The organism is Trinickia soli, assembly GCF_002879855.1.
Classification (GTDB): Bacteria; Pseudomonadota; Gammaproteobacteria; order Burkholderiales; family Burkholderiaceae; genus Trinickia; species Trinickia soli.
Window position 1 is genome coordinate 1 of sequence record NZ_PNYB01000003.1, and the last position, 113,501, is coordinate 113,501.

Below are 113,501 nucleotides of genomic sequence, written 5' to 3' on the forward strand. Positions count from 1 at the left end.
CGCGCACGTGGATCGCCATCCATGCCTGAAGATAGCACCGTCGCGCGGCGAATCGTACCGACGTCATGACGGCGCGCTGATAGCGTCCATCAGCCGCGAACGATGTCTTCGCCGCGCGACGGTGCTATCTTCAGGCATGGATGGCGATCCACGTGCGCGAGGCCACTGGCCGGCCACCGCGTAACGCGCGCCTCGTCCCCCTTTCAGGATCCGGCTATGACGACGCATCCCATCCGCTTCTACTACCGCGGCGCCATCCGCGAGGTCTCGGGCCTGCCCGTCACGCGCACCGTGCTACAGCACCTGCGCGAGGACCTGCGCTGCACGGGCACGAAGGAAGGTTGCGCGGAAGGCGATTGCGGCGCATGCACGGTCGTCGTCGGAGAACTCGACGCGCAAGGCGAACTGGCCCTGAAGGCCGTCAACGCCTGCATCCGCTTTCTGCCGACGCTCGACGGCTGCGCGCTATTTACGGTCGAGGACCTGCGTGCCGCCGATGGCGCGCTGCATCCCGTCCAGCAAGCGCTCGTCGATTGTCACGGCTCGCAATGCGGCTTCTGCACGCCTGGCTTCGTCATGTCGATGTGGGCGCTCTATGAAAACCAGCCGGCCGGCGCCGGACTGCCGACACGCGACGAAATCGCGACGGCGCTCTCCGGCAATCTCTGCCGCTGCACGGGCTATCGTCCGATCATCGAGGCGGCGCAGCAGATGCTCGACGGCGATCGCCCTGCGCGCGTGAAACTCGATCGCGCGCCAGTCGTGCGGGCACTGCAGCAGATCCGGCGCACAGTCGGGACCACGTTCGCTTATGAAGGGCCCGACGTACGCGGCGACGCGTTCGGCGTCGCGCGCTTTTGGGCGCCCACCTCGCTCGATGCATTCGCCCGATTGCGCGCGGCACATCCCCACGCGCTCGTGCTGGCCGGCAGTACCGATGTCGGCCTGTGGTCCACCAAACAGTTGCGCGATCTCGGCGATTTACTTTACGTCGGGCGCGTTGCCGAACTGACGGCCATTGAGCGCGATGCCGCCACGCTGACGATTGGTGCGGCTGCCACGCTCGAAGACGCCTTCGCGGCGCTTGTCGTGGACTATCCCGAGCTCGCCGAATTGGGTAAGCGGTTCGCCTCGCTACCCGTACGAAACGCCGGGACGCTCGGCGGCAACGTGGCGAACGGTTCGCCGATCGGCGATTCGATGCCGGCGCTGATTGCACTGGGCGCGACGATCGTGCTGCGGCGCGGCCATGAAACGCGCGAAATGCCGCTCGGCGCCTTTTACGTCGGCTATCAAAAGACCGCGCTCGAACCGGGGGAATTTGTGGCCGCCCTGCGCGTCCCGCGTCCCGCACCGACCTTACGGTTTCGCACCTACAAAGTGTCGAAGCGCTACGACCAGGACATTTCGGCCGTCTGCGCGGCGTTCGCCATCGACGTCGTCGATGGGCGGATTGCGCAGGCACGCGTCGCGTTCGGTGGGGTGGCGGCTACGCCCAAGTCCGCCGCTTCGGCTCAATCCGCGCTCGTCGGCAACGCATGGCAGGAAGACACCGCCCAGCGAGCCATGGACGCGCTGGCCGACGACTATCAGCCGTTGACCGACCTGCGCGCATCGAGCACCTATCGGATGAGCGTCGCGCGCAATCTGCTCAAGCGGTTCTGGCTCGAAACGCGCGATGAGGCACCGCTCGCGCTGGCCCAGGTCGACGCCTTCGCGTTCGACGACGCCCACACGCAAGCGCAGGAGCCGTCATGAATCTGCGTACCGATGCACCGATCGGCGTGCCGCCCGAAAGCGCAGCAGAACCGACGCACGCCGCAATCGGGGTGCCGCTGCCGCATGAATCGGCCGAGCTTCACGTGAGCGGCGAAGCCCGCTACACCGACGATTTGCCCGAACTCGCCGGCACGCTCCACGTCGCGCTGGGACTGTCGCGCTTTGCGCACGCCCGCATCGTGTCGGTCGATCTGACTGCGGTGCGCGACGCGCCCGGAGTCGTCGCCGTGCTGACAGCGGCAGACATTCCCGGCGAAAACAACTGCGGCCCCGTGCTGCACGACGATCCCATTCTGGCCGACGAACTCGTGCAGTATCTGGGCCAGCCGATCTTCGCCGTCGTGGCGACGTCCTACGAGCTCGCGCGCCGCGCGGCGGCGCTCGGCAAAAGCGACGATGTCGTGCGATACGAACCGCTCGAACCCGTGCTGAGCATCGCGCAAGCGCGCGCGCGACAGCACTACGTGCTGCAGCCGCAACGCTTGACGCGCGGGTCCCCTGCCGAGCGCATTGCAGCGGCGCCGCATCGCATCGACGGCGAATTCGCCGTCGGCGGCCAGGAGCAGTTCTATCTGGAAGGCCAAGTCGCCTACGCCATTCCGACGGAGCGCGACGGCGTTCATCTGTACAGTTCGACGCAGCATCCGAGCGAAATGCAGACGCTCGTCGCCCATATGCTCGGACGTCCCGTGCATCAGATCGTCTGCGAATGCCGGCGCATGGGTGGCGGCTTCGGCGGTAAGGAGTCGCAATCGGCCGTGTTCGCCTGCATTGCAGCGCTCGCTTGTGCGCGTCTGCAACGCCCCGTCAAGCTGCGCGCCGATCGCGACGACGATTTCCTGATCACGGGCAAACGCCACGACGCGCTTTACCGCTACGAAGCCGGCTATGACGATGACGGCCGCATCCTCGGCCTGCGCGTCGAGATCGCGCTGCGGGCCGGCTATTCGGCCGACCTGTCGGGCGCTGTCGCCACGCGCGCGGTCTGTCACGTCGATAATGCGTATTTCCTCTCGGACGTGGAAATCGTCGCGCTCTGCTGCAAGACGAACACCCAATCGAACACCGCATTTCGCGGCTTCGGCGGACCGCAAGGCGCGCTCGTCACCGAAGTCATCGTCGACAACATCGCGCGCGCACTCGGTCGCGACCCGCTCGACGTACGACTCGCGAACTACTACGGAATCGGCGCGCGCGAGCTCACCCCCTATGGCCAGCGCGTCGAAGACAACGTGCTGGCGCCGCTGACGGCCCGCTTGCTCGAAACGAGCGACTATCGCGCGCGCCGCGAAGCGGTGGCCGCTTTCAACGCGTCGAGCCCCGTGCTCAAGCGCGGCATTGCGTTTTCGCCGGTCAAGTTCGGTATCTCGTTCAACGTCCAATTCCTCAATCAGGCCGGCGCGCTCGTTCACATCTATCGCGACGGCTCGGTGCTCGTCAATCACGGCGGCACGGAGATGGGCCAGGGCGTCAACACGAAGGTCGCGCAGGTCGTCGCCGACGTCTTCGGCTTGCCGTTGTCCCAAGTGCGCGTGACGTCGGCGGATACCTCGAAGGTCGCCAACACATCGGCCACGGCCGCTTCGACGGGCAGCGATCTGAACGGCAAAGCCGCCGAAGCCGCGGCGCTGACGATACGCGAGCGCCTGACCCAGGTGGCCGCCACGACGCTGGGCGGCCAGGCGGAGCAGGTGCGCTTCGAGCACGGCAGCGTCATCGGCGAAGGTGGGCAGATCCCGTTCGCGCAGCTCGTCAATGCGGCCTACCTGGCCCGCGTCCAGCTATGGTCCGACGGCTTCTATGCCACGCCGAAGATCCATTGGGACGCCAATACGATGACGGGTCGTCCCTTCTATTACTTCGCTTATGGCGCGGCGGTGTCGGAGGTCGTCGTCAATACGTTGACGGGCGAATCCAAGCTGTTGCGGGCCGATCTGCTGCACGATGTGGGCCGATCGATCAACCCGGCTATCGACATCGGTCAGATCGAAGGCGGCTTCATTCAGGGCGTGGGCTGGCTGACGACGGAAGCGCTTTGGTGGAACCGCGATGGACGGCTGATGACGCATGCGCCGTCGACCTACAAGATTCCGGCCATCAGCGACACGCCGGCCGTGTTCGATGTCCGGCTTTACCGCAACGAGAACGCCGAGCCGACCGTCTTTCGATCGAAGGCTGTCGGCGAACCGCCATTGTTGCTCGCGTTCTCGGTCTTCCTGGCGCTGCGCGATGCGCTCGCCGGCGTCGCGCCGGACGCGCGACACGCCCCGCCGCTCGAAGCGCCCGCCACGCCGGAAGCCTTGCTCACGGCGCTCACGAAGTTTGTCGCGTCGACCGGCGATGGCACGAACGATGCGGCGCCCTCCAACGAATCACCCGCCGCCGAAGGCTCGCCGTCTTCGACCCTCCCGGGCTTGGGCGCGGCCTGACCGGAGCACGACGAACCGATGCAACCCTGGCTCACCGAATTGCAGCAATTGCTCGCTCACGGCGATGCCGTCGTGCTCGTCACGGTCGCGCACGTCGAAGGTTCCACGCCGCGCGAGGCAGGCGCAAAGATGATCGTCACGCGGGAAAATGCGCGCTACACGATCGGCGGCGGCCATCTGGAATGGCGTGCAATCGAGATCGCCCGCGAAGTCTTGCGCGACGGCATGCGTGTGCCGCACTTGCGACGGCTCGAACGGCTGTCGCTGGGCCCGAGCCTCGGCCAGTGCTGCGGCGGCGCAGTCGTGCTGGCCTTCGAGCGGCTCGATGTAGGCGACCTCGATTGGGTGGCGTCGCTCGCCAAGCGCATGCACGCGGGCCAGGCCACGCAACGCAGCATCTCGTTCGGCCCTGCCCGCGAACCCGTGCGGCTTGCCGATGTCGATGCCGACGGCGGTGCGCAGGCGCCCGATTGCCTGCTTTGGGACGGCGCCGGTTTCGACGGCGGCGATGCGCTGTTGACCGAGACGATCGTCTCGCGCGAATTCCCGGTCGTGCTGTTCGGCACGGGCCATGTCGGCGCCGCGTTCGCACGCGTGCTCTCGACGCTGCCGTGCACGGTGCGCTGGGTCGGCGAGAAAGACGCCCGCTTTCCGCCGCAGCTTTCCACCGCGCTCTGCCCCAATCTGACCACCGATGCGAGCGAGGCGCCGGAAAAAGCCGTCGATGAAGCGCCACCGGGCGCCGCATTCATCGTCATGACGCACGACCATGCGCGCGACCTGGCCCTGGCCGAACGCATCTTGCGGCGAGACGATTTCGTCTTCTTCGGCATGATCGGCTCGCGGGCCAAGCGCAGGCAGTTCGACCAGCGTCTGGCCGCGAGCGGCATCGAGCCGACGCACATCGCGCGCATGGTGTGCCCGATCGGCGTCGAAGGCATCGACGACAAGGCCCCCGAGGTCATCGCGATCGCCGCCGCCGCGCAACTGCTGCAAGCCGTGGAAGCCGCCCGTGGCACGGCGACGGCTTCGCACGATTCACCGTTTTCCACGCCGCAACCGCTGACCGACCATGACACCAACACTCGCTGAAAAAATCGCCGGCGCGCCCAAGGCCGAGCTTCATATCCATATCGAGGGTTCGCTGGAGCCCGAAGTGATCTTCGACCTTGCCAGGCGCAACGGCGTCAAGCTTTCCTATGAATCGATCGACGCGCTGAAAAAGGCATACGAGTTCACCGACCTTCAATCGTTCCTCGATATCTACTACGCCGGCGCCAGCGTCTTGCTGACCGAAGATGATTTCTACACGATGACGAACGCCTACATCGAGCGCGCCCTCGCCGACAACGTCGTCCATGCCGAGATCTTCTTCGATCCGCAAACGCACATGGAACGCGGCGTCGCCATCAGCACGGCCGTGGCCGGCATCGAACGCGCGTTGGCCGAGGGCGAACAGCGCGGGCTCACGAGCAAGCTGATCCTCTGCTTCCTGCGACATCTGTCCGAAGCCGACGCGCTCGCAACCTACGAAGCCGCATTGCCGTTGTTCGACACCTATGCACATCGACTGATCGGCGTCGGTCTCGATTCGTCCGAGCGCGGCCATCCGCCGTCCAAATTCGAGCGTGTGTTCGCGCTCGCGCGCGCACGCGGGTTGAAGCTCGTCGCACATGCCGGTGAAGAAGGCCCGCCCTCGTACATCCACGAAGCGCTCGATCTGCTGAGGGTCGATCGCGTCGATCACGGCGTGCGCAGCATCGAAGATCCGGCGCTCGTCGCGCGCCTTGCCGATTCGCGCGTCGCGCTGACCGTGTGCCCGCTCTCGAACATCAAGCTGCGCGTCTTCGACGATATGAAGCAGCACACGCTCAAGCAGCTGCTCGCACAAGGGGTGGCCGTGACCGTGAACTCCGACGATCCCGCCTACTTCGGCGGCTACGTGAACGCCAATTATTTCGCGACGGCCGACGCGCTCGATCTGAGCGAGCAAGAGGTCTACACGATCATCCGCAACGGCTTCGAAGCGTCGTTCGTGACGCCGGCCGAGCGGCAGGCGCTGATCGACAAGCTCGACGCGTATTGGGGGCGGCCGCCGACGACGCCGCATTGATTTTCCGACGCACATTTCATCGCACTGAGAGACGTAACATCATGAGTCAAACGGATAAGCGCACCGCCTATCGCGCCAAACTACTGACCTTCGTCGGCGATCCGGCCACGACAGCGGGCGGCGCTTGCTTCGAGGAAGACGGGCTGCTGATCGTCGAGGACGGCCGTGTCGTCGCGGCCGGGTCATACAGCGCGCTGCGCGAACGGCTTACGCCCGACACGACGCTCGTCGAGTGGCGCGGCAAGCTGATCGCGCCCGGCTTCATCGATACGCACGTGCATTATCCGCAAACGGAGATGATCGCGTCGCCGGCGGCCGGCCTGCTGCCTTGGCTCGACACATACACCTTTCCGACCGAACGCGGCTTCGCCGATCCCGAGCACGCATCGAACGTGGCTGAATTCTTCCTTGACCAGCTACTGGCCTGCGGCACCACGACGGCGCTGACCTACTGCACGGTCCACAAGAGCTCCGCCGATGCGCTCTTCAAAGCGAGCGAGGCGCGCAATCTGCGCATGGTGGCCGGCAAGGTGCTGATGGACCGCAACTGTCCGGAGTTTCTGCGCGATACGGCGCAGTCGGGCTACGACGACAGCGCGGAACTGATCGATCGCTGGCACAAGCAGGGGCGGCAGCTCTATGCGTTGACGCCGCGCTTCGCCCCGACTTCGACGCCCGCGCAGCTCGAAGCATGCGGCGCGCTCGCGCGCTTGCATCCTGACGTCTTCATCCAAAGCCATGTGTCGGAGAACACCGACGAAGTGAAGTGGGTGGCCGAGCTCTTCCCCGGCCATCGCAGCTATCTTGACGTCTATGAGCATTACGGCCTGCTGCGTCGACGCGCTGTCTACGGGCACTGCATCTATCTCGACGACTACGATCGCGCGCGCATGGCGGAAACCGGCGCAGTGGCGTCACACTGCCCCACGTCGAATCTGTTTCTGGGCAGCGGGTTGTTCGACTTCGACAAGGCGGGACAGGCGAAGATGCCGGTGACGCTCGGAACCGACGTCGGCGGCGGCACCTCGTTCTCGATGTTGCAGACGATGAACGAGGCGCACAAGGTCGCGCGCATGACCGGCCACCATCTGACCGCGGCGCGCATGTTCTGGCTCGCGACGGCCGGTGCGGCGCAAGCGCTGGGGCTCGAAGATACGGTCGGCACGCTGCGCCCGGGCTCGGAAGCCGACTTCATCGTGCTCGATCCCGAAGCGACGCCGCTGCTCGCGCGCCGCACCGGGCTCGCGCAATCGCCCGAGGAGTGGCTGTTCGCATTTGCGATGCTCGGAGACGATCGCGCCGTGCAGGAAACCTATGCGGCCGGCAAGCGCGTGCATCGGCGCGCGTGAGGCCGCCGGCGCACCTTGCATCGCGCCGCCGCCGATATCCCCGCTGCGACGACGCTCGGGGTCAGCCCGGAGCCATCATGCATGTTTCATGCAGCGCGGTGAGGCGTCGCTCGGGATCTGCGACGTAGGGATTGGTCTCGTCCCATGCATAGCCGGCCAAGATCGCGCTGATCATCCGGCGGATCTTCGGCGTCTGATTGGGGTAGAAAACGATGTCCTGCAGCTCGCCCGTATACCACCGTTCCACGAATGCGCGAAACGTGTCGATCCCCTTGCGCAGCGGCCCGTCGTAGTCGGCCGCCCAATCGACGCGCTCGCCGGCCAGTTGCCGAAGCAGCGTATGGGCCGCAAGATGCGCCGACCGCAGCGCAATGGTGACACCGGAAGAGAACACGGGGTCCAGGAATTCTCCCGCGTTGCCGAGCAACGCGAAGCCAGGGCCGTGCAGACGCTCGACATTCGCCGAGTAGCCAGCGATGCGGTTCACCGGCATCAAGAACGGCGCATCGCCTAGCAAGCGCGCGATCGTCGGCTCCTCTCCCATCAACTCGCGCAGCCTCGCCTCTCGCTGCGCTTCCGGCACATCGAGAAACTCGGCAGCGGCCACACAGCCGATCGAGGTGCGCCCGCCCGCGAGCGGAATCATCCAGTACCAGACATCGCGCCGCTCGGGATGCACGGCTACGCAAATCTTGTCGCGGTCCGTGCTGCCGGCGGGCAACGCGTCCCGCACATGCGAGAAAAGTGCCGCCCGCTCAGGCATATGCGAAGGCGTCTCGAGGCCAAGCAGCCGCGGCAGCACGCGGCCGAAGCCGCTCGCATCGAGCACGAACTGCGCTGCAACGCGATAGGTGCGACCGCCCTCGTCCGCCACCTCGAGCACGGGCGCGGCACCTGTCTCCATCGAGCGCACGGTGTGGCCGAAACGCACTTGTGCCCCCTGCTCGGCAGCACGCCGTATCAGCAATTGATCGAACACGGCACGTTCGACCTGGTAGGTCGTGCCCCAGCCGTCCGTATGCTTGTCTCGAAAATCGAACGAGGATGTCTTCTCGCGGTAGGCGAAGAATGCGCCATTCTTGTATTGGAATCCGGCTTCGACGACGGCCTGGAGCATGCCGGCCTCGTCGAGATAGGCCATGCTCTGCGGCAACAAACTCTCGCCGATCGAAAATCGCGGAAAGTGCTGACGCTCCAGCACGAGCACCGACCGGCCCGCCCGCGCGAGCAGCGCGGCCGCGACTGCGCCGGCCGGCCCTGCGCCGATGACAGCCACATCGATTCGCTCGACTTCGCCAGACTGCGTATTCATCGTTGTTTCATCCTTATTGTCGTTGGTCTTTGGTCTTTGGTCGGCTACTTCAACAACGGTCAGGGCAATGCGGCCGACTCGACGCACGCCCGCGCCGCTTCCCATTACAATCCGCGACATCACAACCACAACCATCCGTGGGAAGGCCGACGTGTCATCCAATTCATTGCCTGCATTGCGCCAAAGCTCGACGTTCGTGCCCGAAACGGCGTTCGGCATCTGGTTTTTGCGTACGCGTACGTGGGAACATCACGTGCTGCGCGTGGCCATTACCGACCTGAAGCGACTGATCCACGCGCCCATGCCGCATGCGCCCGTCATCGTCGACGCCGGCTGCGGCCAAGGCATCTCGTTCAAGCTACTGGCTCACGCATTCGAGCCAAGCCGCATCGTCGGCGTCGACTGCCATGCGCCGTCGCTCGCGCTCGCCAAGCAAGCCTCGATGCGCGTGCCCGTCGAGATCGACCTACTGCACGGCGACTGCGCCGCGCTGCCGCTGCCCGACGCTAGCGCCGACATCGTCTTTTGCCACCAGACGTTCCACCATCTCGTCGAGCAAGAGCGCGCGCTCGAATCGTTCCGGCGCGTGCTCAAGCCAGGCGGGCTGCTCCTGTTCGCCGAATCGACGGACGCCTACATCAAATCCTGGGTCATCCGTCTTCTGTTTCGGCATCCGATGCATGTGCAAAAAAGCGCCGACGGCTACCTCGATATGCTGCGCGCCGGCGGCTTTGCGTTCGAAGCCCATCACGTCTCGCTGCCCTACCTTTGGTGGAGCCGGGCCAAAGACTTCGGCTTACTCGAGCGACTCGGCCTCTATCACTCCAAACCGGGCAAGCGTCGCGAGACGCTCGTCAATGTCGCCGCCCGCAAACCGCTGTAGCGGACGACCGGGCTCCGGCACCGGTCGGATGCAGTGGATGCACACGCCCTATCCCAGCAGGCACGGTGCGCCGCCCGGCTCACGCTTCCTCGTTACTTCTTCAGGGTCACGACGTCGCCCTTGAGCGCGACGCCGGCGATCACGGCGCCCGAACCACACGTAAACTCGGTCGCGCTGGCCGTCAGGTTGTTCTTGTAGTTGCTCTGGATGTTGATGACCGCATTGCCGCCTAAAGCCCGCGCCCGCTCTTGCAGGGCGATGACAGCCGAGAGGAACACATGCTGGCACGCGAGCTCGTCACTGCGACCGAAGGCGTTCGTCTTTTTGTTGGTGGCCGCTTCTCTCAGGGTCTTGAGCACCGCGGGATGCGGCTGGCCGGCAAAATACAGCGCGATGTCGGAGCCGACTTTACCGTTGTCCGACTTCAGTGCGTTGTCGATCGAGTAAGTCCCGATGGAATTGCGGGCGAAGGCATGCGTGGCCGCGACCGAAAGAGAAAGTACGGCAGCCAGTTTGAGATAGCGTTTCATCGTGTTCACTTCCTGTTTGTTGTCAGTTGAAGTCCTGCTGTTCGCCGGGCCGACCCCATAGCCCGGACGCTCACTTGGCCTCGAGCGTGACAAGCTCGCCGCGCACCTTCAGCGCAGCCGCACTCCCGCTCGTCGCACAGGTGAACTCGGTGGCCGAGACGCTCTTGGTCGCGTGAAAGCTCGTCTCGATGTTGACCACGGCGTTCGCGCCGTGGTCGATTGCGTCAGCGCGAAGCGAGGCCAGCGCTTCACTCAGCGCCTCGTTGCACGACGTCGTTTTGCCGTCGAGCCTGCGCGCGATGCGTATCGACGCCTTCCCTTCGCCGTGCGACGCGGTAACGGCCGGATGCGCCGCATCGCCGAAGTAGAAGGTCACCTTGCCGTCTGCGGGCTGCGTGTCGAGCACAGGTTTGAGCGGATAGGTCGTCACGCTGGTGTGGGCCGTGGCCGCCTGCGTCGTCGCCGCCAGCGCCGCCAGCGCAATCAGGTGCTTGAGTTTCATCGAGATACTCCCGTCGTTGTGGTCTCATCAAAAAAATCGAAGATGCTCGTCACCGCTTCGTGCCGCCTGCGCAGGCGCCGAACATCAAACTCGCGCAACTGCCGCCGAATCCGAACGAGACGGACATCGCGGCAGCGAGCGAGGCCGCACGCGCCGACCGTACGATCGGCGCGGCATCGAAGCAAGGGTCGAGTGATTCGATGCCCGCGCTGGCCGCAACAAAGCCGTCACGCATCATCAGCAACGTGTAGATCACCTCATGCACGCCCGCCGCGGCGAGCGGATGCCCCGTCAAGGCCTTCGTCGACGAGAGCGGCGGCATCCGCTCGCCGAACACGGCCACTAGCGCGTCGAGCTCCTGCGCATCGCCAAGCGGCGTCGAGGGCGCGTGCGTGTTGACGTAATCGGGCCGCACGCCGGCTTCGTCGAGCGCGGCGCGCAGAGCTCGTGCAATGCCGGCCGCCCCCGGCGCGACCATCGCGTGCGCATCGGTCGCTTGACCAAAACCGGTCAATTCGGCGTAGATCGAGGCGCCGCGCGCGCGTGCGTGCGCAAGCGATTCGAGCACGAGTACCCCAGCCCCCGAGCCGAGCACGAAGCCGTCGCGCCCGACATCGTACGGGCGAGACGCGCGCTGGGGCGCGTCGTTGAACCCACGCGAGAGCACGCCCATGGCATCGAACATCAGCGCCGTGTTCTCGTGCAATTCTTCGCTGCCGCCGGCCAGCACGATCTGCTGGCGTTCTGTCTGAATCAGGTGCATCGCCTGCCCAATCGCGAGCGCGGATGTCGTACAGGCGGACGACGGCGAATAGCAGACGCCTTCCAAGCCGAAGACGTGGGCCACGTTGGCGGACACAGTGCTGCTCATCGCCTGCGGCACGACGAACGGCGGCGTGCGCTCGATGCCGCGCGCAGCGCACAGCGCGAGCGCGGCATCGTAGGCCGATAGTGCGCCGGTCCCCGAGCCGATCACCGCACCGGCCCCAGGCGAATGCAGCGCCGACGGCGCGAGGCGCGCATCGTCGATCGCCATGCGCGCGGCGTGGCACGCAAAACGCGCCGTATCGCCCATGAAGCGCTCGAACTTGCGCGCGAACGGTGGCTCGCCGCTCACCGAGGCCGCACCTGCGACCTGGCTCGCCAACCCTCGCTCGGCCCACGCCTCGATACGCGTGAGCCCCGACCTGCTCGCCCGCAATGCGTCGGCCACCGCATCCAGTGCATTGCCAAGGCAGGAAACGATGCCCATGCCGGTGACGACGACGCGCTGAGCATCGGGGCGCATCGCCGCGCTCATCGAAGCCGCTTGAAGATCAGCGACGTGTTGATGCCGCCGAATGCGAAGTTGTTGCTCATCACATACTCGGCATCGATCACGCGGCCTTCGCTCACGATGTAGTCGAGCGGCGCGCAGGCCGGATCGACGGTCGCCAGATTCAGCGTCGGGGCATACCAGTTGCGCTTCATCATCTCTATCGTCCACCAGGCTTCGATAGCGCCGCACGCGCCGAGCGTATGGCCGATGTAGCTCTTGAGTGAACTGATCGGCATCGCACCGCCGAATACCTCGGCCGTGGCGGCGCTCTCGGCCACGTCGCCGCGATCGGTTGCCGTCCCGTGCGCGTTCACGTACGCGATCGCCTCCGGCGGCAACTGCGCATCCGCAAGCGCCAACCGCATGGCCTGCGCCATGGTGACGGCAGTGGGTTGCGTCATGTGCGCGCCGTCGGAGTTGCAGCCGAAGCCGACGATCTCCGCATGGATGCGCGCACCGCGCGCGCGCGCGTGTTCGTACGCTTCGAGCACGAGCGTGCCCGCCCCTTCGCCGACCACGAGCCCGTCGCGCTGCGCATCGAACGGGCGCGGCGTCAAATGCGGCACTTCGTTGCGCGTGCTCGTCGCGTAAAGTGTGTCGAACACGGCAACGGCGGGTCCCGACAGCTCCTCGGCCCCGCCGGCGAGCATCAATGCCTGCTTGCCGGTCGCGATCGCCTCGTAGGCATAGCCGATCGCCTGACTGCCCGAGGCGCACGCGCACGAAGTGGGAATGATGCGACCTTTCAGATCCCAAAAAAGGCTCACGTTGACGGCCGCCGTATGCGGCATCATCTGCACGTAGCTGTTTGAGGTCACGTCCTGCATCGATCCCGTGTCGAGCATCGTGCCGAACGCACGAATCGGCTGAACCGAGCCCGACGACGAGCCATAGGCGACGCCCATGCGACCGTCGGCGATCGACGGGTCCACGGCCAGCCCGGCATCGATCAGCGCGAGTTCGCTGGCCCGTACCGCGTACATCGAGACGGGTCCCATCGATCTCGTTTTCTTGCGCGGATACTCGCGCGGTACTTCGAAGCTCGGCAGAGGGCACGCGAGGCGCGTGTGCAATGACGAGAAATAGTCCCACTCAGGCATGCTGCGCACAGCGTTGCGTCCGCCGCGCAACGCCGCCTCGATCTCGTCCCAGCGCGTGCCGATGGCCGTCACCCCACCCATTCCGGTTACGACGACGCGCCTCATCAGATCATCCCGCCGTTGACGCCGATCACCTGGCGCGTCACATACGAAGCCGCGTCGGACATCAAGAAGCCCACTGTTGCGGCCACCTCCTCCGGGCGCCCGACGCGGCCCATCGGCACGGTTTGCAGGGCCCGCTCGATATGCTCGAGGCCGGCGAGCATATCGGTGTCGACGAGTCCAGGCGCCACGCAGTTGACTGTGATCCGGCGCGAAGCAAGTTCGACGGCAAGCGCCTTCGTCGCGCCGATCAGTCCCGCCTTGGCCGCACTGTAATTGACTTGGCCGCGATTGCCGATCACGCCGGAGACCGATGCGATCGTGACGATGCGGCCACCCTGCCTGGCGCGCACCATGGGCATGGTCAGCGGGTGAACCACGTTATAAAAGCCGTTCAAGCCCGTTTCGACGACGGCATCCCAGTCCTCGTCCGTCAACGCCGGAAAGGCCGCATCGCGCGTGAGGCCCGCGCACAGCACGATGCCGTAATACGCGCCGTCGCGCTGCACATCGGCGTCGAGCTGTGCGCGGCAAGCCGCCCGGTCGCGAACGTCGAACCGTAACAGGCTCGCCCGGCCGCCCTGAGCTTCGATCGCGTCGACCACGGCCTGTGCTTCGCTTACGCTGCTTCTGCAATGCACGGTGACGGCGAAACCGTCCGCGGCGAGACGAATTGCGATCGCGCGGCCGATGCCGCGGCTTGCGCCCGTAACGAGAACGCGCCGGCTGGTCATGACGTAAAACTCCCTTCGATGAATGCTTCAAAATCGGTTGGCTGGAACACCTTGACGACGGCCTGCGCCAGGCACCGATCGGCGGCGGCGATGAGGCACTCGTAGGCACCGTGGCCCGCTTCGCTCTTGAGCAGCTCCTTCGCCTCGATCCGCAGCTCTGTGCCGCTTGCGAACGCGGGCACGTGCGCCTCGTAGCGGCTTGCGCCAAGCAGGACACCGGGCCGCGCACGGCCGCCAGCCCGCATCGCAATCAAGCCGACGTGCGCAGCGATCGCCTGCGCCATCAACTCGATGCCGATCCAGGCCGGCATGGCGCCGTCCGCATCCGCGTACCAGGCCCGCGGATCGACGCTCGCGAGCGCAGCCAGCGCGTCGTCGCTACACGCGACGATTTGGTCGATGAGGCGCATCGTGCCGCGATGGGGCAGCACGGCGTCCACCGCGGGGAACCCGGCGGCGGGCCGAAGCACCGAAACGGCGGAGTGGGAATCTGTAGGCGGTGTCGTCATCACAAAGGTCATGCGTCTTTCAATGCGCGAGCACGAGGCTCACGTTGCTGCCACCGAAGGCAAACGAGTTGCTCATCGTGGCCTGTCCGGGCAGCAGACGCCGTTCGTCCTCGACGAGATCGAGCGCCGGCAGTCCCGGATCGGCCACGCCGTCCCAAAGGTGACGCGGCAATGTCGCGCCCTCGCGTACCAGCGCGAGCCAGGCGAAGCCGAGCTCGGTCGCACCCGCCGCGCCGAGCGTGTGGCCCGTCAGCGGCTTCGTACCGCTCGCCGCCACGCCGCGCGGAAACACTCGCGACATGAGCCTCGCCTCCATTTCGTCGTTCTTGCGCGTAGCCGTCGCATGCAAATTCACGTAGCCGATCGCTTGTGAAACCATGCCCGCGTCGGCGAGCGCCGCCCGCAATGCCTGCTCGCCGCCGGCGCCGGACGGATCCGGCGCGGAAATGTGATAGGCGTCGCTCGATTCGCCGACGCCGGCCAAGACTGCGGGCCCCGCTTCGCGGCTCATGAGGAATACGGCCGCGCCTTCGCCAATATTGATGCCGGCGCGGTTCAAGCTCATCGGATTCGTACGCTCGAAGCTCGTCGACTCGAGCGCTGCGAAGCCGCGCAGCGTCAGCTCACACAGCGAGTCCACACCGCCGACGACCAGCGCATCGCAGAGCTCGAGCTGCAGCAAACGGCGCGCGGCGGCAAACGCCTTTGCGCTCGAGGTACAAGCTGTCGAGATCGTATACGCGGGCCCTTGCAGGCCGAGCGCCGCGGCCGCGAACGGCGCACTCGTACCGATTTCCATTTGGACGTAATGGAACGGCGCCGGCTCGGTGCGGCCCTCGTCCGGCCTCGCGAACGCGGCCTCGCCCGCGGCGATGCCCGACGTGCTCGTGCCGAGCACGACGCCGACGCGTCCCGCCCCGTAGCGCGCGCACGCGGCTTGCACGGCGGGCTCGATCTGGGCTAGCGCCGCCAACAAGAGCCTGTTATTGCGGCAATCGTAATGGGCGAGGTGCGCAGGCGGCGCGAGTTCGAGCGAGCCTTGCACGCGCCCGACATACGCGCCGTGCTCGCCTCCAAGCGCGACCCGACCCATACCATGTGAGACGCCCGTGGCAAGCGCCGCAGCGATCGCGTCCAAGTCGGCGCCGAGCGCATTGACCATGCCGAGCGCATGTAAATAGACGTGCGGCAGCTTCATCGCCGATCCCTCCCTGTGGGCATACCCATCGGCGCCAGCAGCACCGAAACGGCGATGCCGAGTGCCAGCGTGGAGCCAAAATCCTTCAACACCGGCATCGCGCTCATCGCCAGCAGCCCGAACGACAGCAGGGTCGTGGCCGCCGAGAGCGCGACGCCCGTCCATACCGCACCGAGGTCGGCATTCGCGCGCGCGCAGCCCTCGCGCAAGAACACGGCATAGTTGACGCCGACACCAAGTACCAGCATCAGCGCAAGCCAGTTGAACAGCGTCAGCGGCACCCCGGCATAGCCGAACGCGGCCAGGGCGACGGCGATCGCAAGGATGACCGGCATCGCCACGCGAACGCCCGCGCTCGCCCGGTAGCGTCCGATCAGCAACGCAAGCACGAGCGCGACGGCGCCCGCGAGCCATAGCGTGCTGTCGGCGCGATAAGCACCGAACAAGCGCGACACGCTCGCGGCCTTGTCGACGAAGACGACGCCCGGCAACGCACGCGCCAGCGCCGCGAGTGCCGGCAACTGTTCTGGCGTCGCGCCGAGCGGCATCACGACGGCCGCGTATTCGGGTGGGACGACCTGGCTCCTCTGTGCATCCGTAGGCCTAACGGCACCGAGCCAAAGATGACGATACGGCTGCGACCACGGCGTCGCGAGCCACGCCTCGAGTGTGAGCGGAACCACCGGGACCTGCGTCCACGCATCGACATAGTGCCGCGCCACCGCATCGCGGAATCCAGTACCGACCAGCATCGCGCGCAATGCCTCGGGCGAGCGTAGCGCGCTCGAGGCCAGCAGTGCCCGGTCGGCTGCCTGGCGTCGCGCCGACGGCACAAACCGGGAAACCGACTGCCACCCGGCCAATCGTCGTCCGGCGAGCGGTGCGTCAAGGCGCGAGCCGAGCGCTTCGCAGCGCTCCAGGACCGCTTCGGGCGTCGCGCCTTTGACGACGAAGAAACGCGCGCCGTCGTCTACGCCGATCGCTTCGCGCACTGCACGCTCCTGCGCCACAAGTGAGGGGTCGCGCTGAACGAGCAGATGGATGTCGTCATCGCTCTGCAAGCGCAGCCAGCCCGGCAGCGCCACGACGAGCACGAGCGCCGCCACGAACCAGGCTCGGCGGCCGCCGAGCACCGACTGCCAGCGCATCAGCAAACGTGCGGCGCCTTCGAACAAATAGGTCGGCGTCCGGCGCGGCGCACGCTCGAGCAGCACGGGCAGCAGCGATACGACGGAGGCGAATGCGATCGCGATGCCGACCATCGCAAAGCAGGCGATCTGCTTGAGCGCCGGAAACGGCGCCCAAGCGAGAATCGCGTACCCGAGCAGGCTCGTCGCGAGCGCGACGACGAGCGCAGGCCGCACCTCGCGCAGACCACGCTGCGCGTCCCAGCGATGGCCTTCGCTCAAATAGAGGACGAAGTACTGGATTGAGTAGTCGACGGCCTCGCCGATCAAGCTCGCACCGAACACGAGCGTGAGCAGATGCAATTGGCCGAAGACCGCCATCGTCGCCGCGAGCGCACAACCGATGCCGATCGCCGTCGAGAGGAAGCCGAGCGCAATCAGCCGCGGCGACCGGAAGATCCAGAGCATCAGCAGCGCGATCCCGCATGCGGACCAGATACCGATGCGATGCACGTCGCCTTCCGATGCGCGGCGCGCGGCGTCGGCATAAAACACCGCCCCCGTGCGGACGATCTGCACATCGGGGAACGCGCGCGTCGATGCGCGTTCCGCGCTCGCCGTCGCGCTGCGCACGGCCGTTTGGACGGATGTCTCGTAAGCCGAGCCCCGCAGCGTCGCCGTGACAAGCACGCTCGTCGCTGCGCCGCGATGCGCGACGAGCATCCCATCCTCGACGCTCAGATTCGTCGCCGCCAGCGGCAGCGCACCCAGCCACCGACTCAGCCAGCCGAAGGGGTCGTCGGCGAGCGAGGTCGGAAGCCCGGCGCGAAACGGATCGAACAGCCGCTCGGCCGCCAGGTTCTGCAATGACGCGGAGCCCGTGGTCAGCGCCGCGCGATCGGCCTCTGTCAGAAGGCCAAATCGATAAGGCAGGTAAAAACGGGCCACCTGCGAGACGTCGAACGGCGGCAATTGGGCCAAGACGCTTCCAAACGCACCGCTTGCCGCCAGTGACGACGCGAGTTGCCGGGCCGCCGCCTTCGCGTGCGCCGCGTCGTCGCTCGTGACGAGGTACACCGCCCGCTCGCCCATCGACGATGCGAGCGCATCGAGCGCCTGTTCGGCGGCGGGATCAGCCTCGGTTTTCGGAAGCAGTGCGAGCAGATTCGTTTGCAGCGGCGGCGGCATGAAGGCCCGCGCCCCGAGCGGCGGCTCGGCAAAGCGCCACACGCAATACGCCGTCACGGCACAAGCGAGCGCGAGCCATACGAGCAGCACGCCCCATCGTCGTCTCGCTCGCAATGCCTGGGCAACCTGCATCAGTGCGCACCGAACAAAGCGAGTTCCGCGGGAGACAGCGCATCAATGCCCTCGCTGCCCGAAAACGCGATGCGCGTCGTGTCGCCGTTGGCAGCCGTGATCTCGAGCGTCTGCAAATACATACCGCCTTCCATGCGCAACGCTTTGACCGCCTGCGCAAGCTGCGGCTGATTCGGCGTCAGCAGCACATGCCACCGCGCGGGCGTGCCTGCGGCCGCCACGTCGAACTGAGAATAGAGCGCCGACAAATCGCCACCGAGCATGGCCCGCATCATCTGCGACACTTGCGCGACTCCGCCGCGCGGCGCGGCGCGCGTCGATTGACGGCCACCCGCGTCGACCTTCGTGACACCCGCATCGCCGATCACATACGTGACGCGGTACGGCGTCTCGGTACGCCAAATCACGCCGTGCTCGCGCGCGAACACCAACGTGCCCGTGCTCACAAGCGGAGCCGACAGCGCGGCGAGCGTCTGCGTCTGGCGAAACGTCGTACGCACGCCCGCCTTGACGGCCAATTGCGCGGCGATGCGCGCGACGAGCCTTGCGTCGGCCACATCGGTGCTGTCCGGCTCGGTGCGGCTCGCCGGCCGCACCGGGTCGGCCGCCGATACCGGAGAGGCCGCGGCCGATACGACCGCGCATGCGGCGCCGGCTGCGACCGTCAGATGAACGACGCGGCGCCCAAGTCCTATCGCGGCCATCGCTGCTCCAGCTTGTCGAAGACGATCGGTGGCGAAACGAACTGCAGCTCACGCGTGGTTGCGCAAACGGCGACCTGAATCGTGTAGCCCTTGGTCAATCGCTCGCCGCTGGCCACATCCACGATCTCGTAGCCGATCTTCAAACGGTTCTCGAACTCGAGCAGCTCGGTGCGTACATCCAGCGCCTGACCGTAGGCCGCCGGCCGCACGTACTTCAGGTGCGCTTCGACGATCGGCCAGAGGTAGCCTGACGCCTGCATCGCCGGGTAGTCGTAGTCGAACGCGCGCAGCAACGCGGCGCGGCCGATCTCGAAGTACTTCAGGTAGTGGCCGTGCCAGCAGACGTTCATGGCATCGACGTCATGAAACGGCACTTCGACCTGTGCGCAGGCCGTCAGCGGTTGTCGTGCTTTGTCCATCTATCGCCCTGCCTCGCTCGTCGCACCGGCAGGGCCGCACGGGGCCACGAGCGCGCCCTCTGCGATGCACTGCGTCAGCGCGCGCAGGTCTCGTTCAAGCGGACGATCCTCGTCGACGAAACGCGAGCGTGCCGCAACGGCTTCGACGAACTCGGCGAGGGGCGCCGTGAGCGAGGCCCCCGGCGTCACCGACAATCGCAGCCGCGCCGCCTGCACGGCCGCAAGCGTGTGCGCCGCCGCGACCTGCTCCGTCAACTCGAGCACGCGCAGGCAGTCGCGGGCCGCGATGGTACCCATGCTGACCTTGTCCTGGTTGTGCGCTTCGGTCGAGCGCGAAAACACACTGGCCGGCATCGTCAGCTTCAGCGCTTCGGCCGTCCAGGCCGACGCCGCGATCTGCACCGCCTTGAATCCGTGGCTGATCGGCGCGCGCTCCGCGCTGGCGCCCGAGAGGTTGCGCGGCAAGCCGTTGTTGAACTTGTCGTCGACGATAAGCGCGAACTGCCGATCCATCAAATCGGCCAGGTTGGCCACGGCTGTCTTGAGCGAGTCCATCGCGAAGGCAATATGGCCGCCGTAAAAGTTGCCGCCATGCAAAACGCGCTCGCCGTCCGCATCGATCAGCGGATTGTCGTTTGCACTGTTGAGTTCGTTCTCGATGTCGCGGCGCACCCAGGAGAGTGCGTCTTGCGCGACGCCGATCACGTGCGGCGCGCAGCGGATCGAATAGCGATCCTGCAAACGCTGCCCCGCCGTATCCCCGCGACCGGCAAGATCGTCGCGAATCCAAGCCGCCGCCTGCGCCTGTCCCGCGTGTGGCTTCACTTCGAAAATCAACGCATCGAAGTGCGCCGCGCGCCCGTCGAGCGCCACGGTCGATAGCGCGGTCAGGCGCGCAGCCAATCTCGTCAGTTGGGCTGCTCGAACGAACGCGAGGCAAGCGAGGCCTGTCATCACCGCGGTGCCGTTCATCAACGCAAGGCCCTCTTTGGGCGCCAGCTGCAACGCAGTGCGGCCGAGTTCGGCCCACACGCCGGCGGCCGGCCGCACGCGGGCCCCGAACAGCACATCGCGCTCACCCACGAGCGCCGCCGCGACATACGACAGCGGCGTCAGATCGCCGCTCGCACCAACCGATCCTTCCGCCGGAATACGTGGCAATACATCGAAATTGATGAGATCGGCCAGCCTTTCGAGCAAGACGACGCGCACGCCCGAGTACCCGTAGGCGAGCGAATTCAAGCGGGCGGCGATGACCGCGCGCGTCTCGGCCGGCTCGAGCAGACGGCCCATGCCGCAACCGTGATAACGCGTCAATTGCAACGGCAGCGCCTCGACGAGTTCGGGCGGGACAGTCACCACGCATGCGTCGCCATAGCCCGTATTGACGCCATACACGGTCGCTCCCGCGGCCAGGCGCTCGCGCAAGAACGCCGCGCCCCGCTCAATATGCGCACGCCACGCCGCATCGCCATTCAGGGCAACGCCGGCACGCCCGGAGGCGATCGCGGCGACTTCCTCAATCGTCAGCCGGCGCCCACCCATTTGAATCGTGGTGGCCCCTGCGGCGGTTTCGGGCGCGCTGCGACGCGCGTTCAGATCATCTTCGGCCATTACCCTCTCCACGCTGGCACGCCCAGAAATCGAAGAAATTGAACCATTGGAACGGCGCCTTTCGACAGTAGTGCTCGAGCCGCTCTGCGTAGCGACGTGCGTAGGCGGACAAATGCGCCACCCGCTCACGCCGCGGCAGTTGGATACGCTCGGCGAACGGCTCGAAGTAGAGCCGATGACGACCGTGCTCTTTCAAGCAGAAAAACAAATAGACGGGGCAGCCGAGCGCATGCGCGAGCACATACGGCCCTTGCGCAAATGGCGCCACGCCACCCAGAAAAGGCGCTTCGATCACCCGCCCCGCTTCGTGCGCCGGCACACGGTCGCCGACAATGACGAGCAATTCGCCCGCATCGATGCGCTGCTGCATCAGCATCGCGGTCTCGGGACCGAAATCGGCGACCTCGACCAGCCGGCTCGCGAAATCGCTGTGTGCGCCTGCCAGCACACTGTTGAAGCGTCGCGCATGGTCCGTGTAGACAACGGCCGTCACTTTGGCATGCGCCCCGCGGACCGCCAACGCGCGCGTCATCTCGAGATTGCCCAGATGCGCGCCGATGACGAGTGCGCCTCTCCCGCTCGCGACGAGCGCTTCGAACGCGGACGGATCGTCGAATGCGACCTGCTCGTGCGCGACGCGCCCGGTCCAAGCGCCGAGCTTGTCGAGGCCGGCCTCGGCAAACGCCAGCATGTGCCGGTAAGCCGAACGCCAGCCCGGCTGCGGCGTCGTCTGTGCAGGCGACACGTCGCGCAACCGTGTGAAATAGCGGAGCGATTCAAGCCGAGCGGTACGCCCCGTCAGCAAAAAATACGCGACGATGGGATGCAGCCAGAGCCGCGTCGCCCGCATGCCGAACAGTCTGCAACTCAGCGCAAGCAACCGCATACCCGTGCGACTGCCGCGCTCCGCGATGCGCCACCAGCGCCCGTGAGCGCCCGGGGTCGACGCCGGCGCGGCGCGACGCGGCATCACCTTGCGCGCAAGCAACACCGGCAAGCGCGCGAGCATCCCCGCGACGAGGCGCGTATGGCTCTTGCTGATGCGCAGATTGTCACGGACCACGTCGAAATGGGAAAGACCGCCCGCCGCGTAGGTGACGCGCGTCGGAATCGTCACAAAGGCCAGTGCTCGCCACGACAGGCGCACAAGGATTTCGATATCGAAATCCATGCGGGTCGGCAATGCCACGGAGTCGATCAGCGCGCAAGCCGCGTCCAGCGGATAGAGACGAAAGCCGCACATCGAATCGGGAATCGCGGTCGACAGCGTTTCGATCCAGACCCAGACATGCGTCAAATAGCGGCCGTAGAGCCGGGCTTTCGGCGCGCTCTCGTCGTAGACCGGCCGTCCGAGCACGACCGCGTCGGGTCTCGCGCGGGCCGCATCGAGAAAGCGCGGCACGTCAGCCGCATCGTGCTGGCCATCCGCATCGATTTGCAGCGCGTGAGTGAAACCCGCGGCGCGCGCGGCCCTGAGCCCCGCCATCACGGCAGCGCCCTTGCCGCCGTTGACGGCCAACCGCAACAGCGTTAGCCGCGGCGACCAGCGCGCGTCCAACTCGGCGAGAACCGCTTGCGTGGTCTCATCGCTCCCGTCGTCGACAACGAAAATCGGCAGACCGAAGGGCATCAGGCGCGCGAGCGTAGCGCCGATTTCGTCCTTGTGGTTGTAGATCGGGATAACGATTGCCACCTGCATGCTCATGCAGCCCCCCGATAGGCGAGCACGCCTGATGCGCAGTCACGTTCCCCGAGACGGTAGGTGAAACGCATGCGCCGGCGCGCGCTGTCGTGGGCCAGCGTCAGATGCAAGATTGCACCCGGGGGCACCGGCGCCAGGAATTTGAGCCGCTCCACCGCGAGGATCGAACGCACGTCGGGCCAGCGCTCGGCGCCGAGCTGTATGGCCCAGTCGACCTGGACGACGCCGGGCAAAATCGGCAAGCCTGGAAAGTGCCCGGCGAAATGGACGAGTGTCGCCGGCACGCGCAATTCGTAGTGCAACACGTCCTCATGCTCAAACTGCGCGAGCACGTCCATCCCCTGCTCTCGCGGCGCGAATGCAGCGGCGACCGCCGCGACCGGCAGCTTGCCGCGCACATCGAGCGGCAACGCTGCGCAAAAGCGCCAACGGCGCGGCAGCACGACCGCCTCGATGTAATCGCTCAAATGCGCGCGCAGCGCCTTGGCCAGCGCGACGCGCCCATCGGCGAGCAGCGTCGCGCAGCCTTCGCGCGTGAGCGCGACGAGCACGCCGATCCGCTCACGCGTCACGCCCGGCAGCACGACCGCGGCGGCCTGCGCCACGCAAGGGTGGCGGGCGCAGTGCGCCTCGATCTCGGGCAGCGACACGCGCTTGCCATCGAGCTTCACGACGCGATCGAGCCGCCCTTTGAGCCGGAAACGCCCGTCCTCATCAAACGCGACAGCGTCGTCGGTCCGATGCCACCCATCGTGCCCGAGATGAGGCGAGCGCACCAGCAGCGCACCATCCGCGTCGCACGTGAGTTCAACGCCGGGCACGCTCTGCCAGGCATCCGAGTGGTTCCGCTGGCGCCAGGCGATGCCGCCCGTCTCCGTGCTGCCATAAATCTCCACGGGCGCGCGTCCGAAGCAACGCGTGTAGGCATGGGCGGCCTCCTCGCCGAGCGGGCCGCCCGACGAGAAGAACACGCACGGCACCGGGGCGAGCGTATCGAAGCCCGGCAACTCGGCCCAGAGGCCCAACTGCGACGGACTCGATACCACCGCCGCGTGGCCCACTTCTGCAAGCCTCGCCTGGAGTTGCAGCGGCTCGGCGCAAGTCGCCCGATCAAACGGGCGCCCTGCAGCCAGCGGCCAGAGCACGAGAAACAGCAACCCGTAAATGTGCCGATGCGGCACGCTGGCGAGCAGCGTCGCAGCGCCGAGCATCGCTCCCCACTGAGTCTCGAGCGTCCGCACTTCGGCGTCGAACTGGGCAAGCGTCTTGCGCACCGCCTTCGGCACCCCGCTGCTACCCGACGTATAGAGTGTGAGCGGCGCGTTGGCATCGATGCCGCCTGCGAGTACGCCCTTTATCGAGCGCGTCTCGACTTCGAGCATCTGCGCCGCCGTCAGAAGGACGTCGTAGCATTCGCCCAGCATCGCCAGATGCGCGGGGGTCGACGTCGACGGAATGATCGGCTCCTTGCCGCACGCGAGGACAGCAAATAGCGCGCAGGCAAACTCGAATGGATCATCGAGGCAAACCGCAACACGTCGCCCCGCTTGCCGCTCGAGCCAGCCGGCATAGGCCGCCATACGCGCCTTGAAACCGCCGAAGTCCAGTACCGTCGTGCGATCGACGCAGACCGGCATCGAATTTTCACGCGACGTCCATGGCAGCTCGCGCAGCGAAACGAACCCCGAGGTCATCGCGCCTTCCCCCTTGCAGAAAACGCATGACGCCAGACGATTTCGGCCACGATCAGCGCGCCGATCAATAGATAGGCGACGACACCGTTATAAAAGGCCCATTGGGCGCGCGAGCCCCATAGCGCAATAGCCATGGACACCGTGCCATTGAGCGCGAAGAAGACGCACCAAAGCTGCGTGACGCGGCGCGTGTAGCGCACGGCACGCGCATCGAGATCGGGGGCGCGCAGACGCGCGAACTTCTCGATCATCGACGGTCCGCCGCCGCAAAGCGTCGCGCCGAATGCGACGAGCATCCCGCCGTTGACGAGGATCGGGTAAGCGCGCAGCAACGTCTCGCTGCCGGTCAGTGCAATGCCCGCCGACCAGCTGCTCAAGCCGAGCGCCAGCGCCCATTCGAGCCGCGTGAGTCGTGCGAGCAGCGTGCCGATGCTCCCCGCGCCGAGCCAGCGCTGCAGCCACAGTAGCACCAGCAAGGCGAGCCCGATAAAACGCGGCGAACCGACTCGCAAGGAAGCGAGGATCACAAGCGGGTATGCGACCTTGAGCGCCGCGCTCGCAATCGCGCGGGCGCGCCGGCCGGCCGCTCCGTGCGCCGATGAAGCTACGCGCGTCGACGCTGCCTGCATCGAGTCAGACCGCCAACAGCGATTCGACGGCGCCGATCACGTCGCCGACCGTGCGCACTGATTTGAACTCGTCCGGCTTGATACGACGCCCCGTCATTTCTTGCAGCTTGATTGCCAAATCGACGGCGTCGATGCTATCGAGGTCGAGGTCGTCGAATAGATGCGCTTCGGGCGTCACGCGCTCCGGCTCTATCGCGAAGTTTTCACTGAAAATGGCGCGGATGCGCTCGAGGATCTCGGTATCGGTCACGACTCATTTCCCTCGGTTGCGATGTCGCTGTCGGCATGCGCCGACGCTCGTTGACTGTGTACGAGTGCGGCCAGCGTGTTGATCGAGCGAAAGTGCTCGCGTGTGCGCTCGTCGTTGGCCGCGATGGTCAACGCATAGCGCTTGCGCAACACGATGCCGATTTCGAGCGCGTCGATCGAATCGAGCCCGACGCCATTCGTGTCGAACAGCGGGGCATCGTCGTCGATATCGTCGGGACGCAGATCTTCGAGGTCAAGCGCCTCGATCAATAATTGCTTAATCTCGAGTTTTAAAGAATCCATAAGCGAACAGATGCTCGGTGATGTGTGCTTGAACGGCATGCGTGACCACGCGCGCGGCTGCGGCTTGCGGCGCGTCATCGGCCGTGAGATGGCGGGGTAGGAGCGGCTCGAGTACGGCAACGCGCATGCGAAATGGCCGCGACGGTACGTGATACCAGCGCAGTTGCTTCGTGAAGGCGGGCGGATCGCAATCGATCAGGACGGGCAGAATCGGAATACCGGCCGCAAGCGCGATATGGGCGAACCCACGCGAGAACGGATGAAGGCGATCTTCGCCGGGGCTACGCGTACCCTCGGGAAAGACGATCATCGTGTAGCCGGCGGCGAGTTGACGCGCCCCCGCCTCGATCAATGCGACTGGATCGGCGTTGCTGACATACTGCGCGGCGCGCACGATGCCCCAAAAGCAAGGGTTGCCCCAATGGGCATTCTTGACGACGCAACAAGCGCGCGGCGTGAGCGCGAGCAGGACCACCACATCGAGGTAAGTGGGATGGTTCGCAACGACGATGATCGGCCGGCGCGCGTTCAGCGCCGCCGCGCCGGCCACGTCGAGCGTCATCACGCCGACCGCCTGGAGCAGCGAGACGAGCACACGAAAGAAGCCGTGAATCACCGCCGCGACTAAGCGTTGGCTCGAAGCGCGATGCGGCCATAGCCACGCAAAGGGAAACACGAGCACGGAAAACAAGACGCCACAGGCGCCGAAGGCGCCCAGCGCAATGCCCGTGGCGACGAGGCGCCACGCGCGCTCGATACCCGCCATCACTCGGCTCTTCATGCAGTGCCGCCCTCACGCAATGACCAGTGCCAGCGCCGGCCGAGCCCTTGCCACATCGCCCCGGCGCGTGCCGAGAGGCCGTGCCGGACCGCCTCCCCTTGCGTCGCAAACGAGGGCGTGAGGTCAGCCGCGAGCGCCGGGCCGGCCGCGCACTCCAACTGCGCGCGCGCACCACGATCGAGCAAGATGCCCAGTGCGCCGGCCGGCACCTCATCGTCGACGGGGCCATAGCGATCGTCCGCCGGCTCGTCCGCATAGACCACAAGCACCGGCGTGCCCGGATCGGCGCGGTATTGAGCGTATGCCTCGAGCAAGGCGTAGCCGAGCGTCTCCGCGCCGGCAGAAATCGCCGTCGCGGGCGACGTATCACGGCGCAGGATGCTGTAGACACCCGCCATCGCATTGAGCACAGACAAACTGAAGGCGGTGGGGGAAACCGGCTGATTCGCCACGAGATCCTCGAGCATGCCGGTGGTACGGCGCAATTCGCCATGACGCGAAGCGAACACGAGCCGCACGACGTCGTGGTCGGCTGCGCAATCGTGCGCAACCCGCAGCGCCATCTTCGAGAGCGCGCTCAAGCGTCGACGCACGAGCGGCTCGACGAAAGCGATATCGGGCGTGGCCGTTGCGCCGTCCGGCCAAGATGACCACCGGGCAACCGGAATAGTCCAGCGCAGATCTAGCATGTCGTTGTTCGCTTTCGAATCAAAACCGCCGGCCGCCCGGCGTAAAGATGCGAACGACGAAAGCCTTTACGGCACCCGCGCGTACCACACCCCGAGTTGGTCAATATTCTTGTTGAGGTTACCCGGGGCATAACAGCACCGCCTTCACCCGAGGGCGAAGGCCTTTCAGTTATTTTTCGATTCGATTGCAGGCGTCCCGGAAACCGCCGGACGAAATATTACTGAAAATTGGATCTTAAAAACAGCATTGACCGTAGTCGTATCATTCACGCGACGTTTATCCGTCGCTCTCGTTCGTCGCTTCGCCCCCATGCCGCGCCGGGCCGGTCGCCCTTCCGGGCCTGCCCGGCGGCACCTCGGAACAGTTACCGAACATTCACGCAAACGACGGCGCACCGTGCTAGAATCCGCCCCTCATTGGGGAGTAGCCGCCCCGCCGCGTCCGCTGTATCGCGGCGATTGAAAACCAATCGTCCATTCGGGTCCGCCTCGTTCGATCCACAGCGCGCACGCATCGCGGGGGTGTCCGTCAACATACTTGGCTCGCACACAGCCATGGCGGGCACAGCCTTTGGCCTGGCGAGACCGATGACTTTCGCGCACACCGCTTTTTAGGGCCCGGTGGGCGCGACGGTCGTCGCTCGCACACATCTCGGCCCGAGGAAGATCATCACGTGGAACAAGCCTTTCTCGTCTCGACGGGAGCCGTCGCGCTCGCCGAAATCGGCGATAAAACCCAACTCTTGTCGCTGGTGCTTGCCGCTCGGTATCGCAAGCCGATACCGATCATGCTCGGCGTACTCGTCGCGACGCTCGCCAATCACGCGTGCGCCGGCGCGATCGGGGCGTGGCTCGGCGCGCTCGTCACGCCGGAAATCATGCGCTGGGCGCTCGGCATTTCATTCGTCGTCATGGGTGTGTGGGTGCTCGTGCCCGACAAGTTGGACCCGAGCGAAACGAACGTCGGACGCAGCCACCTGGGCGTGTTCGGCACGACGCTCGCCACGTTTTTTCTAGCCGAGATGGGCGACAAGACCCAGCTCGCCACCGTCGCCCTCGCCGCTCGCTTCCATGATTTTTTTGGCGTGGTGGCCGGCACCACGCTGGGCATGATGCTGGCGAACGTGCCGGCGATCCTGCTCGGCGAACGCTTCGCTCATAAGCTGCCGACCAAGGCCGTGCATGCGGTTGCCGCGGTCTTGTTCGTCGTGCTCGGCGCGCTCGCGTTCATTCGCGCCGGCGCCTGAGTCCACGATCCGGCTGCGCGGCGCCTCGCAGCGAAGATACGTCGCAGATTTAGTCGCAGATTTAGTCGCAGATAGGCGCCGCCCGGCAGTACAACCACGCGGGCGGCTCGCTCCGTCATCGACATTCGTCTTACTTCGTTTACTGCGGCGCGGCGCCGGGGGCCGGCGGCGCAGTGACCGGCACTTCGTTGGTCAGCACTGCCTCGCGCTTGTCATGACGAATCCGCACCGTACGCACGACCCCGTTGCCGAGCGGAAAATCGGCCAGCGCGCTGCGCGCGAGATACGGCATCGCATGCACAAGCGACCTGTCCTCACTCGTATTGCGAGCCGTGACGTTATAGACCTCTTTGCCCGAAGCGCGCTCGGTGATACGAATCCCGAGCGTGTGCGTGAACACCGGGTAGCTCTGGGTGACGTAATCGGGCGGGAACGGTCCGAACGGCCCCCACGGATTGAGCGGGCGCCAGTACGGGCCCGGCCACGGATTTCCGTAGAAGACCGGTTGCGTGACCGTCACCGTATCGCCGTGCGTCGAGTAGCTCAGGCCGACGCGGTAGTGCGCCTGCGCATCGGGCACCTGCCGGAAGGCATCCGCCTCCAATTCGTTGGCGACGAGCTGCTCGTAGGTGGCCTGCTCGATGCTGTTTTGCTGCGCGGCGGTGCGCGCGAAGGCGTAAGTGCGCGTCGCATCGCTGCCGCTCCAGTTCGAAAACGCCGTCACCTGCGTCGACACGTAGGTCGTACAGCCCGACAGCAATGCCGTCACCGCCGCCGTCGCCGGTACGACCGCACGCCACATTCGCTCCCACTTCATCTCGTTGTCCTCGCGTATTTCGTCGACCCCCGCGCATGCCCCGCGCGAATGGCCGATGATAACGCCGACCGAGTCCCGCTTCCAAAGTCGGCAAAGCTTTCGGCATATCCGCGCGCGCCTTTGTACAATGGACGACTACCCTCGCGCGAGGCGCCCTCACCCGGGCACGCGAGCCGAAACCGGTTTCTTTCATCCATCCGCCATGTCCGATACCGCCAATCCCGCTGTGATCCGCCGGGCCGACTATGCAGCGCCCGCTTTCCTCGTCGATTCCGTCGCCCTCGAGTTCGATCTCGCGCCCGAGCGCACCGTCGTCAAGAACACGATGCGCCTGCGACGCAATCCGGACGCGACGCCCGGCTCGCGTCTCGAATTGATGGGCGAAGCGCTCGCGTTCATCGGCGCGGCGATCGACGGCAAGGCGCTCGCAGCAGGCGCTGTGCGCGCACACGAACACGGCCTGTCGATCGGCGATGTGCCCGATGCCTTCGAACTCGTCATCGAGAGCACGTGCAATCCCGTCGAGAACACGACACTCTCGGGACTGTACGTATCGAGCGGCAACTTCTTCACGCAGTGCGAAGCCGAAGGCTTCCGCCGCATCACCTACTTTTTCGACCGCCCCGACGTCATGGCGACCTACACGGTCACCCTGCGCGCAGACAAATCGGCCTACCCCGTGCTGCTCTCGAACGGCAATCTCGTCGAGGAAGGTGAACTGGCCGACGGCCGCCACTTCGCGAAATGGGAGGACCCGTTCAAGAAGCCCTGTTATCTGTTCGCGCTCGTCGCGGGTAAGCTCGTCGCGCTCGAAGAGCGTATCCGCTCGCGTTCCGGCAAGGACAAGCTGCTGCAGGTCTGGGTCGAGCCGCATGACCTCGACAAGACGCGGCATGCGATGGATTCGCTGATCCACTCGATTCACTGGGACGAAGAACGCTTCGGCCTCGAACTCGATCTTGACCGCTTCATGATCGTGGCCGTCAGCGATTTCAACATGGGCGCGATGGAGAACAAAGGGCTCAACATCTTCAACACGAAGTATGTGCTCGCCAATCCGGAAACGGCCACCGACACCGATTTCTCGAACGTCGAAGCCGTAGTCGGCCACGAGTACTTCCACAACTGGACGGGCAACCGCGTGACTTGCCGCGACTGGTTCCAGTTGAGCTTGAAGGAAGGGCTCACCGTGTTTCGCGATCAGGAATTCTCGTCCGACATGCAAGGCGGCGCGACCGACGAAACGGCACGCGCGGTCAAGCGGATCGAGGACGTGCGCGTGCTGCGTCAAATGCAGTTCGCCGAAGACGCAGGCCCGATGGCACATCCGGTTCGACCCGAAAGCTATGTGGAGATCAACAACTTCTACACGATGACCGTCTACGAGAAAGGCGCCGAAGTCGTGCGGATGTACCAAACGCTGTTCGGCCGCGAAGGCTTCCGGCGCGGCATGGATCTCTACTTCAAGCGTCACGACGGGCAAGCCGTCACCTGCGACGACTTCCGCCATGCAATGGCCGACGCCAACGGTCGCGACCTCGCTCAGTTCGAACGCTGGTATAGCCAGGCGGGCACGCCGCGCGTTTCCGTGCGAACCGCGTACGACGCAGCGACGCAGCGCTACAGCATCACCCTTGCGCAGAGCTACGGCGACGCCGCGCCCGCCGCCCGCGAAACGCAAACGGGTCCGCTGTTGATTCCGTTCGCGATCGGCCTCATCGGCAGGGATGGCAAGGACATCGCGCTGCGCCTCGAAGGCGAAAGGAGCGAAACGGGCACGACGCGCGTGATCGAACTGACGGAGCCGGAACAAACGTTTACGTTCGTCGACATCAAGGAAGCGCCCCTGCCTTCTCTGCTGCGTAACTTCTCGGCGCCGGTCATCGTCGAATACGACTACACCAACGACGAGCTCGCCTTCCTGCTTGCGCACGACAGCGATCCGTTCAACCGTTGGGAAGCGGGTCAGCGGCTCGCCACGCGCGAGCTGCTGGCGTTGGCTGCCCGCGCAGCCGCCGGCGAATCGCTTTCGCTCGACGATTCGTTCGTCGCCGCCTTTGCGCGCGTGCTGACCGACGAGTCGCTTTCGCCCGCATTCCGCGAGCTCGCCATGATGCTGCCTTCGGAAGCTTATCTGGCCGAGCAGATGGAGCAAGCCGATCCGGCAGCCGTGCATGCCGCGCGTCAGTTCGCGCGCAAGCGCCTCGCCACGGCGCTCAAAAACGAATGGCTGGCGATTTATGAGCGCCACGTCACGCCAGGCGCCTATGAACCTACGCCGCAAGCGGCCGGCCAACGGGCCTTGAAGAATCTCGCGCTCGCGTACCTTGCCGAGCTCGACGATCCCGCCGACGCCGTGCGGCTCGCCAATGCGCAATACGACAGCGCGAACAACATGACCGATCGCGCCGCGGCACTCGCGGCGCTGCTCGCCGCCTCGGCAACGGCCGGCGCCGGTGTGGCCGAACCCGCGCTCGACCAGTTCTACCGCCGCTTCGAGAAAGAGCCGCTCGTCATCGACAAGTGGTTCGCGCTGCAGGCCACGCAGCGCGGCAGCGCGAAGCATCGCGTCATCGACGTCGTACGCAGGTTGATGGCGCATCCGGCGTTCACGCTGCGCAATCCGAATCGGGCGCGATCGCTGATCTTCAGCTTCTGCGCGGCGAACCCGGCCCAGTTCCACGCTGTTGACGGCTCGGGCTACGCATACTGGGCCGAGCAGGTGGTGGCGCTCGACTCCCTCAATCCGCAGGTCGCCGCGCGGCTCGCCCGCTCGCTCGAACTGTGGCGGCGCTACACGCCCGCGCTGGGCGATCAGATGCGGGCGGCGCTCGAGCGCGTGGCGGCTCAGGTCAAGTCGCGCGACGTCAGGGAAATCGTCGAAAAGGCACTCGCATAGGTCGACGTCCGACGCGGCGCGACGGCGGGAAACCCTTCCTGCCACGCGCCACGCGGGTCCGCAAACGGCGCTGCGGCGCCGTTTTTTTTTCGTACACGAATGGCCGAACGCACGGCTGGACAGGCATCGAAGCGTACGCCTGCTTACAAAAACGCGCGGTCAAGCCGCGGGCCGCGGGTAAAATCGTCGCATTCCCATGGCTTTCGGAGCACCGCAATGTCTTTGCAACGTCGCACCACACTGACCAAATACCTGATCGAGCAGCAACGAGAGACGAACAATCTGCCGGCCGACCTGCGCCTTTTGATCGAGGTCGTCGCGCGCGCCTGTAAGCTCATCAGCTATCACGTGAGCAAGGGCGCGCTCGGTGAAGCGCTCGGCACCGCGGGTACCGAGAACGTGCAAGGCGAAGTGCAAAAGAAGCTCGATGTGCTGTCGAACGAAATTCTGCTCGACGCCAACGAGTGGGGCGGTAACCTCGCCGCCATGGCGTCGGAGGAGATGGAGACCCTGTTCCCGATTCCTTCGAACTACCCGCGCGGCGAATATCTGCTCGTGTTCGATCCGCTCGACGGCTCCTCGAACATCGACGTCAACGTCTCGATCGGCACGATCTTCTCGGTCCTGCGTTGCCCGGACGGCCAGGAGGCGACCGAAGAGTCGTTCCTGCAGCCGGGCCGGCAGCAGGTCGCGGCAGGCTATGCGGTTTATGGGCCGCAAACGGTGTTCGTGCTGACGACGGGTAACGGCGTGAATTGCTTCACGCTCGACCGCGAACTCGGATCGTGGGTGCTGACCCACAGCAACCTGCGCATTGCGGAAGACACGCGCGAGTATGCGATCAACGCGTCGAACCAGCGCCATTGGTACGAGCCCGTGCAACGGTACGTGGGCGAGTTGCTGGCCGGCAAGACGGGGCCGCGCCAGAGCGACTTCAACACGCGCTGGGTAGCGTCGATGGTGGCCGATGTCCACCGCATTCTGAACCGCGGCGGCATCTTCATGTACCCGGCCGACAAGCGCACGCCCGACAAGCCCGGCAAGCTGCGGCTGATGTACGAAGCGAACCCGATGGCATTCATCGTCGAACAGGCCGGCGGTGCGGCGACGAACGGCGTCCAACGCATTCTCGACATCGAGCCCAAGAGCCTGCACGAGCGCGTGGCCGTGTACCTTGGCTCGAAGAACGAAGTGGAGCGCGTCACGCGCTATCACCAAGAGGAAAAAAAATGACCAAAGGGGCTTGCGCACCGGCGCAAAGTGTCTCTATAATCGCGTTTCTCTGATGTTGATGCCGGAATAGCTCAGACGGTAGAGCAGCGCATTCGTAATGCGAAGGTCGGGGGTTCGATTCCTCTTTCCGGCACCACAAGATTCAAGCAAAAAGCCCAGTCCTCGTGACTGGGCTTTTTGTTTTCCGGAGTCCATGCTAACTGGATTTGATAAACGAGAGCACGGCGATCGGCTCGGTTAGCACCTCCCGTCACCCTCCCTATGCCGCAAAGCGTCCGCTCGGACGAGCCACCGTTACTCAGCACGAATGGATTGCGTTTTTGGTGAAAAGCTGGTACTGATTTCGGCGAGTCGGGAGTGCCGTGAAGTTGCGACGCGTTGGACGATTGCTCCACTTGGCTTACCAAATACGACGGGCTGCTGCGGCAGCCCGTTTTTATTTTTGCAGCGGAAAATGCATGTACTTGACGTATCTCGACGAGTCGGGTTCACCGGGCGACCTGAACACACCATTCTTCGTACTGGCCGGCGTCTCAGTCTTCGAGCGCCAAACCCACTGGCTGAGCAAGCGCTGGACGCGATCGCCGAGCCGTTCGAGCAGCGCGCCGGCACCTATCTCGAGTTGCACGCATCGCCCATGTATTCCGGCAAGGATGGCTGGGGCCAGTTTCCCGCCGCGGAGCGCGCCCAAGCCTCAGCCGACGTCGTGCGAGTTCTCACCGACACGCGCCCGAGGCTAAACGTGTTCGCAGCCGTTGTCGAGCAGAGCCAGATGCTGCGCACGGCTGACATTCTCCCCTACTGCTATGAAATGCTGTCGTCCAAGTTCGACGACTATTTGGCACTGAAATTCCAGCGCGAGAACGACCCGCAACGCGGCCTATTCGTGTTGGATCAGAAGCGGGCCACAGAAGAAAAAGATATGCAGGCGCTACATCGCACCTTCAAGCAGGTCGGGCACGCCCGCGGCAGGCTTCGGAATTTCGCTGAAGTGGCCGATGTTTGTTGATTCGAAGTCGTCACGCCTGATCCAACTCGCCGACAGCATTGCGGACTGGATTTTTCGCTACTACGCCCGCTCGGACCAATGGGGCTGGCCGCAAATTTTCCCCTTCATGGCGCCGCTGGGTAATGGCCGAACCGGACTGCATCAGGTACTCGATCCCGCAACGCCCGCTCGACTGGCTGTCGCACCGCCGCCCAGATACGCATTCCCATCGGCACAACCAAGAATAGCCCCATCCGCAGCTGCACCGGCTCAATCCGCCGGTCAGCCCGTAGCCCGCATTGCGCCCAGCGCGCTCATCATCCCCTGATTGCTCGCGCGCGCCGGTCCACGGGAAGCGTGCCTGGGGTTATGTACGGCTGCTGTGCACGGCTGTTATGAGCGACTGTCACGTGCCTTCGTTGCGCGTACGACGAGCGGTCCGCGCCCGATACTTCTCCCGCAAGAAATCGACAAACACGCGCAGCTTCGACGGCATCTGCACGCGGCTCGGCATATAGAGCGAAAACCCATCGAATGTCAGCGCCCAGTCGTCGAGCACGCGGATGAGGCGGCCGTCGTCCAACTGCGCCCGCACGTAGTCCTCGATCACATGCAATAGCCCGACGCCCTGCTCCGCCGCAGCCACCATCGTTCGCAAGTCGTTGGTCACGAACGCCCCGCTCGTTTCGACTTCGAACACGCGTTGCGATGCACCGGGCTCCGCAAATTCCCACCGATAGATGCCGCGACTCGTCGCGAACCGGTAGCGCAGACAGTTGTGCCGTGCCAGATCGTCGGGCGTCACGGGCTTCGGATAATGCGCGAAATACGAGGGCGATCCCGCCACCGCAATACGCAGCGGCCCCGACAGCGGCACGGCGACCATATCGCGCGCGAGCCGCTCCCCCAATCGAATGCCGGCATCGAAGCCGCCCGCGACGAGGTCGCTCAGCCCCTCATCGAGCGTGAGCTCCACGACGACGCGTGGATACCGCCGTGTGAATTCGGCCAGGTTCGGCATGACGAGCAAATCGCTGGCGATACGCGGCAGGTTGATCCGCAAGGTCCCTGTCGCTTCGCCGCGCGCCTCGTCGAGCGCCTCGTAAGCAGCATCCAACATCGAGAGTGCCGGCCGCACGTGTTCGAGAAACTGGCTGCCCGCCTCGGTCAAGGCGACGCGGCGCGTCGTTCGATTAAAGAGCCGCACGTTCAACTGTGCTTCGAGCGCGCGAATCGATTGCGACAACGCCGATGCGGACACGCCGCTTTCGGCAGCGGCTCGCGTGAAGCTGCCATGTCGCGCCACATTGGCGAACGCCACGAGCGCGGGCAGTTGCGCGGGATCCATCGAAATCGCCTCCGGTCCTTTATGAAGCCATGCTTCACAATGCATGCAGTGGGAAGCTATTTTTCCACAAGATCGGAAAGCGCACGATACGGCCATCGATACTTTTCTTCCGACGCAAGGAGCACTGACATGACGATGAACCGCTACACCCTGCTGGGCCGCTCGGGCCTGCGCGTTTCGCCGATCTCGCTGGGCACGATGACGTTCGGCGACGAATGGGGTTGGGGCGCCGACGAAGCGACGGCGCAACGACTGTTCGATCTCTACGTGGACGAAGGCGGCAACTTCATCGACACGGCCGATCTTTATACCGAGGGGACGAGCGAGCGCTTTCTCGGCAAATTCATCGCGGCGCGCGGCCTGCGCGATCGCCTCGTCGTTGCGACGAAATACAGCTACAACGCTGAGGCGGGAAATCCCAACGCGGGCGGCAATCACCGCAAGAATCTGATGCGGGCGCTCGACGGTTCGCTAAAGCGTCTGAACACGGACTACATCGACCTCTACTATCTGCATACATGGGATCGGATGACACCCGTCGACGAAGTCATGCGCACCATGGACGACGCCGTGCGGGCCGGGAAGATCCGCTATGTCGGGCTGTCCGACACGCCTGCCTGGTTCGCCTCGCGTGCGCAGACGCTGGCGCAATGGCGCGGCTTCGAGCCCGTCGCCGCCATGCAGCTCGAGTACTCGATGATCGAACGCAACGCCGAATTGGAGTTCGCCGATCTGGCCACTGAACTCGGAATGGGCCTCGTGCCGTGGAGCCCGCTCGCGATGGGCGTGCTCTCGGGCAAGTACAAGCCTTCGCAAGGCAGCTTTACGGGAAGCGGCCGGCTCGAGACGGTACGCGCGCAAAACCCCGGCGCGAAGCCGCCGCCCGGATTCGACAAACTCACGGAGCGCAACTTCCGCATCGTGGCCGAACTCGAAACGGTCGCGCGCGAGGCGAACCGGCCGATGGCCCAGGTGGCGTTGAACTGGCTCCATCAGAAGCGCGGCGTCGCAAGCATCATCGTCGGCGCGACCAAGCCGGAGCAGCTGCGCGACTCGCTGGCCGCGCTCGACTTCACGCTCGACCCGGCGCTCGTCGCCCGGCTCGATGCCGTGTCCGAGCCCGCGCGCCCGTTCCCCTACTACATGTTCGAGGACGGCCATCAAGCGCGCATTCACGGGCACGTCGACGTCCGCAGCAAGCCCGATGCATTCGACCGCCCCGTGCTCGTGCCGGCGCCGCAGGCGAGCGCCTGACGCTGCGCGCGCCGTCCGCAGCCGACCTCAGGCCGCTACCGCCAAGCGCTCGCGCAGGTTCTTCGCCGCACGGACCATGTTCGCGAGCGCGGCCTCCGTTTCAGGCCAGCCGCGCGTCTTCAGCCCGCAGTCGGGGTTGACCCAGAGACGCTCGGCCGGGATGACCTCGCAGGCGCGTTGCAGGAGTCGCTCGATCGCATCGGTCGTCGGTACGCGCGGCGAATGGATGTCGTACACGCCCGGGCCGATTTCGTTCGGATATGAGAACGCGCCGAAGCCGTCGAGCAGCTCCATCGCCGAACGTGAGGTTTCGATCGTGATGACGTCTGCATCCATCGCGGCGATCGAGGGCAGGATGTCGTTGAACTCCGAGTAGCACATGTGCGTGTGGATCTGGGTCTCGTCGGCAACGCCGGCGGCCGAGATGCGGAACGCGCGCGACGCCCATTGCAGGTACGCCGGCCAATCGGCGCGGCGCAGCGGCAATCCCTCGCGAAATGCCGGCTCGTCGATCTGAATGATGCGGATGCCGGCCTTCTCCAGATCGACCACCTCGTCGCGCACCGCGAGCGCGAGCTGCAGCGCCGTCGCGGCGCGCGGCTGGTCGTCGCGCACGAACGACCATTGCAGCATCGTCACGGGGCCGGTCAGCATGCCTTTCACGGGGCGGTTCGTCAGCGACTGTGCGTACCTGGTCGTCTCCACCGTCATCGGCTCGGGCCGATAGACGTCGCCGTAGATGATCGGCGGTTTCACGCAACGCGAGCCGTAGCTTTGGACCCAGCCGTTCTCGGTGAACGCGTATCCCCACAATTGTTCGCCGAAATACTCGACCATGTCGTTGCGCTCGGCTTCGCCGTGCACGAGCACGTCGAGATCGAGCGCTTCCTGCCGGCGCACGGCCAACTCGATCTCCGCGCGCATGCGTTCGAGATAGTCGAGCGCCTTCAATTCGCCGCGCTTGTAAGCCGCCCGTGCCTGGCGAATCGCGGGCGTTTGCGGGAAAGAGCCGATCGTCGTCGTGGGCAGCGCGGGCAGCCTCAACGCCTCGCGCTGCAGACGATTGCGTTCGGCGAAGGCGCTCTTGCGGGAAGCCATCTCATCGGTCACCGCTGCCACGCGCTTTTGCACGAGCGCATTGACGACGGCGCCCGAGGTGCGACGCGACGCACGCGCCGCATCCGCCTCGGCCAACGCAGGTTCCGCCGCGGGCGCGTCGTCCAGCGCCAGCGCGATCGTGCGCACCTCGTCGAGCTTCTCGGTCGCGAACGCGAGCCATGACTTCAAGTCGGCGTCGAGCTTTCGCTCACCTTCGAGCGAGACCGGCACGTGCAGCAGCGAACATGACGGTGCAATCCAGAGCCGCTCGCCCAGCTCGGCCCGCAGCGGCAGCAGCGACTGCACGATGGCGCGCAGGTCCGAACGCCAGATGTTGCGGCCGTCGACCACACCCGCCGACAACACCATGCTCTCGGGCAACCGGGCTCGCCATGCATCCAATTGCGCCGGCGCACGGACGAGGTCCAGATGCACGCCGTCAATCGGCAGCCTGGCGATGGCGGCCGCATGGTCGGCCGTCGTTTCGAAGTAGGTGGCGAGCAGTATCTTGACGCCGCATTCGCCGAGCGTGCCATACGCGGCGCCGAGCGCCGAGAGCCATTCGTCTTCGAGATCGAGACCGAGGGCCGGCTCGTCGAATTGAATCCATTCGACCCCGCGCGCTTTCAGTGCTTCGACGATGCGAACATACCGATTGACGAGCTTCGGCAGCAGGTCGAGTCGATCGAACCCCGGCGTCTGCGTCTTGGCCAGCCGCAGCCAGGTGATCGGCCCGATCAATACGGGCTTGACGCGAAGCCCCAGCGCGAGCGCCTCGTCAACCTCGTCGAAGAACCAGTCGACGCCGCCGTTGAATGTCGTGTCACGCGTCAGTTCCGGCACGAGATAGTGGTAATTCGTATCGAACCACTTCGTCATTTCCATCGCCGGCTGCGCCGCGTTGCCGCGCGCGAGCTCGTAGTACTGCGCAAGCGTGAGGGTCGCCGGGTTGAACCCGAAGCGGCGCGGCAACGCGCCGAGCAACGCGCTCATGCCGAGCATCTGGTCGTAGTAAGCGAAATCGCCGACCGTGACGAAATCAAGTCCGGCTGCGCGCTGCAGCTGCCAGTGGCGCGCGCGCAGCGTAGCCGCAACTTCGCGCAGGTACGTCTCATCGGCTTCACCGCGCCAAAACGCTTCTTGAGCGAATTTCAGTTCGCGCTGCGCGCCGATGCGCGGAAAACCGAGGATATGGGTGCAGGTTCGGGTGCCGGTCATGAGTCGCCTCGAAAATTGGGAATGGCCGTCAGTCTGCGAGGCGCGCTATCATTCATCAAGCGACAACTTTTCATCGATACATGAATTTCATTCATACCTCGCATCTGGGGACAAGCACCGCGGCGAGGCCGCATGCTTGAGATCCGACATCTGCGTTCGTTGATTGCCATTGCCGAATCGGGCAGGCTCGTCGCTGCCGCCGAGCGCGTTCATCTGAGCCAGTCGGCGCTGTCGCACCAGATCCGAGACATCGAGACGCACTACGAGGTCTCGCTGTTCGAGCGCACCAAGCAGGGGCTACGCTTCACGTCGGCCGGAGAGCGGCTGCTTGCGCTTGCGCGCGAAACGCTCGCCGCCGTGGCGGCCGCCGAACGCGATCTGCTGCGGTTAAAAGGAGAAACGGCAGGCGAACTGCGCATCGTCCTCGAATGCCACACATGCTTCGATTGGCTCATGCCCGTCATGGACGAGTTCCGGCGCCGGTGGCCCGAGGTCGAGGTCGATCTCGTCGCCGGCTTCCACGCCGACCCGCTACGGCTGTTGAGTGACGGCAAGGCCGATGTCGTGATCGGCTCCAAGCCCGCAGGCAAGCGCAGCCTGCACGTTGCGCCGCTGTTTCGCTTCGAAATTCTCGTCGTCATGGCCAACGAACACCGGCTGCGCAACAAGCGCCGTGTGGGTGCGCACGATCTGGCCGGCGAAACGCTGATCACCTACCCCGTGCCGGAGTCGCGTATCGATCTGATCCGCGAGGTGGTCGAGCCCGCGGGCATCAAGCTCGAACGTCGCACGGCCGAACTGACCATCGCGATCATGCAGCTTGTGGCGAGTCGGCGCGGCATCGCAGCGCTGCCGAACTGGGGCGTCAAAAACTACGTGGACCACGATTATGTGCTCGCCAAGCGTGTCGAGCCGAAAGGGCTTTGGAGCGAGCTTTACGCGATTACCGATCAGGCTTTCTCGCGGCGCCCCTATTTCGGCGATTTTGTAACGATTGTGCGCGATACCTGCGCCGCGCAACTCGAAGGCATCGAACTGCTCTCCGAATCTCAGTAACCAGGGAGACTTGCGCTTCGGAACGACGACCGAACGGTCGGTCGTACGACATCATTGCGAGGCGACCCCGGTGACATGTACCGCACGCAGCGATCGGTCAACGCGGGCGGCTTGAGGAGATTGAGAAGACATGTGCGCCTCGATACTTACGCCCGCCTGAAGACGCCATAAGCTTGCGCCAGATGCAGGTAAGCTCGCCGCGCTGTTTTTTTTGATTTTCGTCAATAGATGTTCAACCGATCTTCAACGCGCCGCGGACTGTGCCGTTAATGCAACAAAGCGTTAAAAAAAGATTCGGCGCTGGCAACAAAAGGGAACCGCGTCGGATAATCGTTTCGTGCCAGGAGATCGATCATGGAAGCCAAGCCCACCTACATTCCGCCCCCCGACAAAGTGTCCAGCCCGGATCCGGAACCGGTAGGCGTCGAATTTCTGGCTACCGAATTGCCCGAGCACGTGCGCGCCTTTTTCGACGAGCAACGAAAGTCGTGCGAGCAGAAATGACGATTGCGGGCCGCGGAGCCCGCGACGCATGATCGTTCGCCTTCGCCGCGCCGCGCTGTCGGCCATCGCGCTGTGCGTCGCGCTCTCGTTCGCGCCTCGCGACGTGCGAGCCGATGGCGACGAAACGGCCATGACCAACCTGATCGCGCTTGTTTCGCAGCGCTTGGCGTTGGCCGTCCCTGTCGCCCAATGGAAGTGGGCGAATCATCGCGCCATCACCGACGCCCCGCGCGAAGCGGCGGTGCTCGACGACATCGCCAGGCGCGCTCAGGAAGCCGATGTCGATCCGACTTTCGCCCGCACTTTTTTTCGGGATCAGATAGAGGCGAGCAAGCAGGTGCAAAGGGCGCTGTTCGAACGATGGAACAAGACGCATCCGCCTGCCGGCGTGACGCCCGATCTCGCAACGAGCACGCGGCCTCAGCTTGACCGCATCACGCGCGCGTTGTTGCCGGCGCTCGCGCGCGTGCAGCCGTGGCGCGATACGCCTGACTGCCCCGTCCGGTTGGCGCACGCAGTTAAAAGCTGGAAATTGTTGACGCGCTACGGCGAGATCGACGCCGATGCGTTGAACACGGCGCTTGCACACGTCTGCTCGGCCGGTGGCGCAGCCGACGTCGGCTGACCCCGCCGCGCTTCTCTATTCTTTCGCTTCTCTATTCTTTCGCTTCTCGATTCTTTCGCTTCCGGATTCTTTAATAGTCAGCCGATTACCGGCTCGGGCGGAGGGTTAGCGGTCAAACCTGCAGGTTGGCACGGCGGCGCACCCGCCTCCCCTGGCAGCGGCGTCAGCCGCAATCCGCGCGCAAGATGCCCCTGAAGAATACGGAACGTAGACGGCTCGAACACCGGTTCACCATAGCCGGCCGCCAGCGCACGCGCCGCTTCCATCGACGCCGCGGCGCCGAGATAGCACCAGCGATGGACGACGTGGAACGTGCCCGGCTGCCCTTCGTCGCCCTGCTCTTCGAACACAGCCGCCATGTCGAACGGCCACGGCGCGCCGACCGACTCCGGTGTCGTAAAACGCGGCTGCCGGTTGTGAACCGGCCTGAGCGCACTGACCCACTGTGCCTCTGTCAGCAGCGCCCCCAACTCGCCGCCCGTCGCGCGCCATTGCACCCGCCGGACCTGCTCCGCAATTCTGATTTCACGCGCCGACCGCCGGTCGCCGGCCAGATGAGCGCGTACGCGCTGGCGCAGACGCACGCTGCGGCCAACGTAGAGCGGCGTATCCGAGGCGTCGAAAAAGGCGTAGACACCGTGTCCGGCCGGCGCCGTATCGAGCATGTCCTCGGTGATATCGCCGGCGATCCGGTAGCGCCGCATCGTGCGATCGACATGCGCACGGAGGACGTCGAGCGGCCACAACGCGTGTAAGCGGCGCCAGAACTGCCACAGCAGGTCGGCATCGGCCAAGGCCCGGTGCCGCGCCATTGGCTCGAGCGCATGACGTTCGATCAACGCATCGAGCCCGTGACGTTTTTCATGCGGCCAAAGTGCACGTGAAAGCTTGACGGTGCAAAGGACGTCGGGATGGAACGCCACCCCGGCCCGTTGAAATTCGCTGCGTAAAAAGCCACGATCGAAGCTGGCGTTGTGGGCAATGAACAGGCTGCCCTCGAGTCGCGCGAACAAGGCAGGCGCGAACGATTCGAAAGTGGGCGCGTCGCGCACCATTTCGTCGGTGATGCCAGTCAGCGATTGAATGAAGGGGGGAATGGGTTGCAGCGGATTGACCAGCGTGCTCCAGCGTGAGACGCCGGCTGGACCCACCTGAACGACGCCGATTTCCGTAATGCGGTGCTCGGCGACCGATCCGCCCGTCGTTTCCAGATCGACGAAAGCGATTGGCGAGTCAATGACCGGGGACGGCGACAAGAAATCAGACATGAATAAGGGCGCTCGGGTGCTTCGATTGACGAAGTATGCATCACCCGAGCGCCCTTGTAAGGATGCGAGCCGTGCCGGTTGCAGCTGACGCTGCCCGCCGGGCGCGGCTCGACCGACAGAAAAGCTTAGAGCGGACGAATGTTCGCCGCCTGCTTGCCCTTCGGGCCGGTCTTCACATCGAACTGAACGCGTTGATTTTCTTTCAGAGACTTGAAGCCGTCGGCTTGAATCTCGGAGAAGTGCGCAAACACGTCTTCGCTGCCATTATCGGTCGTGATGAAGCCAAAGCCTTTAGCATCGTTGAACCATTTTACGACACCGGTTTCCATAGTACTAATTCCCTCGAAATTTTTAATAGACGGGCTGCGCCCTCCGCCCGAAACCCAGCCTCGGAAGGACAACACCCCAGTCTCTCCGCCCGGGGCGCCGTCCACTGGGTGATTCCGGCGCTGCTTTTATAAATGTTCCGCCGAGTCCTCGTCAAGAAATTTTTCATCAAATGCCGCATCCAAGTAGTTGCAATGCATAGCGCACGACAAAATCGGGGCAGCTACGTCACATTTACCTGCGACGCCCGTACAAAATTGAGCAACCAGGAAAAAGATTCACCATTTGCAACAAGATATTTCTGCAGTCAGTATTTTTCCCGGTTGCCTGCGGAGAACCGTAGTCCGATCATCGATGTAGGCGATTTGCCCGGAGACCGCCATGCGAATCATTCCACTGAAGCACTTCATCCGCTGGCTCGTCCGCTTGCCTCATCTGGCTACGACATCAATTAGTCCGACGAAAAGCGCCGCCTCGATTCTTGAATTCGATCCGCTATGGCACGGCGATCACTGGCAGAACCTGCTCGCCTCGCCGATGGACGCGCGCCACTACGTGATGGAAGACTGGGCGCTACCCCTCGACGACGACCAGGTGGGCGACGGACAAAGAGAAGACAAGCAAAGTCGCGTGCGGCGTCGCATGCGTGGCTAGTACGGCGCGCACAAAAAAAACGCGGCTGCAAGGCCGCGCTGACAAAGGTTTGGAGACGTCTTTTCCTTGATGAAAAAGTCTGCTTGGGCTAGCAGAACCAAGAGTATAGCCAGAAGGCGTCTGGCGATTATGGCCCGCTTTCGCAATCATGTTTTTCAAAATCATCAATAATCAGACATAACGACAACGCAATTTCCGCCCCGCGTCATTTACCGCGTGTCTCAAATACAACGCCGGCCGCGCGAATATTGGATTCACACCCTCTTTTTCAGATAAAAATGCCTTATTTATCAAGGTGTTAGATGCGCTTTCGCGTCATTTCAAAACGATCAATACTTTATTGCGTCTTTCGAAACCCGCGTCGAGCCCAAGCGCTCTTTACACTCATCCCAGTTCGGAAAAACGGACCTGTTGCTGTATTTCCCGCTGCACCGCCGGACCGGTACGCATCAAGTCGATGCAGTCGATGCGCGACGGCCGGCCGCCTCTCGCGACAGCCCAAAAAACTTCGTGAATCTGGAGAGAAAGAATGAAGAAGACGCTTCTAGTCGGTGCCCTCACGGGCGCGTTTGCCACGATGGCGCACGCACAGAGCAGCGTGACGCTGTACGGCCTCATCGACGCCGGCATCACCTACACGAATAACCAAGGCGGCCATAGCAACTGGCAGCAGTCGACCGGGGCCGTCAACGGCAGCCGGTGGGGCCTGCGCGGCTCGGAAGATCTCGGCGGCGGTCTCAAGGCCATCTTCACGTTGGAAAACGGCTTCGGCATCAATAACGGCACGCTCAAGCAGAACGGCCGCGAATTCGGCCGTCAGGCATGGGTCGGCTTGCAAAGCGAGCAGTTCGGCTCCGTCACGCTCGGTCGCCAATATGACGACGTCGTTCAGTACCTCGGGCCGCTGGCGCTGACGGGCACGCAGTACGGCGGTACATCGTTCGCGCACCCGTTCGACAACGACAACCTCGACAACTCGTTCCGCGTCAATAACTCGGTTCACTTCCAGTCGGCCAACTACGGCGGCTTCAAAGCCGGCGCGATGTATGGCTTCTCGAATACCGCGGGCCAGTTCTCGAACAACCGCGCGTATAGCATCGGCGCGTCGTACAGCTGGAACGGCTTGAACGTCGCGGCTGCGTACATGCAGCTGAACAACAACACCAACGCCCTCGCCCAAGCCGCAACTTCGCCCGGTGCGGTGACAGGCGATGCGCCCTTCGTCGCGAGCCGTCAGCGCACCTGGGGCGCTGGCGTGAACTATGCGTTCGGTCCGGCGACGGCTGGCTTCGTCTTCACGCAAACGCGCCTGGACAACGCGCTTGGCGTGAATGCCGCAAACGCGGGCACGGCAGCGACGCTGGCACTGCCCGGCGGCGGCGCGCGGTTCAACAACTATGAACTGAACGGCCGCTATCAGTTGACCCCGGCACTGAGCCTGGCCGGTGCTTACACGTACACCGACAGCACGATCGGCGGCGTGAATCCGAAGTGGAATCAGTTCAACCTGCTCGCGTCGTACTCGTTGTCCAAGCGCACCGACGTTTATCTGGGCGGCGAGTTTCAACACGTCGTCAACAAGGGTACCGGCATCGGTGCGGTCCTCAACGGTTTGACGATGTCGTCGACCGACAAGCAAGTGGCCGTGACGGCTGGCTTGCGACACCGCTTCTAAGCGCGGGGTATCGTATCGGCGCCTACGCGCCGATACCGGTTGCAGCATGACGAAGGCGCCGCTTTGCGGCGCCTTTCTTATTGGGCGCCAGAGCACGGATCGCCCGGCAAACCGTTGCTGCGCTAAGCTGCCGGAGCCGCCGGATATCGCACGTCGAGCACGTCGATCTGCTCCGGCCCGGCAGGCGTATGCAGCGTGACAGCGTCGCCGATCCGCGCTTTCAGCAGCGCCCGAGCGACCGGCGAAATCCAGCTGACATGGCCGCGGTCCAGATCAACCTCGTCGACGCCGACGATCGTGATCGTATGGATCTCGCCATCTTCGCCCGCATAGTCGACCGTCGCACCGAAGAACACCTGGTCGACGCTCTCTTGCTTGCTGGCGTCGACCACTTCCGCCAGATCGAGCCGCTTCGTCAAAAAGCGAATGCGCCGATCGATTTCGCGCAGACGGCGCTTACCGTAGATGTAATCGCCATTTTCGGAGCGGTCGCCGTTCGAGGCGGCCCACGACACCAGCCTGACGACCTCGGGTCGTTCTTCGTCGATCAGATGCAGCAGTTCGTCGCGCAGGCGCTTGTGGCCTGCGGGCGTGATGTAGTTCTTGGCGCCCGCGGGAATCGCGGGCTGGCCGAGGTCGAGATCATCGTCATCGCCCTCGCCCGACTCTTTGACAAATGCCTTGTTCATGATGCGGATTCACCTGCTTCCAATAGACTTCAAGCGTACACGATCGGGGCCGCCCGAAGAAAGCATGAAGAAACCCGTCGCAATGTCTTCCCTTTTCCCGGAACTTTGCTATAATTTCGCTTCTGCGTGCGGCTGTAGCTCAGTTGGATAGAGTACTTGGCTACGAACCAAGGGGTCGTGGGTTCGAATCCTGCCAGCCGCGCCACTTTTTTCAAGAGCCTTCTTCGCGGAAGGCTCTTTTGTTTCACCGAAGTACGGTCATGTGTCTTTGCGTGCGGCTGTAGCTCAGTTGGATAGAGTACTTGGCTACGAACCAAGGGGTCGTGGGTTCGAATCCTGCCAGCCGCGCCACCTATGAAGGGCCTTCCTGATGGAAGGCCCTTTGTCTTTTCAGGCCATCTTTTCAGCCCTGCTTTTCAGCCCGTCTCATCAAGCCCATCGAACGGCCCGCCGCCATGCGTCGGGCTTGCCAGACCCGAGGGCGACCCACCGCCCCCGCTCAGAGGTCCATCAGTAGTCGCCCCGCTCGCGTTCGATTCGCATGCCGCCGTCGTGGCGGTGATGACCATCCTCGCTCGGGCGCTCGCGCACGATCCGCATGACGTCGGGATTCGTTCTGACACGGCGCATGACGTTGGCCAGGTGGACGCGGTCGCTGACCTGGATCACGAAGCGCAACACCGTGGATTCCTGCGACAAGTCCTCGTCCATCGCGATATGGACGATGTTGGCATCGGCCGAGGTGATATCCGCGGCCACGCGGGCGAACACGCCCTTCACATTGCGCACGAGCACCTTGACCGCCACATCGAACAGCCGCCCGGGCTGCGGCGCCCATGCCACATCGATCCAACGCCCCGGGTCGCGGCGGTGAATGCGCTGCGCCACCCGGCAGTCCGTCGTGTGAATGGCCATGCCGAGCCCGATGCCGATATAGCCCATGATGTCGTCGCCCGGAATCGGACGGCAGCAAGCCGACAGCTGCACCGACATGCCCTCCGTCCCGGTGATGACGACCGGCGGCGCATGTGGGGCGGAGCCAGCGTGGCCGCCAGCCTCGCCGCGCCCGTGCTCGTCGTCGGTGTCGCGGCCGCTGACGAGCACCTCGATACGCTTGGCCATGACCGCGGCAACCCGGCGTCCGAGCCCGATATCGGCGAAGATCTCCTGGCGATTCTTGTTGCCCGTCCATTGGACGAGCTTTTCCCATACGTCCGGCTCGACATCGGCAAGCGCCAAGCCGTAGCCCTTCAGACTCTGGTCGACGAGACGCTCGCCCAACTGAACCGATTCGTTCAAGCGCATCGTCTTCAGATAATGGCGGATCGCCGAACGTGCTTTGCCGGTACGCACGAAGCCAAGCCATGCCGGGTTCGGCTTCGAGTACGGCGCCGTGATCACTTCGACGATATCGCCGCTCTTGAGCTCGGTGCGCAGCGGCAGCAATTCGTTGTTGATCTTCACCGCGACGCACTGATTGCCAAGATCGCTGTGGATCGAATAGGCAAAATCGAGCGCCGTCGAACCGCGCGGCAGCGCCATGATCTTCGACTTCGGCGTGAAGACGTAAACCGCGTCGGGGAACAGATCGATCTTGACGTGTTCGAGGAATTCGCTCGAATCGCCCGCTTCGCTCTGGATATCGAGCAACGACTTGAGCCACTGATGCGCGCGCTTTTGCACGTCGTTCAGATCGGCGCCGCCGTTCTTGTAGAGCCAATGTGCCGCGACGCCCGCCTCGGCGATCTCGTGCATCTTGCGCGTGCGCACCTGAAATTCGATCGGCGCGCCGAACGGGCCCACGAGCGTCGTATGGAGCGACTGATAGCCGTTCACCTTCGGAATGGCGATGTAGTCTTTGAACTTGCCCGGCACCGGCTTGTAGAGCGCATGCAGCACGCCGATGCACGTATAGCATTCGAGCGCGCTTCCGACGACGACGCGAAAACCATAAACGTCGAGCACCTGCGAGAACGACAATTGCTTGTCGCGCATCTTCTTGTAGATGCTGAAGATCGTCTTTTCGCGGCCGGTCACTTCGGCTTCGATGTGCGCATCGGCAATCGCGCGCTGCACCGATTCGAGGATCTTGCCCACCACTTCGCGCCGGTTGCCTCGCGCCGCCTTGACGGCCTTTTCGAGCGTTGCGTAGCGGTGTGGATTGAAGTTCGCGAAGCTTAGATCCTGCAGCTCGCGGTAGGTATTGTTCAGGCCGAGACGGTGCGCGATCGGCGCGTAGATGTCGAGCGTCTCGCGCGCGACGCGGCGGCGTTTTTCCGACGGCACTGCGCCCAACGTGCGCATGTTGTGCAGCCGGTCGGCCAGCTTGACCAGAATGACGCGCACGTCGCGCGCCATCGCGAGCAGCATCTTGCGGAAGTTTTCCGCCTGCGCTTCCTCGCGGTTGCGAAACTCCATCTTGTCGAGTTTCGACAGACCATCGACAAGTTCGGCCACCTTCGGCCCGAACCGCTCGGCAAGCTCCGTCTTCGTAACGCCCTGGTCTTCCATGACGTCGTGCAGCAGCGCCGCCATGATCGACTGCGCGTCGAGCTTCCAGCCCGCGCATGTTTCGGCGACGGCGACAGGGTGCGTGATGTAGGGCTCGCCGCTGTGGCGATACTGGCCCAGGTGCGCTTCATCGCCGAAATGGAACGCTGCCTTGACCTCTTTGATCTCCTCGGGGCTCAGGTAGCCGGCCAGCATCGACGTGAGTTTCGCGATCGAAACGACGTCATGCCTGCGGGGCTGCTCCGGGGTGGCGGTGGGTCCGAACAGATGGCGAAACGATTGTTCGAGGACCGCGTCGATGTACTTGCGCGCCGGACCCGGCGCTTCGACGTCGTGCTCGTGCTCGAGATGCGCGGCGTCTGCGGAAGGGGAGGCGGACGATGGGGTAGCGCTCATTTTCGCCTCCGTATCGATTGCTATGCGGGCTATGCGCGTACTGGCACGGCTGCGACGGCGCCGGGCGCGCGATGCGCCCGGCGCCGCAGTACTTTAGACGGGGACTTTCTTCAGCATCTCCAGACCGATCTCCCCCGCCGCGATCTCGCGCAGCGCGGCAACCGTGGGCTTGTCGCGGCTTTCGATCTTCGGCGTGTGGCCTTGCGCAAGTTGTCGCGCACGATACGTTGCGGCGAGCGCCAGGTCGAAACGATTCGGGATTTGCTTCAGGCAGTCTTCGACGGTAATGCGGGCCATGTTTCGAAATTCCTTCTCAGTATGTTGCTCATTCTACCTTATGTGCGCAAGCACCCGCCTTCACTCGGCATGCGGCAAATGAATGCCCAGTTCGACGAAAAGCGCGGTGTGGCGCGCGTATTGCGAAGCGAAGCGCAGACGCGTTGCGTCGACGACGCACTGCAGCTCGGCCAGCGCGCGCTCGAAGTGCTCGTTGATGATGACGTACTCCGATTCCGCCGCGTGCGCGATCTCGCTGCCGGCCGCTAGCAGCCGGCGCGTGATGACGTTCGGCTCATCCTGGCCGCGCTTCTTCAAACGCTCCTCGAGTGCGGACAACGACGGCGGCAAAATGAAAATCTCCACCGCATTGCGGAACTGCTTCTTCACCTGCTGGGCGCCCTGCCAGTCGATTTCGAGCAATACGTCGTGGCCGTTCTTCATCTGCTCTTCGATCCACAGACGCGACGTGGCGTAATAGTTGCCATGCACTTCCGCGCTCTCGAGGAATTCTCCGGCGCCGTGGCGCGCGAGGAAATCGTCGACGGTCGTGAAATGATAATGCTGGCCGTCCTGCTCGCCCGGTCGCGGCTTGCGGGTCGTGTACGAAATCGACAGGCGGATGGCCGGATCGCGCGCGAGCAGTGCATTCACGAGCGTCGACTTCCCCGCGCCCGAGGGCGCGACCACCATGAACAGATTACCGGGATAGGCGCCGGCGTAAGGGTTGCGCTGCTTGCTTTGCTGCGCGTTCGATTCGTGCGTGGGCTCGATCATGATTCTCGCTTACTCCAGGTTCTGCACTTGCTCGCGCATCTGCTCGATGAGCAGCTTGAGCGTCATCGAGGCATCGGCAAGTTCCTTCGCGGCCGCCTTCGAACCGAGCGTGTTCGCTTCGCGGTTGAGCTCCTGCATCATGAAGTCGAGGCGCTTGCCTACCCTGCCGCCCTTCTCGATCACGTGCCGCGTTTCATTCAAATGCGCCGACAGCCGCGAGATTTCTTCGGCGATGTCGATCCGAATGCCGTACATCGTCACTTCCTGACGAATGCGCTCGGCGATTTCCTCACGCGAGACGATCGTCGCGGCCGCGTCGGGTGCGGCGATACCGAGCGCTTCCTGCAATCGCTCGACGATTTTTTGCTGATGTTTGGCGATGAGCTCGGGCACGAGCGGCGTGATGCGCGTCACGATCGCTTCCATCTCCGTGACGTTGCCGAGCAGCATCGTCGCCAGTTGTGCCCCTTCCCGTGCGCGCACATCGATGAGTTCGGCGATCGCCTGCTTGCCGCAGGCGAGCACCGCGTCGCGCAGCGTGTCGGGCGAGACGCCCGTCTCCGCCAGCACGCCCGGCCAACGCAGGATCTCGCCCGTGCGCATGCGCTCGCTGTTGGGGAAGGCCTCGAGCACGGCGCGTTCGAGCGCCGCCAGTTGCGAGAGCGCGTCGCGGTTCAGCGACCCCGCCGTCGTCGCCTGTTCGCTGCGTTGAAAATTCACGCGGATGTCGACCTTGCCGCGCGAGAGCTTCGTCATCAACATTTCCCGCAGCGTGGTCTCGCACGAGCGAACCTCTTCGGGCATGCGGAAGTTCAGGTCGAGAAAACGCGAATTCACGGTACGCAGTTCGACCGATACGCTCATGGCTGAGGTAGCGCCTGCGGCCGCGAGCTCGCTCGTCGCGCTCGCGTAGCCTGTCATGCTGTAAATCATCGTCCGTCTCGCGATTGGGGCCGTCGCCGGCCGGTTGTTCGAGCCGCTTCGCGCGTCGACCCGGCGCGAAAGCGTTGAACGCGCATTATCCCATTTTTGCCGGCAAGGCCCGCCATAGCCGCGCCGCAACCGGCACGCCCCATGCGTGCGCCTGCAGGGCGGTAAAATCACGCTTTCTCCTCTTTCTGCGCGGCCTGCGCCGCTTCCCTCCCGACCATGACCGATTCCGTCCAACGCCCGAGCGGGCGCGCCGCCGACGCACTGCGCGAAGTGCGCATCACGCGCCACTACACGAAGCATGCCGAAGGGTCGGTGCTCGTCGAATTCGGCGATACGAAGGTGATCTGCACGGCCAGCATCGTCGAGCGCGTGCCCGAGTTTCTGCGCGAGCGCAATCAAGGCTGGCTCACGGCCGAGTACGGCATGCTGCCGCGCGCCACGCATACGCGCAGCGATCGCGAAGCCGCGCGCGGCAAACAGACTGGACGAACGCAGGAAATTCAGCGGCTCATCGGACGCGCGCTGCGCGCCGTGTTCGATCTCGAGCGGCTCGGGCCGCGGACGCTGCATATCGATTGCGATGTGATTCAAGCCGACGGCGGCACGCGCACGGCCAGCATCACCGGCGCGTTCGTGGCCGCGCACGATGCGGTGGCGAGGCTCGTCGCCGCGGGGCGCATTGCGCAATCGCCGATCACCGATTACGTCGCGGCGATCTCGGTCGGCGTCTATGAGGGCATGCCGGTCCTCGACCTCGACTACGACGAAGATTCGCGCTGCGACACCGATATGAACGTCGTCATGACGGGCGAAGGCGGTTTCGTCGAAGTACAGGGCACGGCCGAAGGCACGCCCTTCTCGCGCGACGAAATGAATGCGCTGCTCGATCTCGCTCAGCACGGCATCCGCACGCTGGTGCAGATGCAGAAGGCGGCGCTGGAGTCGAACGATGCGTGAGCCGGGCGATCTGCGTCGCAGCGAAACCTGCGTCTCGCACGCGGACGCCCCCGGTGCCGGGGCGCGGGTCGCGGCGCCGCTTGCGCGCGTCGTCGTGGCCTCGAACAACGCGGGCAAGCTGCGCGAGTTTTCGGCTTTGCTCGGCGAGGCAGGCGTTGCGCTAATCGCACAGGGCGAGCTGGGCGTACCCGAGGCCGAAGAGCCGCATGCAACCTTCGTCGAAAACGCGCTGGCGAAAGCACGCCATGCCGCGCGTTTGACGGGGCTGCCCGCGCTGGCGGACGACTCGGGCCTCTGCGTGCGGGCGCTAGGCGGCGAACCGGGCGTGTATTCGGCGCGTTACGCGCAGCGCGCGGGCGGAGACAAGAGCGACCCGGCAAACAACGCGTACCTCGTCGCCCGATTGCAGGGCGTGAGCGATCGGCGCGCCTACTACTACTGCGTGCTCGTGCTCGTGCGCAACGCCGACGATCCGGAGCCGCTGATCGCCGAAGGCCGCTGGCATGGGGAAATCACTGACGCGCCGCGCGGCGCGAACGGCTTCGGCTACGACCCGCACTTCTTCCTACCCGACCTGAACGCCACGGCCGCAGAGCTCGAGCCTTCGGTCAAGAACACACGCAGCCACCGCGCCATCGCGCTGCGGGCGCTGCTTGCCTTGCTGAGGGAGGCGCGATGATCGGCACCCGCTCCGGCGTCGTTCAGGCTTTCACCGCGCCCGGCGCGATTCGCCTGACCTCGCTGCCGCCGCTTGCGCTATACGTGCACTTCCCGTGGTGCGTGCGCAAGTGCCCCTACTGCGATTTCAACTCGCATGAATGGAAAGGCGAGCGCTTTCCGGAGAGCGATTATCTCGACGCATTGCGCGCCGACCTGGAACAGGCGCTGCCGCTCGTTTGGGGACGGCAGGTGCATACCGTGTTCATCGGCGGCGGCACGCCGAGTCTGTTGTCTGCGCAGGGGCTCGACCGGTTGCTCTCCGACGTGCGCGCGTTGCTGCCGCTCGACGCCGACGCCGAGATCACGATGGAAGCGAACCCCGGCACGTTCGAAGCCGAGAAGTTCGCCCAGTTTCGAGCGAGCGGCGTGAACCGATTGTCCGTGGGCATTCAAAGCTTCAACGAGGCGCATTTGAAGGCGTTGGGACGTATCCATGACGCCAGCGACGCACGCCGCGCGGCCGAGATCGCGGCGCGCCATTTCGACAACTTCAATCTCGATCTGATGTTCGCGCTGCCGCGGCAAACGTTGGACGAATGCCGCGCGGATATCGAAACGGCGCTCTCGTTCGCGCCGCCGCATTTGTCGCTCTATCACCTGACGCTCGAGCCCAACACGCTGTTTGCAAAGTTTCCGCCGGCGCTGCCCGACGACGACGCGTCGGCCGACATGCAGGAGTGGATTCACGAGCATACGGCCGCCGTCGGGTACGAGCGGTATGAAGTATCGGCTTACGCAAAGCCGCATCATCAGTGCAAGCACAATCTCAACTATTGGCGCTTCGGCGACTATCTTGGCATTGGGGCCGGTGCGCATTCGAAACTGTCGTTTGCGCACCGGATCGTTCGGCAGGCGCGCTACAAGCACCCGGCGACCTTCATCGAACAAGCGCGTGCGGGCTCGCCCGTGCAGGAGGAGCACGAAGTCTCGACGCGCGATCTACCGTTCGAGTTCATGCTCAATGCGCTGCGGCTCGTCGAAGGTTTTCCCGTGCACCGCTTCGTCGAGCGCACCGGGTTGCAGATGACGTCTATCGAGCCCGCCTTGCAGGAAGCCGAGCGGCGCGGCTTGATCGAGCGAACGTACGAGAAAATTGCGCCGACGCCGCTCGGACAACGGTTCTTGAATGACCTGCAGGCGTTGTTCCTGAGCGAACGGGAGGCGTGATCGGCGAAACGGTCGCGCGCGGTATGCAGAGGCAGCGCCGTTTCGGGTTACAATCGCGCCTCTCGGAGGGCTGGCAGAGCGGTTGAATGCACCGGTCTTGAAAACCGGCAAGGCTTTACGGCCTTCGTGGGTTCGAATCCCACGCCCTCCGCCACAAAAAGCGATGCAGTCATTGATTGGCGCTAAAGAGAAGCCCCCCGCGAAGGCTTGAATGTACGATTGCCTTAGCGATCTTCTCGATGCTCACCGCTCATGACAGCAGTGGCCCCCACACTACAGCGACACTTCTGCCGTCAGCGCTTCCCAAGGCGCACTCAAGCGCCCATCTTCGCGAACGATGAGCCCCGCCCCTTCGAGGATCGCGACATCTTCATGCACGCGCTTGTAATCGCGATCGAGTTCGCGTGCCAACGCCTTGACACTATCGGCACCTGTCCGATGCAAGTAGCGCAGCAGTTCCAATCGTTTGGGCGTAAGCGCCGCCATCATCTCTTCTAAGGAGAGAAACGTCACGTGCCGCTCTTCAAAATTCCCGCCCGCAGCGGCCCGGTCGAATGCGGCCGAGAAACGTCGCCCCATATCCCGAGCGCTACCCACGTGCGCAGTCAACTTGCTCATTTCACGCTCCTTTCTCGTTCGACATCGTCCAGAAAATCCGCCACCATCCGCTCGGCGGTTGAGAACACATACGGTTCTTCGTGGCTGCCATAGTGACGGTGATCGCCTTTGCCCCGCTCGTTGTCATAGCCGATCACGCGCCGACCATCCCGGCCATAAAACAGGCTGTATTTCAGACCGTGCGGCCTCTCGGCATCGCGCTCGGGTAGTCGCCAGATACGCATTTCGAGGATAGCTCCATCTGGGTACACGGTCCGGTCTTCGAACAGCAGCGTCGCCTTCTTTTTCATATGGCGAAGCATGCCATACGCCAGCCTATGGCGTCAACCGCCATAGAAGACGATGGCCCGCCGGATCATCGTGCATGGCGCGGGCGACGTCCCGGGCGATTGTCCCCTTCGCCGAGATTCAGCGCAATCAGCCGGCAAGGCCACCGGTGGATGTTGTTTGGTAGGTACGAGCCGGTCTAAATTCGAAGGCCGGCTCACGCGCGACTTCAGGACCATTTCGGCAAGGCAACACAGCGCGATGGGCGCACGATCCTCGCCACATGGCACCCCTCTTATGCGCTGCGCGCGCCGACGCCGACGCGCGCGAACGCGCCTACGCCGACATCGTACGCGCGCTCGCACACGCAAAGCGGCTCGCTCATGCATCGCGGCCTGGGTCGGCAGGCAAAGACTGACGCGCGAGCCCCGCTCGCAAGACGACCTCCATACGCGTACTCGCCCGATGCGCGAGATATCCGAACCCGTCCGAATCTTCTTCACCTTCGCACTTTCAGCGCGAGAACGCGCGACGATTGCCGTCCGCGCATTTCCGATTGGCCTGGGCACGCCCGCTTCCGGACTGAAGCGAGCGTCGTCCCCGCGCGGCGGCCAAGCACGCAGATGGAGGGCAGTGGCATGACCAATCCCGTCGTACACGTCAGCAATCTTTCGAGCCAGGCGGTATGCATCTCTCACGATCCCAACTGGGACGACCAGGAACTGCTCGTCGACGGCGAGCGCAGCACATACACGACATGCATCGCGTCCGGGGTCGACGCCGATGTCAGCGTCGACGCAGAGGGCGACGACTCACCCGACGAACATCTGATGGGCGTGATTTTCTCCGACGGCAAGGACTTCGAGTACGGCAATGCAGGCGGATACCAGGCAACGATCGGCCATCATGCCGATTCGGGTCTGCTCGCCGTAACCGATCAGTACACCATGCGCTCGCCGTCCATCCAGTATTCGGTCGACAACCAAACGCAATGGTCGATGGATATGACATTCGTCGACGCCTGACAACATGGATTAGATCCCACGAGGTCCGGAGCAATGAGTGTGCGCCGGATTTCGTCTCGTCGTTTATGCAAAAATAATAAAAGCGATTTCTTTAATCGGTTATTAACAATTACCGGCGTTATTTAAAAACTCTTTTCCACTACGATACCGGCATGTTCCGAACCTGAGCGTCGACCCACCTACACATCGGCCGCCAAGCCCGGCAAACGCGCAACGACGTCCCATTCGATTCAATCCAGACCTACAAATACCGCCTTTACAAAAAGATGCATCGCTTCTATTCTTCGCTTTCAAAAATAGTCATCGTTCATTGACGGAATTACATTCGGACATCCGAAATCGAATGCAGTTGCCGATTGTTATCCGCAAGCGCCGCACGATAGCTGCCCCCACCAGGGGATCGTGCGAATAGGCAGAATGTTTGCTCAGCGGTGTCGCATAGGGGTCGTTGCCGAACAGGAGGCGTTATGCGAATTTGCTACCGATCGTCGGCCACGCTGCTTTGCGTGCTCGTAAGTGGGTTGCTTCCTGCGCTGGTTTTCGCCGAACCCAAGGCGGCGCCTACAGCCGTCCTGTCCGAGGGTGCGCTTTCGCCAACACAAGGATCCGAGCAACGCGAAGCCGCCGTGGCCGGCTTGGCCACACTGGCCGAACATTTGCCCGCTTCGCCGCCCGCTGCTCGAACGGATCGCATTTTCAATGTCGATGACTACCGCACGTTGCGCGATGCGGCCATCGGCGTCGGCTTCGAAATGTACCTCGTCGATCCGCAAGCCGTGCTCGCGGGCAAGCCCGTCGATCAAAGTCTGCACGGCAGCGGTGTCTGGCGCTTCGTCGTGTTGGCGGGCGGCAAAGGCGTCGGGCTCATTACGGTGGCTCGAAGGGACGGCAGATGGACGATGGTCGAAGCGGGCGCAAGCGAACTGGCCGATGAGGTCATGACAGTGGCCGCCCGCTACGCACGTCTCGCTCCACGGCCGCAACTACGCTTCGTTCGATGCCAGCAAGCCGTGGCCGATCTCATCGAGGTCTCTGCCCCGGCCCCGGCAGCCCGCAAGAGCTCGCCCGTTTATGTACCGCTCGTCAGCGCCCGCACAGCCATCGCCGAATCCCGTGCGGGACCGATCGCTCCCTCGTCCGTGCTCTCCGACGCCGAGCTCGCCGATGCGCTGCGGCACCGGCTGCAGCGCGGCTTGGGCGATCCGCGGTTCGGACACTAAGAGGTATTCGCCATGAAAGCCAAGGTCTTCGTCCGACTACTCTGCAGCGTGGCTCTCGCCGCTGCGCCGCCGCTCGCCGCGGCGCACGTCAAGCAACTGGGCATCCCGCATGTCACGCAGGCACACAGCGAATGGTGCTGGGCCGCCGATGCGAAAGCCGTGCTCAGCTATCGCGGCATATCAAGCACGCAGTGCGGCATCGACAATTGGGTCAACTCCATCGGGTACGCCTGCCAAAGCGCGCCGTTCGGATGGAACGATCCGGCCAATTCGCCGAACTGGCTCGCGGGCACGACCGGCATCAGCGGGATCCTGTGGTCCCTGGGCCGCCGCAATTCGCGTTACTACAATGTGCCGCTTTCGTACCAAGCCACCGTCTCGGCCATCGATCGCAGCGCCCCCGTCATCATCCTCTGGACCTGGCCCGGGGGCGGCGGTCACTTCGTCGTCATCGACGGCTATGACGATCGACAAAGCGCGCTCTATTTCATGAATCCGTGGCCCGGCGAAGGGCCCGGTTACGGCGATTACAGCTGGATACGCTACGGCGCCGGCAACATGGGCACCCACCTGTGGGCCGAATCGTTGGTCGTGTATTAGGGCGTGAAGCCGGGGGCGCTGAAGCGGCGGCGCACTGGAACACGAGCAGGAAGATCGCCGGACATGCCGCGATGCATCCGCTGACGCCAGGCTGCAATTCTGCAACCGATACAGACCGATCGATGGCCATCGCGCGCAGAAGTCCGCGCCGTGCGCCGACGAACAATGGCCGCGCAAATCCAGATGCATATGCGCCTCACATTGACTAGGCTTAATGCATCTCGCTTCGCAGCCGACCCGAGCGCGCAAAAACGCGCCGTCATCGCCATGGACCTCGATCTTTTGCGCCATCGCGCATTCACGCTTGTGCGTTTTGGGACGCTCGGCGCATTGCTCGCCGCGTCCGCCTGCACGATCACGCCGCCGTCGCGTCCACCGGCCGCCTCGCTGCCGCCGCCGGCCGCGGTCAATAGCTTCACGCTCGATCAATACCGCCAGGCGATCGCGCATAGAATCGCCGAACGCAATCCGTCGTACGTCGAGCGGCGCCCGCCGCAAGCGATGCTGCGCTCGCTCGTCGTCGTCGCCTTCACCGTGAATCGCAACGGCGAGCTGGTCCGCTCGTCGGTCTATCGGACCAACGGCGACGACGAAGCGGAAGCGACGGCCCTGGCCACGCTGCGCCGCGCCGCGCCTTTGCCGGCGCCGCCGGCCAAGCTTCTGAACGGGCAGGGCCAACTCGAAATGATGGAAGACTGGCTCTTCAACGACGACGGCAAGTTCCAACTCCGGGAACTCGCGGCGCCGCAAGCGCTGACCTTCGACTGACGCGGCTCGGCGCGCGTGCGCTCGTTGGCGCGTACCGCCCCTGCCCGCTATAATTTTCGGCACCGCGCTGCCGGGACTCCCCGGCCACGCTCCCGACGCACTGCATATCCGGCAGAGCGTCGGCGAGCCCGACGCCGCCATCGCTCACCCTGCGCGCGCCCAGCTGGTCGAATCGCATTTCCGTTTTTTTCCTGCAGTTCATGTGGTGCCGGTTTGCTTTGACGCGCGCCGGCCCACGCGCGCGCTGCCCGCTTCGTCGCCCCCTGCCGCATCACTGATCCCGCCGGCACGGCTGCGCGTCGTGCAACCGCGTAACCACTGGAGACCCTACATGTCCGTTTCGCCGTCATCGCCTTCCGTGACCGCCGCATCCGATGCGACGAACACGCCGGGCCGATCGCGCATCGTCCTGGCCAGCTTCATCGGCACAGCCATCGAGTTCTACGACTTCTATGTCTACGCCACTGCTGCCGCGCTCGTCATCGGGCCCGTTTTCTTTCCGCACGGATCGGCTATGGCGCAGGCCTTGTCGGCTTTCGTGACGTTCGGCATCGCCTTCGTCGCGCGTCCGATCGGTTCGTTTCTGTTCGGTCACTTCGGCGATCGCATCGGCCGCAAGTCGACGCTCGTTGCATCGCTGCTCGTCATGGGTCTGTCGACGACGCTGATCGGCTTTCTGCCAGGCTACGACGCGATCGGCTCGCTCGCGCCGATCCTGCTTTGCATCCTGCGCTTCGGGCAAGGCATTGGCTTGGGCGGCGAATGGGGCGGCGCAGCATTGCTCGCAACCGAAAACGCGCCGGCGGGCCGCCGCGGCTGGTTCGGGATGTTCCCGCAGCTCGGGCCGTCCGTGGGCTTTCTCGCATCGAACGGTTTGTTCTTTACGCTCGCGCTCACACTCTCCGATGCGCAATTTCGTTCGTGGGGTTGGCGTGTGCCGTTCATTTCGAGCGCCGTGCTCGTCGCACTCGGGTTGTACGTTCGTTTGAAGATCGCAGAAACGCCGGCGTTTCGCACGGCGATCGAGCGCGCCGAGCGCGTCCGCGTACCGCTCGTCTCGCTGATCGCGCACCATAGCCGCGCGACGCTCGCAGGCGCGTGTGCGATGGTCGTCTGCTACACGCTGTTTTACATCTCGACGGTGTTCACGCTGTCGTACGGCGTATCGACATTGCATATTCCGCGGCAGACATTTCTTGGAATGCTTTGCTTCGCCGTGCTCTTCATGGCGCTCGCGACGCCGCTCGCCGCCTGGGCCAGCGACCGCTTCGGCCGGCGGCCCGTGCTGATGGCCGGCATCGTCGCGGCCATTGCCTCGGGCTTCGCGATGGCCCCGCTGGTCGGCAGTGGCTCGCCCGTGCTCGTCACCGTATTTCTGACGCTCGAACTATTCCTGATGGGCGTGACGTTCGCGCCGATGGGCGCACTGCTGCCCGAACTGTTCCCGACTGCGGTCCGCTATACGGGTGCCGGCGTCGCCTACAACCTGGGCGGCATTCTCGGGGCGTCGGTCGCCCCTTACATCGCGCAGATGTTGGCCACGCGCGGCGGATTGGGCTGGGTCGGCGGTTATGTCTCGGTGGCCGCGACGGTCAGCCTCATCGCCGTCCTCGCGATGCGCGAAACGCGGGACGTGCGATTGTCCTGAGCGTCGCCCCCCCCGTTCAGCGCGCGCCCGACATTCGGAACGTGCATCTGCCCAGGAAAACGAAGACCTCGGCCGCGTCGCAATAGGCGTCCTTATGCAGCATCGCGTGCGATAGCACACTCACGAAATGTGATCGACGACGATCACGATCAGCGCGATGCCGCGCAGCGGATCGACTTCGATCGACCGTTCGTGGGACGAAGACATCGACCGCGAAAAATTCCTCGCATTCAAGGATTTCATTTCAGCGGAAGCAAACGAATTTCGCTGCGCCGACGAAACGCCTGTACGAACCTGCGCCGCATCGGGCTTTTCCCGGCTTGTCCGCAAATTACACGCGCTTATACTGGCTCTCATGCACACAAATAAGGCATTTTTTTGCACAGCCGGCCCAGGGAGACCACGATGAACATTCACATCGGTAATGCCGATATTGTGGCGATCCTCGCCTTGGCTTTGCTCGTCGCGCTGCTGCTTGCAGTGCGCTTTCGCCCGAAGACGTGGCTGGGCATCGTCGTCGAGGCGCTGCTGGCGAACGCCGCGGCGTTCGCTGCCGTGCTGGCCGTCGAAGCCCTTCTCGCCTGACGCCCAGGAGAGGCGCCTGGCAAGTCGGGGCATGATGCTCCTCAGCGCTCGTAGTAGTAATCGTGATGGTGATGGTAACCGCCGCCGTAATAGCCGTAGTAGCCGGGCGCGGGCGCGATCACGCAGCCGCCGAGCAGCAACGCCACTAACGTTCCCGCGATCCATAACCCTGTCGAGCGCTTCATTGTGCTTCTCCTCACGTCGCTGTTGGTCTGTTCGACGGCATGTCGAACGATTGCGATTGGACAGCATGTGAGGGCCACGCGTCGTTGCAATTTGTAAGCACCGGGCGGCGCATATTACAAGGCTTGGACTATTTCGCCAGACACCCGCACCGTCCGGGCGACAATCTGTTTTCGGCGCAATAGACGGCGACAGATTTAACAAACCCGTAATCTTCGCGAGCGAACCCGCCATCTGAGCACCGACCGCCTCCGCGCACTGCCGATCCCGGGGCACAGGGGTTGCGCACGTATAATCCTGCCTTTTACCCCGCTCTCGACCATGGCCCGGACCCCGCTTTTTCATTCCTCCGGCGTCTTCCGGCGCGCACGTCAACTCTGGCGCCGCTACGGCGTCTTTTGGCTGGGCGCGATCGCCGTGGGCCTCGTGGCTGTCTTCTACGCAAGACTGATCGATTGGGGCTACGAGCAATTCCGGGACGTGCAGCAGCGCCATGTCTGGTTGCCGCTCATCGTCACCCCGGCCCTCGCCGCGGCGTGCGTCTGGCTCACCCGGCGTTTTTTTCGCGGCGCCGAAGGCAGCGGCATCCCTCAGGTTATCGCGGCGCTGCATGAAGGCACGAGCACGCTCGGCCCACGCACGCTTTCGCTCAAGCTTCTGGCCGGCAAAATCCTCGTTTCACTGCTCGCGATTCTCGGCGGCTTCACGATCGGCCGCGAAGGCCCGACCGTTCAGATCGGGGCCGCGCTGATGTACAACCTGCGTCGGCTTTATCCGCGTTCGACTGCATTGATCGAACGGCAACTCGTGCTGGCCGGTGCCGCCGCGGGACTGTCGGCCGCGTTCAACACGCCGCTGGCGGGCATTGTCTTCGCCATCGAAGAACTGACGCGCAGTTTCGAAGCGCGTGCAAGCGGCGTGTTGATCACGGCCATCATCATGGCAGGCGTGATCGCGCTCGGCCTGAACGGCAATTACACCTACTTCGGCACGATCCAGATCGGCGCGCACTTTCCCAACCTGCTGGCTGTCGCCGTCGTCCTCACGGCGCTCGTGACAGGCATCGCAGGCGGCATCTTCGGTTGGCTATTGCTGCACACGTCGCGCTGGCTACCCGCCCCGCTCGTGCAACTGCATCGCGAGCGGCCCGTCGTGTTCGGCGCGCTGTGCGGGCTGGCGATTGCGGTGATCGGCCTCGCTTCGGGCAGCACGACATTCGGCAGCGGCTACGCCGAAGCACGCGGCCTGCTCGACGGGCGCGAGCAACTGTCGATGCTTTATCCGTTTTTGAAAATGGCGTCGATGGTCGGCTCCTACCTGCCCGGCATTCCAGGTGGCATCTTCGCGCCGTCGCTATCGATCGGCGCGGGCTTCGGCAATCTGCTGCATAGCGTCTTCAGCAGCATGCAATTGCCGATGCTCATTGCGCTCGCGATGGTCGGTTATCTCGCGGCCGTCACGCAATCGCCGATCACGTCGTTCGTCATCGTGATGGAAATGATCAATGGGCATGCGCTCGTCATTTCGCTGATGGCGACGGCGTTGATCGCGAGCCGTGTGTCGCGGCTGTTCGCGCCGCCGCTGTATGAGGCGCTCGCGCTGCGTTACATGACGCCGCCGGCCGCGCAGGCGAGCCCGCCGCCGCCCGATACGCCGAACACGCTGGAGCCGCTGTTCGAAGACGAGCGCAACGGGCAGCGCGAGGACGCCCCGCCTGCGGACGCCCCCCGCAACTGATCGGATCGCCCCGTTTCCCGCCCTGCGCTCATTCGGAGGGAGCCGCGATCCCGCGCAACGGAACCTGGAACGCCGCCGGCAGAACCTGCGTTATCGAGCCCAATGCCCGGGCACCCATACCCAGTTCGGCCCGCGCCGCGCCCAGTGGCCGGGCCTCCAGTGGTAGCCGACGCGCCCGCGCTGCCAATGGCCGGGCACCCAGACATAGCCGCGATGCTGCCAGCGCCAATGTCCGCGATCCCAGACATAGCCCCCGCGCGGCGCGGGCACGACCTCGTAACGGGCAACCGGCGGCGCGTGCGGCGCGACGACAACGACTTCGCGTGCCGAAACCGGGGATGCGACGGCAAACGTGCCGACGGCAGCCAACACAAGGTGCGCGAGTAGAAAGCGAGCGGATGTTTTCATCGATGCCTCCGAATTTTGGGCTCGGTCACGCCGTATCCCACCACGACGTTACTCCCATATTGCGCGAGGCGGCGAATGCGACGGCCAGAGCCGTATTACCGAAGGGTCGAAAGTGCAAGCGATGATTGCCGAGCGCATCGCCGACGGCTTCGCGCTCGAACGACCGGCGGGAACGGCGTGAACCGGAAAGCCCTCGCGATCGGAGGGCGGCACGGCTTCAGGCCTGCGGAATTTCGATCTTGACCTCGAGCACTTCGAGATCGTCCTGCCTCTCGAGGCTCACACGGATGTCATCGTCGGAAATCTTCACGTACTTCGAAATGACAGCGACAAGCTCGCGTTGCAACGCGGGCAGGTAATCGGCCGGCGGATGGCCGCCCGCTCGCTCGTGCGCGATGATGAGCTGCAGGCGTTCTTTGGCGACCGCGGCAGACTTCTTCTTCTCGCCGAGCAGGAACGACAGAATCGACATATCGTTCGCTCCTTAGCGCGTGCCGAAGAGGCGCTGCAGCAGGCCCGGCTTCTGGTAATCGGTAAAGCGCAACTCTTTCTCCTCGCCGAGGAAACGCGCGACGATGTCCTTGTACGCTTCGGCCACGTCGGTGCCGTCCATGTGGACCGCGGGCAGGCCTTGATTCGACGCATGGAGGACGGCTTCCGATTCGGGCACGACGCCGATCAGTTCAATGCGCAAAATCTCCTGGATGTCCGACAGCGAGAGCATTTCCCCTTCGCTGACGCGCTTGGGGTTGTAACGCGTGATCAGCAAATGCTCCTTGATCGGATCCTTGCCCTCGATCGCGCGCTTCGTCTTCGACGAGAGAATGCCGAGGATGCGATCCGAATCGCGCACCGACGACACTTCCGGGTTCGTCACGACGAGCGCTTCGTCGGCGAAATGCATGGCGAGCAGCGCGCCCGACTCGATCCCCGCCGGCGAATCGCAGACGATGTAATCGAAGCCCATCCCGGTCAGATCGTTAATGACCTTCTCGACGCCTTCAAGCGTCAGCGCGTCCTTGTCGCGCGTTTGCGACGCCGGCAGCACGAACAGGTTCTCGCACTTCTTGTCCTTGATGAGCGCCTGATTGAGGTTCGCTTCGCCCTGGATCACATTGATGAAATCGTAGACGACGCGGCGCTCGCAGCCCATGATGAGATCGAGGTTGCGCAGGCCGACGTCGAAGTCGATCACAGCCGTCTTGTGACCGCGCAGCGCGAGGCCCGACGCGAAGCTCGCGCTCGTGGTGGTTTTGCCCACACCGCCCTTGCCCGAAGTCACCACAACGATTTTTGCCATTTCCCCTTACCCTGTGTTCGTCAAATTCGTCAGTTGAGTTCGACGCGCGCGCAACACGCAACGCGTCGCCGCCCAGCCCGCGCTTTACGTGAGCCGCAACGGTTCGATCTTCAGCTTTTCGTCCTCGAGCCGGATTTGCACCGACTTGCCGATCACGTCGGCCGGCAACGGATTTTCCGTTGTGCGATAGATGCCGGCGATCGAGATCAGTTCCGGCTCCAGACACGTGCAGAAGATTCGCGCCTCGTGATTGCCATGCACGCCGGCGAGTGCGCGCCCGCGCAACGGCGCGTAAATATGGATATTGCCCTCGGCGATGATTTCGGCCCCATAGCTCACGAGACCGAGCACGACGAGGTCGCCCTTCGCGTACACCTGCTGCCCCGAACGCAACGGCTTGTCGATGACGAGCGTTGTCGACGGTGCCCCGGCGCGGGCCTGCGCTTCGCCGGCTGATGTTGCGACCGGCGCTGCATCAGCCGTAGAGGCCGACCCCGCAGCCGCCACATCGGCGCCTGGCTGCGACGCGTCGTTCTTCCCGCCCGAGGCGCGCCGATCGCGCGCTTCGACGAGCGGCAACGCACCGGCGCCGGCCCACTCGCGCTGTGCGTCCAGAGCGACGACGCCGATCGGCCGCATCCGCACGCCACCGAGCAGGCGAGCGATCTCGTCGATCGGAGCGCGCTCATTCTCGCCGAGGCGGCGCACGTCGATCGCGACCACTTCGCCGGAAAAGAACTCGGGGGTGGCTTCGAAGCGCCGCGTCAACTCGCTTTTGAGCGCGTCGAGATCCGTGGTTTTGACGACGAATTGAAGCGCGTCGACAGAGCCGCTGCGAAGTTCGAAGAAAGGCGTTTTGTTCAGCGACATGGGGCGTTGCGGCGGAAAATTTTGCGTATTTTACAGGGGTCTACGCGCCCGACCAGATTTTTTGCGATGGCGCGGCAATGCCTGGCGCATACGCGGCGCCATGACGTCGATCGGGCATGGGGGCGGGTCAGACGTGCTTCACGTGGCGTACGAGCAGCGTTTGCCACTCCTGCGGCGCGCGGGCGATGGGTTGGTGCTCGCCCGTCGGGCCGAAGCCGAGCGCCTCGTAAAAGCGCATGGCGTTGCGGTTGGCGTCGGCCACCCAGGCGTAGATCTCATCGGCGCCACGCTCGGCAAGCCACGCGCTGGCCGTGTTCACGAGCAGTTCGCCGCCGCGCAAATGACGCACGGCTGGCGCCACCCACAGGGCGCAGACGAGCGCCTTGCGTTCTGGCGTTTCATCGAAATAGGCTCCGACGAGCCCGGCAGGATGCCCTTCCGTATAAAGAATGAACGACGCGGCGGTTTCGGAAGCGGCGTGCCGCGCGGCGGCGGCGTCGAACGTCTCCGCTTGCTCCGACAACGCCTCTTCGAGCGTTTCGTCGAAGGCGTCGGGCGCATCGCGCAACGAGGAGGTACGCAACTCGCGCAAGGTGGCGCCCTGGTCGGCAGCAATACGGCGAACAGTCAGCGATGAACTCATGAGGCTCCGATTTGGCGCGATTGAATGGCTGGGGGCCGTCGAAGCTGGCCCCGATCGTAGCTTCGTCCGATTGGACGGGCGAGTCAAACCGATATTTAAACGGGACGGGAATAGCTCGTCTACCGATGGTTATTGTGCAGAGCACAAAACCCGTGCCCGAGACCTTACACGGTCTATCGGTTCATGGCGTAGATTTCGGTCCTTGCAATTTCCATAGACTTTCCGGGCTCGCCAGCGCAGCGGAGCCGTACGGCCGCTCCCTTGTTCACAGCCAACCGGACTTCTTCAGCTTTCGATAAAGCCAGGCGCAGGCGACGACGGTCAGCCCCAGCGTAGCCGGATAACCCCAGGCCAACCTGAGCTCCGGCATGTGTTGAAAATTCATGCCGTAGAGGCTGAACACGATCGTAGGCACGGCCAATACGGCACCCCATCCGGCCAGTTGCTTGACGATGTCGTTTTGCCGCACGGAGACGAGTGCGAGATTCACATGCATCGCGTTCGTCAGCATTTCGCGCAGGTCATCGGTCGAGGCAATCACGCGGTGCGCGTGATCCTGGATATCGCGCAAGTAAGCGCGCAACTCCTTCGGGATGATTTCCTCGTGAAAACGCACGAGCTGATTGCAGATTTCATCCATCGGCACGGCGGCGTTTCTGAGTTCGATGAGACTACGCCGTAAATCGTAACTTTCCTGGATCACGGCCAGATCGAAATCGGATTTGAACATGCTCGCCTCGATGCGATCGAATTGCGCCTCGTAGCTGCTCATGATGGGTTGGTAATTATCGACGACGAAATCGAGTACCGAATAGAGCGCGAAGCCGGGGCCTTTCGCCAGCAGATGCGGATTCTGCTCGACGCGGGTACGCACGGCCGAATAGCTCGACGACGCGCCATGACGGACCGTGACGAGGAAATTCTGTCCCACGAACACGTGCGTTTCGCCATATTGCACTTCGCCTTCGATGAGCTGCGCTGTCTTCACGACGACAAACAGCGAGGTGCCGTAGGCCTCGATTTTCGGGCGCTGATGCGCTTTGAGCGCATCTTCGATCGCGAGATCGTGCAAATGAAACTCGTGCTGCACTTTCCTCAGCAAAGCCTCGTCGGGATGATGCAGGCCGACCCATATGAACGTATCGGGCTCGGTCACGACTTCGCTGATGTCATCGATCTCGATGTCGCGCACGCGCTTGCCCGCGCGGTACACGACGCTGTTGACGACCATACTCATGTGCGTTGCTCCTCCCTGTTGGCTATGTCCAGCGAGCTTCGGGCGCAGCGATGGACCTGCTGTTTGATTTCGACCGATCGACGGCTTTCGAAGCCCGTCGAAAAATTCCGCCCGTTTCGCTGCAAGCGCTCTTATAACGCGGTTTGCACTTTCGTCATAGGCCGCACAGGCACCGGGCCGGTGGCCCATGACGTCGAGCATGACGTTTTCGCTATTCAGTCGATGCGCCGCGTTGCTTACGCTCGTATTGCCGATTGCGGCAGCCTTGCGCCCTTCGATATCCGAAGGGCAGGCGAATTTTTCCAGGAGAGCATCATGCCCTACACCCTGAAGGAATCGGATGGAACGCACACGCAGATCGACGTGTCGAACGGCAACCGGCAGGACAATGCGGACGGCACGTTTTGGGTCACCGGCTGGGGTGCGGCCAGACAGCACGTGCAGGTCGGCAGCGCGTACACGCTCGTCTTTCCCGACGGCCATTCCAACAGCGTCACCGTGAAGGAGATCGGCGGGGCCGGCATGGGCGGCATCCGCTTCAAATTCACGGGTTGACCCGGCGAACGAACGCCCACAGGTTGCCCGGCAGCCGCACGCACGCTACCCGTTCTCGCGTCACGACAGGCTTTGCATTCAAAGCGGATTGGCGGCCCCCGCCTGCGACAGCAACGACACCGCCGCCGCATCGGGCATCCCGTTCGCATCGATCGCCCCCGCTGTCGCCAATGCAGTGAGGTCGCGGTCGACGCCTGCCTGGCCGACGACGAACGGCGTCGTCAGAAACGACGGTGCCGTCAACGTGACGGCGTAGCGCTGCTGCAGGTTCGTGACAACGGCCGTCTGAGCGGCCGCCACATCGGGTTCGCTCTCCAGCGCCTGTTGAAAGCGCCCGTTGTTCGGAAACTCCGCGATCAGATGAGCCGTGTCCGTACCCAGTTGCGAAGCGAGGTAGACGAGCATCAACTCGGTTTCCGGCGTCGTATTGAACGTGCCGCCGGCAAACGCGAGCGAATGCAGCGTCGTGCCGCCCGACGATGCGGTGATGACGCAAGGAAGCACGGCGTCGAAGAAAACACTGTAATTGCCGCTGACGTCGGAGACGGTGGAAGCCGAGCCCACCACGCAATCGACATGAACGATTGCGCCTGACAGCGCACGCCCGGTCGCGGCAGTGCCCGAGAGCGCGATCGTTTGGCCGCCGTTCTCGTCGAAGCATCCGTCGAAACCGACGCAAACGCTTCCGCTACAGGAAGACAACGCCACACCCGAAGCCACGCATAGAGCGGCCAATACCGGGCGTGAGAGACGTGCGCGATGAGCGTTCATGGCAGCAGAGGTCGATCAGAAAAGGAAGGCTCGCGATGTTCGGCCAGTATACCGGCGACACGTCTTATTCTAGGTGCTGATCATCGAAACGGTTCGGCTTTCTGCATTGATCCGTATTGATCTGCGTTGATCAACCCAGACCGATACGAATGACGATAGGCACGCCCTCGCACGATTGTTTCCGCGCCGGAAAACCGCTTGTGCCGCGCGCGTGCTTTGCGAGCACAATCAACGCTCGTAGACTGCACTGCTCTACCGTGCTTCGTTTCCCAGCCACTCAGGAGCCCCCCATGACCACCCCTTCGACGACCCAGGGCATTGACCACGTTGGGCTGACGGTTCGCGATCTGAGCCGCACCCGCGACTTCTTCATTCGCTGTCTTGGATGGAAACAGGTGGGCGAGCGACCCGCGTATCCGGCCGTTTTCGTCTCCGACGGCCACGTCACGTTGACACTCTGGGAAGTGAAGAACCAAGACAATCCTGTGGGTTTCGACCGACGCACGAACATCGGGCTTCATCACCTCGCCTTTCGCGTCGCTACTGAGCAGGCGCTCACCGAGATCGTCGAGCGCATCGCGGCGTGGCCCGATACGACGATCGAATTTGCGCCCGAGCCCCTCGGCCAGGGGCCAAAACGACATGCGATGGTGTACGAGCCTGGCGGAATCCGCCTCGAGTTCGCTTACGATCCAACGGCGCAAAGCGGCGCGCGTCGCGGCGATTGAGCGTGTTCGCGCCGCAGCCATTGCGTGCGCCGTACAACCGACGACACTGTTCGCGACGCAGAACAATGTAGGCGCCTCGACACGCAGTTGAACGTCGCCGACGGTCAGGCAATCGCCAACCCATACATCGTTTTCGAGCAATCCGCTGGCGGTCAGGTTTTCGCCCAAAGCGCCGAACGGCAGCGGCGTTGCCGCATCGGGAATTGCCGCTGCAGCGCGCTTGCTCGTCCACCAGGCGTAATGCTCGAACGGATAGCGATACACCGCTTTGTCCAACCCGCCACACACGCTCAACGTAAATTGTCGCGCTGCTTACTTGGCAGTCGGCATCGCGAACTCCGCGCCCTTTTCAATGCTCTCCGGCCAACGCTGCATGATCGACTTTTGCTTCGTATAGAAGCGCACGCCTTCTTCGCCATAGACATGCATATCGCCGAACAAGCTGCGCTTCCAGCCGCCGAATCCATGCCATGCCATCGGCACAGGAATCGGCACGTTGATGCCGACCATGCCCACTTCGATGCGCCGACCAAATTCGCGTGCAATGCTGCCGTCGCGCGTATAGCAGGCGACGCCGTTGCCGAATTCGTGTCGGTTGATCAGATCGACGGCTTCGCCGAAGTCCTTGACGCGCACGCATGCGAGCACAGGGCCAAAGATTTCTTCTTTGTAGATGCGCATGTCGGGGGTGACGTGGTCGAACAACGTGCCGCCCGTGAAGAAGCCGCCTTCTCTTCCCGGCACCTTCAGGCCGCGCCCGTCCACGACCAGCGTTGCGCCTTCCTCGATGCCCGTTGCGATATACCCTTCGATCCGCTCGAGCGCTTGCCGCGTCACGATGGGCCCCATCTCGGCATCCGGCTCCATGCCATCCTTGACGACAAGCTTGCGCGCACGCTCGGCCAGACGCGGCAGGATTTTATCGGCCACGTCGCCCACCAGCACCGCGACCGAAATGGCCATGCAACGCTCACCGGCCGAGCCGTAGCCCGCGCCGATCAAAGCGTCGACGGCCTGATCCAGATCGGCGTCCGGCATCACGACCATATGATTCTTCGCGCCGCCCAGGGCCTGGACGCGCTTGCCGAGCCGCGCCCCCGTCTCGTAGATATAGCTTGCGATGGGCGTGGAACCGACGAAGCTGATCGCCTTGACGTCCGGATGCTCCAGCAGCGCGTCGACCACCACCTTATCGCCTTGAACGACGTTGAAGACGCCGTCGGGCAAGCCCGCTTCCTTGAGCAGCCGCGCCATGAAAAGCGATGCCGAAGGATCACGTTCGCTGGGCTTGAGGATGAATGTATTGCCGGCGGCCAACGCTACCGGGAACATCCAGCACGGCACCATGCATGGAAAGTTGAACGGCGTGATGCCGGCGACCACGCCGAGCGGCTGACGAATGGTCCAGTTATCCATCCCCGTCGACACTTGCTCCGTAAAGTCGCCCTTGAGCAGTTGCGGAATACCGCATGCGAACTCGATGACGTCAATGCCGCGCGCCACTTCGCCCTGCGCGTCTGAAAACACTTTGCCGTGTTCCGACGTGATGATGGCCGCCAACTCGTCCCGATGCTGATTCATCAGTTCGAGGAATTTCAGCATCACGCGCGCACGCCGAATGGGCGGCGTATTACTCCACTTCGGAAAGGCCGCCTTGGCGCTCGATACCGCCGCGTCGACGTCGGCTTGCTCGCCGAGCAACAGCCTGCGCGGACTGTCGCCGGTCGCGGGATTGAAGATGCGCTGCGTACGCTCGCTTTGCCCGCGCATGCGTTCACCGTTGATATAGTGCGTGACGTCGGCGGTATCCTTGTAGGGTTGCATCTTTGCTCCTCGAATGAATATTTGACGGTGTCCACAGTGTACGGACACGTGTGCAACGCGCAAAGGCGCCACCGCTGAACGCATTGTTTCGCATGACGAACAATAGGCTTATGGACGCTAACGACATCGAGAACCTTTGGATTCACCTGCGCTGGCTGACGGTATTGGCCGAGCAAGGGTCATATACGGCGGCGGCGGCCCGCCTGAACGTCAGCAAGGCGGCCATGAGTCAGCGCATCTCCGAGCTGGAGCGCGCAGCCGGCGTTCAGCTCGTCAAGCGTACGACCCGCAGCATCGGCTTGACCGAGGCGGGGCAACGCCTTGTCGAGAGCACGCGTGCGCAATACGACCAGATCGCCGCGGGCTTTTTCACCGTGAAGGAAATGTCGGGCGTGGCACGCGGGCTGATCCGCGTGACGGCGCCGGTGTCGCTCGCGCGCCAGCATCTGATACCGAACATGTCGAAGTTTCTGCGTGCCAACCCCGAAATCAAGGTACAGCTCGAGATGTCAGACCGACTGGCTTCGATTTCGACGGAAGGCTACGATCTGGCGATCCGACATAGCGAGCACGTCCCGGAGACGCACGTGGCGTGGAAGCTTTGCGATACGCATTCGGTCATCGTCGCCACGCGCGCTTACCTCGAACGCCGGGGGCGGCCGCGTCACCCGTCCGACCTGCAGTCGCATGATTGTCTGTTCTATCCACGGGCGGCCGGTCGCGGCGTCTGGACGTTCGAACCCAAGATTGCGCACAAGCCTTCCGAGGCGCCCATTGTCGTCACCGTCGATGGAAGTCTGTCGGCCAACAATAGCGAGGCATTGCGCGATGCAGCGATCGACGACCTCGGTATCGCCTTGCTGCCCGATTTCACGGCGCAGCATGCCGTGCGCGATGGACGGCTCGAAGTCCTGCTCGACGACTGGCGCCCGGTCGGGACCTTCGCAAGCCAGCTCTACGTCATCCGCCCTTACGCCCCGCAGGTCTCGCGAGCGGTATCGCTGTTGATCGCCTATCTTCGCGAAACGTTCGAGAAGGGATTCGTCTTCTGACGACTCGGCGGTGCGTTAATGAAGGCTTGATTCCGCGCTGCTCAGGGCGATCGCATCGCGCGCCGCCAGATGACTCGTCGCATGGGTTGCGCCATCGGCGTGCCAAGCGGATCCGTCGTGCGACATGGCAATGAACGCGGCCATCGCCGACGACGGCAACACATCGTTGCGCCGGATGAATACGGTTTTGACGTTGGCGATCTCGGCCGGGATGCGATGAATGCTGAGGGCGCCCTTGAGATGACTCTGCTCGATGACCGTTCGCGGCAGCAACGTCACACCCATGCCCGATGCCACGCAGGAAAGGATGCCGTCGAGCGTTCCCATCTCCATCACTTCGTTCGGCACCAGTCCGGTTTGATGGAACCAGCGCTCGAGCGTCGAGCGGTAAAAGCAACCCGTGCGAAAGACGAGCACCGTCTGCTTTGCAATCACCTGCGCGACCTCGGAGAGCGATTGATAATCGCGGCTGCTCGCGACGACGAGTTCCTCCTCGAACAACTCCTCCTGGACCAGCGCGGCATTGCGCTGAAAGCCGCCGATGAAAGCGCCGTCGAGCCGATAGTCTTCAACGGCTTTGACAAGCGCGGCGGTCGTGTCCGTCGCCAGCGACAACCTGACCGCCGGGTATTTTTCACGGTATCGCGTCAGCACAGGGGGGAGGCGAATGGCAGCGGTCGTTTCCATCGACCCCAAACGTAACGGGCCCGCGGGCGCAGCGCTCGCCAGCAACGCCGTGCGGCTTTCTTCAGTCAACTGAAGAATTCGCCGCGCATACCCGAGAAACGTCTGCCCCGCCAACGTGAGCACGATCCCGCTTTTTTTGCGGACGAAGAATTGCTGACCCAGCTCGCTTTCGAGCTCTTTGATTCGCATCGTGACGTTCGACTGAACCGTGTGGACCTTCTCGGCCGCCGCGGTAAAGCTGCCGCATTCGACCACGGCACAAAACATTTTCAATTGACGCATTTCCACGGCTGCCTCCCACGAATCATCGTCAGTGCTGGTTCATGAAGCAGATCATCACTCTACACAATCGATAGCGCACAGAATAACTGCGTAAACCCTCATCGGGTGGGGCTCTTTTTTGTTGCACTGGCACATAGGTCACCGCTGAAGGCCGGTGCGACGCCCTCATCCCATCGAATCACTATTCGTGATTCCATTAATCACAAATATTCATTTGATGCGATGACGAGTGCGCCCTATTGTCCAGCCATAAGCGACGGCTGCTCGGCAAACCGCCGCGCGCGAAAACAGACATCGACGTATCCGGCTGTGACTTCATTCATACGATCGGATAACTTCCCTGGAGGTGACATGCAACAAACCGCCGCATCCCATGTGCAGCGTTCCTCGCCTGATGGCAACCGCAAGCCCGCGACGGCGCTTCGAGACAACGGCTTGCGGTTTTCGCCGGTCACCATCGCGCTGCATTGGCTCGTGGCCGCATTGGTGCTCTCGATCATCGCGATCGAACTCATCGGGCTCGTGCGGCCTGACGCCGATCTTGCGAGGTTCGCGAATCTGCTGGGCGCCCTGCTCTTTCCCGTCTCCGTTTACCGATTTTGGGCGAGAGTCACCTCGTACCATCCCCTACCGCTCGGCACACCCAATCCTGTCGAGGTGATCGTGAGCCGCTCCGTTGCAGTGGGGTTGGCGCTCGCCATGGTGCTTCTTCCGATTGCGGCGTGGCTCTGGAAATCCGCTGCGAATATTCCACTGGAGCTCCCCGGCGGCTATGTCATCCCTGCGTTGATAGCGCCGGACCGCGCGGCGGCGGGCGTGTTACGCGTCCTGTTCGACGTTGGTAGCTCCGCGTTTCTTCTCGGCCTCGCGCTTCATCTGTTTGGCGCGCTCAAGAACCATTTCGTGCTGAAAAACGATGTCTTGAAGCGCATGCTCGGAAAACACGTGGAACTCTAAGATGATGATCGACTTCAATCGTGCATACGCAGGCAACGCGCTTACCCGCCTTTGCGGCGTCAAATATCCGATCCTGCTTGCCGGTATGGCGGCTATATCAGGACCCAGGCTGGTCGCGGCGGTATCGAACGCGGGCGGCATGGGTACATTGGGCGGCCTGCGGTTGCCTCCCGCGATGCTGCGTCAATGGATACGAGAAACCCGGGAGTTGACCGACCAGCCGTTCGGCGTCAACCTCGTGCCGTCGTTCGGCGGCCCCGACGTTTTCGAAGCGCAGGTCCAAGTCGTATTGCGCGAAAAGGTCCATGCGTTGTCGCTTTTCTATGCCGAAGACTACCCGGACGTGATCACACGCGCGAAAGACGCAGGCATGGTCGTCATGGTGCAAGTCGGCTCGGTTGCCCTTGCGAGGCTCGCACTCGAACGCGGCGCCGACATCGTCATCGCTCAAGGCAGCGAGAGCGGCGGGCATCTGAATAAAGGGACGATTTCGTTGCTTTCGTTGCTGCCCGCGATCGTGGACATCGCGGGCGGGCGGCCCGTCGTCGGCGCGGGCGGAATCACGCATCGTGGCGACGTGGCCGCGGTGATGAGCGCCGGTGCCGCAGGCGTGCTCGTGGGCACCGCGTTCGTCGCATGCGACGAGTCGAACGCGCATCCGCTCTATAAGCAAAAGATTGTCGACGCAACCGTCGACGACACCGAGTATCGAACCGGCTACTCGTTCGGCTGGAAATACGGCACGCCCCACCGCGTCATTCCGAACCGAGACAAATGGAATCTGCTGCGATTCGTCGGCGGCGGAGCGAGGGCCATCGACAAACCGAGGATGGCGCAAAAGCTGTCGCTCTACGCCGGGCAAGGTGTGGGCAAGGTCACGCAGATCATGCCGGCCGCCGCACGCGTGGCCGAACTCGCGGCAGGGCTGACATCCGCGACGGCGCAGGCCCGTCTGCAAGACGACTGCGCAGTGCAGGCACCGGCCCTGCCGCGGATCGTGGAAGCGGGGTCCAGCGAGGAACTGGTTCGGCTGTGAAGGCTCTGCCCGACCCGGGCGACCGCTCCTGGGTCGAACAAGGATGCGCTTATCGTTACTCGACGCGTGCGGGTCAACCTGGCTGGCGATACACGGCGCACAGCTTGTTGCCATCGGGATCGCGCAGATAGGCGAGATAAAAGCCGCTTCCCTTGGCGCCGCGCCAGCCGGGCGGATCTTCGACCGATTCGCCGCCGTTGGCGACGCCGGCAGCATGCCAGCGATCGACCTCTTCGGTCGATTGGCAGGTAAAGCCGACGGTGCCGCCATTCGCTTGCGTAGCGAGCTGACCGTCACGCGGCTCGGTGATGAAAAAAGCGGCGCCTCGCGCCCGATAAACATAGCGCCGGCGCGCGCCGAGCTCGTCGATGCGACCTTCGCCCATACCAAGCGCGCCCAGCACGGCATCGTAAAACCGCTTCGCTTGCTCCAGGTCGTTTGAGCCGACCACTACATGACTGAACATGGTGTGTTGAATCCCCCAAAAGCAATGCCCCGTGAGTCGGGGCCGAGCAATATGAACGCCGCTTGCACGCTGCTTTAACGCGGCTTCAACGCTACTGCGGCGCGATTTCGCGACCGAACTCCTCCAACTCGCGAATCAGGCTTTGCGCCGCCATCGAGACCAGCGCACCGCCTTTCTCCCTCGACGCCTGCGCCGGATCGGAACCCATGCGCCCATCGGGAAAGCGTGCGCGAAAGTCCCGCGCTTCGCGAATCGGACCCGATGGTGCAATCCGGGGCGTGTAGCTTGCCGTCTTGATGGTCTCGGGAAGCGCCCATTGCGTGATGGCGATCTCCGATGGCGTTGCGTGCGAACCATGCCCCTCGGGAAACTGCTCGCGCGCCAGTTCGCCGACACCTTCCAGATCCCACCAGTTGCGCAGCTTCAATGCGAAGCCGAGCCGACGGTTCGCGAAACTGGCCTCGGCGTAGATCTCCGAGAACGCCGCTTCGATCGATGCAATGTTGCCGCCGTGGCCGTTCAAAAACAAAATCTGCTCGAAGCCGTGAACCGCCAGCGAGCGCACCCAGTCGCCAATCGCCGCAATGAACGTCGACGGACGCAGCGAGATCGTTCCCGCGAATCCCAGGTGATGTTGCGCCATACCGATGTTGAAGGTGGGTGCAACCAGGATATCCGCGCTCTGATGCGCCTCGCGCGCGATGATTTCCGGGCAGAGCCAGTCGGTGCCGAGCAAGCCGGTCGGCCCATGCTGTTCGTTGGAACCGATCGGCACGACGATCGAGCGGCTGCGCTGCAGGTATTGCTCGATTTCGGCCCATGTCGATAGATGTAAAAGCATGTCGTTCTCTCTTTCGCCGCATGCTGTCTGAACGCGGCACGTTGGTTGAACTGCAATCTGCAATGGTTCGACCCGCCGTTGGCAACGAGGGTCGAAAAGCCTTTCGCTTACGGTTTGATCAATGCGCGGCACGCAGCCTCATGACCTTACCTCCGATGGGAGCCTGTTTGCGACGAGCATCACGGCGCCGCAGCATGCCAGAGCGGCAACGATGAGAAGCCCGAGATGAAGATTTCCGGTTGCCATCTTGGCCCAGCCGATGATGGCCGGCCCCCAGAATCCACCCGACAGGCCAATTGTATTGATCAACGCGATCCCGCCTGCTGCCGCATCGCCTTTGATGTACTGCGCGGGAATCGCCCAAAACACGGTATAGGCCATCCACAGCCCCGTCGTGGCGAAGGTGAGCAAGACCAGCGCCGCGATCAAATGCCCATCGGCAAAAACGCACAGCGAAAGCAGCACTGCAGCGAGTATCGCCGGCACCGAACTGTGATAGCGCCTTTCACCACAAACATCCGATCGACGACCGATGACGTACATGCCCACCGCGGCGCCGACGTAGGGGATCGCCGTATACCAGCCAAGCAGTATCGTATCGTTGACGCCCTCCGATTTGACGATGGTCGGCAGCCAGAAGCTCAGCGCGTAAATCGAAGCGATGATGCAAAAGTACGCGCACGCGAGCAGATAAACCTTTGGGTTGCGCAGGACAGCCTTGAACGAATGCCCTTCTCTGCTGTGTGCCGTGTCGAGCTCAGCTTGAAGCAAGCGCTTTTCCTCATCGCTGAGCCAGCCGGCCTGCGAGGGACGATCCGACAGAACGTATAGTGTCAGCACGCCCAGCGCGACGCACGGCACGCCTTCAACAAGAAACATCCATTGCCAGCCCGCAAGACCACCGACACCGGCGAGCGAGGTCATCAGCCACGCCGAAACCGGGCCGCCGACGATTCCGCCGATCGGGCCGGCCAAAAAAACGATCGCGATGGCGCGGGCCATGCGTGACGGACCGTACCAGCGCGACAGATAGAAGATCATGCCCGGTGCGAAACCGGCTTCGAAGATTCCAAGCAAGAAGCGCATGGCGTAGAACGTCCGGACGTCGCGCACGAACAGCGTGCAGGCCGACGTGATCCCCCACAGCACGAGGATCCGACAAAATGTTTTACGCGCGCCGACTCTGGGCAGCATGAGATTGCTCGGCAGTTCGAATAGCACATAGCCCAGGAAGAAAATGCCGGCGCCCACGCCATATGCCGCATCGGAAAAGCCAAGGGCGCTTTGCATCTGCAATTTGGCAAAGCCGACATTGACCCGGTCCATATACGCAAACAAATAACAAATCAGCAAAAACGGCAGAAGCCGCCAGTTGAGTCTGTCGTAGAGCGCGCGGTGCTCGCTCCCGGCGATTGCCGTCTGAATGGTTGCCATGATCGTCTCCGGTTTCAGTTTTGAGTGCGGCGGTTTCGGTCCGTGAATCTTCGCGAAGCCCACTGGAACCAGCAAGAGCAACTAAGTTCACGTTGCGTTGCTCGTAGAGCAACGGCTACGATGGCGACGAGCGATGCGCCGTGACGGGCGTGAAGCGAGCATTCGACAGCGCGAGGGGACGACCGACATGCGGGAGATCAATCAACAACGCCTGCGATATTTTTATGAAGTATTGACGCACGGCACGATTCGAGGGGCGGCGGACCACCTCAATACGTCGCCCTCGGTGGTGACCCGGCAGATCAAGTTGCTCGAAGATGAACTGGGCGCGATGTTGTTCGAGCGGCAAGCCCGCGGCGTCAAACCGACGGAGGCGGCCGCGCATCTGCTTGAGTTTTGGAGGGGGTACCGCTCGCACCAGGAGAAGCTGGAAGATCAGCTTCACGCGTTGAAGGGACTCCGGCAGGGGCATGTGCAGCTTGCCATCAGCGAAGGCTATGTCGATGCGCTCATCGACGAGGTGCTGACACCTTTCTGCGCGCGATATCCCGAGTTGAGCATCGGGATGCAAAGCCTGGGTGTTGACGACATCCTGAACGAGGTCGCCGAGAGCCGCGCGCATATCGGCCTTGCCTATAACCCGCCGCCACATGATCGCGTCGAATATCGTGCGACTTCATCGCAGCCCGTGGTGATGCTCGTTCGGCCCGGGCATCCGCTGGCGCTCCGGGGTGGCGCGGCCACGATCGAGGATCTACTCGCCTACCCGCTTGCGTTGATGCCGGCTACGTTCGGCATCGGGCATGCCGCGAAAATGCTCGCGTTCGCCGAGAACATCGAGATCCGCCCGACGCTCACCACGAATTCGCTGACTGCACTGAAGCGCATCGTCGCGTCCGGGAACTTCGTGACGCTCATTGGCGAATTTGCCGCGTACCGGGAGATCGCTTCGGGCGAGTTGACCATCGTGCCGATCGACCACCCTTTGTTCCGAGGCGCCAAGGCAAGACTCGTCGTCAAGTCGGGCCGCCCGCTCGTTGCCGCGGCGCAAGAGCTGCTCGATTGGATCTTGAGTCGCATGAGCATGTTCGAGAACGCGGATGATGGCGCGGTACGGCCTTGACCGATGCCCTGCTTTTCAAGGAAGGCGGGCGCGGGCGCTATGAGGGCGAAGCGCGGGTTGAGCTGAGAACCGTCGCTTGTCCGCTGGGCGTTCGTTCGGTGAACTAAGTTTTCGTTACGGGGGCTGCTATGAAAAAAGAGGTGACGGCCGAGGATAGGTTTGAAGAGGTGTCCCGTATGGTGATGGCGCTTAAAGGCATCGCCTACGGGGCATCCGTGGCGTCAGACCATTCGGTTACGAATGAGGGGCTTGCCATATCCGGGTTCAGCGGGGGCGTGCAGGTGATCTGCGAGGTGCTGGAGGAGCGGATGGAACTGCTTTGGCAAGCGATGTCGGCTGAGAAAGCGGATGCGGAAGATAGTTCGCAGTCCGAAGTTTCGCATGCGAAAGCTGAGAGTGGTTCGCATGCGGTACTTGCCGCAGCGTAGAATACGCGACGCGTGAGGACAGACGAAGTAGGTAGCGGGCCGGTCAAGTGCGACCGGCCTTTTTTTTGTTCGGCGCGGGCTATTCGAGCGACCAACGGCCTCAGCGTGGCCGCTTCCATCATATCGAGGGTCAAGAGTCGTCCACTTAGCGCCTCTCTGGCGCTCGCGCTGGACGGCGATTTCAGCGTGGTCCAAAGAAACTGTCCGGTTCCCATTGTGACGGAAGGTATGTAGTAAGCGATGTCGAAGTCGCTAATGTCGACGTTAAAGCGCTGCGCCCATATGTGCATGATTTCCACAATCCGCTTGGGGTTCCAATCGAGGTCGTGGTGCAGGTCATATCGCGCGTAAGCGCCTCGTCGATCCCAAGCGGAGATCGGCCGCGCATTTCGCGAATGAACGTTCGAAGGTGAAACCACTCGTCAGCCATTACAGATAATCCTCTCTACGACGGATCTCTAGAATACATCGGGGGAGCTATGCGGTTGGCGATGAGCGCGGTTGATTGGCGGTGCCTTAGCGGCTTGGCGTGTGAAATGCGGCATTCTTTGCGAGTCCAGCAGGCTTATCAACAACAACATTTTCCGAGGAATTTTTTATGCCGATGCAGTGTGGTGCCACTGGATTTTTCCGGGTATATAAAACGAATATGGAAGCGTTGGGCCTGGATGTGCCGACGAGCTGGTACGGCACTCAGGTAACGATACTTACTAAGCTTGGGGCGCTCGTGGCGGCCGTAGACAAGTTTGGGCAAGGGCGCGACTCTGGGCGAACGGATCGGCGCAACGACGTTGCCTGAAAAGCTGTTGGCAGGTGGGGCGATGTACGCGTCATATTACGCGGGCGCTGCGATCGGCAGCGCGATGGTTGCGGCGGGCAAATATACATCCTGCGGCGCTTCGCCAGCGAGCAATGGTAGGGCTTTGTTGCGCTTTCGGGGAGACACTGGCATGCGCGTTTCGCCTTAGTTGTATCACCACATAATGTGCCACCCTGAGATCTTCGATCAGAACGCGCCTGGTAGGCGTGCGTATGGGCATACGGCGCTTGTATGCGATTCGCGAGTTGCAGCCATAGCGAGGCAATGATGAGAATCGGTTCTGCTGAGTGGTGGAAAGATCGTACGGCGCTGATCGTTGTTTCGGTGATACTGGCGTCGCTGGCTTGGGCGTTTGGTCACGTCGCAGGCGAGTGGAGTTCGCTGATTCTCGGCGTTATCGTGTTCGTGGCGTTGTTCACGGAGAACCGCCGATTGCGCCGAGAGGTTAAGCGACTGAGCGAGAACGCATCACTGCGAAATTGCTAAGTAGTCCTCCGTCAATCCGCGCGGCGCTGTTGCCGGTCGTGTGGTGACCAGCCTCGTGATGTGACTGAGCTGCTGCGTCATGATGACTTGTCACTACGGGCGGTTTTCTTTGCGGTAGCCGGCGCTGCCTTCGGTTGCTTGGCCGCGACCTTCTTGGTGGCGCTGGGCAGGTCATCGGGATCCGGCTTGCCGGCAAGCATCGTGGCCACTTGGTCGACGAGCTTTTCGAAGTGTTCGCGGGCGTCGTCGGCTTGATCGAGTGCGCCGTCACGCTGGGCCTCGGCGACCGCCAGGGCTTTTTCGGCATTCACGCGGCTCGCGCGCTCCGCATCCAGTTCGGCTTGCACTCTTTCGAGCATGGCCTCGAGTGACGGCAGACGCTCGAGACGCAGCTCGGCGCGTGCCAGCTTCTCCCGCGCTTCTTCCGCTGCGCCGCGCAGTGCTGATGCGTCGGCGTTCGCCTGTGCCGCGGCTGCCGCTGATTCTCTTCTTGCGCGCTCCCCCTTGTCCGTCAGCGCGGCTAGACGCCCTTTGAGCTGCTCGCATTCCGCCTGGACGTGTTGCAGCTCGGCGGCGAGCTCGACGGCGCGTTCTTCGGCCATACGCCCGGCCTCGGCCACGGCCTGCGCGTCAGCCTCCAGCTCTGCCGTCCTGTCGTCGGCAGCCGCCGTTGCCGCAGCGACGGCGGCGCGGATCTGCTCGGCGACAATTGCAGCGATGCGCGGATCCAGTTCGATCGTGGCCACGCGCGCATTCGTCTGCTTTCCCTTCCACGCTTGCAAGTGCGCCAACACGGCATTGGGAGATCCACCGCCGAGCTGGGCGATGACGGCGCGCACGGTCGGACGCTGGCCACTGGCGACAAGGGATTCTGCCGACGCGGCGACGGCATCGAACGTAACGAGCTGGGCTTTGCGGGTATCCATCGTGATAATCCTAATTGGCGACGATGGAATCATGATAACAAATAACAGATAACATAACACGTAACATAACGTTATTTTGTTATTTGTTATCGATTTGTTATGCAGACGGCGCGCAAAATTTTGCGATGCAGCCCATTGAAGTGGCGATGAGATTGGAACCCGTCGAAATTCGATTTCGTAGCGCGGCGCGGCGCTGGATTTTTCGCCCGTCTACCTGTGAATTTCCACAGGTTTGTTGTCATCTGGGAGTCATGTATATTTCGACCTGAATAAAAATCTCAAATATTGGACATTTTAGAGAGAGACTCAAATGTCATCTATTCGTTACATCGAGTGTACCGGGGAGCAGCTCTTCGAAGCGCTCGATCGCATCCCAGTCGACAGCAGTGCTCGCGTGACTGAGCCGGCGCTGGCGAGTCCATTGTTTTGGTTATTTGTAACGGAAAATGGCGCGACTGGGCCGGCATCGGTCGCGGCTGGCGAGTCACAGCCCGCATAGCCGCGGCTGCCCCTGCGGGTCTTCAGTTGCCGATGCGGCTGGAATCCGTCAAGTCGCCGCGCAGCGGCCCCGAAGGGCCTGGACTTGACGGGCGATGCAAAAAGATACGCTGGGCAAGGGGCTGGCAGCACCTGCCCCTTGCCCATGCCGAACGCGAGGCGGTTAAGCCGGCAACAGGCTTGGTTGAGCGGCTTCCGACGCGCGGTATACCGCCCGCTTGATGCTCGAAAGATGGACGCGGTATTGATGAGCCAGTGCGGCCAGCGTATAGCCGCCTGATCGCCATTGCCGCACGACCTGACGCTCTTCGTCGACCTCCAGGCTTCTCGGCCGGCCGAGGCGCACACCGTGCTTCTTCGCAGCCTGCATGCCACTCGTCGTGCGTTCGCGGATCATCTCTCGCTCGAACTCGGCGAAAGCGCCCAGCATCTGCAACATGAGCCGTCCAGCGGGCGTGTTGGTGCGATGTGCTCGGTGAGGCTCTCCAAGGCAGCGCCGCGCTCTTGCAAGCGCTCGATGATGGTGAGGAGGTGCTTAAGCGATCTCGCAACGCGGTCGAGCTTGTAGCCGACCAGGGTGTCGCCGCGTTTGAGATTTCGGAGGAGTTTGTCGAGGACTGGTCGGCGCAGCGTGGCGCCGGACCGTTTTTCTTCGTGAATCAGATCGACGCCCGCTCTCGTCAAAGCGTCGATCTGCGCGCGTGTTTCTTGCTCTTGAGTTGATACTCTTGCGTAACCTATTCTCATTATTTGCGTGTGGTTGTGAAACTCACGCAAATTTAAGCAAAAATCGAGTAGCGCTTTTTTCGTTGGCGGAAAGGGTGGGATTCGAACCCACGATACGGTATAACCGTATACCGGATTTCGAGTCCGGCGCATTCGACCACTCTGCCACCTTTCCGTCTTTTCGAAATCGGGTTGCCTGAAGCACCCGTCTTCGCTTCACCAAGCTGGTCGTCGTTTGGCGAAGCGAAGATTATAGAACAACCATCCCAACATTCCAAGCCCTTTTTCGCAAAAAGGCGCAACGGGGCGGCCGGTACGACGACCGGCGGCGCTCAGCTCGCCGAGCCCACTTCGAGCCGTTCCACGCCGCCCATGTAAGGACGCAGCACCGCAGGCACCGTCACCGAACCATCTGCGTTCTGGAAGTTCTCGAGCACGGCCACGAGCGTACGTCCCACGGCAAGCCCCGAGCCATTCAACGTATGCACGAGTTCGGGCTTGCCCTGCGCGTTGCGATAACGCGCTTGCATTCTTCGCGCCTGAAACGCCTCGGTGTTCGAGCAGCTGGAAATCTCGCGATAAGTGTTCTGCGCCGGCAGCCACACTTCAAGATCGTAGGTCTTCGCCGCCGTGAAGCCCATATCGCCCGTGCAAAGCGTGATCACCCGGTACGGCAATTCGAGCTTCTGCAAAATCGTCTCGGCGTGTACGACCATCTGTTCGAGCGCCTCGTAAGACGTCTCGGGCGCGACGATCTGCACCATCTCGACCTTGTCGAACTGGTGCTGACGGATCATCCCGCGCGTGTCGCGTCCATACGCCCCGGCTTCCGAACGGAAGCAAGGCGAATGCGCCGTCAGCCTGACTGGAAGCGTCGCGCCATCAAGGATGCTCTCGCGCACGGTGTTCGTCAGCGGGATCTCGGAGGTCGAGATCAGGTACTGCGTCACCACGTTCTCGCCGCCGCCCTTCTCCACGCGGAACATGTCGTCCGCGAATTTCGGCAATTGACCCGTGCCGTACAAAATTTCCGGGTTGACGATATACGGCGAATAGACTTCGGTGTAGCCGTGCTGCTGCGTGTGCGTGTCGAGCATGAACTGCGCAAGCGCACGATGCAGCCGCGCCATCGCGCCGCGCAGCATCGTGAAGCGCGCACCGGCCAGCTTCGCACCCGTTTCAAAATCGAGGCCGAGCGGCGTGCCGACATCGACATGATCCTTCACTTCGAACTCGAATTGGCGCGGCATGCCCCAACGGCGCACTTCGACGTTGCCCTGCTCGTCATTGCCGGCCGGCACGCTTTCGTGCGGCAGGTTCGGCATTTCAAGCATCAACTTCGACAAACGCGATTGCACATCGTCGAGCTGCGCAGCCGATGCTTTCATCTCGTCGCCAAGACCGCCGACCTCGGCCATCAGCGCCGTCGTGTCCTCGCCGCGCCCTTTCATTGCGCCGATCTGCTTGGACAAGCTGTTGCGGCGCGATTGAAGGTCTTCGGTGCGGGTCTGGATAGCGCGGCGTTCGGCTTCGAGCGCCGAGAATGCGGCCACGTCGAGCGTGTAGCCGCGGGCGGCGAGGCGCTGTGCGACGCCGTCGAGATCTTTGCGCAGCAACTGGATGTCGAGCATAGACTAGTGTCCTGGTGCGATTCGTGTCGTGAGTGAAGTCGCGATTTTAACGCACCGGCTTCGTGCGCCGCGTGCCCATGCGAACACGGCACCCAGGCGCGACGCCGAAAGGGCTCGCTCCGGCGCGCTCAGTCGCCTTTGGTCTTTTGCTCGCGTCGCCATGCCGCGTCGAGCTCGGCCAGACGCGAAAGCTTTTCGCCGATCCTGCCCTCCAGGCCGCGCGGCGTCGGCTGGTACCAGTGCGGCTCGCGCATGCCGTCAGGCAGGTAAGTCTCGCCCGCCGCGTAAGCATCGGGCTCGTCGTGGGCGTACCGATACTCATGGCCGTAGCCGAGTTCCTTCATCAGCTTGGTCGGCGCGTTGCGCAAATGCACGGGCACACCGCGCGAACGGTCCTTGCCCACGAAGCGCCGCGCTTCGTTATAAGCCATATATCCCGCGTTCGACTTCGGCGCCACGGCCAGATAGATCAGCGCCTGGGCCAGCGCCAGTTCGCCCTCGGGCGTGCCAAGCCGCTCGTAGGTCTCGGCCGCGTCGAGCGCAATGCGCGGGGCGCGCGGATCGGCCAAGCCGATGTCCTCCCACGCCATCCGCACGATCCGGCGCGCGAGATAGCGCGGGTCCGCCCCGCCGTCCAGCATGCGGCAGAACCAATAGAGCGCGCCGTCCGGGTTGCTGCCGCGCACCGACTTGTGCAACGCACTGATTTGATCGTAGAAGGCGTCGCCGCCTTTGTCGAAGCGGCGCAGGTTCTCGGTGAGCGCGCTGGCGATCAACGCGCCGTCGATGCTTTCGGCCTTTTGCGCCGTGGCGGCACGCGCCACGATCTCGATGTTGTTGAGCAGCTTGCGGCCGTCGCCGTCGGCCGAAACGATCAACGCCTCTTTCGCTTCGTCCGTCATCTCGACGCTGCCCAACGCGGCAAGCGCACGATCGAGCAGTTCGCGTTGCTCGTCGTCATCGAGACTTCTCAGGACGTAGACGGCCGCTCGCGACAGCAGTGCACTGTTCACTTCGAAGGACGGGTTTTCAGTCGTCGCGCCGATGAAGACGAACAAGCCCGACTCGACGTGCGGCAAAAACGCATCCTGCTGACTCTTGTTGAAGCGATGCACCTCGTCGACGAACACGAGCGTGCGCCGGCCATGCGCGCGATGCGTCTGCGCGACTTCGACCGCTTCGCGAATGTCCTTCACGCCCGAGAGCACGGCCGATAGCGCGATGAATTCGGCATCGAACGCCGTGGCCATCAGGCGCGCAAGCGTCGTCTTGCCGACCCCGGGCGGCCCCCACAGGATCATCGAATGCGGCTCGCCCGATTCGAACGCCACGCGCAGCGGCTTCATCGGCCCGAGCAAATGCTTTTGACCGATGACCTCGTCGATCATGGTGGGCCGCAGCCGCTCGGCGAGCGGCATGCCGGCGCGGTTCTCTTCAAACATGAGGTGGCGTTATCCGTTGATCACATCGGCGCCCTTGGGCACCGTGAACTTGAACGCGCCCGGCTTCAAGGCGGGATTCTTTTGGATGTTCGAAAAAGTGAGCAACGTCACGTTGCCGAACACGTCGTGCAATTCCATCGCTTCGAGATTGCCGTCGCGAAAGCCGATGCCGACGCGCTCGAACTGCGTGTCGCGCGCTTTCGGAATCAGCTCGAGCCAGTCGATGCCCTGCTTCACGCCGGCATCGTGCAGTGTGAAGTTCTTCTCGAGATCGTTACTGCCGAACAGGATGGCCGCCGGGCTCGCACCAAGCGCGCCGCCGAGCTTGCGCACCGTGACCTGATTCAAATCCTTGTCGTAGACGTACAGCTTGTCGCCGTCCGCCTGCAGCACCTGCTCGTACGGCTTCTCATACGACCAGATGAATTTGCCCGGGCGCGCAAACATGAACGTGCCGCTCGACGTGCCGCCCAGCGTCGGCACAACGGCGCCGCTCGCGCCAGCGTTCTTGGACGGCGCTCTGACTTCGCGCTGCACGAAATCGCCACGCGCCGCGTGCACCTGCGCGATGAATGCCTTCAATTGCTCGGTGCCGCTCGCGAATGCGGCCGGCGCGCAAACGAGCAACGAGACGCCGACCAAGGCCGCGCCAACGCTACGCGCGAGCGCGCTGCCGATACGCGTGCCATGCAACGGCGAGCGAGCGCCGCGTCGAAACGAGTACTGCGTGGAATTCAATGTCACTCTCCGTGTTGGTTCGGAAAAACCGTGATCGGAAACAGCGGACTCGGGAAACGCCCGGTGCCCGCAGCGCCGCCGCTCGATCGATGCGCCGCCCGGCGCCGAGCGGCTTCAATCGGTATCAATCGGCTTCGCGCGACGGCACCAGGATTTCGCGATTACCGTTCGACGACATCGCCGAGACGAGTCCCGATTGCTCCATTTGTTCAAGCAATCGCGCCGCACGGTTGTAGCCGATGCGCAAATGCCGCTGCACGAGCGAGATCGAGGCCCGCCGGTTCTTGACGACGACCTCGACCGCTTGGTCGTACAGCGGGTCCGATTCGCCGCCGGCCTGTCCGCCGCTCGCCGCCGAGCCTTCGTCGCCGTCGCCGGCCAAGCCCCCTTCGAGCAGCCCTTCGACATAATTCGGCTCGCCGTGCTCCTTGAGCTTTTGGACGACGCGATGCACTTCGTCGTCGGAAACGAACGCGCCATGCACGCGCACGGGCAGCCCCGAGCCGGGCGGCAGGTACAGCATGTCGCCCATGCCAAGCAGCGATTCGGCGCCTTGCTGATCGAGAATCGTGCGCGAATCGATCTTCGACGAAACCTGGAACGCCATCCGCGTGGGCACGTTGGCCTTGATGAGGCCCGTGATGACATCGACCGACGGACGCTGCGTCGCCAGAATCAAGTGGATCCCCGCTGCACGCGCCTTCTGGGCGATGCGCGCGATGAGCTCTTCGACCTTCTTGCCGACGACCATCATCAGGTCGGCCAATTCGTCGATCACGACGACGATGTGCGGCAAGCGCGTGAGCGGCTCGGGCGCATCGGGCGTCAGGCTGAACGGATTGGGCAGCTTTTCCTCGCGCTTGGCCGCCTCGTCGATCTTGTTGTTGTAGCCGGCGAGGTTGCGCACGCCGAGCTTGCTCATGAGCTTGTAGCGGCGTTCCATTTCCGCGACGGCCCAGTTCAGCGCATGACCGGCCTGGCGCATATCGGTGACGACAGGGCACAGCAGGTGCGGAATCCCCTCGTAGACGCTCATTTCGAGCATCTTCGGATCGATGAGGATCATCCGGACGTCCTCAAAGCTCGCCTTGTACAGCAGCGAGAGGATCATCGCGTTGATACCGACCGACTTGCCCGAACCCGTCGTACCGGCCACGAGCAAGTGCGGCATCTTCGCCAGATCGGCGCAGACGGGATTGCCGCCGATATCCTTGCCGAGCCCCATCGTCAACTTCGACGCGGCATCGGCATACACCTCGGAGCCAAGAATTTCCGACAGGCGCACCGTTTGACGGCGCTGATTCGGCAACTCGAGCGCCATGTAGTTCTTGCCTGGAATCGTCTCGACCACACGAATCGACACGAGCGACAGCGAGCGCGCGAGGTCCTTGGCCAGATTGACGATCTGGCTGCCTTTGACGCCCGTGGCCGGCTCGATCTCGTAACGCGTGACGACAGGGCCCGGGTAGGCCGCGACGACGCTGACGTCGACGCCGAAATCCTTCAGCTTTTTCTCGATCAGCCGGGAAGTGAATTCGAGCGTATCGGCCGAAATCGTCTCCTGCGCGGGCGGCGCCGGATCGAGCAGCGCGATCGGGGGCAACGTCGAATCGCCGGGCAGATCGGCAAACAACGGGACCTGCTTTTCCTTTTCGACGCGCTCGGATTTCGGCGGCGTCGTCATGGGCGGCACGATCGTGACGGGCTCGTGGTCTTCCAGCCTGACGCGGCTTTGCTCGACTTTGCCCTCGCGCTTGACCGCAGCGGCCTCGCCGAGCTTGCGGTCGCGCCCCGCCTCGCGCCGCAGCTTCGCGAGCGTGACGGCCGAGATGATCGATTCGCCGACACGCTCAGCCACCGACAGCCACGAGAAGCGGAAATAAAGCGACAGACCGATCGCCAGCGCGAGCAGCAGCGCCAACGTGCCGCCCGTGAAGCCGAGCGCGTGTGAAACGGCACGCGCCACCGCGTCGCCGACGATACCACCCGGCGCGCGCGGCAGCGGCACGCGCACCGACCACATGCGCAGCGCCTCGATGCCATCGCAGGCCAGCAGCACGAGCACGAACGAGAAGGCATCTGCGATCCAGGCGCCATCGCGCGGGACGTCCTCTTCCGCGCTGTGGTTCCGGTTCAGACGGCTGTAGTTGGCGGCGATGCGCCGCGCCAGCAGCACGACCCACCAATAAGCGGATAAACCGAACAGCAACAGCAGGATGTCGGCGGTCCAGGCGCCGACGCGCCCCGCCCAGTTGGCGATGCGGTCGACTTGCGCAGCGTGGGTCCAGCTCGGGTCGTGACGGCTGTAACTGACGAGCGCCATCACGAGGAACACGCAGAGCGCGACCTGCAGGATCCAACGAATTTCGGTGAAAAGGCGCGACATGCGATGCGGTAACGCTTGCGCAGGCGCCGAATAGGGAGCTTTGGCCATGAATCCGTAGCAGCGTGGCGGGCGCACCCGCCAGGGGTTCGATGCCGGCTATTGTAAACGTTGCGTCGCACGGCCGGCTGTAAATGACGGTAACGGCCGCAATCCACAATCCAGGCACGCGCGTCAATACTATCGCGACGATTGACGACGCCTTCAGCGGCACCCGCGACGGCCCTTTATAATTACGCCCGTATGCCCAACTTCGCGTTGTGGCGCAGCGCAGCCGGTCACCGCGCACGCCGCGCCGCCTCCGGGCAGCCTCCTTGCGGCACTCTTTTACGGAACGAACAATCATGTCCACGCGCAAACACGCCAAAGTGCTCATCCTCGGTTCCGGCCCCGCCGGCTATACGGCCGCCGTCTACGCTGCGCGCGCGAACCTGTCTCCTGTCCTCGTCACGGGCCTCGCCCAAGGCGGCCAGCTGATGACGACGACCGATGTCGAGAACTGGCCGGCCGATGCGAACGGCGTCCAAGGCCCCGAACTGATGCAGCGGTTTCTCGAACACGCCGAGCGCTTCAACACCGAGATCGTGTTCGACCACATTCACACGGCCAAGCTGGACGAGAAGCCGATCCGGCTGATCGGCGATTCCGGCGAATACACCTGCGACTCGCTGATCATCGCGACGGGCGCATCGGCCCAGTACCTGGGGTTGCCGTCGGAAGAAGCGTTCTCCGGCCGCGGGGTCTCGGCCTGCGCCACCTGCGACGGGTTCTTCTACAAGCAGCAGCACGTGGCCGTCGTCGGGGGGGGCAATACGGCCGTCGAAGAGGCGCTCTACCTCTCCGGCATCGCGAGCAAGGTCACGGTCATCCACCGCCGCGACAAGTTCCGCGCCGAGCCGATCCTGATCGATCGTCTGCTCGAAAAAGAGAAGGAAGGCGTCGTGGAAATCAAATGGAACCACGTGCTCGACGAAGTGACCGGCGACGACTCGGGCGTCACCGGCGTGCGCATCAAGCACGCGCAAACGGGTGCAACGAGCGAACTCGCGTTGCAAGGCGTCTTTATCGCGATCGGGCACAAGCCGAACACCGACATCTTCGAAGGGCAGCTCGAGATGAAGAACGGCTACATCATCACGAACGGCGGGCTGAACGGCAATGCGACCGGCACGAGCGTGCCGGGCGTGTTCGCAGCCGGCGACGTCCAAGACCACGTCTACCGCCAGGCGATCACGAGCGCAGGAACGGGTTGCATGGCTGCGCTCGACGCACAGCGTTACCTGGAAAGCGTGAACGAGCTCCATCAGGATCGCGTGATGAGCGCGGAAGCCGACCGATAAAATAGCGCTCGTCTGCGCCGCTCGGCGCGAGGCCGGGCGCCGTCGCATGCGAACGAGGGCCGCGGCCGCCAAGCCGACGGCCCTTTTTGCGTCGTTACCGCCATGTCGAAGAATCGTCCCCATTCGAGCGAGGCCAAGCGCGGCGAGCCGGTTGCACGCGGCTCCGGCCTATCCGATCTTGCCGCGCTGCGCGATGCGCTCAAACAAAACGCCGCCGAACGCGAGCGCGAGCGTATCGCCGCCGTCAAAGCCGCACGTGAAGCGGCGGCCGATGCAGAGTTGTTCCGCCGCGAAGTAGGCGACGTCGCGCCGATCGCCGCGGCGACCCGCGCCATGCACGGACGCATGCCGCCGCCGGCCCTGCCGCTGCAAACGCGCCGTGACGAACAGGCCGTACTGAATGAGGCGATCTCCGACGAGTTCGACCCCGAGGTGCTGCTCGACACCGACGAGTCGCTGTACTACTGCCGGCCCGGCATCAGCCACGAAGTCGTACGCAAGCTGCGCCGCGGACATTGGATCGTGCAGGCGCAACTCGATCTGCATGGCATGCGGCGCGAAGAAGCACGCGAGGCGCTGGCCGGCTTCATTCGCGAGACGGTCAAGCGCGGCCTGCGCTGCGTGCGCGTGATCCATGGCAAAGGACTGGGCTCGGTCGGCAAGGAACCCGTGCTCAAGGGCAAGGTGCGAGCGTGGCTCGTGCAGAAGGCCGAAGTGATCGCCTTTTGCCAGGCGCGCGCGCACGACGGCGGCGCCGGTGCCGTGCTCGTGCTGCTGCAACCGGGCCCCGCAAGGCAAACGGGCGCACGCACCGAACGGGATGGCCACGGTGCATCCTAGGCTTACATTTGCGCTCGCCATCATCGAGGGCCTTGCGATCCTCGCCTATGCTTTCTCGGGTTTCATCGAAGCGCGCAAGCGCCGGCTCGACGCGGTCGGCACCTTCCTCGTCGCACTGGCGACGGCGTTCGGCGGCGGCACCGTGCGCGACGTGCTGCTCGAACGCCGGCCGTTTTACTGGGTCGAGCACCAGGCGTATGTCATCGTCATCTTCGCGCTGTCGCTGTTCGCGCCGGTTGTGCTGCGCATGGCCTCGCGCGTATTCAACGAACGTGCGCTGCTGATTGCCGATGCAATCGGGCTCGGCCTGTTCAGCATCTCGGGCACATCGATCGCGCTCGATGCACACATGCCGCCGTTCATCGCCGTGATGATGGGGGTCGTTACGGGCGTGTTCGGCGGCATCATCCGCGACGTCGTCTGCAACGAGGTGCCGCTGCTGCTGCGCGATTCACGCCCCTACGCCACCTGCGCGTTCGCCGGTTGCTGGCTTTTTCTGCTGCTCGATCATCTGCAGGTGGATTCGGTCTACAGCGTCATCGCCGCCACGAGCTTCATCCTCATCGCACGGCTCATCACGTTCAAGTTCAACGTGCGCCTGCCGCATTGACGAATGCGGTGAGCGCGCGTCGATGATGCGCGGCCGGGCCTTGGCGCGAGCGCCAACAGCCACGCTATTGCGCCGTTACATGGACCGCGACGTCGACGGTGTGCGCTCCCCCGCCAAGGATGATGCCGCGCAGCAGCGACACGTCGCTGTAGTCGCGCCCGACGGCAAGCGTGACGTGGTCGAGATCGGCCAGGACATCGTTGGTCGGATCGAGATCGACCCAGCCTGTGTCAGGGCAGAACACCGATACCCAGGCATGCGACGCATCCGCGCCGATCAGGCGCGGCGCACCGGCCGGCGGCAACGTGCGCAGATAGCCGCTGACATAGCGCGACGCCAATCCGAGCGAACGCAGGCAACCGATCATCACCTGTGCGAAATCCTGGCACACGCCTTGACGCAGACGGAAGGCGCGCAGTGCAGGCGTGTCGAATGCGGTGGCTTGCGGCTCGTAGGTGAACCCGGCATGAATCCGATGCATGAGGTCGATCGCGCCCGCGATGATCGGCACGCCCGGTGCAAAGCTCGGCAGCGCGTAAGCGCGCAGTTCCGGCGCGAGCTCGATATTCGGCGAGGCGAAGACAAATTCGCTTTCGGGCCGGTATGGGCCGCCCGCGCGAAAACGCAGCTGCGCGGCGACATCCTCCCAAGTCGGCGTCGCCGACGCATCGAGGGCGCCCCAGCGCGGCGTCAGCACGACTGTCGTTTCGCTCGTCACGAGCAGGCTCTCGTGCGGCGCATCGAACGAAAAGTAACGCACTTCATTGCCAAAAGCGTCGATGCGCGCGCTCTCATACGACGGCGCCGGATCGATGCTCACGTGATGCGTCACGACGCGCTGCCAGGGGCGATCGAGAGGTCTGACCGTCGCGAGATGCAGCGCCGTCTCGACCGGCGTCGAATAGCGATAGGTCGTCGTATGCGAGACCGACAATCGGACTTCGGCGCTCATGACGACACCCTCGACGCAAGCGCGTGCTCCGCGTGAATGAAGTAGCGCGCACTGATCTCGTTCGATGCCGCCGCGACATGCGCCGCAAGCTCGTCGCAGAGCCCGGTGAGCGTCGCGTAGCGGCCCGTTGCGTCGGTCGCGCAAAGGCGCTCGAGCGACGGCAGCGACGATGCCGGCGGCATCGCCTCGCCGAACGGCCGGCGCGGCGGCCCGCCCGCCGCCGCTGCGATCTCGTCGAGCTTCTTTGCAAGCCGCTCATAAACGCCGTACAACCCACGCGGATTGGTCGGGTCGACGACGACCAGATCGAGCAGCGCCGGCACTTCGAGCCGCCCGGGATAGAGCGAGCGGTAGGTCAGCGTGCTGTCGAAGAATTGCAGCAGACAATCGAAACCGGCCGTCGTGGCCAATACGCCAGCGTCGGCCACGACGTGCAGGAACGTCGTCATGCCGATCACGCGTTCGATATGACGGCCTGCGAAAAGCAGTCGCCATGCTTCGTCGCGCACCATGCGATCGCCCTGTGCGCCGCTGACCGCCGACAGCTGCATCGCCAGCGTTTCGAGCGCGCTCAATAGCGCGACCCGATCGTACGATTCGTGGTGCTCCTCGCGTCCCGCCTCGCCGCCCTCGTTCGCGTGACTGCCGACAGGCGGAGCGAGCGATAACGCATGCAGCGCATCGCGAAAATCGTTGCGCGCAGCGAGTATCGTGCGCCAGTGATCGTTCGAGAGCCGTGCGCGGATCTCGCCGCAGGCTCGGGCCTGGCTCGCAATGGTCCGGCCCACGCTCGCCGTCCCCGAATGCTCATGCAAGCCCACGGCGAGCGCGTGCTCGAACGCGTGCCGCGTAGCGCGCACGGCCGGGTCGTCAGCCGGGATCAGTTCGAAGCGCGCGGCCAGTTCGGTCAGCGTGGGGAGCATGTCCCCGGCATCCTGGTTGTCGAGCGATTCGAGGATCAAGCGAGCGAGCCGGACGCTGTTTTCCGCACGCTCGCAATAGCGGCCGGCCCAAAACAGGTTCTCGGCGGCCCGGCTCGATACCGTGCGGTGACGATGCGCGAAATCGCCGGGCTTCATCGGCGAAGGCAGCAGCGAGAAGCTCGACCCGGGCCGGCTCGACAGCACCCAGGTATCGACGCTGCTGCCGCCGGACTGCATCGACACGCTCGTTTGCCGCTCCCCAGCCATGCGCGTGAATGCGCCCGGCAGCACATTCCAGCCACCCGAGATATCGGCGATCGCATAGACGCGCAGCGAGCACGGCCGGTGGGTCAACGCGCCGTCCTCGTAGCGCGGCATGCAGGAATGCGGCAACGGCGCCTGTATCGTGAACGCGTCGGGCGCCGCTGCGATACGCGCATGCCAATCGGCGAGCCGTTGCGGGCCCGCCGCCAACCCCGGCGGCATATCGGACGAAGCCGGATGAGGCAGCCCGCTCCATGTCGGGACGAGCCATCCTTCGGCGAGCTTTGTCAGTGCATCCTCCCGGACGGCGTCCTCGCCACACCACCAACTCGCGACGCTCGGCAATTCGAGCGTCTCACCGAACAGCGCATCGACGATGCCGGGCAGGAATCCATGCAATGCCGCAGATTCGAGGATGCTCGCGCCCGGCGCGTTGGAGACGACGACATTGCCTGCGCGCATGACCTGCAACAGGCCCGGCACGCCGATGGTCGAATCGGCGCGCAGTTCCACGGGATCGCAAAAGCTGTCGTCCAGCCGGCGCAGCAGACCATGCACGCGTTCGAGACCGGCCAGTGTCTTCAGATAGAGCTTGTCGCCGCGCACCGTGAGATCGGTGCCTTCGACCAGCGTCAACCCGAGATAGCGGGAAAGGAACGCGTGTTCGAAGTAAGTCTCGCTGAAGGGGCCGGGACTCAGCAAAGCGATATGCGGCGAGCCTGCCCGGGTGCGGCGCTCGTCTTCTGTCATGGTCGTGCGCGCCGCCTGCGCGAGCGTGGCAATGAGCTGCGAATACGACGGCGCGAGGCGCCGCACGCCCAGCGAACGAAACGGCTCGGCAAAGAGGCTCGCGACGATGAGCCGGTTCTCGAGCGCATAGCCGAGCCCCGAGGGGGCCTGCGTCTTGTGCCCCATGACGGTCCATTGGCCACCCGGGCCGCGTGCGAGATCGACCCCCACGATTTGCAGGTATCGGCCGCCGGGCGGGACGGCGCCTTTCATCGCGCGCAGATAGCCCGGATGCCCGAATACGAGCGCCGGCGGCAACAGGCCGCGCTCGAGGATCGTCTGCGAGCCGTAGATATCGGCGATGAGTGCTTCGAGCAAACGTGCTCGCTGGGCGACGCCGCGCTCGATCACCGCCCATTCGTCCTCGCCGACGATAAAAGGCAGCACGTCGAGCGCCCACGGCCGCGGTTCGCCGTTATCGGCGTAGGCGTTGTAGGTGATGTCGTTGTCGCGGACCTGCCGGGCGACCACCGTCGCCGCGTGCTCGAGGCCGGCCACGCCGTCTTCGCCGAGGAGCCCGAAAAAACGCCGCCAGGGCGCGCGCAGCAGCCCCGCGTCGTCGCGCATCTCGTCCCAATGGCCGGCGCGTGCGGGAACGTCGCACAAGCGCGCGAGAACATCGTTGACGTCATCTGCGACATCGAACGGCAAGATCGATTGGAAAGGCAAATTGCTCTCTGGCTTCGGTCAGTCGTCGAACCCGGCCCGACGCAGATCGAGTGTAAAAGGCATCTCGAGGCTGCGCTCGCGCGTTTTCACGGACATCGGCCCGGGTGTATGGCCGATCGTGAGAAAACGCGCGCGCTGCCGACTCTGCGCTTCATAGGCGTTGACAGGAAACGTCTGATAATTGCGTCCACCCGGATGGGCGACATGATACTGGCATCCGCCGAGAGATCGCCCGGCCCACGTGTCGACCAAATCGAAGGTGAGCGGCGCATGCGTGCCGATGGTCGGGTGCAGCGACGCGGCCGGCTGCCACGCGCGGTATCGCACGCCCGCCACATACTCGCTCGTGCGGCCCGTAGGTTGCAACGGCACCGGCACGCCATTGATCGTTACCGTGTGGCGATTTTCATTGAGACCGAGCACGCGCACCTCGATACGTTCGAGCGACGAATCGACGAAGCGCACCGTGCCGCCGGGCGCCCCTTCTTCCCCCATCACATGCCAAGGCTCCAGTGCATGGCGCAGCGTCAGCGCGACGCCGCTCGCGTTGAACTCGCCGACGAGCGGAAAGCGGAACTCGAAATGCGGCGCGAACCATGTGCGCTCAAATGCATAGCCGGCCTCGCGCATGTCGGCCAGCACATCGTCGAAATCCATCTGCACGAAGACGCCGAGCATGAAGCGATCGTGCAGCTCCGTGCCCCAGCGCGTGAGCCGCGTTGTATACGGCGTGCGCCAGAAGCGTGCCACGAGTGCGCGCAGCAACAACTGTTGCGCAAGACTCATGCGCGCGTGCGGCGGCATCTCGAATCCGCGCAACTCCAGCAGTCCGAGGCGGCCGGTCGGCCCGTCGGGGGAATAGAGCTTGTCGACGCAAAACTCGGCGCGGTGCGTGTTGCCCGTCACGTCGATGAGAATATTGCGCAGCGTGCGGTCGATGAGCCACGGCGGCACCGATTGCCCGCCCTCGCCGAGCGTCGCCAGCCGATCGAGCTGGCGCTGCAACTCGCGAAAAGCGATTTCGAGTTCGTAGACCTGGTCGTTACGCGCCTCGTCGACGCGCGGCGCCTGGCTCGTCGGGCCGATGAACAACCCGGAAAAAAGGTACGACAGCGACGGATGGTTGTGCCAATAGGCGATCAGGCTCGCGAGCAAATCCGGGCGGCGCAAAAACGGACTGTCCGCAGGGGTCGCCGCGCCGAGCACCATGTGATTGCCGCCACCGGTGCCGGTATGGCGGCCATCGAGCATGAACTTCTCGGGGCCGAGATACGATTCGTGCGCAGCGCGATAGAGAAACTCCGTGCGTTCGACCAGTTCGTCCCAGTTCGAAGCCGGATGAATATTGACTTCGACCACGCCGGGATCGGGCGTCACCTGGAGCACCTTGAGGCGCGCGTCGCGCGGCGGCGGATAGCCTTCGAGCACAACCTTGACTTGAAGGTCCGTCGCCGTCGCCTCCACGGCGGCCAGCAAGTCCAGATAATCGTCGAGTACGGCCAGCGGCGGCATGAACACATACAGCGCCCCGCCCTTGCGCCCGGAGGCCGACGCACTGGCCTCGGCCTGCGGCCCGGCCGCGCGCGCCGGATCGCGCGCTTCCACGCACAGTGCCGTGCGCCGTACCCCCGACGCCGACTCGCCGTGCTTCGGCACGCCCACATCGGGCGCGGGGGCGCCGCGACCTTCCACGGACGCCACATGCGCACGCGCGCTGGTCGCGCGATCGGCACCGGCAGCGTGCGGCGCGTACTGCACGCGCAGTTGCGCGGCGGCGCGCAATTCCCCAGGCGGCCCGAACGGATCGTGCTCATGCAGCCACGGATAATCGGCTGCGCTGACCCAGGGAAGCGAATCGAGCGGCAAGCGGTAGCCCATCGGCGAATCGCCGGGCATCAGGTACATGCGCTCGTCGCGAAAAAACCAGGGGCCCGTGGCCCAACGCGGCCCCGCAAGCGTGGCGGCCGTATCGCGTTCGCGCGACAGCGGCAGCGCGTAGCCCGTCACGGCCGACAGCCCTGCATCGAAGACACGTCGCAGTCGCAGCCGTTCGAGTTCGTCGTCGAGACGCGAGTCGAAGGGATCGACGTTGATCGGTAGACGCCGCTCGCGCCAGAGGTAGTACCAGACATCTTCGTAGCCGGGCTGGATGTAGCTGTCGTCGAGTGCGAGCTTGTCCGCGAGATGACGAATGAACCGCTGCGCATCGTCCGACGTATAGTGCATCGGCTCTCGCTCATCGGCGAAACGCGTCGGATCGTGCCAGCACGGTTCGCCGTCAGTACGCCAATACAGCGAAAGTGCCCAGCGCGGCAATTGTTCGCCCGGATACCACTTGCCCTGCCCCATGTGCAGAAACCCGTTCGCGCCATAGCGCGCGCGCAGCTTGTCCATCAGCGAAACCGCATAGCCACGCTTGGTGGGCCCGAGCGCATCCGTGTTCCACTCGGCGGCATCCCGATCGCGCACCGAAACGAAGGTGGGCTCGCCACCCATCGTGAGTCGCACGTCCATCGCCTGTAGATCTGCGTCGACCTGCGCGCCCACGCGCTCCACCGCCATCCAGACGGCTTCGTCGTACGGCTTCGTCACGCGCGGCGTCTCCAGCACGCGCGTAATCGACATCGAATGGGCGAATTCGACCTCGCACTCGTCGAGCGCGCCCGACACCGGCGCCGCGCTGCCGGGCTGCGGCGTGCAAGCGACGGGGATATGGCCTTCGCCGGCCAGCAGCCCCGAAGTGGGATCGAACCCGATCCACCCGGCGCCCGGCAAAAAGACCTCGCACCACGCATGCAGATCGGTGAAGTCGGCCTCGGGACCGGAGGGGCCGTCGAGCGCTTTCTCGTCAGGCGCGAGCTGCAACAGATAGCCCGAAACGAAGCGGGCGGCCAACCCGAGTTGGCGCAGCGTTTCCACGAGCAGCCAACCGGTGTCGCGACAGGAACCGGAGCGCTTCTCCAGCGTCTCCTCCGGCGTTTGCACGCCAGGCTCCATGCGGATCAGATAGCCGACTTCCTGCGCGAGCCGCTGATTGAGCGCCACGAGAAAGTCGACCGTGCCGCACGGCTTTCGATCGATGCTTTCGACGAAGGCGGCGAAGCGCGGCGTCGGCTCCGCGGTACGTTCGAGATACGGCGCGAGTTCAGCCGCGAGCGCGGGCGCGTACTCGAACGGGAAGGTCTGCGCCTCGGGTTCGAGGAAGAAGTCGAACGGGTTGTAGACGGACATCTCCGCCACGAGGTCCACCGTGACGCGAAACTCGCACGTAGGCTCGGGAAACGTGAGGCGGGCCTGGTAGTTCGCAAAGGCATCCTGCTGCCAGTTGACGAAGTGATGCGCCGGCTCGACGCGCATCGAATAGCTGAGGATAGGCGTGCGACAGTGCGGCGCCGGCCGCAGTCTGACCACTTGCGGGCCGAGCGTCACCAGGCGGTCATAACGGTACTGCGTGACGTGAGTTAGGGCGACGCGGATCGACACGTGTAAACCTCGACGAAAGTACCGGAACGATTCGGCCCGCAACGCTCATGCCGCGTGCGGCTGAATTTGCGATTGCGACTGCGACGAAGATTGCGAGGCCGCTTGCGACTGGCTCTGCGTTTGCACGACCGTGGGCTCCGGCGCGAGCGGCACGAGAAAGTCGCAGCTGATGCAACTGCCCAGCTCGTTGATGCGCGCAAGGAATTCGGTGAGCCAGAGATGCAGACCCTGGCGCAAAATGTCGGCGACCTGTACGGCGCGCACGTCCGCGTGCAAGCGAGCGACCATTGCTTCCGCCTGCGCCGAGCGCGCATTGCGCACGCGGCCGATGATCTGGCCGAGTTCGTCGAGACTGGCGGCGAGCGAGCGCGGCCAGTCCGCGCACAGAATCAACAAATGGGCGACGCGCTCGGGCACGATCACATCGCGGTAGACCTTGCGATAAACCTCGAAGCCCGACACGGAGCGCAGCACCGCGGCCCAATGGTAGTAGTCGAGCGATTGCGCGAGCGGCTGCGCGGATGCCCCGCCGCGTTGTTCGAGCATCTCGTACTTCACATCGAGAATGCGCGCGGTGTTGTCGGCGCGCTCGAGAAACGTGCCGAGCCGCATGAAGTAAAACGCTTCGTCTCGCAGCATCGTGCCGAGCTGCACGCCGCGCGAGAGATGCGAGCGGAATTTGACCCATTCGAAGAACTCGCCCGGATCGCGCTCGAGAACGCCGTCGGCGAGCATGCGCTGCGCCTCGAGCCACGTCGTGTTGAGCGTTTCCCAGAGTTCGGTCGTGATCGAGCCGCGCACGGCCCGCGCGTTCTCGCGCGCCGCCCGCAAGCAATTGACGATCGACGAAAGGTTATCGCGATCGCTCGACATGAATGCGATCACGTCGCGGCTCGCCATGCTCGGATGAGCGGCCGCATAGATGCCGGCGAGCTCCGAGATCGAGAGCATCGCTTTCCATCCGAGCGCCGCGTATTCGTCCGATTGCGGGACGAGCGCAAGTTGGTAGTTCGCGTCGAGCATGCGGGCCGTATTCTCGGCGCGCTCGGTGTAGCGAGCCATCCAGAAAAGGTGATCGGCGGTGCGACTTAGCATGGTGCCTCCGCAGGGGCGTTGATCGAACGAGGTGCGAGACCGCGCGAATTACTGTTCGAGGACCCACGTATCTTTGGTGCCGCCGCCTTGCGAAGAATTGACGACGAGCGAGCCTTCACGCAATGCAACGCGGGTCAAACCGCCCGGCACCATACGCACGTCGCTGCCGGAGAGCACGAATGGACGCAGATCGATGTGACGCGGCGCGATGCCGGCTTCGACGTAAGTCGGGCAAGTCGACAGCGCGAGCGTCGGCTGTGCGATGTACTTGCCGGGCTGCGCGAGCAAGGCGGCACGAAACGCCTCGATCTCGGCCGTCGTCGCGGCGGGACCGACCAGCATGCCGTAGCCGCCCGCGCCGTGCGTTTCCTTGACGACGAGCTCTGGCAGGTGATCGAGCACGTAGCGCAGATCGTCCGGCTTGCGGCACATCCAGGTGGGCACGTTGCACAGAATCGGCTCTTCGCCGAGGTAGAAGCGGATCATGTCCGGTACGTACGGATAGATCGACTTGTCGTCGGCGACGCCCGTGCCGACCGCATTGGCGAGCGTCACGTTGCCGGCGCGATAAGCCGACAGCAAGCCCGCCGCGCCGAGTGTCGAGTCCGAGCGGAAGACTTCCGGATCCAGGAAGTCGTCATCGACACGCCGGTAAATCACGTCGACGCGCCGAGGCCCCTGCGTCGTACGCATATAAACGAAGCCACCGTCGACGTAGAGATCCTGTCCCTCGACGAGTTCGACGCCCATTTGCTGAGCGAGAAACGCATGCTCGAAATACGCGGAGTTGTACATGCCGGGCGTGAGCACGACGATCGTCGGATCGGCCGCGCCGTGCGGCGCCGCCGCGCGCAGCGTATCGAGCAGCAGATCCGGATAATGCTCGACGGGCGCCACCCGGTTGCGCGCGAAAAGATCGGGGAAAAGCCGCATCATCATCTTGCGGTTTTCGAGCATGTACGACACGCCGGACGGCACACGCAGGTTGTCCTCGAGCACGTAGAACTCGCCGGCGCCGGCACGTACGATGTCGATGCCGGCGATGTGCGCGTAAATATCGCGCGCCACGTCGACCCCTTGCATCTCAGGCCGGTACTGGCCATTGGCGAGAATCTGCTCCGTGGGAATGATACCCGCGCGCACGATCGCCTGGTCGTGATAGATGTCGTGAATGAACCGGTTGAGCGCGCCGACGCGCTGACGCAATCCGCGTTCCAGAGCTGCCCACTCTTGCGCCGGAAAGATGCGTGGAATGACGTCGAACGGGATCGTGCGTTCCGTGCCGACACCGGTTTCGTCCTTCGCGCCATAGACGGCGAAGGTGATGCCGACGCGGCGAAAGTTCAAATCGGCTTCCGCACGCTTGGCACTGATCTGCTGTTCCGTTTGCGCGCACATCCACGCGAAAAACGCATGGTAGTGAGCACGCGCCTGGCCGCATTGATGAAACTCCGCGGGCGGCAGGCCTGCGAGCGCCAACTCGTTGCGCTCGAACATCTCGCTGAAGAAAGCTTGCTTCATGGCCGATATTTCCGTTCGTTGTTCGGGCGGCGCGCGTCGAAACGCACGGCCCCGGTCGAGCCTCGCTGTCGCCCGTTGTTCGAGCGCAAGCGTTCGGTTATCAAGCATTCTTCGATCGAGGCGGCGGCACGGGCCGGCCACCCCGACAATCCGATCGAAATCGGTCGGACTCCCCATTAAGATCGCGGCCAACGAGGGATTGGGCAATACGAGGAAAACCCGCGGCACGCCCGACTTCGTGCGCCACCTGAGGATGGAGCAGGCTAGGCAATTTGCATGCCGATTCCCGCTGGCCATGGCTTTGCAGGAGCGGGTTCAAAACCGAGGAACATTGGACGGGTGTTTGCGCACCGCGGCGGGGCATCGCGCACGGTTCGATGCACCGAGCCGGAACGCGACTGTAAGAGCGCGTTGAATACTGCGGCGGAAGAAGTGGAAGCGGAAGTGAAAGCAGAAGCGGAAACCTGAAACCGACCGGACGATGCGAGGCGCACCCGGCGCCCCGCACACCTCGTACCGCACGCCTCAGGCGATGCGCGCCTCGGTCTTCGGATCGAACAACACGGCCTTCGAAACATCGGCGAGCAACGTCATGTCTTGCTGCGCCTGCGGATTGGACGCCGGGTGAACGCGGCTGACCGTCCGCTTGCCGTTGATCTGTGCAAACACGAGCGTATCGGGGCCCGTCGGCTCGATCACGTCGACTTTCACCGTCAACGGTTGCAGATCGCTGCTGTTGGCGTCGTGCGCGCCGCGCGCATCGGTAATGCGCTCCGGCCGCAGGCCAAGAATAACGTTCTGACCGACATACCCTTTCACGCGATTCGCTTCGAAGGGCAGCTTCAGAACGCTGCGCGCGACGCCCGTATCGATCTCCATGCCGATGCCCGCGCCCTGCTCGACGAGCTTGCCCTCGATGAAGTTCATCGGCGGCGCGCCGATGAAGCCCGCCACGAACAGGTTCGACGGCGAATCGTAGATTTCCTGCGGTGCGCCGAACTGCTGCACGATGCCGTCCTTCATCACGGCGATGCGATCGCCGAGCGTCATCGCCTCGATCTGATCGTGCGTGACGTAGACGATCGTCGTGCCCAGACGCTGATGCAGCAGTTTGATCTCCGAGCGCATCTCGATGCGCAGCTTCGCGTCGAGATTCGAAAGCGGCTCGTCGAAGAGGAACATGACGGGATCGCGCGCGAGTGCCCGGCCCATCGCCACCCGCTGACGCTGGCCGCCCGACAGTTGTCCCGGCTTGCGATCGAGCAGGTGATCGATCTGCAGCATTGACGACACGCGATCGACGATCTGCGCCTGCTCCTTCTTCGGCACCTTGCGGATGTTCAGGCCGAACGAGATGTTCTCGCGCACCGTCATCGACGGATAGAGCGCATACGACTGGAACACCATCGCGATGTCGCGATCCTTCGGAGAGAGATTGTTGACGACCTTGCCGTCGATGCAGATTTCGCCCTGCGTGACCGTTTCAAGGCCGGCGATCATGTTGAGCAGCGTCGACTTCCCGCACCCGGAGCCGCCGACGAGAATCAGGAACTGGCCGTCCTCGATTTCGATGTCGACGCCCTTCAAGACGGGCACGCCGTTCGGATAGGTCTTGTATACGTCGCGGATGGAAAGGCTTGCCATGCTGAAATCCTTTAATCTGCTTGCTGCTTTCGAATAGTCGAATATACGTTTCGATGGGCGCTCGCCGTGAGCCCTGCACCGCGCCGGGCGAGCGCGCCTGATCAGCCTTTCACCGCACCCGCCGTCAGGCCGCGCACGAAATAGCGGCCCGCGATGATGTAGACGAGCAGTGTCGGCAACGCCGCAATGATGGCCGCGGCCATGTCGACGTTGTATTCCTTCACGCCCGTCGACGTATTCACGAGATTGTTCAGCGCCACCGTGATCGGCATCGAATCGACGCCCGAGAAGACGATACCGAACAGGAAGTCGTTCCAGATCTGCGTGAACTGCCAGATCACGCAGACCATGAAGATCGGCAGCGAGACGGGCAGCAAAATGCGCGTGAAGATCATAAAGAAACCGGCGCCGTCGATGCGGGCGGCCTTCACGAGTTCTGCCGGAATGCTCACGTAGAAGTTACGGAAGAACATCGTCGTGAAGGCAATGCCGTAGACGACATGCACGAGCACAAGACCGCCGATCGTGTTCGAGATGCCGACCAACCCGAGCAGACGCGCCATCGGCAACAGGATCGTCTGGAACGGAATGAAGCAACCGACGAGCAGCATCGTGAAGATCGCGTCCGCGCCGCGAAAGCGCCAGTGCGTCAGCACATAGCCGTTGAACGCGCCGACGATCGACGAGATCAACACGGCCGGGATCACCATACGCACCGAGTTCATGAAGAACGGACGCATACCGTCGCAACGCACGCCCGTGCAGGCCTCGCTCCATGCCTTCACCCACGGCGCGAATGTCCAGTGCGACGGCGGCGTCAGCAGGTTACCGGTACGCAGCTGGTCGAGATCCTTGAACGACGTGGACAACATCACGTAGAGCGGGAACAGGAAGTACAGCGCGAACAGCAAGAGCGCAGCGTAAATGAACGCGCGGCTGAGGTTCATCCTAGGCTGCATTGCGGGTGCTCCTCGATTCCAGATACATGAGCGGGACGAGTACGGCCACGACGGTCGCCAGCATCATCATCGACGAGGCCGCGCCCACGCCAAGCTGCCCGCGGTTGAACGAGAACGTATACATGAACATGGCGGGCAGCGACGACGATGTACCGGGGCCGCCTGCCGTCAGTGCGACGACGAGATCGAACGTCTTGATCGTGATGTGACAGAGGATCAGCAGCACCGAGAAAAACACGGGCCGCATGCTCGGAATCACGATCTTGCGATAAATGGTGGGCAGCGTCGCGCCATCCACTTGCGCAGCCTTGAAGATCTCCGAATCGACACCACGCAGGCCCGCGAGGAACAGCGCCATGACGAAGCCCGTCGATTGCCAGACGGCGGCGATCACGATACAGAAGATGGCCTTGTCCGGGTCGTCGAGCCAGGTGAACGAGAAGCTTGTCCAGCCCCAATCGTGCAGCACTTTCTCAAGGCCCAACGAAGGATTCAGAATCCACTGCCAGGCCGTGCCTGTGACGATGAACGAAAGCGCCATCGGGTAGAGGAACACGGCGCGCAGCGCGCCTTCGTTGCGAATCTTCTGATCGAGCAGGATGGCGAGAAACAGGCCCAGCCCGATGCAGATCGCGATGAACGGAATGCCGAACCACCCGAGGTTTTGCGCCGACGTCCACCAGACGTCGTTCTCGAACAGTTCGCTATAGCGTGTGAGGCCGGCGAACGTGTAATTGGGCATCAGTCGCGAGCTCGACAGCGACAGATAGCCGGTGATCAAGATGAAGCCATAAACGAAGACGAGACTGATCGCCACACTGGGCGCCAGCACGAGCTTCGGAATCCAACGGTCGGCGAGCGCCGACAACGACGAGGTGCGGTGGGATACGGGCGCCACGTTGTTCCCTTTTCCGCTGAGAGAGGCAGCCACTACTCGACTCCTGAGTGCTTGCAGGCCGGCCGGAGCACACCGTACACGGGCTGAGCCCGGCCGGCCAGAGTGACGCAGGCAGACGCCGCATGCAGCGAACGCCTGCCCCTTTGACTACGCTTACTTCGTCTTGGCCGCCTTCGCGAGCGCGGCGACGGCGTCTTGCGACGACTCGTTCGAGTTCATGAACTTCGTCACGACGTCGCTCATCGCACCGGCCGTGGCATCGCCTTGCGCCATGCCGTGGGCCAGCGACGGCACATAGCCGCCGGCCTTGATCGCGGCTTGCTCGTCGGCATACGACTTCTTCGCGCAATCGTCATAGCTGCTCATGTCGACACCCAGACGCACCGGGATCGAGCCCTTGTACAAGCTGAACTGCTTCTGGAAGTCGGGGCTCATGATCGTCTTGGCGAGCGCGAGCTGGCCCGGCGTGGCGCTCTTCTGACCCTTCTGCTGGAAGAACACGAACGAATCGACGTTGAACGTATAGGCCTTTTCCGTACCCGGCACGGCCGTGCAAACGTAATCGACGCCCGCCTTCTTGTTCGCATTCGCGAACTCGCCCTTGGCCCAGTCGCCCATGAACTGCATGCCGGCCTTGCCGTTGATGACCATGGCCGTCGCCAGGTTCCAGTCGCGGCCCGTGCGCGAGCTGTCGAAGTAGGTCGTCAGCTTGCGGACCGTATCGAACACCTTGACCATCTGCGGCGACGTCAGCGTCTTTTGATCGAGATCGACGATCGCCTTCTTGTAGAAATCGGCGCCTTGCGACAGCACGACGTCTTCCCACACCGTGAAGTCTTGCCACGGCTGGCCACCCATCGCGATCGGCTGGTAACCCGCCGCCTTCATCTTGTCGGCAACGGCGAAGAACTCGTCCCAGGTCGTCGGCGCTTTGCCGCCCGCCTTGTCGAGCGCGGCCTTGTTGATGTACAGCCAGTTCACGCGGTGCACCGAGAACGGCGCGGCGACATAGTGACCGTCCGCTTGCATGATCTTGTCGATCTGCGGCGGCAGGTTCTTCTTCCAGTCTTCCGACTTGGCGACCGAATCGATGTTGACGAGCACGCCCTGGTCAGCCCATTCCTTGATCAGCGGCCCTTTGATTTGCGCGGCGCTGGGCGCGTTGCCCGAGATCACCTGCGTCTTCAGTGCAGTCATGGCCGCGGCGCCCGCGCCGCCCGCCACTGCGAAGTCCTTCCACGTATAGCCTTGCTTCGTCATGTCGTCCTTGAGGACGCCGATGGCCTTCGATTCACCGCCCGAGGTCCACCAGTGCAGCACTTCGACGGATTCCGCCGCCTGAGCCGCCGACACGCCCATCATCAGCCCCGTGGCGCACAGCGCAGCCATGATCGCGCGAACTTTCATTCTTTATCTCCTCCAGACTACTGACCAAGTAACGATTACTCCCCTCTTCGACTGGCCGGGGAACGGTGGTTGGGTGCAACAGAACAACAACTCTGGATGTGACCGGGGCCGCTTATCGTGCGCAGACGCTCGCGCCGACGGGTGAGCCCGGCCGCGAAGGTTCGTCAGGAAACGGGTGGTTCCAAACTCAACGACTGTCTCCTCGTTCGAATTCGGCTTGCCGCCTCGCGCGGACCAAGCTCGGGGAGGCAGCGCGCGCTAGACCGCGCTGCTAACATGCACGCGCGATAAACATCGGAGTTTCGCGGCGCATCGCCCGCCGATCGGCCTGGAAAGCCCGCGCCGCCACGAAGGCGCACAAGTTTTTTCAATCGATCGACGTTACCTCTTGATTTGGATTGTAGTTAAACTACAATTCAGTGTCAAAAATATTTTTATCGCGCTACAGACACCGCAACTCGAGCAGCCAGACAGCCCAGACACGTTTCTCGAATCGCGCCCGCAACCCTTTGACCTTCGGCTCAAGACTCATGCAAATCGACTCAGGCTTCACCTTCGTTCTCTTCGGCGGGACTGGCGATCTGTCGATGCGAAAGATCCTTCCTGCGCTTTACGAAGCCCACCGTGCGGGCATGCTGTCCGAGCACGGCAAGATCGTGGCCGTGGCCCGGCACGCGGCCGACCGCGACGGCTACATCGAGTGGGTCAACAGCAACGTCAAGGCCCATGTTTCGAAGGGTGGGCTCGACGAAGCGGCGTGGCGGCGTTTTCTGGAGCGCATCGCCTACGTCAAGCTCGACCTCGGCAAGCCCGAGGATTTCGTTCTGCTGCGCGACGCGCTCGAAGGCCATGCCGGCACGCGCGTGTTCTATCTGGCGACGGGGCCCTCGCTGTTCGTTCCGATCTGCCGCGCACTGGCCTCGGTGGGCCTGAATGAAAACGCACGCATCGTGCTCGAAAAACCGCTCGGCTATGACCTGCGTTCGTCGAACGCGATCAACGACGCGGTGGGCGAGATCTTTACCGAAGAGCAGATCTACCGCATCGATCACTATCTCGGCAAAGAACCCGTGCAGAACCTGCTCGCGCTGCGTTTCGGCAATGCGCTGTTCGAGCCGCTGTGGCGTCGGGAGTGGGTGGAAAGCATCCAGATCACCATTGCAGAGGAATTGGGCGTCGAAGGTCGCGGCGATTTCTACGACAACACGGGCGCACTGCGCGACATGGTGCAGAACCATCTGCTGCAGTTGCTCTCGATCGTGGCAATGGAGCCCCCGCACTCGATGGATTCCGATTCGGTCCGCGACGAAAAGCTGCGCGTGCTGCGCGCGCTCAAGCCGATCGACACGCGCGACATCTCCAAGATGGCCGTGCGCGGGCAGTACCATGCGGGCGTCATCAAGGGCACGTCGGTGCCGGCCTATGCGACCGAACATGGTGTGAAGCCGCAGAGCACGACGGAAACGTTCGTCGCGTTGAAGGTGGAAATCGAGAACTGGCGTTGGGCCGGCGTGCCGTTCTTCCTGCGCACGGGTAAGCGTCTCGCCGAGCGCGTGGCGGAAATCGTCGTCAACTTCCGGCCGGTGCCGCACTCGGCGCTCGGCGCACCCGCGCTGCGGCCCGGCGCGAACCGTCTCGTGATCCGTCTGCAGCCGAACGAATCGATCCGCTTGTACTGTCTGGCCAAGCAGCCCGGCGAAGGGATGAACCTTTCGAGCGTGCACCTGGATCTCGCCTTCGATCAGTTCTTCAAGGAAGGACAGATGGAGGCGTATCAGCGTTTGTTGCTCGACGTGATCAACGGACGTCTCGCCCTCTTCGTGCGGCGCGACGAACAAGAGGCCGCATGGCGTTGGGTCGAACCGATCCTCAACGAATGGCAGACCTCGAACAAGCCGCCCAAGCCGTACGCGTCCGGCACCTGGGGCCCCGCGGCCGCCAGCGCGATGCTGGCGCAGCACGGCACCTGCTGGCTCGAAGAAGAGAATTGATCTGAAGAATGAACGGCTCGGTAGCATTATGCTTGCGCGCCGAACCCGGGCCTCGGGCCTGAAGTTCGGCGCCCGCCGCTGCCGGCGATGGTGGATATACAAAAAAGCAGTCTGGAGGAGAAGTGATCGAGCTTCACGCTTTTGACGACCCGCGCGCTCAAGCCGGCGCGTTGGCGAAAGCCGTCGGCGGTGCGCTCAGCGCATCGCTTGCCGCGGCGCCCGGCGTACGCGCCACGCTGGCCGTGTCCGGCGGCACGAGCCCGCGCCCGTTCTTTCAAGCGCTCGCACTCGAATCGCTCGATTGGGCGCGCGTGAATGTAACGCTCGTCGACGACCGCTGGGTGGACGAAACCGACAGCGCCAGCAATGCCCGGCTCGTGCGCGACACGTTGCTCACGCAGGCGGTGAGCGCTGCGCGCTTCGCACCGCTCGTCGATGTGTCCGTTTCGCTCGACGCGCGCGTCGCTGCGCTGAACGCCGATGCATCTTATGCTCTGCCCGACGTCGCCGTCCTTGGCATGGGCGAAGACGGCCACACGGCGTCGCTGTTCGCCGACGCCCCCGCGCACGAGTGGACGCACGCGCTGCAAACGAGCGAACGCTACGTCGCCGTCCATCCAGGCGCGGCTCCCCATGCACGCGTGAGTCTGTCGATGTCCGCACTCAAGGGCATCAGGCAGTTGTTTCTGTTGATCTCGGGCGAACGCAAGCTCGACGTGCTGAAAGCGGCCGCATCCGCACCGCAGGAAAACGCCATCTCGAAGCTGGTAAACGACAAGGGAGTCAGACTCGATGTCTACTGGTCTGCAAAATAAAGCTGTTTCGGTACCCGGCGCACGCCAGCACGCCGATGGTCCGCGCCTGCTCGCCGACATCGGCGGCACCAACGCGCGCTTCGCGCTCGAAACGGAACCCGGGGAGATTTCGCAGATCCGCGTCTACCCGTGCGCCGAGTATCCGACGATCGAAGACGTGCTGAAGAAGTATCTGAAAGACACGAAGATCGGCCACGTCAATCACGCGGCGATCGCGATCGCGAACCCCGTCGACGGCGATCAGGTCAGCATGACGAACTTCAAGTGGGCGTTTTCGATCGAGGCGACGCGACGCGCGCTCGGGTTCGATACGCTCCTGGTCGTCAACGACTTCACCGCGCTCGCGATGGCGCTGCCGGGCCTGACCGACGCCCAGCGGGTTCAAGTGGGCGGCGGCACGCGCCGGCAGAACAGCGTGATCGGGCTGCTTGGCCCCGGGACGGGCCTGGGCGTCTCCGGTTTGATTCCCGCAGACGACCGCTGGATCGCGCTCGGCAGCGAAGGCGGACACGCGAGCTTCGCACCGATGGACGAGCGCGAAGATCTCGTCTTGCAGTACGCGCGCAAGAAGTGGCCGCATGTTTCGTTCGAACGCGTGGCCGCGGGGCCCGGCATCGAATTGATCTACCGCGCGCTGGCGGCACGGGACAAGAAGCGCGTGGCCCCCTCGGTGGATCCGGCCGAAGTGGTCAACCGCGCGCATGCCGGCGAAGCGCTCGCGCTGGAGGCCGTCGATTGCTTCTGCGGCATTCTCGGTACGTTCGCCGGCAATCTGGCGGTGACGCTTGGTGCGCTCGGCGGTATTTATATAGGCGGCGGCGTCGCACTGAAGCTCGGCGATCTGTTCATGCGCTCCTCGTTCCGCCAGCGCTTCGAAGCGAAGGGGCGGTTCGAAGCGTATCTGGCCAATGTGCCGACCTACCTGATCACGGCGGAATATCCGGCGTTTCTCGGCGTCTCGGCCATTCTCGCCGAACAGCTGTCGAACCGCGGCGGCGGCGGCTCGTCGGCCGTGTTCGAGCGGATTCGCCAGATGCGCGATGCGCTGACGCCCGCCGAGCGCCGCGTAGCCGATCTCGCGCTGAACCATCCGCGCTCGATCATCAGCGATCCGATCGTCGACATCGCGCGCAAAGCCGACGTGAGCCAGCCTACCGTGATTCGCTTCTGCCGCTCGCTCGGCTGCCAGGGGTTGTCCGACTTCAAGCTCAAGCTCGCAACGGGGTTGACCGGCACGATCCCCGTCAGTCACAGCCAGGTTCATCTGGGCGACACGGCAACCGATTTCGGGGCGAAGGTGCTCGACAACACGGTCTCGGCCATCCTGCAGCTGCGCGAGCATCTGAACTTCGAGCACGTGGAGACCGCGATCGAATTGCTCAACGGCGCGCGGCGTATCGAGTTCTACGGGCTTGGCAATTCGAACATCGTCGCGCAGGATGCGCATTACAAGTTCTTCCGCTTCGGCATTCCGACGATCGCCTACGGCGATCTCTATATGCAGGCGGCGTCGGCCGCATTGCTCGGCAAGGGCGACGTGATCGTGGCCGTCTCGAAGTCGGGGCGCGCCCCGGAACTGCTGCGCGTGCTGGAAGTCGCGATGCAGGCCGGCGCGAAGGTGATCGCGATCACGTCGAGCAATACGCCGCTCGCCAAGCGCGCGACGGTCGCGCTCGAAACCGACCACATCGAGATTCGCGAGTCGCAGCTCTCGATGATCTCGCGCATCCTGCACCTCGTCATGATCGACATCCTGGCCGTGGGTGTGGCGATTCGCCGGGCGGAGCCGACGACGGAAATGACCCAGGCCGTCGCCAAGGCGCGCTCGGCATCCACCGACGAAACGACGGCCGTGCTCGATTGGCTCAGTCACGGCGCGGCCTCTTCCGCCGCGGATTGATGCGGTTCAGCGCCGGGCAACGAAAACGCCTAACCGGCGCGGCGCCGACGCAGACAATCGGCAAACAGCCCGCGTCCGCCGCCAGGCGGCGCGGGTTTTATTTGTCTCCGGGATGTTTCCCGCCCCCCATACCGTCTTGCCGAATCCGCACTTTCGTATGCGGCAGCGGGGCTCGCAAGGGCTCGGCAGCGACGCCGCGTCGCGACGTCGCACCAAAACGTCGACTTTTCTTCAACGTATTCGCAACATTGGTGCGACAAAAAATGTCGCACCGATGCAACACTTCGCATCGCTAATTAAGCGTTCGCTTTCATTCATTCCCTTATCTGGCAAGGGCCCGAGACTTTCCGTCTCCGACATAGTCCTTTGCGGAACGCGAAACAATCGTCGGCAACTAGTGTTTCTACTAATGAGGGTCCGGAGGCCAGATGCCTAGTATGCCCTCGACTGCCTGGACCCTGCGGCGGCACCGAAACACCCAAAAGGTGAATGGGTCCGCGGCAACGAAATTAACCAATCCGGGTTGCTCATACTGCAACTCTCTCTTCGTCTCGGAGACCATTTGATGAAAAAATCGCTTCTCGCACTCGCAGTGACTGGCGCCTTCGCTGCACCGGCGTTCGCACAAAACAGCGTCACGTTGTACGGCATCGTCGACATCGGCATCAACTACATCAACAACGCGGGCGGCCACGCTGCATGGAAGATGCAAGACGGTTTCCTCCAAGGCAGCCGCTGGGGCTTGAAGGGTTCTGAAGATCTGGGCGGCGGTACGAAGGCCATCTTCCAATTGGAAAACGGCTTCCACCCGACGAACGGTGGCCTCGGCCAAGGTAGTCGTGAATTCGGCCGTCAAGCCTATGTCGGTCTGACGAACGACCAGTTCGGTACGTTGACTCTCGGCCGTCAATATGACCCGGTCGTCGACAACGCACAACCTACGACGTTCAACGGCCAGTGGGGCGCATTGTTCTCGCACCCGGGCGACATCGACAACACGGATAACGCCTTCCGTGTGAACAACGCAGTCAAGTACGTTTCGCCGCGCTTCGGTGGCGTTCAAGGCGAACTGTTCTACGCATTCGGCGGCGTGGCTGGTGCGTTCGGCGCACAAAGCACGATCGGCGCTGGCTTGAACTACTCGGGCGGCCCGCTGTACATCGGCGCTGGCTACTTCTACGCACGTAACCCGGGCGCAGCTACGAACTCGACGATTGGCAACGACTCCAACCTCGGCAGCGGCGGCATCTGGAGCTTCGTGGGTACGCCCCGCAACATGCAGTCGATCAGCGGCGGTGCAACGTACGAGTTCGGCCCGGCTAAGTTCGGCGTCAACGTTTCGGACGTTCGTTTCAACGACGCTCTCGTTGTCGGCGACACGACCCGCTTCGACAGCTATGAAGCGTGGGGCAACTACAGCCTGACGCCGGCTACGACGCTGGGCGCCGGCTACACGTATACGACGGGCAAGGTCGACGCTGCCAACGTGAAGCCGAAGTACGGTCAGTTCAACTTGGTGGCAGATTACCGCTTGTCGAAGCGCACGGACGTCTACGCGCAAGGCGCGTGGAATCACTCGATGAAGGCCGGCGTGACGGCTGACATCTACGCTGCCCTGCTCGGCGGCGCAAGCACAACGAGCAACCAAGTTGTTGCTCGCGTCGGCATCCGCCACAAGTTCTAAGCACAACAACCTGTCGTCCGGCCGGGTTTCGGCCCGCCGGAGCAAGGGTTGGAGCAGTACCCTCAAAGCGCCCCTCGTGGGCGCTTTTTTTATTCGCGCGCCACCGCGCAGCTGGCTGGCCATTCGGCCGAGGGCCCGGCAGCCCTGCTTTCGGTACAATTGGCGCCATCCTACCGGTCGGGCTCCCCGCCCGTGCAAGCCGGTCCATCGTCGAACCGATCTCGCCCATGTCCAGCAACCAAGCTCTATTCGAACGCGCGCAGCAAACCATTCCCGGCGGCGTCAATTCGCCCGTGCGCGCCTTTCGCTCCGTTGGCGGCACCCCGCGTTTCGTCAAACGTGCGCAAGGCCCCTACTTCTGGGACGCCGAAGGCACGCGTTACATCGACTACATCGGCTCATGGGGCCCGATGATCGTCGGCCACGTTCACCCCGAAGTGCTCGAAGCCGTTCAGCGCGTGCTCGTCGACGGCTTCTCATTCGGCGCGCCGACCGAAGCCGAGATCGAAATCGCCGAAGAAATCTGCAAGCTGATGCCGTCGGTCGAAAAAGTGCGGCTCGTGTCCAGCGGCACCGAAGCGACGATGAGCGCGCTGCGCCTCGCGCGCGGCTTCACGCAGCGCAATCGCATCGTCAAATTCGAGGGCTGCTACCATGGCCACGCCGACAGCCTGCTCGTCAAAGCCGGCTCGGGCCTGCTGACGTTCGGCAATCCCACGTCGGCCGGTGTGCCGTCCGATATCACCAAGCACACCACGGTGCTCGAATACAACAACACGCAAGCGCTGGAAGAAGCGTTCGCCGCCTTCGGCGATGAGATTGCGGCGGTCATCGTCGAGCCCGTCGCCGGCAACATGAACCTCGTGCGGGGCAACCCGGAATTCCTGCAAGCGCTGCGGCGTCTCTGCACGCAGCACGGCGCCGTCTTGATTTTCGACGAGGTCATGTGCGGCTTTCGCGTCGCGCTCGGCGGCGCTCAGGCGCTGTACGACATCACGCCGGATCTCACCTGCCTGGGCAAGGTCATCGGCGGCGGCATGCCGGCGGC

Annotated in this window: 102 protein-coding genes, 5 tRNA genes, 3 pseudogenes and 1 riboswitch (1 of these 111 running past the window's edge); of the genes and pseudogenes, 47 read left to right on the forward strand and 63 right to left on the reverse strand. The window is 63.7% G+C overall.

Annotated features, from left to right (window positions below; translation table 11 throughout):
• Positions 1–216: 216 nt before the first annotated feature.
• Genes xdhA through guaD form a run of 5 tightly spaced genes read left to right on the forward strand, consistent with a single transcriptional unit; the run spans position 217 to position 7,670 of the window.
• Positions 217–1,758 carry a xanthine dehydrogenase small subunit gene (gene xdhA, locus C0Z19_RS04090; protein ID WP_102608544.1) on the forward strand — a complete coding sequence of 514 codons (1,542 nt, stop codon included), beginning with the start codon at positions 217–219 and terminating at the stop codon, positions 1,756–1,758.
• Positions 1,755–4,208 (forward strand): xanthine dehydrogenase molybdopterin binding subunit, encoded by a 2,454-nt coding sequence (gene xdhB, locus C0Z19_RS04095; RefSeq protein WP_102608545.1) that lies wholly within the window; start codon positions 1,755–1,757, stop codon positions 4,206–4,208. The genes xdhA and xdhB overlap by 4 nt, the downstream gene beginning before the upstream one ends.
• Before the next feature lie 18 nt (positions 4,209–4,226).
• Positions 4,227–5,300, forward strand: a complete 1,074-nt coding sequence (gene xdhC, locus C0Z19_RS04100; RefSeq protein ID WP_102608546.1) for a xanthine dehydrogenase accessory protein XdhC — start codon at positions 4,227–4,229, stop codon at positions 5,298–5,300.
• Positions 5,281–6,321, forward strand: a complete 1,041-nt coding sequence (locus C0Z19_RS04105; RefSeq protein WP_102608547.1) for an adenosine deaminase — start codon at positions 5,281–5,283, stop codon at positions 6,319–6,321. The genes xdhC and C0Z19_RS04105 overlap by 20 nt, the downstream gene beginning before the upstream one ends.
• 41 nt (positions 6,322–6,362) lie before the next feature.
• Entirely contained in the window at positions 6,363–7,670 is a 1,308-nt protein-coding gene (gene guaD / locus C0Z19_RS04110; protein WP_102608822.1) for a guanine deaminase, read from the forward strand.
• A gap of 61 nt (positions 7,671–7,731) precedes the next feature.
• Here guaD and C0Z19_RS04115 read toward each other — a convergent pair whose 3' ends face one another.
• Entirely contained in the window at positions 7,732–8,982 is a 1,251-nt protein-coding gene (locus C0Z19_RS04115) for an NAD(P)/FAD-dependent oxidoreductase (RefSeq protein ID WP_102608548.1), read from the reverse strand.
• A gap of 151 nt (positions 8,983–9,133) precedes the next feature.
• On the opposite strand from C0Z19_RS04115, the gene C0Z19_RS04120 reads away from it, so the two are divergent.
• Positions 9,134–9,865, forward strand: a complete 732-nt coding sequence (locus C0Z19_RS04120) for a class I SAM-dependent methyltransferase (RefSeq protein WP_233195991.1) — start codon at positions 9,134–9,136, stop codon at positions 9,863–9,865.
• A 92-nt stretch (positions 9,866–9,957) separates the two neighbouring features.
• On the opposite strand, the gene C0Z19_RS04125 is transcribed toward C0Z19_RS04120, so the two are convergent.
• The 18 genes from C0Z19_RS04125 to C0Z19_RS04210 form a co-directional block, all read right to left on the reverse strand.
• The gene (locus C0Z19_RS04125; RefSeq protein WP_102608550.1) at positions 9,958–10,395 is read right to left on the reverse strand and encodes an excinuclease ABC subunit A; all 438 of its coding nucleotides are present in this window, start codon (positions 10,393–10,395) and stop codon (positions 9,958–9,960) included.
• Positions 10,396–10,465: 70 nt separating this feature from the next.
• Entirely contained in the window at positions 10,466–10,897 is a 432-nt protein-coding gene (locus C0Z19_RS04130; RefSeq protein WP_102608551.1) for a hypothetical protein, read from the reverse strand.
• Between the two features lie 49 nt (positions 10,898–10,946).
• Positions 10,947–12,185 carry a beta-ketoacyl synthase N-terminal-like domain-containing protein gene (locus tag C0Z19_RS04135; protein ID WP_425330290.1) on the reverse strand — a complete coding sequence of 413 codons (1,239 nt, stop codon included), beginning with the start codon at positions 12,183–12,185 and terminating at the stop codon, positions 10,947–10,949.
• Between the two features lie 8 nt (positions 12,186–12,193).
• Positions 12,194–13,420 (reverse strand): beta-ketoacyl-ACP synthase, encoded by a 1,227-nt coding sequence (locus C0Z19_RS04140; RefSeq protein ID WP_102608553.1) that lies wholly within the window; start codon positions 13,418–13,420, stop codon positions 12,194–12,196.
• Entirely contained in the window at positions 13,420–14,151 is a 732-nt protein-coding gene (locus C0Z19_RS04145) for a 3-ketoacyl-ACP reductase FabG2 (RefSeq protein ID WP_102608554.1), read from the reverse strand. The genes C0Z19_RS04140 and C0Z19_RS04145 overlap by 1 nt, the downstream gene beginning before the upstream one ends.
• Positions 14,148–14,672, reverse strand: coding sequence for a hotdog family protein (locus tag C0Z19_RS04150; protein WP_269844788.1), 525 nt, complete (start codon positions 14,670–14,672; stop codon positions 14,148–14,150). The genes C0Z19_RS04145 and C0Z19_RS04150 overlap by 4 nt, the downstream gene beginning before the upstream one ends.
• Positions 14,673–14,679: 7 nt before the next feature.
• A complete protein-coding gene (locus C0Z19_RS04155; protein ID WP_102608555.1) occupies positions 14,680–15,858 on the reverse strand; it encodes a beta-ketoacyl-[acyl-carrier-protein] synthase family protein in 1,179 nt (392 codons plus the stop codon).
• Positions 15,855–18,305: an MMPL family transporter gene (locus tag C0Z19_RS04160; RefSeq protein WP_102608556.1), complete on the reverse strand. Its 2,451-nt coding sequence runs from the start codon at positions 18,303–18,305 to the stop codon at positions 15,855–15,857. Before C0Z19_RS04160 ends, C0Z19_RS04155 begins: the two co-directional genes overlap by 4 nt.
• Positions 18,305–19,009 carry an outer membrane lipoprotein carrier protein LolA gene (locus C0Z19_RS04165; RefSeq protein WP_102608557.1) on the reverse strand — a complete coding sequence of 235 codons (705 nt, stop codon included), beginning with the start codon at positions 19,007–19,009 and terminating at the stop codon, positions 18,305–18,307. The genes C0Z19_RS04160 and C0Z19_RS04165 overlap by 1 nt, the downstream gene beginning before the upstream one ends.
• Entirely contained in the window at positions 18,997–19,428 is a 432-nt protein-coding gene (locus C0Z19_RS04170) for an acyl-CoA thioesterase (protein WP_102608558.1), read from the reverse strand. Before C0Z19_RS04170 ends, C0Z19_RS04165 begins: the two co-directional genes overlap by 13 nt.
• Positions 19,429–21,042, reverse strand: a complete 1,614-nt coding sequence (locus C0Z19_RS04175) for an HAL/PAL/TAL family ammonia-lyase (protein WP_102608559.1) — start codon at positions 21,040–21,042, stop codon at positions 19,429–19,431.
• A complete protein-coding gene (locus C0Z19_RS04180; RefSeq protein WP_102608560.1) occupies positions 21,029–22,747 on the reverse strand; it encodes a glycosyltransferase family 2 protein in 1,719 nt (572 codons plus the stop codon). Before C0Z19_RS04180 ends, C0Z19_RS04175 begins: the two co-directional genes overlap by 14 nt.
• Positions 22,744–24,438 (reverse strand): ApeI family dehydratase, encoded by a 1,695-nt coding sequence (locus C0Z19_RS04185; protein WP_102608561.1) that lies wholly within the window; start codon positions 24,436–24,438, stop codon positions 22,744–22,746. The genes C0Z19_RS04180 and C0Z19_RS04185 overlap by 4 nt, the downstream gene beginning before the upstream one ends.
• Positions 24,435–25,067, reverse strand: a complete 633-nt coding sequence (locus tag C0Z19_RS04190; RefSeq protein WP_102608562.1) for a COG4648 family protein — start codon at positions 25,065–25,067, stop codon at positions 24,435–24,437. The genes C0Z19_RS04185 and C0Z19_RS04190 overlap by 4 nt, the downstream gene beginning before the upstream one ends.
• A 4-nt stretch (positions 25,068–25,071) precedes the next feature.
• Positions 25,072–25,317 carry an acyl carrier protein gene (locus C0Z19_RS04195; protein ID WP_102608563.1) on the reverse strand — a complete coding sequence of 82 codons (246 nt, stop codon included), beginning with the start codon at positions 25,315–25,317 and terminating at the stop codon, positions 25,072–25,074.
• A complete protein-coding gene (locus C0Z19_RS04200) occupies positions 25,314–25,619 on the reverse strand; it encodes a phosphopantetheine-binding protein (protein ID WP_102608564.1) in 306 nt (101 codons plus the stop codon). The genes C0Z19_RS04195 and C0Z19_RS04200 overlap by 4 nt, the downstream gene beginning before the upstream one ends.
• On the reverse strand, positions 25,594–26,400 hold the full coding sequence (locus tag C0Z19_RS04205; protein ID WP_425330291.1) for a lysophospholipid acyltransferase family protein: 807 nt from the start codon (positions 26,398–26,400) through the stop codon (positions 25,594–25,596). Before C0Z19_RS04205 ends, C0Z19_RS04200 begins: the two co-directional genes overlap by 26 nt.
• The gene (locus C0Z19_RS04210; protein ID WP_102608565.1) at positions 26,397–27,089 is read right to left on the reverse strand and encodes a beta-ketoacyl synthase chain length factor; all 693 of its coding nucleotides are present in this window, start codon (positions 27,087–27,089) and stop codon (positions 26,397–26,399) included. The genes C0Z19_RS04205 and C0Z19_RS04210 overlap by 4 nt, the downstream gene beginning before the upstream one ends.
• Positions 27,090–27,496: 407 nt before the next feature.
• Positions 27,497–27,709, forward strand: a riboswitch (yybP-ykoY riboswitch).
• Positions 27,710–27,763: 54 nt separating this feature from the next.
• Here C0Z19_RS04210 and C0Z19_RS04215 point away from each other — a divergent pair.
• The gene (locus C0Z19_RS04215) at positions 27,764–28,336 is read left to right on the forward strand and encodes a TMEM165/GDT1 family protein (RefSeq protein ID WP_102608566.1); all 573 of its coding nucleotides are present in this window, start codon (positions 27,764–27,766) and stop codon (positions 28,334–28,336) included.
• Positions 28,337–28,475: 139 nt separating this feature from the next.
• On the opposite strand, the gene C0Z19_RS04220 is transcribed toward C0Z19_RS04215, so the two are convergent.
• Positions 28,476–29,153 carry a DUF4136 domain-containing protein gene (locus C0Z19_RS04220; RefSeq protein WP_102608567.1) on the reverse strand — a complete coding sequence of 226 codons (678 nt, stop codon included), beginning with the start codon at positions 29,151–29,153 and terminating at the stop codon, positions 28,476–28,478.
• A gap of 202 nt (positions 29,154–29,355) precedes the next feature.
• Between C0Z19_RS04220 and pepN the strand changes: the two genes are divergently transcribed.
• The 5 genes from pepN to C0Z19_RS29060 all read left to right on the forward strand — a co-directional run bounded on the left by pepN (position 29,356) and on the right by C0Z19_RS29060 (position 34,601).
• Positions 29,356–32,052: an aminopeptidase N gene (gene pepN, locus C0Z19_RS04225; RefSeq protein ID WP_102608568.1), complete on the forward strand. Its 2,697-nt coding sequence runs from the start codon at positions 29,356–29,358 to the stop codon at positions 32,050–32,052.
• A gap of 216 nt (positions 32,053–32,268) precedes the next feature.
• The gene (locus tag C0Z19_RS04230) at positions 32,269–33,285 is read left to right on the forward strand and encodes a class 1 fructose-bisphosphatase (protein ID WP_102608569.1); all 1,017 of its coding nucleotides are present in this window, start codon (positions 32,269–32,271) and stop codon (positions 33,283–33,285) included.
• Between the two features lie 60 nt (positions 33,286–33,345).
• A tRNA-Thr gene (locus C0Z19_RS04235) sits at positions 33,346–33,421 on the forward strand.
• A 171-nt stretch (positions 33,422–33,592) separates the two neighbouring features.
• A complete protein-coding gene (locus tag C0Z19_RS28590; RefSeq protein ID WP_233195992.1) occupies positions 33,593–34,294 on the forward strand; it encodes a hypothetical protein in 702 nt (233 codons plus the stop codon).
• The gene (locus C0Z19_RS29060) at positions 34,206–34,601 is read left to right on the forward strand and encodes a DUF3800 domain-containing protein (protein WP_369122799.1); all 396 of its coding nucleotides are present in this window, start codon (positions 34,206–34,208) and stop codon (positions 34,599–34,601) included. Before C0Z19_RS28590 ends, C0Z19_RS29060 begins: the two co-directional genes overlap by 89 nt.
• Before the next feature lie 78 nt (positions 34,602–34,679).
• On the opposite strand, the gene C0Z19_RS04245 is transcribed toward C0Z19_RS29060, so the two are convergent.
• Positions 34,680–35,621, reverse strand: coding sequence for a LysR family transcriptional regulator (locus C0Z19_RS04245; RefSeq protein WP_102608570.1), 942 nt, complete (start codon positions 35,619–35,621; stop codon positions 34,680–34,682).
• 129 nt (positions 35,622–35,750) lie between these two features.
• Here C0Z19_RS04245 and C0Z19_RS04250 point away from each other — a divergent pair, with 129 nt between their 5' ends.
• Positions 35,751–36,875, forward strand: coding sequence for an aldo/keto reductase (locus C0Z19_RS04250; protein WP_102608571.1), 1,125 nt, complete (start codon positions 35,751–35,753; stop codon positions 36,873–36,875).
• A 27-nt stretch (positions 36,876–36,902) separates the two neighbouring features.
• Here C0Z19_RS04250 and metE read toward each other — a convergent pair whose 3' ends face one another.
• Positions 36,903–39,191 carry a 5-methyltetrahydropteroyltriglutamate--homocysteine S-methyltransferase gene (gene metE, locus C0Z19_RS04255; RefSeq protein ID WP_102608572.1) on the reverse strand — a complete coding sequence of 763 codons (2,289 nt, stop codon included), beginning with the start codon at positions 39,189–39,191 and terminating at the stop codon, positions 36,903–36,905.
• A gap of 132 nt (positions 39,192–39,323) precedes the next feature.
• Here metE and C0Z19_RS04260 point away from each other — a divergent pair, with 132 nt between their 5' ends.
• The 3 genes from C0Z19_RS04260 (at position 39,324) to C0Z19_RS04265 (ending at position 41,376) form a co-directional block, all read left to right on the forward strand.
• Positions 39,324–40,247, forward strand: coding sequence for a LysR family transcriptional regulator (locus C0Z19_RS04260; RefSeq protein WP_102608573.1), 924 nt, complete (start codon positions 39,324–39,326; stop codon positions 40,245–40,247).
• A gap of 354 nt (positions 40,248–40,601) precedes the next feature.
• Positions 40,602–40,751, forward strand: a complete 150-nt coding sequence (locus C0Z19_RS28425; protein WP_175084060.1) for a hypothetical protein — start codon at positions 40,602–40,604, stop codon at positions 40,749–40,751.
• A 28-nt stretch (positions 40,752–40,779) separates the two neighbouring features.
• A complete protein-coding gene (locus C0Z19_RS04265; RefSeq protein WP_102608574.1) occupies positions 40,780–41,376 on the forward strand; it encodes a chorismate mutase in 597 nt (198 codons plus the stop codon).
• A gap of 77 nt (positions 41,377–41,453) precedes the next feature.
• Here the strand turns inward: C0Z19_RS04265 and C0Z19_RS04270 are convergent, their stop codons facing one another.
• Together C0Z19_RS04270 and C0Z19_RS04275 are read right to left on the reverse strand one after the other, a co-directional pair.
• The gene (locus tag C0Z19_RS04270) at positions 41,454–42,644 is read right to left on the reverse strand and encodes an exonuclease domain-containing protein (RefSeq protein WP_102608575.1); all 1,191 of its coding nucleotides are present in this window, start codon (positions 42,642–42,644) and stop codon (positions 41,454–41,456) included.
• 125 nt (positions 42,645–42,769) lie between these two features.
• Entirely contained in the window at positions 42,770–42,973 is a 204-nt protein-coding gene (locus C0Z19_RS04275; protein ID WP_102608576.1) for a cold-shock protein, read from the reverse strand.
• Positions 42,974–43,352: 379 nt separating this feature from the next.
• On the opposite strand from C0Z19_RS04275, the gene C0Z19_RS04280 reads away from it, so the two are divergent.
• Together C0Z19_RS04280 and C0Z19_RS04285 are read left to right on the forward strand one after the other, a co-directional pair.
• On the forward strand, positions 43,353–43,625 hold the full coding sequence (locus C0Z19_RS04280; protein ID WP_233195993.1) for a hypothetical protein: 273 nt from the start codon (positions 43,353–43,355) through the stop codon (positions 43,623–43,625).
• Between the two features lie 529 nt (positions 43,626–44,154).
• Positions 44,155–45,300, forward strand: a complete 1,146-nt coding sequence (locus tag C0Z19_RS04285) for a porin (RefSeq protein ID WP_102608577.1) — start codon at positions 44,155–44,157, stop codon at positions 45,298–45,300.
• 122 nt (positions 45,301–45,422) lie between these two features.
• On the opposite strand, the gene greB is transcribed toward C0Z19_RS04285, so the two are convergent.
• On the reverse strand, positions 45,423–45,989 hold the full coding sequence (gene greB, locus C0Z19_RS04290; protein WP_102608578.1) for a transcription elongation factor GreB: 567 nt from the start codon (positions 45,987–45,989) through the stop codon (positions 45,423–45,425).
• Positions 45,990–46,117: 128 nt separating this feature from the next.
• On the opposite strand from greB, the gene C0Z19_RS04295 reads away from it, so the two are divergent.
• Together C0Z19_RS04295 and C0Z19_RS04300 are read left to right on the forward strand one after the other, a co-directional pair.
• A tRNA-Arg gene (locus tag C0Z19_RS04295) sits at positions 46,118–46,194 on the forward strand.
• Between the two features lie 69 nt (positions 46,195–46,263).
• A tRNA-Arg gene (locus C0Z19_RS04300) sits at positions 46,264–46,340 on the forward strand.
• A gap of 159 nt (positions 46,341–46,499) precedes the next feature.
• Here C0Z19_RS04300 and C0Z19_RS04305 read toward each other — a convergent pair.
• The 4 genes from C0Z19_RS04305 to C0Z19_RS04320 all read right to left on the reverse strand — a co-directional run bounded on the left by C0Z19_RS04305 (position 46,500) and on the right by C0Z19_RS04320 (position 50,882).
• Positions 46,500–48,896, reverse strand: a complete 2,397-nt coding sequence (locus C0Z19_RS04305; RefSeq protein ID WP_102608579.1) for a RelA/SpoT family protein — start codon at positions 48,894–48,896, stop codon at positions 46,500–46,502.
• Between the two features lie 93 nt (positions 48,897–48,989).
• Positions 48,990–49,193: a DNA-directed RNA polymerase subunit omega gene (rpoZ, locus tag C0Z19_RS04310; protein WP_102608580.1), complete on the reverse strand. Its 204-nt coding sequence runs from the start codon at positions 49,191–49,193 to the stop codon at positions 48,990–48,992.
• A 60-nt stretch (positions 49,194–49,253) separates the two neighbouring features.
• Positions 49,254–49,949, reverse strand: a complete 696-nt coding sequence (gene gmk / locus C0Z19_RS04315) for a guanylate kinase (protein WP_102608581.1) — start codon at positions 49,947–49,949, stop codon at positions 49,254–49,256.
• A gap of 9 nt (positions 49,950–49,958) precedes the next feature.
• Positions 49,959–50,882, reverse strand: coding sequence for a YicC/YloC family endoribonuclease (locus C0Z19_RS04320; protein WP_102608582.1), 924 nt, complete (start codon positions 50,880–50,882; stop codon positions 49,959–49,961).
• Positions 50,883–51,098: 216 nt separating this feature from the next.
• Between C0Z19_RS04320 and rph the strand changes: the two genes are divergently transcribed.
• The 4 genes from rph to C0Z19_RS04340 all read left to right on the forward strand — a co-directional run bounded on the left by rph (position 51,099) and on the right by C0Z19_RS04340 (position 53,880).
• Complete coding sequence (rph, locus tag C0Z19_RS04325; protein WP_102608583.1) at positions 51,099–51,839, forward strand: ribonuclease PH; 741 nt, start codon at positions 51,099–51,101, stop codon at positions 51,837–51,839.
• A complete protein-coding gene (rdgB, locus tag C0Z19_RS04330) occupies positions 51,832–52,518 on the forward strand; it encodes an RdgB/HAM1 family non-canonical purine NTP pyrophosphatase (protein WP_102608584.1) in 687 nt (228 codons plus the stop codon). Before rph ends, rdgB begins: the two co-directional genes overlap by 8 nt.
• The gene (gene hemW / locus C0Z19_RS04335; RefSeq protein WP_102608585.1) at positions 52,515–53,726 is read left to right on the forward strand and encodes a radical SAM family heme chaperone HemW; all 1,212 of its coding nucleotides are present in this window, start codon (positions 52,515–52,517) and stop codon (positions 53,724–53,726) included. The genes rdgB and hemW overlap by 4 nt, the downstream gene beginning before the upstream one ends.
• A 64-nt stretch (positions 53,727–53,790) precedes the next feature.
• A tRNA-Ser gene (locus C0Z19_RS04340) sits at positions 53,791–53,880 on the forward strand.
• Positions 53,881–53,999: 119 nt separating this feature from the next.
• Here the strand turns inward: C0Z19_RS04340 and C0Z19_RS04345 are convergent.
• Positions 54,000–54,344 carry an HVO_A0114 family putative DNA-binding protein gene (locus tag C0Z19_RS04345; protein WP_102608586.1) on the reverse strand — a complete coding sequence of 115 codons (345 nt, stop codon included), beginning with the start codon at positions 54,342–54,344 and terminating at the stop codon, positions 54,000–54,002.
• The gene (locus C0Z19_RS04350; protein ID WP_233195994.1) at positions 54,341–54,646 is read right to left on the reverse strand and encodes a toxin-antitoxin system TumE family protein; all 306 of its coding nucleotides are present in this window, start codon (positions 54,644–54,646) and stop codon (positions 54,341–54,343) included. Before C0Z19_RS04350 ends, C0Z19_RS04345 begins: the two co-directional genes overlap by 4 nt.
• 603 nt (positions 54,647–55,249) lie before the next feature.
• On the opposite strand from C0Z19_RS04350, the gene C0Z19_RS04360 reads away from it, so the two are divergent.
• The 5 genes from C0Z19_RS04360 to C0Z19_RS04380 all read left to right on the forward strand — a co-directional run bounded on the left by C0Z19_RS04360 (position 55,250) and on the right by C0Z19_RS04380 (position 59,872).
• A complete protein-coding gene (locus C0Z19_RS04360) occupies positions 55,250–55,636 on the forward strand; it encodes a hypothetical protein (protein WP_146011992.1) in 387 nt (128 codons plus the stop codon).
• Between the two features lie 467 nt (positions 55,637–56,103).
• The gene (locus C0Z19_RS04365; protein ID WP_102608589.1) at positions 56,104–56,856 is read left to right on the forward strand and encodes a hypothetical protein; all 753 of its coding nucleotides are present in this window, start codon (positions 56,104–56,106) and stop codon (positions 56,854–56,856) included.
• Positions 56,857–56,868: 12 nt separating this feature from the next.
• On the forward strand, positions 56,869–57,456 hold the full coding sequence (locus C0Z19_RS04370; RefSeq protein WP_102608590.1) for a C39 family peptidase: 588 nt from the start codon (positions 56,869–56,871) through the stop codon (positions 57,454–57,456).
• Positions 57,457–57,723: 267 nt separating this feature from the next.
• Positions 57,724–58,224, forward strand: a complete 501-nt coding sequence (locus C0Z19_RS04375) for a TonB family protein (protein ID WP_102608825.1) — start codon at positions 57,724–57,726, stop codon at positions 58,222–58,224.
• A gap of 331 nt (positions 58,225–58,555) precedes the next feature.
• Positions 58,556–59,872, forward strand: coding sequence for an MFS transporter (locus C0Z19_RS04380; RefSeq protein ID WP_102608826.1), 1,317 nt, complete (start codon positions 58,556–58,558; stop codon positions 59,870–59,872).
• Between the two features lie 120 nt (positions 59,873–59,992).
• On the opposite strand, the gene C0Z19_RS29145 is transcribed toward C0Z19_RS04380, so the two are convergent.
• Positions 59,993–60,115 (reverse strand): hypothetical protein, encoded by a 123-nt coding sequence (locus C0Z19_RS29145; protein ID WP_425330292.1) that lies wholly within the window; start codon positions 60,113–60,115, stop codon positions 59,993–59,995.
• A gap of 162 nt (positions 60,116–60,277) precedes the next feature.
• Between C0Z19_RS29145 and C0Z19_RS04390 the strand changes: the two genes are divergently transcribed.
• On the forward strand, positions 60,278–60,457 hold the full coding sequence (locus C0Z19_RS04390) for a hypothetical protein (RefSeq protein ID WP_102608591.1): 180 nt from the start codon (positions 60,278–60,280) through the stop codon (positions 60,455–60,457).
• A 41-nt stretch (positions 60,458–60,498) separates the two neighbouring features.
• Here C0Z19_RS04390 and C0Z19_RS28430 read toward each other — a convergent pair whose 3' ends face one another.
• Entirely contained in the window at positions 60,499–60,642 is a 144-nt protein-coding gene (locus C0Z19_RS28430) for a hypothetical protein (protein WP_175084061.1), read from the reverse strand.
• A 319-nt stretch (positions 60,643–60,961) separates the two neighbouring features.
• On the opposite strand from C0Z19_RS28430, the gene C0Z19_RS04395 reads away from it, so the two are divergent.
• Positions 60,962–62,377, forward strand: a complete 1,416-nt coding sequence (locus tag C0Z19_RS04395) for a chloride channel protein (protein WP_102608592.1) — start codon at positions 60,962–60,964, stop codon at positions 62,375–62,377.
• Positions 62,378–62,467: 90 nt separating this feature from the next.
• Here C0Z19_RS04395 and C0Z19_RS04400 read toward each other — a convergent pair whose 3' ends face one another.
• The 6 genes from C0Z19_RS04400 to corA form a co-directional block, all read right to left on the reverse strand.
• The gene (locus tag C0Z19_RS04400; RefSeq protein ID WP_102608593.1) at positions 62,468–62,785 is read right to left on the reverse strand and encodes a YXWGXW repeat-containing protein; all 318 of its coding nucleotides are present in this window, start codon (positions 62,783–62,785) and stop codon (positions 62,468–62,470) included.
• A 217-nt stretch (positions 62,786–63,002) separates the two neighbouring features.
• The gene (gene minE, locus C0Z19_RS04405) at positions 63,003–63,257 is read right to left on the reverse strand and encodes a cell division topological specificity factor MinE (RefSeq protein WP_102608594.1); all 255 of its coding nucleotides are present in this window, start codon (positions 63,255–63,257) and stop codon (positions 63,003–63,005) included.
• A gap of 12 nt (positions 63,258–63,269) precedes the next feature.
• Positions 63,270–64,085, reverse strand: a complete 816-nt coding sequence (gene minD / locus C0Z19_RS04410) for a septum site-determining protein MinD (RefSeq protein ID WP_102608595.1) — start codon at positions 64,083–64,085, stop codon at positions 63,270–63,272.
• Between the two features lie 84 nt (positions 64,086–64,169).
• A complete protein-coding gene (minC, locus tag C0Z19_RS04415) occupies positions 64,170–64,955 on the reverse strand; it encodes a septum site-determining protein MinC (RefSeq protein ID WP_102608596.1) in 786 nt (261 codons plus the stop codon).
• A gap of 127 nt (positions 64,956–65,082) precedes the next feature.
• Positions 65,083–65,598, reverse strand: coding sequence for a GNAT family N-acetyltransferase (locus tag C0Z19_RS04420; RefSeq protein ID WP_102608597.1), 516 nt, complete (start codon positions 65,596–65,598; stop codon positions 65,083–65,085).
• A gap of 265 nt (positions 65,599–65,863) precedes the next feature.
• Positions 65,864–66,835: a magnesium/cobalt transporter CorA gene (corA, locus tag C0Z19_RS04425; RefSeq protein WP_102608598.1), complete on the reverse strand. Its 972-nt coding sequence runs from the start codon at positions 66,833–66,835 to the stop codon at positions 65,864–65,866.
• A 315-nt stretch (positions 66,836–67,150) separates the two neighbouring features.
• Here corA and C0Z19_RS27895 point away from each other — a divergent pair, with 315 nt between their 5' ends.
• Positions 67,151–67,390 carry a hypothetical protein gene (locus C0Z19_RS27895; protein ID WP_146011993.1) on the forward strand — a complete coding sequence of 80 codons (240 nt, stop codon included), beginning with the start codon at positions 67,151–67,153 and terminating at the stop codon, positions 67,388–67,390.
• 78 nt (positions 67,391–67,468) lie between these two features.
• Here C0Z19_RS27895 and C0Z19_RS04435 read toward each other — a convergent pair whose 3' ends face one another.
• Positions 67,469–68,161, reverse strand: a complete 693-nt coding sequence (locus tag C0Z19_RS04435) for a hypothetical protein (RefSeq protein ID WP_102608600.1) — start codon at positions 68,159–68,161, stop codon at positions 67,469–67,471.
• A 290-nt stretch (positions 68,162–68,451) separates the two neighbouring features.
• Here C0Z19_RS04435 and C0Z19_RS04440 point away from each other — a divergent pair, with 290 nt between their 5' ends.
• Entirely contained in the window at positions 68,452–68,889 is a 438-nt protein-coding gene (locus C0Z19_RS04440) for a VOC family protein (protein ID WP_102608827.1), read from the forward strand.
• A 63-nt stretch (positions 68,890–68,952) separates the two neighbouring features.
• Here C0Z19_RS04440 and C0Z19_RS28895 read toward each other — a convergent pair.
• Positions 68,953–69,177 (reverse strand): annotated as a pseudogene (locus C0Z19_RS28895) (MOSC domain-containing protein); the annotation flags it as partial.
• A 24-nt stretch (positions 69,178–69,201) separates the two neighbouring features.
• On the reverse strand, positions 69,202–70,713 hold the full coding sequence (locus tag C0Z19_RS04450) for a CoA-acylating methylmalonate-semialdehyde dehydrogenase (RefSeq protein WP_102608601.1): 1,512 nt from the start codon (positions 70,711–70,713) through the stop codon (positions 69,202–69,204).
• Between the two features lie 110 nt (positions 70,714–70,823).
• Here C0Z19_RS04450 and C0Z19_RS04455 point away from each other — a divergent pair, with 110 nt between their 5' ends.
• Positions 70,824–71,765, forward strand: coding sequence for a LysR family transcriptional regulator (locus C0Z19_RS04455; protein WP_102608602.1), 942 nt, complete (start codon positions 70,824–70,826; stop codon positions 71,763–71,765).
• 15 nt (positions 71,766–71,780) lie between these two features.
• Here the strand turns inward: C0Z19_RS04455 and C0Z19_RS04460 are convergent, their stop codons facing one another.
• The gene (locus C0Z19_RS04460) at positions 71,781–72,734 is read right to left on the reverse strand and encodes a LysR family transcriptional regulator (RefSeq protein WP_233195995.1); all 954 of its coding nucleotides are present in this window, start codon (positions 72,732–72,734) and stop codon (positions 71,781–71,783) included.
• A 351-nt stretch (positions 72,735–73,085) separates the two neighbouring features.
• Here C0Z19_RS04460 and C0Z19_RS04465 point away from each other — a divergent pair, with 351 nt between their 5' ends.
• Positions 73,086–73,691, forward strand: a complete 606-nt coding sequence (locus tag C0Z19_RS04465) for a cytochrome b (RefSeq protein WP_102608604.1) — start codon at positions 73,086–73,088, stop codon at positions 73,689–73,691.
• 4 nt (positions 73,692–73,695) lie between these two features.
• Positions 73,696–74,727: an NAD(P)H-dependent flavin oxidoreductase gene (locus C0Z19_RS04470; RefSeq protein WP_102608828.1), complete on the forward strand. Its 1,032-nt coding sequence runs from the start codon at positions 73,696–73,698 to the stop codon at positions 74,725–74,727.
• A 73-nt stretch (positions 74,728–74,800) separates the two neighbouring features.
• Here C0Z19_RS04470 and C0Z19_RS04475 read toward each other — a convergent pair whose 3' ends face one another.
• From C0Z19_RS04475 to C0Z19_RS04485, 3 genes are all read right to left on the reverse strand, one after another.
• Entirely contained in the window at positions 74,801–75,193 is a 393-nt protein-coding gene (locus C0Z19_RS04475) for a VOC family protein (protein ID WP_102608605.1), read from the reverse strand.
• 91 nt (positions 75,194–75,284) lie between these two features.
• Positions 75,285–76,034, reverse strand: a complete 750-nt coding sequence (locus C0Z19_RS04480; RefSeq protein ID WP_102608606.1) for a creatininase family protein — start codon at positions 76,032–76,034, stop codon at positions 75,285–75,287.
• 138 nt (positions 76,035–76,172) lie between these two features.
• Positions 76,173–77,468, reverse strand: a complete 1,296-nt coding sequence (locus C0Z19_RS04485; protein ID WP_102608829.1) for an MFS transporter — start codon at positions 77,466–77,468, stop codon at positions 76,173–76,175.
• Between the two features lie 187 nt (positions 77,469–77,655).
• On the opposite strand from C0Z19_RS04485, the gene C0Z19_RS04490 reads away from it, so the two are divergent.
• Entirely contained in the window at positions 77,656–78,591 is a 936-nt protein-coding gene (locus C0Z19_RS04490; RefSeq protein WP_102608830.1) for a LysR family transcriptional regulator, read from the forward strand.
• 128 nt (positions 78,592–78,719) lie between these two features.
• Positions 78,720–79,019: a hypothetical protein gene (locus C0Z19_RS28600; RefSeq protein WP_233196022.1), complete on the forward strand. Its 300-nt coding sequence runs from the start codon at positions 78,720–78,722 to the stop codon at positions 79,017–79,019.
• 230 nt (positions 79,020–79,249) lie between these two features.
• Here the strand turns inward: C0Z19_RS28600 and C0Z19_RS29000 are convergent.
• Positions 79,250–79,309: pseudogene (locus C0Z19_RS29000) on the reverse strand (DUF1493 family protein); the annotation flags it as partial.
• 797 nt (positions 79,310–80,106) lie between these two features.
• On the opposite strand from C0Z19_RS29000, the gene C0Z19_RS04500 reads away from it, so the two are divergent.
• Complete coding sequence (locus tag C0Z19_RS04500; RefSeq protein WP_233195996.1) at positions 80,107–80,325, forward strand: hypothetical protein; 219 nt, start codon at positions 80,107–80,109, stop codon at positions 80,323–80,325.
• Positions 80,326–80,402: 77 nt separating this feature from the next.
• Here the strand turns inward: C0Z19_RS04500 and C0Z19_RS04505 are convergent, their stop codons facing one another.
• From C0Z19_RS04505 to C0Z19_RS04535, 7 genes and pseudogenes are all read right to left on the reverse strand, one after another.
• Positions 80,403–81,311: a DNA-binding protein gene (locus C0Z19_RS04505; protein ID WP_146011994.1), complete on the reverse strand. Its 909-nt coding sequence runs from the start codon at positions 81,309–81,311 to the stop codon at positions 80,403–80,405.
• Between the two features lie 601 nt (positions 81,312–81,912).
• A pseudogene (locus C0Z19_RS04510) lies at positions 81,913–82,496 on the reverse strand (recombinase family protein).
• A gap of 63 nt (positions 82,497–82,559) precedes the next feature.
• A tRNA-Ser gene (locus tag C0Z19_RS04515) sits at positions 82,560–82,650 on the reverse strand.
• 157 nt (positions 82,651–82,807) lie between these two features.
• On the reverse strand, positions 82,808–84,106 hold the full coding sequence (serS, locus tag C0Z19_RS04520; protein ID WP_102608609.1) for a serine--tRNA ligase: 1,299 nt from the start codon (positions 84,104–84,106) through the stop codon (positions 82,808–82,810).
• 128 nt (positions 84,107–84,234) lie between these two features.
• Complete coding sequence (locus C0Z19_RS04525; protein WP_102608610.1) at positions 84,235–85,548, reverse strand: replication-associated recombination protein A; 1,314 nt, start codon at positions 85,546–85,548, stop codon at positions 84,235–84,237.
• Positions 85,549–85,557: 9 nt separating this feature from the next.
• Positions 85,558–86,241 (reverse strand): outer membrane lipoprotein chaperone LolA, encoded by a 684-nt coding sequence (lolA, locus tag C0Z19_RS04530; RefSeq protein ID WP_233196020.1) that lies wholly within the window; start codon positions 86,239–86,241, stop codon positions 85,558–85,560.
• A 169-nt stretch (positions 86,242–86,410) separates the two neighbouring features.
• Entirely contained in the window at positions 86,411–88,720 is a 2,310-nt protein-coding gene (locus C0Z19_RS04535) for a DNA translocase FtsK (RefSeq protein WP_102608831.1), read from the reverse strand.
• 293 nt (positions 88,721–89,013) lie between these two features.
• Here C0Z19_RS04535 and trxB point away from each other — a divergent pair, with 293 nt between their 5' ends.
• From trxB to C0Z19_RS04550, 3 genes are all read left to right on the forward strand, one after another.
• Positions 89,014–90,009, forward strand: a complete 996-nt coding sequence (gene trxB / locus C0Z19_RS04540; RefSeq protein WP_102608612.1) for a thioredoxin-disulfide reductase — start codon at positions 89,014–89,016, stop codon at positions 90,007–90,009.
• Positions 90,010–90,111: 102 nt separating this feature from the next.
• Positions 90,112–90,849, forward strand: a complete 738-nt coding sequence (locus C0Z19_RS04545; protein ID WP_102608613.1) for a Smr/MutS family protein — start codon at positions 90,112–90,114, stop codon at positions 90,847–90,849.
• Positions 90,839–91,459 carry a trimeric intracellular cation channel family protein gene (locus tag C0Z19_RS04550; protein WP_102608832.1) on the forward strand — a complete coding sequence of 207 codons (621 nt, stop codon included), beginning with the start codon at positions 90,839–90,841 and terminating at the stop codon, positions 91,457–91,459. Before C0Z19_RS04545 ends, C0Z19_RS04550 begins: the two co-directional genes overlap by 11 nt.
• A gap of 64 nt (positions 91,460–91,523) precedes the next feature.
• On the opposite strand, the gene C0Z19_RS04555 is transcribed toward C0Z19_RS04550, so the two are convergent.
• From C0Z19_RS04555 to C0Z19_RS04595, 9 genes are all read right to left on the reverse strand, one after another.
• Complete coding sequence (locus tag C0Z19_RS04555) at positions 91,524–92,411, reverse strand: transglutaminase family protein (RefSeq protein WP_102608614.1); 888 nt, start codon at positions 92,409–92,411, stop codon at positions 91,524–91,526.
• Positions 92,408–95,056, reverse strand: a complete 2,649-nt coding sequence (locus tag C0Z19_RS04560) for a circularly permuted type 2 ATP-grasp protein (protein WP_233195997.1) — start codon at positions 95,054–95,056, stop codon at positions 92,408–92,410. The genes C0Z19_RS04555 and C0Z19_RS04560 overlap by 4 nt, the downstream gene beginning before the upstream one ends.
• 18 nt (positions 95,057–95,074) lie before the next feature.
• On the reverse strand, positions 95,075–98,539 hold the full coding sequence (locus tag C0Z19_RS04565; protein WP_102608615.1) for a transglutaminase family protein: 3,465 nt from the start codon (positions 98,537–98,539) through the stop codon (positions 95,075–95,077).
• A gap of 45 nt (positions 98,540–98,584) precedes the next feature.
• Positions 98,585–99,634, reverse strand: coding sequence for an alpha-E domain-containing protein (locus C0Z19_RS04570; protein WP_102608616.1), 1,050 nt, complete (start codon positions 99,632–99,634; stop codon positions 98,585–98,587).
• A 48-nt stretch (positions 99,635–99,682) separates the two neighbouring features.
• Positions 99,683–101,155, reverse strand: coding sequence for a circularly permuted type 2 ATP-grasp protein (locus C0Z19_RS04575; RefSeq protein ID WP_102608834.1), 1,473 nt, complete (start codon positions 101,153–101,155; stop codon positions 99,683–99,685).
• Between the two features lie 525 nt (positions 101,156–101,680).
• Complete coding sequence (locus tag C0Z19_RS04580; protein WP_102608617.1) at positions 101,681–102,799, reverse strand: ABC transporter ATP-binding protein; 1,119 nt, start codon at positions 102,797–102,799, stop codon at positions 101,681–101,683.
• Positions 102,800–102,900: 101 nt separating this feature from the next.
• Entirely contained in the window at positions 102,901–103,758 is an 858-nt protein-coding gene (locus C0Z19_RS04585; protein WP_175084064.1) for a carbohydrate ABC transporter permease, read from the reverse strand.
• Positions 103,748–104,689 carry a carbohydrate ABC transporter permease gene (locus tag C0Z19_RS04590; protein ID WP_102608619.1) on the reverse strand — a complete coding sequence of 314 codons (942 nt, stop codon included), beginning with the start codon at positions 104,687–104,689 and terminating at the stop codon, positions 103,748–103,750. The genes C0Z19_RS04585 and C0Z19_RS04590 overlap by 11 nt, the downstream gene beginning before the upstream one ends.
• A gap of 120 nt (positions 104,690–104,809) precedes the next feature.
• Entirely contained in the window at positions 104,810–106,063 is a 1,254-nt protein-coding gene (locus C0Z19_RS04595; RefSeq protein WP_102608620.1) for an ABC transporter substrate-binding protein, read from the reverse strand.
• Between the two features lie 530 nt (positions 106,064–106,593).
• On the opposite strand from C0Z19_RS04595, the gene zwf reads away from it, so the two are divergent.
• From zwf to hemL, 5 genes are all read left to right on the forward strand, one after another.
• Entirely contained in the window at positions 106,594–108,054 is a 1,461-nt protein-coding gene (zwf, locus tag C0Z19_RS04600; RefSeq protein WP_102608621.1) for a glucose-6-phosphate dehydrogenase, read from the forward strand.
• A gap of 122 nt (positions 108,055–108,176) precedes the next feature.
• The gene (gene pgl / locus C0Z19_RS04605; RefSeq protein WP_102608622.1) at positions 108,177–108,869 is read left to right on the forward strand and encodes a 6-phosphogluconolactonase; all 693 of its coding nucleotides are present in this window, start codon (positions 108,177–108,179) and stop codon (positions 108,867–108,869) included.
• A complete protein-coding gene (locus tag C0Z19_RS04610; RefSeq protein WP_102608623.1) occupies positions 108,847–110,769 on the forward strand; it encodes a bifunctional transcriptional regulator/glucokinase in 1,923 nt (640 codons plus the stop codon). Before pgl ends, C0Z19_RS04610 begins: the two co-directional genes overlap by 23 nt.
• 565 nt (positions 110,770–111,334) lie before the next feature.
• Positions 111,335–112,453 carry a porin gene (locus C0Z19_RS04615; RefSeq protein ID WP_102608624.1) on the forward strand — a complete coding sequence of 373 codons (1,119 nt, stop codon included), beginning with the start codon at positions 111,335–111,337 and terminating at the stop codon, positions 112,451–112,453.
• Positions 112,454–112,680: 227 nt separating this feature from the next.
• A protein-coding gene (gene hemL, locus C0Z19_RS04620; RefSeq protein WP_102608625.1) for a glutamate-1-semialdehyde 2,1-aminomutase crosses the window boundary here: on the forward strand, positions 112,681–113,501 show its 5' portion. The gene runs 463 nt beyond the window's last position; the window shows 821 of its 1,284 coding nt (coding positions 1–821); the start codon lies at positions 112,681–112,683; its stop codon lies off the right edge, out of view.

Bases quoted from the DNA above. Each gene is read 5' to 3' on its own strand.
- minD (WP_102608595.1), bottom strand. From the start codon at position 64,085: ATGGCAAAAATCGTTGTGGTGACTTCGGGCAAGGGCGGTGTGGGCAAA.
- C0Z19_RS04265 (WP_102608574.1), top strand. From the start codon at position 40,780: ATGATCGTTCGCCTTCGCCGCGCCGCGCTGTCGGCCATCGCGCTGTGC.
- metE (WP_102608572.1), bottom strand. From the start codon at position 39,191: ATGACCGGCACCCGAACCTGCACCCATATCCTCGGTTTTCCGCGCATC.
- C0Z19_RS04305 (WP_102608579.1), bottom strand. From the start codon at position 48,896: ATGAGCGCTACCCCATCGTCCGCCTCCCCTTCCGCAGACGCCGCGCAT.
- C0Z19_RS04470 (WP_102608828.1), top strand. From the start codon at position 73,696: ATGATCGACTTCAATCGTGCATACGCAGGCAACGCGCTTACCCGCCTT.
- C0Z19_RS04260 (WP_102608573.1), top strand. From the start codon at position 39,324: ATGCTTGAGATCCGACATCTGCGTTCGTTGATTGCCATTGCCGAATCG.
- C0Z19_RS04190 (WP_102608562.1), bottom strand. From the start codon at position 25,067: ATGCAGGCAGCGTCGACGCGCGTAGCTTCATCGGCGCACGGAGCGGCC.
- C0Z19_RS04135 (WP_425330290.1), bottom strand. From the start codon at position 12,185: ATGCGCCCCGATGCTCAGCGCGTCGTCGTCACCGGCATGGGCATCGTT.
- C0Z19_RS04165 (WP_102608557.1), bottom strand. From the start codon at position 19,009: ATGGCCGCGATAGGACTTGGGCGCCGCGTCGTTCATCTGACGGTCGCA.
- C0Z19_RS04185 (WP_102608561.1), bottom strand. From the start codon at position 24,438: ATGACCTCGGGGTTCGTTTCGCTGCGCGAGCTGCCATGGACGTCGCGT.
- C0Z19_RS04570 (WP_102608616.1), bottom strand. From the start codon at position 99,634: ATGCTAAGTCGCACCGCCGATCACCTTTTCTGGATGGCTCGCTACACC.
- C0Z19_RS04595 (WP_102608620.1), bottom strand. From the start codon at position 106,063: ATGAAAGTTCGCGCGATCATGGCTGCGCTGTGCGCCACGGGGCTGATG.
- minE (WP_102608594.1), bottom strand. From the start codon at position 63,257: ATGTCGATTCTGTCGTTCCTGCTCGGCGAGAAGAAGAAGTCTGCCGCG.
- C0Z19_RS04105 (WP_102608547.1), top strand. From the start codon at position 5,281: ATGACACCAACACTCGCTGAAAAAATCGCCGGCGCGCCCAAGGCCGAG.
- rpoZ (WP_102608580.1), bottom strand. From the start codon at position 49,193: ATGGCCCGCATTACCGTCGAAGACTGCCTGAAGCAAATCCCGAATCGT.
- C0Z19_RS04525 (WP_102608610.1), bottom strand. From the start codon at position 85,548: ATGTTTGAAGAGAACCGCGCCGGCATGCCGCTCGCCGAGCGGCTGCGG.
- C0Z19_RS04210 (WP_102608565.1), bottom strand. From the start codon at position 27,089: ATGCTAGATCTGCGCTGGACTATTCCGGTTGCCCGGTGGTCATCTTGG.
- C0Z19_RS04610 (WP_102608623.1), top strand. From the start codon at position 108,847: ATGTCTACTGGTCTGCAAAATAAAGCTGTTTCGGTACCCGGCGCACGC.
- C0Z19_RS04220 (WP_102608567.1), bottom strand. From the start codon at position 29,153: ATGAAGTGGGAGCGAATGTGGCGTGCGGTCGTACCGGCGACGGCGGCG.
- C0Z19_RS28425 (WP_175084060.1), top strand. From the start codon at position 40,602: ATGGAAGCCAAGCCCACCTACATTCCGCCCCCCGACAAAGTGTCCAGC.
- C0Z19_RS04150 (WP_269844788.1), bottom strand. From the start codon at position 14,672: ATGACCTTTGTGATGACGACACCGCCTACAGATTCCCACTCCGCCGTT.
- C0Z19_RS04285 (WP_102608577.1), top strand. From the start codon at position 44,155: ATGAAGAAGACGCTTCTAGTCGGTGCCCTCACGGGCGCGTTTGCCACG.
- C0Z19_RS04420 (WP_102608597.1), bottom strand. From the start codon at position 65,598: ATGAGTTCATCGCTGACTGTTCGCCGTATTGCTGCCGACCAGGGCGCC.
- C0Z19_RS04575 (WP_102608834.1), bottom strand. From the start codon at position 101,155: ATGAAGCAAGCTTTCTTCAGCGAGATGTTCGAGCGCAACGAGTTGGCG.
- corA (WP_102608598.1), bottom strand. From the start codon at position 66,835: ATGAGTATGGTCGTCAACAGCGTCGTGTACCGCGCGGGCAAGCGCGTG.
- C0Z19_RS04140 (WP_102608553.1), bottom strand. From the start codon at position 13,420: ATGAGGCGCGTCGTCGTAACCGGAATGGGTGGGGTGACGGCCATCGGC.
- C0Z19_RS04130 (WP_102608551.1), bottom strand. From the start codon at position 10,897: ATGAAACTCAAGCACCTGATTGCGCTGGCGGCGCTGGCGGCGACGACG.
- C0Z19_RS04270 (WP_102608575.1), bottom strand. From the start codon at position 42,644: ATGTCTGATTTCTTGTCGCCGTCCCCGGTCATTGACTCGCCAATCGCT.
- rph (WP_102608583.1), top strand. From the start codon at position 51,099: ATGACCGATTCCGTCCAACGCCCGAGCGGGCGCGCCGCCGACGCACTG.
- C0Z19_RS04475 (WP_102608605.1), bottom strand. From the start codon at position 75,193: ATGTTCAGTCATGTAGTGGTCGGCTCAAACGACCTGGAGCAAGCGAAG.
- C0Z19_RS04535 (WP_102608831.1), bottom strand. From the start codon at position 88,720: ATGGCCAAAGCTCCCTATTCGGCGCCTGCGCAAGCGTTACCGCATCGC.
- C0Z19_RS04170 (WP_102608558.1), bottom strand. From the start codon at position 19,428: ATGGACAAAGCACGACAACCGCTGACGGCCTGCGCACAGGTCGAAGTG.
- C0Z19_RS04370 (WP_102608590.1), top strand. From the start codon at position 56,869: ATGAAAGCCAAGGTCTTCGTCCGACTACTCTGCAGCGTGGCTCTCGCC.
- C0Z19_RS04205 (WP_425330291.1), bottom strand. From the start codon at position 26,400: ATGAAGAGCCGAGTGATGGCGGGTATCGAGCGCGCGTGGCGCCTCGTC.
- hemW (WP_102608585.1), top strand. From the start codon at position 52,515: ATGATCGGCACCCGCTCCGGCGTCGTTCAGGCTTTCACCGCGCCCGGC.
- C0Z19_RS04545 (WP_102608613.1), top strand. From the start codon at position 90,112: ATGTCGAAGAATCGTCCCCATTCGAGCGAGGCCAAGCGCGGCGAGCCG.
- C0Z19_RS04455 (WP_102608602.1), top strand. From the start codon at position 70,824: ATGGACGCTAACGACATCGAGAACCTTTGGATTCACCTGCGCTGGCTG.
- zwf (WP_102608621.1), top strand. From the start codon at position 106,594: ATGCAAATCGACTCAGGCTTCACCTTCGTTCTCTTCGGCGGGACTGGC.
- trxB (WP_102608612.1), top strand. From the start codon at position 89,014: ATGTCCACGCGCAAACACGCCAAAGTGCTCATCCTCGGTTCCGGCCCC.
- C0Z19_RS04145 (WP_102608554.1), bottom strand. From the start codon at position 14,151: ATGACCAGCCGGCGCGTTCTCGTTACGGGCGCAAGCCGCGGCATCGGC.
- xdhB (WP_102608545.1), top strand. From the start codon at position 1,755: ATGAATCTGCGTACCGATGCACCGATCGGCGTGCCGCCCGAAAGCGCA.
- C0Z19_RS04380 (WP_102608826.1), top strand. From the start codon at position 58,556: ATGTCCGTTTCGCCGTCATCGCCTTCCGTGACCGCCGCATCCGATGCG.
- pepN (WP_102608568.1), top strand. From the start codon at position 29,356: ATGTCCGATACCGCCAATCCCGCTGTGATCCGCCGGGCCGACTATGCA.
- C0Z19_RS04155 (WP_102608555.1), bottom strand. From the start codon at position 15,858: ATGAAGCTGCCGCACGTCTATTTACATGCGCTCGGCATGGTCAATGCG.
- C0Z19_RS04400 (WP_102608593.1), bottom strand. From the start codon at position 62,785: ATGAAAACATCCGCTCGCTTTCTACTCGCGCACCTTGTGTTGGCTGCC.
- C0Z19_RS27895 (WP_146011993.1), top strand. From the start codon at position 67,151: ATGCCCTACACCCTGAAGGAATCGGATGGAACGCACACGCAGATCGAC.
- C0Z19_RS29145 (WP_425330292.1), bottom strand. From the start codon at position 60,115: ATGAAATCCTTGAATGCGAGGAATTTTTCGCGGTCGATGTCTTCGTCC.
- C0Z19_RS04320 (WP_102608582.1), bottom strand. From the start codon at position 50,882: ATGATTTACAGCATGACAGGCTACGCGAGCGCGACGAGCGAGCTCGCG.
- C0Z19_RS04350 (WP_233195994.1), bottom strand. From the start codon at position 54,646: ATGCTTCGCCATATGAAAAAGAAGGCGACGCTGCTGTTCGAAGACCGG.
- greB (WP_102608578.1), bottom strand. From the start codon at position 45,989: ATGAACAAGGCATTTGTCAAAGAGTCGGGCGAGGGCGATGACGATGAT.
- C0Z19_RS04230 (WP_102608569.1), top strand. From the start codon at position 32,269: ATGTCTTTGCAACGTCGCACCACACTGACCAAATACCTGATCGAGCAG.
- C0Z19_RS04390 (WP_102608591.1), top strand. From the start codon at position 60,278: ATGAACATTCACATCGGTAATGCCGATATTGTGGCGATCCTCGCCTTG.
- guaD (WP_102608822.1), top strand. From the start codon at position 6,363: ATGAGTCAAACGGATAAGCGCACCGCCTATCGCGCCAAACTACTGACC.
- C0Z19_RS04485 (WP_102608829.1), bottom strand. From the start codon at position 77,468: ATGGCAACCATTCAGACGGCAATCGCCGGGAGCGAGCACCGCGCGCTC.
- C0Z19_RS04365 (WP_102608589.1), top strand. From the start codon at position 56,104: ATGCGAATTTGCTACCGATCGTCGGCCACGCTGCTTTGCGTGCTCGTA.
- rdgB (WP_102608584.1), top strand. From the start codon at position 51,832: ATGCGTGAGCCGGGCGATCTGCGTCGCAGCGAAACCTGCGTCTCGCAC.
- C0Z19_RS04500 (WP_233195996.1), top strand. From the start codon at position 80,107: ATGAGAATCGGTTCTGCTGAGTGGTGGAAAGATCGTACGGCGCTGATC.
- serS (WP_102608609.1), bottom strand. From the start codon at position 84,106: ATGCTCGACATCCAGTTGCTGCGCAAAGATCTCGACGGCGTCGCACAG.
- xdhA (WP_102608544.1), top strand. From the start codon at position 217: ATGACGACGCATCCCATCCGCTTCTACTACCGCGGCGCCATCCGCGAG.
- C0Z19_RS04345 (WP_102608586.1), bottom strand. From the start codon at position 54,344: ATGAGCAAGTTGACTGCGCACGTGGGTAGCGCTCGGGATATGGGGCGA.
- C0Z19_RS04115 (WP_102608548.1), bottom strand. From the start codon at position 8,982: ATGAATACGCAGTCTGGCGAAGTCGAGCGAATCGATGTGGCTGTCATC.
- C0Z19_RS04490 (WP_102608830.1), top strand. From the start codon at position 77,656: ATGCGGGAGATCAATCAACAACGCCTGCGATATTTTTATGAAGTATTG.
- C0Z19_RS04245 (WP_102608570.1), bottom strand. From the start codon at position 35,621: ATGGATCCCGCGCAACTGCCCGCGCTCGTGGCGTTCGCCAATGTGGCG.
- C0Z19_RS04180 (WP_102608560.1), bottom strand. From the start codon at position 22,747: ATGAGCATGCAGGTGGCAATCGTTATCCCGATCTACAACCACAAGGAC.
- C0Z19_RS28430 (WP_175084061.1), bottom strand. From the start codon at position 60,642: ATGAAGCGCTCGACAGGGTTATGGATCGCGGGAACGTTAGTGGCGTTG.
- xdhC (WP_102608546.1), top strand. From the start codon at position 4,227: ATGCAACCCTGGCTCACCGAATTGCAGCAATTGCTCGCTCACGGCGAT.
- C0Z19_RS04465 (WP_102608604.1), top strand. From the start codon at position 73,086: ATGCAACAAACCGCCGCATCCCATGTGCAGCGTTCCTCGCCTGATGGC.
- C0Z19_RS04280 (WP_233195993.1), top strand. From the start codon at position 43,353: ATGCGAATCATTCCACTGAAGCACTTCATCCGCTGGCTCGTCCGCTTG.
- C0Z19_RS04450 (WP_102608601.1), bottom strand. From the start codon at position 70,713: ATGCAACCCTACAAGGATACCGCCGACGTCACGCACTATATCAACGGT.
- C0Z19_RS04440 (WP_102608827.1), top strand. From the start codon at position 68,452: ATGACCACCCCTTCGACGACCCAGGGCATTGACCACGTTGGGCTGACG.
- C0Z19_RS04435 (WP_102608600.1), bottom strand. From the start codon at position 68,161: ATGAACGCTCATCGCGCACGTCTCTCACGCCCGGTATTGGCCGCTCTA.
- C0Z19_RS04615 (WP_102608624.1), top strand. From the start codon at position 111,335: ATGAAAAAATCGCTTCTCGCACTCGCAGTGACTGGCGCCTTCGCTGCA.
- C0Z19_RS04200 (WP_102608564.1), bottom strand. From the start codon at position 25,619: ATGGATTCTTTAAAACTCGAGATTAAGCAATTATTGATCGAGGCGCTT.
- C0Z19_RS04250 (WP_102608571.1), top strand. From the start codon at position 35,751: ATGACGATGAACCGCTACACCCTGCTGGGCCGCTCGGGCCTGCGCGTT.
- C0Z19_RS04555 (WP_102608614.1), bottom strand. From the start codon at position 92,411: ATGAGCGCCGAAGTCCGATTGTCGGTCTCGCATACGACGACCTATCGC.
- C0Z19_RS04160 (WP_102608556.1), bottom strand. From the start codon at position 18,305: ATGCAGGTTGCCCAGGCATTGCGAGCGAGACGACGATGGGGCGTGCTG.
- C0Z19_RS04585 (WP_175084064.1), bottom strand. From the start codon at position 103,758: ATGCAGCCTAGGATGAACCTCAGCCGCGCGTTCATTTACGCTGCGCTC.
- C0Z19_RS04275 (WP_102608576.1), bottom strand. From the start codon at position 42,973: ATGGAAACCGGTGTCGTAAAATGGTTCAACGATGCTAAAGGCTTTGGC.
- C0Z19_RS04460 (WP_233195995.1), bottom strand. From the start codon at position 72,734: ATGCGTCAATTGAAAATGTTTTGTGCCGTGGTCGAATGCGGCAGCTTT.
- C0Z19_RS04580 (WP_102608617.1), bottom strand. From the start codon at position 102,799: ATGGCAAGCCTTTCCATCCGCGACGTATACAAGACCTATCCGAACGGC.
- C0Z19_RS28590 (WP_233195992.1), top strand. From the start codon at position 33,593: ATGGATTGCGTTTTTGGTGAAAAGCTGGTACTGATTTCGGCGAGTCGG.
- C0Z19_RS04175 (WP_102608559.1), bottom strand. From the start codon at position 21,042: ATGGCCGAAGATGATCTGAACGCGCGTCGCAGCGCGCCCGAAACCGCC.
- minC (WP_102608596.1), bottom strand. From the start codon at position 64,955: ATGTCGCTGAACAAAACGCCTTTCTTCGAACTTCGCAGCGGCTCTGTC.
- C0Z19_RS28600 (WP_233196022.1), top strand. From the start codon at position 78,720: ATGAAAAAAGAGGTGACGGCCGAGGATAGGTTTGAAGAGGTGTCCCGT.
- C0Z19_RS04125 (WP_102608550.1), bottom strand. From the start codon at position 10,395: ATGAAACGCTATCTCAAACTGGCTGCCGTACTTTCTCTTTCGGTCGCG.
- C0Z19_RS04375 (WP_102608825.1), top strand. From the start codon at position 57,724: ATGGACCTCGATCTTTTGCGCCATCGCGCATTCACGCTTGTGCGTTTT.
- C0Z19_RS04395 (WP_102608592.1), top strand. From the start codon at position 60,962: ATGGCCCGGACCCCGCTTTTTCATTCCTCCGGCGTCTTCCGGCGCGCA.
- C0Z19_RS04360 (WP_146011992.1), top strand. From the start codon at position 55,250: ATGACCAATCCCGTCGTACACGTCAGCAATCTTTCGAGCCAGGCGGTA.
- gmk (WP_102608581.1), bottom strand. From the start codon at position 49,949: ATGATCGAGCCCACGCACGAATCGAACGCGCAGCAAAGCAAGCAGCGC.
- C0Z19_RS04480 (WP_102608606.1), bottom strand. From the start codon at position 76,034: ATGCTTTTACATCTATCGACATGGGCCGAAATCGAGCAATACCTGCAG.